Annotated in this window: 102 protein-coding genes, 1 other RNA gene, 3 pseudogenes and 1 riboswitch (2 of these 107 cut by a window edge); of the genes and pseudogenes, 69 read left to right on the top strand and 37 right to left on the bottom strand. The window is 39.5% G+C overall.

Features of this window, described 5'->3' with window-relative positions:
• Together fdxH and fdnG are read right to left on the bottom strand one after the other, a co-directional pair.
• Positions 1-839: the 5' portion of a formate dehydrogenase subunit beta gene (gene fdxH / locus PNEUHYL_RS08740; protein WP_059367276.1), read on the bottom strand. The gene continues 85 nt to the left of window position 1, outside the view; only the first 839 of its 924 coding nucleotides appear in the window; the start codon lies at positions 837-839; its stop codon lies off the left edge, out of view.
• 3 nt (positions 840-842) lie between these two features.
• On the bottom strand, positions 843-3,926 hold the full coding sequence (gene fdnG / locus PNEUHYL_RS08735) for a formate dehydrogenase-N subunit alpha (RefSeq protein WP_135968806.1): 3,084 nt from the start codon (positions 3,924-3,926) through the stop codon (positions 843-845).
• Between the two features lie 270 nt (positions 3,927-4,196).
• On the opposite strand from fdnG, the gene fdhD reads away from it, so the two are divergent.
• The gene (fdhD, locus tag PNEUHYL_RS08725; protein WP_059367269.1) at positions 4,197-5,009 is read left to right on the top strand and encodes a formate dehydrogenase accessory sulfurtransferase FdhD; all 813 of its coding nucleotides are present in this window, start codon (positions 4,197-4,199) and stop codon (positions 5,007-5,009) included.
• Between the two features lie 82 nt (positions 5,010-5,091).
• Here fdhD and PNEUHYL_RS08720 read toward each other — a convergent pair whose 3' ends face one another.
• Complete coding sequence (locus PNEUHYL_RS08720) at positions 5,092-6,132, bottom strand: ABC transporter substrate-binding protein (RefSeq protein WP_059367266.1); 1,041 nt, start codon at positions 6,130-6,132, stop codon at positions 5,092-5,094.
• A 58-nt stretch (positions 6,133-6,190) separates the two neighbouring features.
• A riboswitch (TPP riboswitch) is annotated at positions 6,191-6,278 on the bottom strand.
• A 326-nt stretch (positions 6,279-6,604) separates the two neighbouring features.
• Between PNEUHYL_RS08720 and PNEUHYL_RS08715 the strand changes: the two genes are divergently transcribed.
• The 13 genes and pseudogenes from PNEUHYL_RS08715 (at position 6,605) to PNEUHYL_RS08660 (ending at position 19,394) form a co-directional block, all read left to right on the top strand.
• Positions 6,605-8,875 (top strand): CRISPR-associated helicase/endonuclease Cas3, encoded by a 2,271-nt coding sequence (locus PNEUHYL_RS08715; RefSeq protein ID WP_059367264.1) that lies wholly within the window; start codon positions 6,605-6,607, stop codon positions 8,873-8,875.
• Between the two features lie 73 nt (positions 8,876-8,948).
• Positions 8,949-10,784, top strand: coding sequence for an ATP-dependent nuclease (locus PNEUHYL_RS08710; protein WP_059367262.1), 1,836 nt, complete (start codon positions 8,949-8,951; stop codon positions 10,782-10,784).
• An 80-nt stretch (positions 10,785-10,864) separates the two neighbouring features.
• Positions 10,865-11,124: pseudogene (cas5c, locus tag PNEUHYL_RS13550) on the top strand (type I-C CRISPR-associated protein Cas5c); the annotation flags it as partial.
• Positions 11,100-11,631 (top strand): annotated as a pseudogene (cas1, locus tag PNEUHYL_RS08705) (CRISPR-associated endonuclease Cas1); the annotation flags it as partial. The pseudogenes cas5c and cas1, both read left to right, overlap by 25 nt.
• A 53-nt stretch (positions 11,632-11,684) precedes the next feature.
• Positions 11,685-11,978 (top strand): CRISPR-associated endonuclease Cas2, encoded by a 294-nt coding sequence (gene cas2, locus PNEUHYL_RS08700; protein ID WP_059367260.1) that lies wholly within the window; start codon positions 11,685-11,687, stop codon positions 11,976-11,978.
• Positions 11,979-12,193: 215 nt separating this feature from the next.
• Positions 12,194-12,382: a hypothetical protein gene (locus tag PNEUHYL_RS08695; protein WP_059367258.1), complete on the top strand. Its 189-nt coding sequence runs from the start codon at positions 12,194-12,196 to the stop codon at positions 12,380-12,382.
• Positions 12,383-12,386: 4 nt separating this feature from the next.
• Entirely contained in the window at positions 12,387-12,602 is a 216-nt protein-coding gene (locus tag PNEUHYL_RS13985; RefSeq protein WP_059367254.1) for an EexN family lipoprotein, read from the top strand.
• A gap of 14 nt (positions 12,603-12,616) precedes the next feature.
• Positions 12,617-12,865 carry a type IV secretion system protein gene (locus PNEUHYL_RS08685; RefSeq protein ID WP_059367251.1) on the top strand — a complete coding sequence of 83 codons (249 nt, stop codon included), beginning with the start codon at positions 12,617-12,619 and terminating at the stop codon, positions 12,863-12,865.
• A gap of 284 nt (positions 12,866-13,149) precedes the next feature.
• Positions 13,150-15,330 carry a DNA helicase II gene (uvrD, locus tag PNEUHYL_RS08680; protein WP_059367247.1) on the top strand — a complete coding sequence of 727 codons (2,181 nt, stop codon included), beginning with the start codon at positions 13,150-13,152 and terminating at the stop codon, positions 15,328-15,330.
• Between the two features lie 169 nt (positions 15,331-15,499).
• Entirely contained in the window at positions 15,500-16,501 is a 1,002-nt protein-coding gene (locus PNEUHYL_RS08675) for an ABC transporter permease subunit (protein ID WP_059367245.1), read from the top strand.
• Positions 16,502-16,514: 13 nt separating this feature from the next.
• Positions 16,515-17,402, top strand: coding sequence for an ABC transporter permease subunit (locus PNEUHYL_RS08670; protein ID WP_059367243.1), 888 nt, complete (start codon positions 16,515-16,517; stop codon positions 17,400-17,402).
• 9 nt (positions 17,403-17,411) lie between these two features.
• Positions 17,412-18,407: a dipeptide ABC transporter ATP-binding protein gene (gene dppD / locus PNEUHYL_RS08665; RefSeq protein WP_059367241.1), complete on the top strand. Its 996-nt coding sequence runs from the start codon at positions 17,412-17,414 to the stop codon at positions 18,405-18,407.
• Between the two features lie 3 nt (positions 18,408-18,410).
• Complete coding sequence (locus PNEUHYL_RS08660) at positions 18,411-19,394, top strand: peptide ABC transporter ATP-binding protein (RefSeq protein WP_059367239.1); 984 nt, start codon at positions 18,411-18,413, stop codon at positions 19,392-19,394.
• 146 nt (positions 19,395-19,540) lie between these two features.
• On the opposite strand, the gene PNEUHYL_RS08655 is transcribed toward PNEUHYL_RS08660, so the two are convergent.
• From PNEUHYL_RS08655 to PNEUHYL_RS08645, 3 genes are all read right to left on the bottom strand, one after another.
• Positions 19,541-20,797, bottom strand: a complete 1,257-nt coding sequence (locus PNEUHYL_RS08655) for an NTP/NDP exchange transporter (RefSeq protein WP_059367237.1) — start codon at positions 20,795-20,797, stop codon at positions 19,541-19,543.
• Between the two features lie 259 nt (positions 20,798-21,056).
• A complete protein-coding gene (locus PNEUHYL_RS08650; protein WP_059367235.1) occupies positions 21,057-21,689 on the bottom strand; it encodes an FMN-dependent NADH-azoreductase in 633 nt (210 codons plus the stop codon).
• Between the two features lie 17 nt (positions 21,690-21,706).
• Positions 21,707-22,480, bottom strand: coding sequence for an NAD-dependent epimerase/dehydratase family protein (locus PNEUHYL_RS08645; RefSeq protein WP_059367233.1), 774 nt, complete (start codon positions 22,478-22,480; stop codon positions 21,707-21,709).
• A 195-nt stretch (positions 22,481-22,675) separates the two neighbouring features.
• Between PNEUHYL_RS08645 and PNEUHYL_RS08640 the strand changes: the two genes are divergently transcribed.
• Positions 22,676-23,608, top strand: coding sequence for a LysR family transcriptional regulator (locus PNEUHYL_RS08640; protein WP_069029788.1), 933 nt, complete (start codon positions 22,676-22,678; stop codon positions 23,606-23,608).
• Positions 23,609-23,624: 16 nt separating this feature from the next.
• On the opposite strand, the gene PNEUHYL_RS08635 is transcribed toward PNEUHYL_RS08640, so the two are convergent.
• From PNEUHYL_RS08635 to udk, 4 genes are read right to left on the bottom strand one after another with little or no spacing between them, the layout of a single operon-like run.
• The gene (locus PNEUHYL_RS08635; protein ID WP_059367232.1) at positions 23,625-24,803 is read right to left on the bottom strand and encodes a sugar transporter; all 1,179 of its coding nucleotides are present in this window, start codon (positions 24,801-24,803) and stop codon (positions 23,625-23,627) included.
• Complete coding sequence (locus tag PNEUHYL_RS08630; RefSeq protein ID WP_059367230.1) at positions 24,803-25,993, bottom strand: AsmA-like C-terminal region-containing protein; 1,191 nt, start codon at positions 25,991-25,993, stop codon at positions 24,803-24,805. The genes PNEUHYL_RS08635 and PNEUHYL_RS08630 overlap by 1 nt, the downstream gene beginning before the upstream one ends.
• Entirely contained in the window at positions 25,994-26,578 is a 585-nt protein-coding gene (gene dcd / locus PNEUHYL_RS08625; RefSeq protein ID WP_059367227.1) for a dCTP deaminase, read from the bottom strand.
• An 8-nt stretch (positions 26,579-26,586) separates the two neighbouring features.
• Positions 26,587-27,228 (bottom strand): uridine kinase, encoded by a 642-nt coding sequence (gene udk, locus PNEUHYL_RS08620; RefSeq protein WP_059367226.1) that lies wholly within the window; start codon positions 27,226-27,228, stop codon positions 26,587-26,589.
• Positions 27,229-27,392: 164 nt separating this feature from the next.
• Between udk and PNEUHYL_RS08615 the strand changes: the two genes are divergently transcribed.
• The 4 genes from PNEUHYL_RS08615 (at position 27,393) to fbpC (ending at position 31,917) form a co-directional block, all read left to right on the top strand.
• Positions 27,393-28,433, top strand: a complete 1,041-nt coding sequence (locus PNEUHYL_RS08615; protein WP_059367224.1) for an ABC transporter substrate-binding protein — start codon at positions 27,393-27,395, stop codon at positions 28,431-28,433.
• An 89-nt stretch (positions 28,434-28,522) separates the two neighbouring features.
• On the top strand, positions 28,523-28,651 hold the full coding sequence (locus PNEUHYL_RS13780) for a hypothetical protein (protein WP_255204590.1): 129 nt from the start codon (positions 28,523-28,525) through the stop codon (positions 28,649-28,651).
• Between the two features lie 104 nt (positions 28,652-28,755).
• The gene (locus tag PNEUHYL_RS08610) at positions 28,756-30,807 is read left to right on the top strand and encodes an ABC transporter permease (protein ID WP_059367221.1); all 2,052 of its coding nucleotides are present in this window, start codon (positions 28,756-28,758) and stop codon (positions 30,805-30,807) included.
• 60 nt (positions 30,808-30,867) lie between these two features.
• Positions 30,868-31,917 carry a ferric ABC transporter ATP-binding protein gene (fbpC, locus tag PNEUHYL_RS08605; protein ID WP_059367219.1) on the top strand — a complete coding sequence of 350 codons (1,050 nt, stop codon included), beginning with the start codon at positions 30,868-30,870 and terminating at the stop codon, positions 31,915-31,917.
• Positions 31,918-31,982: 65 nt separating this feature from the next.
• On the opposite strand, the gene nrdD is transcribed toward fbpC, so the two are convergent.
• Together nrdD and grpE are read right to left on the bottom strand one after the other, a co-directional pair.
• Positions 31,983-34,106 (bottom strand): anaerobic ribonucleoside-triphosphate reductase, encoded by a 2,124-nt coding sequence (gene nrdD, locus PNEUHYL_RS08600; RefSeq protein ID WP_059367216.1) that lies wholly within the window; start codon positions 34,104-34,106, stop codon positions 31,983-31,985.
• Positions 34,107-34,369: 263 nt separating this feature from the next.
• Positions 34,370-34,954, bottom strand: coding sequence for a nucleotide exchange factor GrpE (gene grpE, locus PNEUHYL_RS08595; RefSeq protein ID WP_059367214.1), 585 nt, complete (start codon positions 34,952-34,954; stop codon positions 34,370-34,372).
• Between the two features lie 117 nt (positions 34,955-35,071).
• Between grpE and PNEUHYL_RS08590 the strand changes: the two genes are divergently transcribed.
• The 9 genes and pseudogenes from PNEUHYL_RS08590 (at position 35,072) to miaB (ending at position 46,956) form a co-directional block, all read left to right on the top strand.
• Positions 35,072-35,962: an NAD(+) kinase gene (locus tag PNEUHYL_RS08590; RefSeq protein ID WP_059368850.1), complete on the top strand. Its 891-nt coding sequence runs from the start codon at positions 35,072-35,074 to the stop codon at positions 35,960-35,962.
• Between the two features lie 67 nt (positions 35,963-36,029).
• Positions 36,030-37,709, top strand: coding sequence for a DNA repair protein RecN (recN, locus tag PNEUHYL_RS08585; protein WP_059367212.1), 1,680 nt, complete (start codon positions 36,030-36,032; stop codon positions 37,707-37,709).
• A gap of 155 nt (positions 37,710-37,864) precedes the next feature.
• Positions 37,865-38,317 (top strand): DUF441 domain-containing protein, encoded by a 453-nt coding sequence (locus PNEUHYL_RS08580; RefSeq protein WP_059367210.1) that lies wholly within the window; start codon positions 37,865-37,867, stop codon positions 38,315-38,317.
• A pseudogene (locus tag PNEUHYL_RS08575) lies at positions 38,318-38,673 on the top strand (DUF423 domain-containing protein).
• Complete coding sequence (gene hrpA / locus PNEUHYL_RS08570; RefSeq protein WP_059367206.1) at positions 38,670-42,581, top strand: ATP-dependent RNA helicase HrpA; 3,912 nt, start codon at positions 38,670-38,672, stop codon at positions 42,579-42,581. Before PNEUHYL_RS08575 ends, hrpA begins: the two are co-directional and overlap by 4 nt.
• Positions 42,582-42,620: 39 nt before the next feature.
• A complete protein-coding gene (locus PNEUHYL_RS08565) occupies positions 42,621-43,532 on the top strand; it encodes a glycosyltransferase family 2 protein (protein WP_255204589.1) in 912 nt (303 codons plus the stop codon).
• A gap of 165 nt (positions 43,533-43,697) precedes the next feature.
• Positions 43,698-44,324: an ADP-ribose diphosphatase gene (gene nudF, locus PNEUHYL_RS08560; protein ID WP_059367202.1), complete on the top strand. Its 627-nt coding sequence runs from the start codon at positions 43,698-43,700 to the stop codon at positions 44,322-44,324.
• 15 nt (positions 44,325-44,339) lie between these two features.
• A complete protein-coding gene (gene cpdA, locus PNEUHYL_RS08555; protein WP_059367196.1) occupies positions 44,340-45,164 on the top strand; it encodes a 3',5'-cyclic-AMP phosphodiesterase in 825 nt (274 codons plus the stop codon).
• A 367-nt stretch (positions 45,165-45,531) separates the two neighbouring features.
• Entirely contained in the window at positions 45,532-46,956 is a 1,425-nt protein-coding gene (miaB, locus tag PNEUHYL_RS08550; RefSeq protein WP_059367194.1) for a tRNA (N6-isopentenyl adenosine(37)-C2)-methylthiotransferase MiaB, read from the top strand.
• Positions 46,957-46,984: 28 nt separating this feature from the next.
• Here miaB and PNEUHYL_RS08545 read toward each other — a convergent pair whose 3' ends face one another.
• Entirely contained in the window at positions 46,985-47,809 is an 825-nt protein-coding gene (locus PNEUHYL_RS08545) for a DNA ligase (RefSeq protein WP_059367192.1), read from the bottom strand.
• A 205-nt stretch (positions 47,810-48,014) separates the two neighbouring features.
• On the opposite strand from PNEUHYL_RS08545, the gene lpcA reads away from it, so the two are divergent.
• From lpcA to artM, 5 genes are all read left to right on the top strand, one after another.
• A complete protein-coding gene (gene lpcA / locus PNEUHYL_RS08540; RefSeq protein WP_059367190.1) occupies positions 48,015-48,599 on the top strand; it encodes a D-sedoheptulose 7-phosphate isomerase in 585 nt (194 codons plus the stop codon).
• Between the two features lie 127 nt (positions 48,600-48,726).
• Positions 48,727-49,458, top strand: coding sequence for an arginine ABC transporter ATP-binding protein ArtP (gene artP / locus PNEUHYL_RS08535; protein WP_059367187.1), 732 nt, complete (start codon positions 48,727-48,729; stop codon positions 49,456-49,458).
• A 17-nt stretch (positions 49,459-49,475) separates the two neighbouring features.
• On the top strand, positions 49,476-50,195 hold the full coding sequence (locus PNEUHYL_RS08530; RefSeq protein WP_059367184.1) for a lysine/arginine/ornithine ABC transporter substrate-binding protein: 720 nt from the start codon (positions 49,476-49,478) through the stop codon (positions 50,193-50,195).
• Positions 50,196-50,198: 3 nt separating this feature from the next.
• Entirely contained in the window at positions 50,199-50,864 is a 666-nt protein-coding gene (gene artQ / locus PNEUHYL_RS08525) for an arginine ABC transporter permease ArtQ (RefSeq protein WP_059367179.1), read from the top strand.
• Positions 50,864-51,547, top strand: a complete 684-nt coding sequence (gene artM, locus PNEUHYL_RS08520; RefSeq protein ID WP_059367176.1) for an arginine ABC transporter permease ArtM — start codon at positions 50,864-50,866, stop codon at positions 51,545-51,547. The genes artQ and artM overlap by 1 nt, the downstream gene beginning before the upstream one ends.
• Positions 51,548-51,598: 51 nt before the next feature.
• Here artM and PNEUHYL_RS08515 read toward each other — a convergent pair whose 3' ends face one another.
• Positions 51,599-51,829, bottom strand: a complete 231-nt coding sequence (locus PNEUHYL_RS08515; RefSeq protein WP_059367172.1) for a zinc ribbon domain-containing protein — start codon at positions 51,827-51,829, stop codon at positions 51,599-51,601.
• Positions 51,830-52,259: 430 nt separating this feature from the next.
• On the opposite strand from PNEUHYL_RS08515, the gene PNEUHYL_RS08510 reads away from it, so the two are divergent.
• The 19 genes from PNEUHYL_RS08510 (at position 52,260) to PNEUHYL_RS08420 (ending at position 75,276) form a co-directional block, all read left to right on the top strand.
• On the top strand, positions 52,260-53,855 hold the full coding sequence (locus tag PNEUHYL_RS08510; RefSeq protein ID WP_059367168.1) for a carbon starvation CstA family protein: 1,596 nt from the start codon (positions 52,260-52,262) through the stop codon (positions 53,853-53,855).
• Between the two features lie 193 nt (positions 53,856-54,048).
• Positions 54,049-54,507 (top strand): division/cell wall cluster transcriptional repressor MraZ, encoded by a 459-nt coding sequence (gene mraZ, locus PNEUHYL_RS08505; RefSeq protein WP_059367164.1) that lies wholly within the window; start codon positions 54,049-54,051, stop codon positions 54,505-54,507.
• Positions 54,508-54,599: 92 nt separating this feature from the next.
• A complete protein-coding gene (gene rsmH, locus PNEUHYL_RS08500; RefSeq protein ID WP_059367161.1) occupies positions 54,600-55,562 on the top strand; it encodes a 16S rRNA (cytosine(1402)-N(4))-methyltransferase RsmH in 963 nt (320 codons plus the stop codon).
• A gap of 8 nt (positions 55,563-55,570) precedes the next feature.
• Complete coding sequence (ftsL, locus tag PNEUHYL_RS08495) at positions 55,571-55,891, top strand: cell division protein FtsL (protein WP_059367158.1); 321 nt, start codon at positions 55,571-55,573, stop codon at positions 55,889-55,891.
• Between the two features lie 22 nt (positions 55,892-55,913).
• Entirely contained in the window at positions 55,914-57,755 is a 1,842-nt protein-coding gene (ftsI, locus tag PNEUHYL_RS08490; RefSeq protein ID WP_059367153.1) for a peptidoglycan glycosyltransferase FtsI, read from the top strand.
• A gap of 9 nt (positions 57,756-57,764) precedes the next feature.
• The gene (gene murE / locus PNEUHYL_RS08485; RefSeq protein WP_059367148.1) at positions 57,765-59,234 is read left to right on the top strand and encodes a UDP-N-acetylmuramoyl-L-alanyl-D-glutamate--2,6-diaminopimelate ligase; all 1,470 of its coding nucleotides are present in this window, start codon (positions 57,765-57,767) and stop codon (positions 59,232-59,234) included.
• Positions 59,235-59,251: 17 nt separating this feature from the next.
• Positions 59,252-60,625 carry a UDP-N-acetylmuramoyl-tripeptide--D-alanyl-D-alanine ligase gene (gene murF, locus PNEUHYL_RS08480; RefSeq protein ID WP_059367146.1) on the top strand — a complete coding sequence of 458 codons (1,374 nt, stop codon included), beginning with the start codon at positions 59,252-59,254 and terminating at the stop codon, positions 60,623-60,625.
• Positions 60,619-61,701 (top strand): phospho-N-acetylmuramoyl-pentapeptide-transferase, encoded by a 1,083-nt coding sequence (gene mraY, locus PNEUHYL_RS08475; RefSeq protein WP_059367144.1) that lies wholly within the window; start codon positions 60,619-60,621, stop codon positions 61,699-61,701. Before murF ends, mraY begins: the two co-directional genes overlap by 7 nt.
• Before the next feature lie 199 nt (positions 61,702-61,900).
• On the top strand, positions 61,901-63,211 hold the full coding sequence (murD, locus tag PNEUHYL_RS08470; protein ID WP_059367142.1) for a UDP-N-acetylmuramoyl-L-alanine--D-glutamate ligase: 1,311 nt from the start codon (positions 61,901-61,903) through the stop codon (positions 63,209-63,211).
• An 11-nt stretch (positions 63,212-63,222) separates the two neighbouring features.
• Positions 63,223-64,407 carry a putative lipid II flippase FtsW gene (gene ftsW / locus PNEUHYL_RS08465; RefSeq protein WP_059367140.1) on the top strand — a complete coding sequence of 395 codons (1,185 nt, stop codon included), beginning with the start codon at positions 63,223-63,225 and terminating at the stop codon, positions 64,405-64,407.
• An 8-nt stretch (positions 64,408-64,415) separates the two neighbouring features.
• Positions 64,416-65,474, top strand: coding sequence for an undecaprenyldiphospho-muramoylpentapeptide beta-N-acetylglucosaminyltransferase (gene murG / locus PNEUHYL_RS08460; protein WP_059367138.1), 1,059 nt, complete (start codon positions 64,416-64,418; stop codon positions 65,472-65,474).
• A 76-nt stretch (positions 65,475-65,550) separates the two neighbouring features.
• Positions 65,551-66,978: a UDP-N-acetylmuramate--L-alanine ligase gene (murC, locus tag PNEUHYL_RS08455; protein WP_059367137.1), complete on the top strand. Its 1,428-nt coding sequence runs from the start codon at positions 65,551-65,553 to the stop codon at positions 66,976-66,978.
• Positions 66,979-67,042: 64 nt separating this feature from the next.
• Complete coding sequence (locus tag PNEUHYL_RS08450; RefSeq protein WP_059367135.1) at positions 67,043-67,966, top strand: D-alanine--D-alanine ligase; 924 nt, start codon at positions 67,043-67,045, stop codon at positions 67,964-67,966.
• On the top strand, positions 67,963-68,727 hold the full coding sequence (locus tag PNEUHYL_RS08445) for a cell division protein FtsQ/DivIB (protein ID WP_059367133.1): 765 nt from the start codon (positions 67,963-67,965) through the stop codon (positions 68,725-68,727). The genes PNEUHYL_RS08450 and PNEUHYL_RS08445 overlap by 4 nt, the downstream gene beginning before the upstream one ends.
• A gap of 22 nt (positions 68,728-68,749) precedes the next feature.
• Positions 68,750-70,024: a cell division protein FtsA gene (gene ftsA / locus PNEUHYL_RS08440; protein ID WP_059367132.1), complete on the top strand. Its 1,275-nt coding sequence runs from the start codon at positions 68,750-68,752 to the stop codon at positions 70,022-70,024.
• 83 nt (positions 70,025-70,107) lie between these two features.
• Entirely contained in the window at positions 70,108-71,406 is a 1,299-nt protein-coding gene (gene ftsZ, locus PNEUHYL_RS08435) for a cell division protein FtsZ (RefSeq protein WP_059367130.1), read from the top strand.
• A 41-nt stretch (positions 71,407-71,447) separates the two neighbouring features.
• Positions 71,448-72,365, top strand: a complete 918-nt coding sequence (gene lpxC, locus PNEUHYL_RS08430; RefSeq protein ID WP_059367128.1) for a UDP-3-O-acyl-N-acetylglucosamine deacetylase — start codon at positions 71,448-71,450, stop codon at positions 72,363-72,365.
• A gap of 95 nt (positions 72,366-72,460) precedes the next feature.
• The gene (gene ushA, locus PNEUHYL_RS08425; protein ID WP_059367126.1) at positions 72,461-74,110 is read left to right on the top strand and encodes a bifunctional UDP-sugar hydrolase/5'-nucleotidase UshA; all 1,650 of its coding nucleotides are present in this window, start codon (positions 72,461-72,463) and stop codon (positions 74,108-74,110) included.
• Between the two features lie 8 nt (positions 74,111-74,118).
• Positions 74,119-75,276: a chorismate mutase gene (locus tag PNEUHYL_RS08420; RefSeq protein ID WP_059367125.1), complete on the top strand. Its 1,158-nt coding sequence runs from the start codon at positions 74,119-74,121 to the stop codon at positions 75,274-75,276.
• A 30-nt stretch (positions 75,277-75,306) separates the two neighbouring features.
• On the opposite strand, the gene PNEUHYL_RS08415 is transcribed toward PNEUHYL_RS08420, so the two are convergent.
• The 6 genes from PNEUHYL_RS08415 to PNEUHYL_RS08390 form a co-directional block, all read right to left on the bottom strand.
• Entirely contained in the window at positions 75,307-76,170 is an 864-nt protein-coding gene (locus PNEUHYL_RS08415; protein ID WP_059367123.1) for a DMT family transporter, read from the bottom strand.
• Between the two features lie 182 nt (positions 76,171-76,352).
• Positions 76,353-77,537: a mannonate dehydratase gene (uxuA, locus tag PNEUHYL_RS08410; RefSeq protein WP_059367118.1), complete on the bottom strand. Its 1,185-nt coding sequence runs from the start codon at positions 77,535-77,537 to the stop codon at positions 76,353-76,355.
• Between the two features lie 21 nt (positions 77,538-77,558).
• Positions 77,559-78,314 (bottom strand): FCD domain-containing protein, encoded by a 756-nt coding sequence (locus tag PNEUHYL_RS08405; RefSeq protein ID WP_059367114.1) that lies wholly within the window; start codon positions 78,312-78,314, stop codon positions 77,559-77,561.
• Between the two features lie 15 nt (positions 78,315-78,329).
• The gene (locus PNEUHYL_RS08400; protein WP_059367111.1) at positions 78,330-80,702 is read right to left on the bottom strand and encodes a glycoside hydrolase family 31 protein; all 2,373 of its coding nucleotides are present in this window, start codon (positions 80,700-80,702) and stop codon (positions 78,330-78,332) included.
• 21 nt (positions 80,703-80,723) lie between these two features.
• Positions 80,724-82,025: a TRAP transporter large permease gene (locus PNEUHYL_RS08395; protein ID WP_059367105.1), complete on the bottom strand. Its 1,302-nt coding sequence runs from the start codon at positions 82,023-82,025 to the stop codon at positions 80,724-80,726.
• 2 nt (positions 82,026-82,027) lie between these two features.
• Entirely contained in the window at positions 82,028-82,546 is a 519-nt protein-coding gene (locus tag PNEUHYL_RS08390; RefSeq protein WP_059367101.1) for a TRAP transporter small permease, read from the bottom strand.
• Between the two features lie 210 nt (positions 82,547-82,756).
• On the opposite strand from PNEUHYL_RS08390, the gene PNEUHYL_RS08385 reads away from it, so the two are divergent.
• From PNEUHYL_RS08385 to PNEUHYL_RS08365, 5 genes are read left to right on the top strand one after another with little or no spacing between them, the layout of a single operon-like run.
• Positions 82,757-83,749: a TRAP transporter substrate-binding protein gene (locus PNEUHYL_RS08385; RefSeq protein WP_059367097.1), complete on the top strand. Its 993-nt coding sequence runs from the start codon at positions 82,757-82,759 to the stop codon at positions 83,747-83,749.
• 48 nt (positions 83,750-83,797) lie between these two features.
• Entirely contained in the window at positions 83,798-84,742 is a 945-nt protein-coding gene (locus PNEUHYL_RS08380) for a sugar kinase (protein ID WP_059367094.1), read from the top strand.
• Positions 84,743-84,754: 12 nt separating this feature from the next.
• The gene (locus PNEUHYL_RS08375; RefSeq protein ID WP_059367091.1) at positions 84,755-85,600 is read left to right on the top strand and encodes an SDR family oxidoreductase; all 846 of its coding nucleotides are present in this window, start codon (positions 84,755-84,757) and stop codon (positions 85,598-85,600) included.
• Between the two features lie 9 nt (positions 85,601-85,609).
• Positions 85,610-87,013, top strand: coding sequence for a glucuronate isomerase (gene uxaC / locus PNEUHYL_RS08370; protein ID WP_059367087.1), 1,404 nt, complete (start codon positions 85,610-85,612; stop codon positions 87,011-87,013).
• A gap of 9 nt (positions 87,014-87,022) precedes the next feature.
• Positions 87,023-87,661: a bifunctional 4-hydroxy-2-oxoglutarate aldolase/2-dehydro-3-deoxy-phosphogluconate aldolase gene (locus tag PNEUHYL_RS08365; protein ID WP_059367084.1), complete on the top strand. Its 639-nt coding sequence runs from the start codon at positions 87,023-87,025 to the stop codon at positions 87,659-87,661.
• A gap of 422 nt (positions 87,662-88,083) precedes the next feature.
• On the opposite strand, the gene uxuA (PNEUHYL_RS08360) is transcribed toward PNEUHYL_RS08365, so the two are convergent.
• The gene (uxuA, locus tag PNEUHYL_RS08360) at positions 88,084-89,268 is read right to left on the bottom strand and encodes a mannonate dehydratase (protein ID WP_059367083.1); all 1,185 of its coding nucleotides are present in this window, start codon (positions 89,266-89,268) and stop codon (positions 88,084-88,086) included.
• A 28-nt stretch (positions 89,269-89,296) separates the two neighbouring features.
• A complete protein-coding gene (locus PNEUHYL_RS08355) occupies positions 89,297-90,049 on the bottom strand; it encodes a GntR family transcriptional regulator (RefSeq protein ID WP_059368848.1) in 753 nt (250 codons plus the stop codon).
• A 160-nt stretch (positions 90,050-90,209) separates the two neighbouring features.
• Between PNEUHYL_RS08355 and PNEUHYL_RS08350 the strand changes: the two genes are divergently transcribed.
• From PNEUHYL_RS08350 to PNEUHYL_RS13775, 5 genes are all read left to right on the top strand, one after another.
• A complete protein-coding gene (locus PNEUHYL_RS08350; RefSeq protein WP_059367080.1) occupies positions 90,210-91,253 on the top strand; it encodes a zinc-binding dehydrogenase in 1,044 nt (347 codons plus the stop codon).
• 13 nt (positions 91,254-91,266) lie between these two features.
• Positions 91,267-92,250, top strand: a complete 984-nt coding sequence (locus PNEUHYL_RS08345) for a TRAP transporter substrate-binding protein (RefSeq protein WP_059367077.1) — start codon at positions 91,267-91,269, stop codon at positions 92,248-92,250.
• A gap of 62 nt (positions 92,251-92,312) precedes the next feature.
• A complete protein-coding gene (locus tag PNEUHYL_RS08340) occupies positions 92,313-92,783 on the top strand; it encodes a TRAP transporter small permease (RefSeq protein ID WP_059367075.1) in 471 nt (156 codons plus the stop codon).
• Positions 92,784-92,792: 9 nt separating this feature from the next.
• Positions 92,793-94,064, top strand: coding sequence for a TRAP transporter large permease (locus PNEUHYL_RS08335; RefSeq protein WP_059367074.1), 1,272 nt, complete (start codon positions 92,793-92,795; stop codon positions 94,062-94,064).
• 179 nt (positions 94,065-94,243) lie between these two features.
• Entirely contained in the window at positions 94,244-94,366 is a 123-nt protein-coding gene (locus tag PNEUHYL_RS13775; RefSeq protein ID WP_255204588.1) for a hypothetical protein, read from the top strand.
• 74 nt (positions 94,367-94,440) lie between these two features.
• Here the strand turns inward: PNEUHYL_RS13775 and PNEUHYL_RS08325 are convergent, their stop codons facing one another.
• From PNEUHYL_RS08325 to cysS, 6 genes are all read right to left on the bottom strand, one after another.
• Positions 94,441-94,758 carry a zinc ribbon domain-containing protein YjdM gene (locus PNEUHYL_RS08325; protein ID WP_418066643.1) on the bottom strand — a complete coding sequence of 106 codons (318 nt, stop codon included), beginning with the start codon at positions 94,756-94,758 and terminating at the stop codon, positions 94,441-94,443.
• 261 nt (positions 94,759-95,019) lie between these two features.
• Positions 95,020-95,721 carry a LutC/YkgG family protein gene (locus tag PNEUHYL_RS08320; protein WP_059367070.1) on the bottom strand — a complete coding sequence of 234 codons (702 nt, stop codon included), beginning with the start codon at positions 95,719-95,721 and terminating at the stop codon, positions 95,020-95,022.
• A 20-nt stretch (positions 95,722-95,741) separates the two neighbouring features.
• Positions 95,742-97,151, bottom strand: a complete 1,410-nt coding sequence (locus PNEUHYL_RS08315; protein WP_059367067.1) for a LutB/LldF family L-lactate oxidation iron-sulfur protein — start codon at positions 97,149-97,151, stop codon at positions 95,742-95,744.
• Position 97,152: 1 nt separating this feature from the next.
• A complete protein-coding gene (locus PNEUHYL_RS08310) occupies positions 97,153-97,887 on the bottom strand; it encodes a (Fe-S)-binding protein (RefSeq protein ID WP_059367065.1) in 735 nt (244 codons plus the stop codon).
• A 128-nt stretch (positions 97,888-98,015) separates the two neighbouring features.
• Positions 98,016-99,611: a lactate permease LctP family transporter gene (locus tag PNEUHYL_RS08305; RefSeq protein ID WP_059367063.1), complete on the bottom strand. Its 1,596-nt coding sequence runs from the start codon at positions 99,609-99,611 to the stop codon at positions 98,016-98,018.
• Between the two features lie 370 nt (positions 99,612-99,981).
• The gene (cysS, locus tag PNEUHYL_RS08300) at positions 99,982-101,361 is read right to left on the bottom strand and encodes a cysteine--tRNA ligase (RefSeq protein WP_059367061.1); all 1,380 of its coding nucleotides are present in this window, start codon (positions 101,359-101,361) and stop codon (positions 99,982-99,984) included.
• A gap of 101 nt (positions 101,362-101,462) precedes the next feature.
• Between cysS and PNEUHYL_RS08295 the strand changes: the two genes are divergently transcribed.
• From PNEUHYL_RS08295 to PNEUHYL_RS08275, 5 genes are all read left to right on the top strand, one after another.
• A complete protein-coding gene (locus tag PNEUHYL_RS08295; protein WP_059367058.1) occupies positions 101,463-101,972 on the top strand; it encodes a peptidylprolyl isomerase in 510 nt (169 codons plus the stop codon).
• 62 nt (positions 101,973-102,034) lie between these two features.
• Positions 102,035-102,589 (top strand): hypothetical protein, encoded by a 555-nt coding sequence (locus PNEUHYL_RS08290; RefSeq protein WP_059367056.1) that lies wholly within the window; start codon positions 102,035-102,037, stop codon positions 102,587-102,589.
• A 29-nt stretch (positions 102,590-102,618) separates the two neighbouring features.
• A complete protein-coding gene (locus tag PNEUHYL_RS08285) occupies positions 102,619-103,410 on the top strand; it encodes a TatD family hydrolase (protein ID WP_059367055.1) in 792 nt (263 codons plus the stop codon).
• Between the two features lie 4 nt (positions 103,411-103,414).
• Positions 103,415-103,768, top strand: a complete 354-nt coding sequence (locus tag PNEUHYL_RS08280; RefSeq protein WP_059367053.1) for a hypothetical protein — start codon at positions 103,415-103,417, stop codon at positions 103,766-103,768.
• Positions 103,769-103,814: 46 nt separating this feature from the next.
• Entirely contained in the window at positions 103,815-105,071 is a 1,257-nt protein-coding gene (locus PNEUHYL_RS08275; protein ID WP_078061249.1) for a glycosyltransferase, read from the top strand.
• Here the strand turns inward: PNEUHYL_RS08275 and nrdG are convergent.
• Positions 105,066-105,536, bottom strand: a complete 471-nt coding sequence (nrdG, locus tag PNEUHYL_RS08270) for an anaerobic ribonucleoside-triphosphate reductase-activating protein (RefSeq protein ID WP_059367049.1) — start codon at positions 105,534-105,536, stop codon at positions 105,066-105,068. The two genes, PNEUHYL_RS08275 and nrdG, sit on opposite strands and share 6 nt — an antisense overlap.
• 128 nt (positions 105,537-105,664) lie before the next feature.
• Between nrdG and ffs the strand changes: the two genes are divergently transcribed.
• Positions 105,665-105,763, top strand: an RNA gene (gene ffs, locus PNEUHYL_RS08265) — signal recognition particle sRNA small type.
• A 23-nt stretch (positions 105,764-105,786) separates the two neighbouring features.
• On the opposite strand, the gene cydC is transcribed toward ffs, so the two are convergent.
• From cydC to idnD, 7 genes are all read right to left on the bottom strand, one after another.
• Positions 105,787-107,514 carry a heme ABC transporter ATP-binding protein/permease CydC gene (gene cydC, locus PNEUHYL_RS08260; RefSeq protein WP_059367047.1) on the bottom strand — a complete coding sequence of 576 codons (1,728 nt, stop codon included), beginning with the start codon at positions 107,512-107,514 and terminating at the stop codon, positions 105,787-105,789.
• Positions 107,514-109,274: a heme ABC transporter permease/ATP-binding protein CydD gene (gene cydD, locus PNEUHYL_RS08255; RefSeq protein WP_059367045.1), complete on the bottom strand. Its 1,761-nt coding sequence runs from the start codon at positions 109,272-109,274 to the stop codon at positions 107,514-107,516. Before cydD ends, cydC begins: the two co-directional genes overlap by 1 nt.
• Before the next feature lie 111 nt (positions 109,275-109,385).
• Positions 109,386-110,339, bottom strand: coding sequence for a thioredoxin-disulfide reductase (gene trxB / locus PNEUHYL_RS08250; RefSeq protein ID WP_059367043.1), 954 nt, complete (start codon positions 110,337-110,339; stop codon positions 109,386-109,388).
• 72 nt (positions 110,340-110,411) lie between these two features.
• Entirely contained in the window at positions 110,412-111,269 is an 858-nt protein-coding gene (locus tag PNEUHYL_RS08245; protein ID WP_059367041.1) for a co-chaperone YbbN, read from the bottom strand.
• A gap of 90 nt (positions 111,270-111,359) precedes the next feature.
• On the bottom strand, positions 111,360-112,706 hold the full coding sequence (locus PNEUHYL_RS08240; RefSeq protein WP_059367039.1) for a GntP family permease: 1,347 nt from the start codon (positions 112,704-112,706) through the stop codon (positions 111,360-111,362).
• Positions 112,707-112,735: 29 nt separating this feature from the next.
• Positions 112,736-113,500, bottom strand: a complete 765-nt coding sequence (gene idnO / locus PNEUHYL_RS08235) for a gluconate 5-dehydrogenase (RefSeq protein WP_059367035.1) — start codon at positions 113,498-113,500, stop codon at positions 112,736-112,738.
• 13 nt (positions 113,501-113,513) lie between these two features.
• Positions 113,514-114,554, bottom strand: coding sequence for an L-idonate 5-dehydrogenase (gene idnD, locus PNEUHYL_RS08230; protein WP_059367030.1), 1,041 nt, complete (start codon positions 114,552-114,554; stop codon positions 113,514-113,516).
• A gap of 230 nt (positions 114,555-114,784) precedes the next feature.
• On the opposite strand from idnD, the gene PNEUHYL_RS08225 reads away from it, so the two are divergent.
• Positions 114,785-115,300: a gluconokinase gene (locus PNEUHYL_RS08225; RefSeq protein ID WP_059367028.1), complete on the top strand. Its 516-nt coding sequence runs from the start codon at positions 114,785-114,787 to the stop codon at positions 115,298-115,300.
• Positions 115,301-115,332: 32 nt separating this feature from the next.
• Here PNEUHYL_RS08225 and gntR read toward each other — a convergent pair whose 3' ends face one another.
• A protein-coding gene (gene gntR, locus PNEUHYL_RS08220; RefSeq protein WP_059367026.1) for a gluconate operon transcriptional repressor GntR crosses the window boundary here: on the bottom strand, positions 115,333-115,343 show its 3' portion. The gene runs 985 nt beyond the window's last position; only the last 11 of its 996 coding nucleotides appear in the window; its start codon lies beyond the right edge, outside the window — the gene reads right to left on this strand; it ends in the stop codon at positions 115,333-115,335.

The following is a 115,343-nucleotide window of genomic DNA, read 5'->3' as shown; positions in this document are numbered from 1 at the left end:
ACAGTTAAGTAATGGCCAAGCTCAGCTAAGGCTAACCCACCCATTGCGACAGCCGCAACCGGTTTTAACACATCTTTCCATAAGGTGATACTGAGGTCGATTTTCGGATCTTTCGGCAGACCGTTGTAAAGTTCAGGCTTGTCAGCATGGTGCAGCACATACATCACGTGTGTACCACCAACGCCCGGCGGATCATAAAGTCCGGCATTTTTGTAGCCGCGTGACCTAAGATCGGCAACGCGTTGTTCCGCATAGATCTTCATTTCTTCTTTTGAACCGAAACGAATTGCACCTGTCGGACAGGTTTTAACACAAGCCGGTTCTTGACCGACAGAAACGCGATCGACGCAAAGGGTACATTTATATACGCGATTGTCGTCCGGATTCATTCGAGGAATATTGAAAGGACAGCCTGCGATACAGTAACCGCAACCGATACATTTATCCGATTGGAAATCAACGATACCGTTTTTGTATTGGATAATTGCACCCGGTGCAGGGCAGGCTTTTAAACAACCCGGTTCCGAGCAGTGCATACAACCGTCTTTACGAATTAACCACTCTAAACGATCGTTTTCTTCCACTTCGTTAAAGCGCATAACTGTCCATGCTTTTGCATTAAGATCAACCGGGTTGTCATAAACGCCTACGCATTGTGCATTGACATCGGAGCGGATGTCATTCCACTCCGAGCAACCCACCTGACAGGCTTTACAGCCGATACAGGTGGAAACATCAATTAGTTTTGCCACTTCAACTTTATGATCTCGTGCATGTGGAGCCGGTGTGAGATCTGATGTTGCGGAGATCTTAATAATATCTTGAGATTGTACACTCATCGTTTATGCCTCCGCTTTCTCAATGTTTACCAAGAATGTTTTGTATTCCGGTGTTTGTGTATTGGCTTCACCCCAAGATGGAGTGAGAACATTAGTGGAGAATCCACGATTACCTTTACCATTTAAGGCTTTCATATTCCAGTGAATCGGAATACCTACATGGTGAACCGTTTTGCCGTCAATTTCCAGTTCTTTCAAACGTTTGGTAACAACGGCAACCGCTTTGATATAACCACGTTTTGATGTGATTTTCACCATATCGCCTTTTTGAATACCTTTTTCTGCGGCTAATTTTTCCCCGATTTCCACAAATTGTTGTGGCTGGGCAATAATGTTAAGCGCAGATTGTGCAGTCCAGCTGTGGAAGTGTTCGGTTAAACGATAAGTGGTCGCCACAAATGGGAACTCTTTGTTTGATCCGATAAATTCACGGTCTTCCTTGTAAATACGCACGGTTGGATCGGTCACCACATTTGGATGGAGCGGGTTGGTATCAATCGGGCTTTCAACCGGCTCATAATGCTCAGGCATTGGGCCGTTATTGATTTTATCTACGGCAAATAAGCGACCCACACCTTCGGCAGACATAATAAACGGACCTGCCTCAGAACCCGGTGGTTGAGTACCATAGTCGGCAACATCAAACCAGTTCCAGTTTTTACCGTTCCATTTGATTAGCTGACGATGTTTATCCCATGGTTTACCGTTAATATCCAAGGAAGCACGGCTATAAAGCACACGACGGTTTGCCGGCCAAGCAAATCCCCAACCTACCGTACAACCTAAGCCGGATGGATCCGAATTATCTCGATTCGCGGTTTGGTTACCTTTTTCCGTCCATTGACCTACGTATAGCCAGTTACCCGATGTAGTAGTACCGTCATCACGTAAGTGAGCGAATCCATTGAGTAATTGCCCTTTTTTGTACATTAGGTTGCCGTTTGGATCATAAAGATCTTCAAGGGCATAACCATTTAATTCTTTTGCTAATTCTTCCGCACTTGGCGAGTGTGGTTGCGCGTAATTCCAGGTCATTGCTTCAAAAGATTCAATACCGCGACCGCCTTCTTCTTTGTAGAGTGCGTGCATTTCTTCACGAATCATTGAAAGAATATCCACATCCGGTAATGCTTCACCCGGTTGATCACAGCCTTTCCAGTGCCATTGCGCCCAACGGCCGGAGTTGGCGATTGAACCGTCTTCTTCCGCAAAACAAGTGGTTGGTAGACGGAATACTTCGGTCTGAATATCCGCAGGATTCACATTGTTTGATTCACCAAAGTTTTTCCAGAATTCAGAACTTTCGGTTTGAAGCGGATCAAGCACGATTAAGTATTTTAATTTGCTCATACCTGCAAGGGTTTTATTCTTATTCGGTAATGAATTCAATACGTTAAAACCTTGCAAGATCCAACCGTGCAACTCGCCATCATTCATTAATTTCACATGAGTGATAGGGTCGTATAAGCGATCTGTTTTCGGTAAGAAATCAAAGCCCCAACCGTTTTCTTTGGTCGCATTTTCACCATAGAAAGTTTTCATCATACTTACAAAGAATTTTGAAGTATTACGATAATAGTTGATTTGACCCGGAACGATGTCTTTTGGCGTGATCGCATTGATATATTGCTCATAAGATGAGTCTTTATCGTTTGGTAAACGCATATAACCGGGTAGGGAAGTCGGTAACAATCCCATGTCTGTCGTACCTTGTACGTTTGAGTGTCCGCGTAATGCGTTAATACCACCACCCGGCATCCCCATATTACCTAATAGTAATTGGATCATTGCCATCGAACGGATATTTTGTGTACCGATAGTATGTTCTGTAAAACCGAGTGCATATAAATGCGTCATGGTTTTATTTGGTTTTGAGGTTTCACCGATTTCTTCACAGATTTGTAAGAATAGTTTTTGTTTTACGCCGGTTACGCGTTCGACCATTTCCGGTGTGTAACGAGAAACGTGTTCTTTCAATACATTAATCACACAACGTGGGTTTTGTAATGTCATATCACGTTTAACCTGACCATTCTCATCAAATTGATAATTCCAAGTTGATTTATCGTAGCTACGTTTTTCCGCATCGTAACCTGAGAATAGCCCGTCTTCAAATTTAAAGCCTTCGTTGACTAAGAAAGAAGCGTTAGTATAGTGTTGAACATATTCGTATTGAATCTTATCATTTTCCAATAAGTAACGAATCACACCCATTAAGAACGCAATATCGGAACCGGAACGAATCGGCGCATGAAGATCAGCGACAGAGGCTGTACGGTTAAAGCGTGGATCGATAACGATGATTTTTGCACCGTTTTTCTTCGCTTCAATCGCCCAACGGAACCCAACAGGGTGGGCTTCGGCAGGGTTACCGCCTTGAACAATGATTAAATCGGCATTTTTGATGTCAACCCAGTTGTTTGTCATGGCACCGCGACCAAATGATGGAGCAAGACTTGCTACCGTTGGTCCGTGTCAAGTATTAGCTTGGTTACATACCGGCACCATCCCGAGCATTCGAATCCATTTTTGCGTTAGTAACGCGGCTTCATTGCTCATTGCGGAGGCTGTCATAATCCCAGTGGTTGACCAACGGTTAACGGTTTTCCCGCTTGCATCGGTTTCTATAAAATTGGCATCGCGATCATCTTTCATTAAGCGGGCAATACGTTTAATTGCCTCCTGCCAAGAAAGGCGTTCCCATCTGTCTGAACCTGGTGCACGATATTGAGGATATAAAGAACGGCTTTCACTGTTTACATAATCTAGTGCGCCGGCACCTTTCGGACAGAGTGCGCCACGACTAATCGGATGGTCTGGATCACCTTCAAGGTGAAATAATTTTGAACGGGTATTTGTACTTGTGTAGCTGCTTAAGCCCGTATTTGGTTTGCCTGTACTATAAAGCAACATACCGCAACTGACGGCACAATATGTACAGGTGTTACGAGATTCATAGGCGCGTAATAATTTATATTCACGCGGCGCTGCTAACGCGTTTGCCGGAGCAAAACCTAACATAGCAGCGGAGGTTCCCGCCATACCACCTGCACAGATCTTAAAGAATTTTCTTCTTGAGACCTGCATAATCACTCCTTTCAACAATAGGTTGTTGAGATATTATTAGATAGTAAAGAAATTCATCTAGAAAATTTAGTTGATTTCGTTAGAATAACGCCGATCAACAGACTAAATTGAGTATAAAAAAACATCAATTTAAGCTTGTCGTAGAATACCTATTTTTTAGTGATAAATCCATAATCAAAATGCATTATATCCACAAAATACGTGACTAAGATCACGAAATTAGCAAAAAAACTTAACATTTTCGTTACATGATTAATAGGCAGGTTATCAATGAATGGGTTAATTGAACAATCCATCAATTTTTTTTTAAAAAAGCCAAAAACATCAGAAAAATCAACCGCACTTTTACAAACAAAAAACGATTTGCTCGCTGTTGAAACCCCGGTTTCACTTGTTTATAACGGTATTTCTCATGCTGTGATGATGTGTTCTCCGCAGGATTTAGAAGATTTTGCTTTAGGTTTTTCTTTAACGGAAGGCATTATTAATCAACCTGCTGATATTTATGGTATTGATGTACAAGAAGTGTGTAATGGCATTGAAGTGCAAATTGAGCTTTCCAGTCGTCAATTTATGGCACTTAAAGAACATCGACGAAATCTTACCGGACGTACGGGGTGTGGAATTTGTGGCACGGAACAGTTAAACCAAGTATATAAAAACTTTCCTAAGTTAGACCGCACTTTTCAGTTTGATGTTAGTTTGCTCGATAATTGCCTTTCTACGTTGCAGGAAAATCAACAATTAGGTAACCAAACCGGTGCAACCCATGCCTGTGCATTTTTTGATTTACAAGGCAATATACTTGCTATTCGAGAAGATGTTGGACGTCATGTAGCATTGGATAAACTGCTTGGTTGGTATGCTAAAACCGATAAACAGGGTTTCATTTTGACATCAAGTAGAGCAAGCTATGAAATGGTGCAAAAAGCAATTTCATGTCGAGTAGAAATGTTAGTCGCAATTTCTGCGGCAACGGATTTGGCGGTAAAAATGGCTGAAACTCATCATTTGACATTGGTAGGGTTTGCAAGAGAAGGTAAGGGGAATGTTTATACAGGAAAAGAGCGGTTAATTTTTTAGGTGTTTTTCGCGATAAAGTGTTTCATTAATTCTTATCATAAAAAAGACGAGGCTGATTGAATCGCCTCGTCTTTTTTGAAGTTTATTCCCCTTTTACTTCTTTCATCCAGCGATCAATTAAACGTTTCGCTTCTTGGTCGGCGCCAAACCGAATGAAATCAATATCAATTAATTTTAATTTCATCGGATCGGGGAGATTTGGGTGCGATTTTGCGTGGATATTGGTCGGTAACTGATAAGAATCAGCTTCACGCCACGGAATTTCTTGTGCTTCGGCGGACAGGACAAAATCAATAAAACGTTTGGCATTTTCTAAATTTCGTCCGTTTTTGATAATACTTACCGCCCCTAGGGTGTAACCGACCCCTTCGCAAGGCAGAATGCCGACAACAGGCGCGCCTTTATCTTTTTCACGTACATAGGCGTGCATAAAACTAATATTCACTGCCGTTGCACCGGTAGAAAGATTGCTGGTTGCCATGCCGCTTTTGGTGTATTGGTTGATATTTTTGTTTAAGGCTTTTAAATAATCGAACGCTTTATCTTCACCCATAATTTCGATTAAGGTCGAAAGAATACTATATCCCGTACCGGATACGCGAGGATCGGGATATTGCACTAAATCCTTAAATTCCGGTTTTAATAAATCCGCATAACATTGTGGCTTGGCGATGTTTTTTTCAGTAAGGGATTTTTCATTTATCCCAATGCCAAGTTCCATTAAATAAATAATCGAAGTGGTATCACCGCGTTGTTCTACCAATTTTTTAAACTGAGGCATAATATCTTTTTGTTCGGGAGAACGATACGTCGCAAGCAAACCGGCATCTCGTGCTTGAAGGTGCGGTTCAAAGGTTCCGCCATACCAAACATCAGCTTGAGGATTATCTTTTTCTGCTTTGAGCTTGCCTAACACAGTACTGGTGCTATGACGTACGAATTGTGTTTCAACATGATATTTTTTGCTAAATGCTTGTGAAACTTTCTCGCAGGTAGTGTTTTGAACGCTGCAATAAACAACGAGTTTTCCTTGTGCCTCGGCATGATTTGGTAAACTGAAACCTAAAAGAGTACAAAGTGCGGTAAATTTTAAGGTATTTTTTAAATGCGCATAGTGGGTCATCATGCATCCCTACTTATTATTAATTGATGAATTAAAGAAAAAAGTAAGTCAGCCCTTGAGGAAGAGAAGATTAGTTTCCTACGTCAGTGCTAACTGCTTCAGGTTCACGGGTATTTCTCAGCGATTTTGCACCCCGACTAACCGAATCCACTATAAGCTGTCCCCCTATTTTTGTAAAGTCGGATCTGTTTCTTGTTTCTGTCGTTGTGATGTTTTAAATGTACAAATATATGGAGTTTTTGTCATGAAAAATAGTGGTTGAAATACAAGGGATTTGGTGTTTTTAATGCATTGGTTATACAGGTTTACAATGTACTGAAATTGATATATTTGAAAAGATAGTCCCGTTAAAACTGAGTGATGAATCTATTGTAAATAAAAAAATTGATCTACCTCTCATAAATAACTTTTGCCAATACACATTTAATTTTTCTTTTTGTAAGATTTAGATGTTTAGTAAAGGTTATTTTTTATGAAAAAAGAGAAAGTTTATTACGCTCATTCCACCGAAAGTTTTTCAGAATCTCAGTGGCAAATTTTACAGAATCATTTGTATCAAGTCGCTGAAATGGCGGCTAATTTTGCTTGTTTTTTTGGCTCACAAGAAATAGCAAGGAATACGGCTAAATTGCACGACTTGGGTAAATATACGGAAGCATTTGATAGAAGACTGCGGGGGGGACCTTCCGTTGACCATGCCACCGCAGGTGCGAAGATTGCGGTCGAGCGCTGGGGAGGAGCAGGTAAGATGATGGCTTTCTGTATTGCAGGTCATCATGCAGGTTTGGCAAACGGGAATGGAGAGGGGGATAACCGTCGCACCCTGGCACAACGCCTTGCATTGGCTTTTGGCAAAGATATTCCCGAGCTTGATCCTGTTTGGCAGCAGGAAATTATGTTGCCTGAAAAAATGCCCGCCCCGCCCTTGAAAGCCGACGCCCATCATAAATGGTTTTCCTATGCTTTCTTTACTCGCATGCTATATTCTTGCCTGGTAGATGCCGATTTTCTCGATACCGAAGCCTTTTATGCCTCCGTTGAACACAAAGCCATGCAGCGTGGTGGCTATCCCGATTTACACGCACTGCAACAGCGCTTCAACGCCTTTATTGAGTCTTTCAGAGTGTCTGCCAAACAGGCTGCTATGACCGAAAGCGAACAACGTCGCGCCGAGCTTAATCGTCTGCGCAGTAACATTCTCGACCATGCCGTTGCACAAGCCGGTGAACAGCCTGGGCTGTTTACCCTTACCGTGCCTACCGGCGGCGGTAAAACCTTTACCTCAATGGCGTTTGCCTTGGAACATGCCAAGCGGTACGGCATGCGCCGCGTGATTTATGTTATCCCTTTTACCAGTATCATTGAGCAAAACGCCGCCGAATTTCGTAAGGCTTTCGGCGATTTGGGCGAAGCCTCCGTGTTAGAACACCACAGCACTTTTGACAACACCAAGCTCAAAAATCAACACAGCAAAGACAAACTGCGCCAAGCCTCCGAAAACTGGGATATGCCTGTGATTGTGACTACCGCTGTGCAGTTTTTCGAATCGTTGTTTGCCGACCGCTCCTCACGCTGTCGCAAACTGCACAACATTACCGGAAGCGTGATTATTCTCGACGAAGCGCAAATGTTGCCGCTTAATCTGCTGTTACCTGTGATGCAAGCAATCAAAGAGCTAGCTCAAAACTATCGTTGCAGCGTAGTGATGTGCACCGCCACTCAACCCGCCGTGCAGACAGAACACGGCTTTTACCGCGGCTTTGAAAATGTGCGCGAAATTGCCCCTAATCCGACCGCACTTTTCGCACAACTGCGTCGAACTACCGTACAACATATTGGTTTGCAAACTGATGCCGACTTGTTGGAGAAACTAGGTCAGCACTCACAAATGCTCATCATCGTCAATAATCGCCGCCACGCCCGAGAATTGTATGACAATGCCAAGCTGCTTGATGGAGTGTTCCATCTCACCACCCTAATGTGTGCCAAACACCGTACCCAAATGCTGGAAACCATCCGAGATCGTCTGAAAAACGGCGAATCCTGCCGAGTGATTGCTACATCTTTGATTGAAGCGGGCGTTGATGTCGATTTTCCGCTGGTGATGCGCGCCGAAGCAGGGCTAGATTCCGTCGCCCAAGCTGCCGGACGCTGCAACCGCGAAGGTAAAAGGCTGGCTGAAGAGAGCTTTGTCTGGATCTTCCAGCCCGAGGCGCAATGGAAAGCCCCGGCAGAACTTGGTCTGCTTTCCGGTGTGATGCGCTCTGTGGTGCGGCAGTATGCTGACGATTTACTGTCTGTGGAGGCTATCACCAGTTACTTTAGCGAGGTTTACCAACTCAAAGGCGCCGAGCTGGACCAGCGCCGAATCCTCGCCATGCACCACAACGCAGGCAGCAGCTTCAACTTCCCCTTCCAAACCATCGCGGCAAAGTTCCGCATGATCGAAACCCATATGCAGCCACTCATCATCCCGTTCGACGATGAGGCTGAACACCTGCTCGACAGCCTGCGCCACGCCGACCAAATCGGTGGACTGTTGCGCAAACTCCAGCCCTACACCGTGCAAATTCCCGAAAGCGCACTAGATGCTTTGCTGAAAGCTGGACGCATTGAAGCTATCAACGAACACACCTTCGGCAAACAGTTCTACAGCCTGATCGGGTTGGATTTGTATGATGAAGTGGCGGGTTTGAGTTGGGTGGATACTAATTTTTTAAGAGAGGAGAATTTGATTTTTTAGTTTAAGAAAGTTTTCAATCCATTATTAAAAATATTTTTTAAAAAACTTATAAATTTATTAAGAAGGTAAAACTATGGAACGTTCACATCTTGTACGTATGCGTGTTAGAAATATTGGCTGTATCGGTAATGAGGGCTTGACAGTTGAACTAGATGATATTGTGTGCTTAGTCGGAGCAAATAATGCTGGTAAAACAACAGTATTAAGAGCATATGAATTAGCAGTTCAGCAAGAAAAGTTAGATATAAAAGATTTTAATTGTAATGCAAATGGAAATCCTGCTACGGTCGAATTATGGGTTCATATTCCTAAAAGTGCAGGCAACATTGATGAAAAATGGAAAGAGGCAACAGAAGATGGATTATTGCTAGTCCGCTCTAAGTGGGAATGGCCTTTAGAAGGAGGAAAACCTACTAGACGCACTTGGGATCCAGAGAAGAGAGAATATGCGGATGACGGTAAAGCTGCTGGATTAGATACTGTGTTTAATAGCCGTTTGCCCAAACCATTTAGAATAGGTTCTTTAGATAATCCTGAAGAAGAGCATAAAAAATTATTAAATCTTGTACTTGAACCAATAATTAATAAATATAAAGAAATTATAGAAAATGAAGAATCTGAATTAAGCAATAAAATTAAGGAACTGAAGAGCTTGGCAAATGATCCAATATCAGAACTTCGTAGCGACATTGAAAAAATCCAGCAACAGATTAATTCATCCTATTGCAAAGTATTTAGTGCATCAGGAATTCATCTTAACATTGGGATTGGAGATATTGGTTTTGATCCTGCAAAATCTTTGCTATCAGGTTCAAGAATTGATATTTCTGAAACAGGCAACGTTGCTCGCTGGGATCAGCAAGGAACAGGCTCACAGCGAGCACTATTTTGGTCTATTCTTCAGGTAAGATCTGAGTTAAGTAGAGTTTCTGATATACAAAAGGAATTACAAAAATTAGAAAGCAAAAAATCACAAACTTCGAAAGATAAAGAAAAAATTCAAAATCTTAAGAGCCAATTATCTCAATCTCAAAATGGTTCAAGCGATTTCTTTTTGCCTGGGTACATGTTGTTGATTGATGAGCCTGAGACGGCATTACATCCCTCAGCAGTTCGTGCAGCTAAAGAACATTTATATAACTTAGCGTCTGAAGCAGGTTGGCAAGTCATGTTGAGTACTCATCATCCTGCTTTTGTTGATCCTATAAAAGATCATACAACCATTGTTCGCTTACATCGATTAGATAAGCATTTAGAACCCAATATATATAAATCAGAAACAATAAATTTTAGTGATGATGAATTAGATAATCTGAAAGCATTAATGGTTTTTGATTCTAATGTTTCTGAAATTTTTTTTGGAGATAAAGTTGTTATTGTCGAAGGGGATACTGAGTTTGCTGCTTTTCATGAAGTTATGAATAGTAATCCAGCGGATTATCCTGTTAGCCAACGTCCTCTTATTATTAGAGCTAGAGGAAAAGCGACAATTACTATTTTAGTAAAAATCTTATCTCATTTTAAAATTAATTTTTCTGTATTGCACGATATAGACTCTCCTAAAATTTCGTCTGGTGATAGGGCTAATTCGGCATACTCTATAAATAGAGCAATTTCAGAGGCCGTAACTGAGGCACGTAAAGCTGGATTAACAGTTACTTATCGTTGTTCATGTCCTAATTTTGAAATTCATCATCACATGGACTTGCCATCTAAAGATAAGCCATTTAGAAGTTGGAAAGCTGTTCAAGAGAAGGAAAAAGTGCGTTCAAGTGTAGAATCTATACTGAAAGAATTAATCAGCGTATGCAATGATATTCCAAGTAATGATGGTACTAACTATGAAGAAACTTTAAAAAATTGGATTGAGTTTCATCATAAACAGGACGAGCCTTGTTACAAATTTTAAAAGTATAAGTATGGATGATATATGATCTGCCCCTTCTCCCCGAAAGGGGATGTGTTAACAAAATCATAGGAGAACAAAAAATGAATCGGGTACGCCTACACATCTGGGGGGGGATTACGCCTGTTTTACCCGTCCGGAAATGAAGGTGGAGCGGGTGTCTTACGATATCATCATGCCATCGGCAGCGAGAGGAATTTTGGCAGCAGTTCACTGGAAACCTGCGATACTCTGGGTGATTGATCGCATTTATGTATTGAAACCGATCCGTTTTGAATCGGTGCGGCGTAATGAATTGGGCAGCAAGATTTCTGAAAGCAAGGTGAGCGGGGCGATGCGGCGGCACGTTATTTCGGGGTGTTCAGCCATTTGCTGTGCGAAAACAGTGGTTTTGTTTTCGATGGACGCAACCGCAGACCAGGTGAACGCACTACTGTCATTTGTGTACAGTATTTTGGGCAAGGATATCAGCGGTGCATTGCAAGGCGTGGGTTTAGATCCGCAGGTGGGTTTTCTGCATGCCGATCGTCCGGGGAGAGACAGTTTGGCACAAGATATTTTGGAGGAGTTTCGAGCGTGGTGGGCGGACAGGTTGGTGCTGTCGCTAATTAACCGAGGGCAAATTAAGTCTAAGGATTTTGTGACCGAGGCGGGTGGAGCGGTGAATATCAAGCCGGAGGCACGCAAGCTATTGTTCCAAACTTTGCAGGCGAAAAAGCAGGAAAAGATTGTGCATCCATTTTTACAGGAAGAGGTGGTCGTCGGTCTGTTACCGCATATTCAAGCTATGTTGCTAGCGAGGCATTTACGCGGCGATTTGGCTGAGTATCCCCCGTTTTTGATGCGATAATTCATTAATAATATGAAGGAGAACATTTTAATGTTTTTGGGAGTGAATCATTTATGATGATGTTAATTACCTATGATATCTCTTTTGAGACAGATGATGGTGAAGGAAGGTTACGTAGAATAGCTAAACATTGCTTGGATTATGGCATTCGCGCGCAATATTCAGTGTTTGAATGTGATGTAACGCCTGATCAATGGGTGGTTCTAAAAGAGAAACTTCTCAATACTTATGATCCTAAATGCGATAGTTTACGGTTTTACCATTTGGGTAGTAAATGGCGTAATAAAGTAGAACATCACGGAGCAAAACAATCAATAGACATATTTAAGGATACGCTGATTTTATAATTCGCTAGCCTATAGTTATCAAGAAAAAGCTGAGTGGTTAGCGATAATAAAAGTTCTTTAAAAATTAGTATCTTATAAAATTGAAGTATGGCAAGAAGAGCTGTGTTATACTTCACGTCACTTCCAAGGTAAAAGCTTAGCGAATTAGGGGCAGTAAAGCCTTATAGTGAAAGGCTTTAAAACCTAGGGAGCAGCCGCCTTCAGGCGGCTGTGTATTGAAACATAGTAAAGAAGCACAAGATTTATCAAATGCAATGCAAACGCAAATTGCGTTATTGCAGGCGGATAAGTTAGCGTTGGATATTGCAAGAAGCAATGAAGAATTGGCAAAGTCTAAGGCTGAAAAGTTAAAACGAAATGAGATCAAAAAGCAGGCTCAACAACATAAAATAGATTGGAATTAAAAGTATGAAGAATTTATTTTTTATATTCTCAATGTTTCTTATGTCAGCGTGTAATGAAAAGACTTATACGGTAGATAATTTCATTAAAGACGATAAGTTGTTTAATGAATTTTATATTAAATGTGAAAATGGAGTTCTTCACGAACAACACATTAACTGTATAAATGTCAAAAAAGCACATATAAAGAAACATAAAGATAATCATAAAGTAAATTGGTAGAAAAAGGGGATTGTATGTCAGGTGTTTTTACTAAAGTTGATAGTTTTATTACATCTACTTTATCAGATGTAACTAAAATTATTGAAACTCAAATTAGTTCAAGTGTATCAACAATTCTGCTTGCTAGTGTTTCTTTATATATCTGTGTATATGGTTATATGGTTCTAGCAGCGAAAGTACAATCCCCTGTGTATGATTTGTTATGGAAGCTAGTAAGTTTAGCAATAATTGCAGCTTTCATAAAAAACTCTGGGGGGTATTAGATCTAGCCCATAGTGTTGTAGAAGGCAGCCGCCTTCAGGCGGCTGTGTATTGAAACCAGTAGGAAACCCTCACCGCAAAGACACTATACCCGCAGCCGCCTTCAGGCGGTTGTGTATTGAAACATCTTTGTAGTATTCATCTACTCTCAAATCTAAAGCCTCCGTCTTGGAATAGTTGAGTATTAAGTGATTACAGACCTTTTGTTTAAAACTATAGTTAACGCTAGATTCGCTTACAAATAATGTCTATAATGACTGTAAATTTAAACAGATGAAATAATGCTATGACGGATATTTCTGAATTACTTGATGGGTTGAATGATAAACAGCGTGAGGCGGTTGCGGCTCCCCTTGATAACTGTTTAGTGCTGGCTGGGGCGGGGAGCGGTAAGACCCGAGTATTAACTCACCGTATTGCTTGGTTGATGGCAGTAGAGAATATTTCTGAAGGGAGCATTATGGCGGTGACTTTTACCAATAAAGCCGCAGCGGAAATGCGCCATCGTATTCAAGAAACATTAGCCAAACATTCCCAACACAGTTTATTCGGAATGTGGATTGGCACTTTTCACAGCATTGCTCATCGTTTATTGCGTGCGCACCATTTAGATGTCGGTTTGCCGCAGGATTTCCAAATTTTGGATTCGGAAGATCAATTGCGTTTAGTTAAACGCTTACTAAAATTGCACAATTTTGATGAAAAAGCCTTTCCTCCCAAACAAGCTTGTTGGTACATCAATAATAAAAAAGATGAAGGTTTGCGCCCGCATGAGATCGAGGATTTTAACGATCGCCAAGAGCGTGAATGGATTAAAATTTATCAAATTTATCAAGATACCAGTGACCGTGCGGGATTAGTGGATTTTGCGGAGTTATTGATTCGTGCTTATGAATTATTTGAAAAAAAGCCACTGATTTTACAGCGTTACCAACAACGTTTTCAACATATTTTGGTAGATGAGTTTCAGGATACCAATAAAATTCAATATCAATGGATCAAAATCCTTGCCGGACAGAGCGGAAAAGTGATGGTAGTGGGGGATGATGATCAATCTATTTATGGTTGGCGTGGCGCACAAGTTGAAAATATTCAAAAATTCCTGAAAGATTTCAATGCCAAAACCATTCGTCTTGAACAAAATTACCGTTCTACCGCGAATATTTTAAATAGTGCAAATGAATTAATTGCCAATAATACGGATAGGCTTGGGAAAAATTTGTGGACGGAAGGGGAAAAAGGAGAGCCTGTTGGAATTTATGCCGCTTTTAATGAGCTGGACGAAGCCAAATTTGTGGCGTCGCAAATTCAGGATTGGGTGGATAACGGGGGAAAACTGGATGATTGTGCCGTGCTTTACCGTAGTAACAGTCAATCCCGCGTGATTGAGGAAGCTTTAATTCGTAGTCAAATTCCTTATCGGATTTATGGTGGGGTGAGATTCTTTGAACGCCAAGAAATTAAAGATGCCTTAGCCTATTTGCGTTTGATTAATAACCGACAAGATGATGCGGCATTTGAACGCGTGATTAATACGCCGGCACGAGGGATTGGCGACCGCACTTTGGATGTTTTACGAAATCTAACACGCGCACGTCAAATTACATTATGGCAGGCGATACAAGTTGCCATTCAAGAAAATATGCTTGCAGGACGAGCCGCCACCGCATTATTACGCTTTCAAGAATTAATTAATTCTTTGCAACAGGATACCTTTGAAATGCCGCTTTTTGCTCAAACGGATTTTGTGATTAAACATTCCGGTTTGTATGAAATGTATAAGCAGGAAAAGGGGGAAAAGGGCGAAGTGCGGATCGAAAACTTAGAAGAATTAGTCACTGCGACACGTGAATTTATAAAACCCGATGAGGCGGATGACATGACGGATCTTACTGCTTTTCTAACTCATGCCTCGCTTGAAGCGGGAGAGGAACAAGCTTCACCACATCAATCTTGTGTCGAAATGATGACATTGCATTCCGCAAAAGGATTGGAATTTCCCCGTGTATTTATCGTCGGCGTGGAAGAAGGTCTGTTTCCGAGTTTCCGCTCTTTTGAAGAGCCGGGGCGTTTGGAAGAAGAACGCCGTTTGGCGTATGTCGGTATTACCCGTGCAAAGAAAAAATTGACCATTTCCTATGCGGAGAGTCGTCGTTTATATGCAAAAGAAGAACGCCATCTCCCATCCCGTTTTATCGCAGAGTTACCGCGGGAATGTATCCAAGAAATTCGTTTGCGCGGAACGGTTACACGGGCAATGAATCTAGCGAAAGTGGGAACGCTGTCTCATTCGATAGAGAATGAAAACGGATGGAAAATGGGGCAAAAAGTGAAACATGAAAAGTTTGGTGTCGGTACGGTGATTAATGTTGAAGGGAGCGACAATAACACAAGATTACAAATTGCTTTCCAAGCCCAGGGCATTAAATGGCTGATTGCGCATTTGGCAAAGTTAGAAAAGATGTAATTCCCTTCTCATATTCCAACAAGACATAGCCAATAACCTTTAGTGATTTGGCAAAGTAAGCTAAAGTGCGGTAGAATCCGATAGATTTTTTATTTTACCTATTGGTTTTTTTGAAAAGTGCGGTGAATTTTGACCGCACTTTTTGTTAAGTGATTATCAACAAATTCCCATGTTTAAATTTATCTTCAAACGTATTTTGATGGTGATTCCAACTTTCATTGCCATTACTTTTGTCGCCTTTGCTCTCATCCATTTTATCCCGGGTGATCCGGTAGAAATTATGATGGGGGAACGGGGCTTAACGCCTGAGGTTCACCAGCAAATGATGCATCAATTAGGTTTAGATCTTCCTCTATATCAGCAATACTTCAACTATATTGGTAATGTGATTCAAGGGGATTTTGGCGCTTCATTTCGTACACAACAACCTGTTATTACCGAGTTTTTTACCCTTTTCCCGGCTACGGCTGAGTTGGCTTTTTTTGCGTTGCTTTGGTCGCTACTCGGTGGCGTGATACTCGGCACAATAGCTGCGGTGAAAAAAGACAGTTGGATTTCTCATGGAGTAACGACTATTTCACTGACCGGTTACTCGATGCCTATTTTTTGGTGGGGCTTGATTTTGATTTTATATGTGTCTCCTTCCCTTGGTTTACCGCAAGGGGGACGTTTAGAAAACGATTTTTGGATCGATACGCCAACAGGTTTTATGCTGATTGATAGTTGGCTTTCCGGTATACCGGGTGCGTTTGAAAATGCGCTGAAATCCTTGATTTTGCCTGCCATTGTATTAGGCACAATACCGCTTGCGATTATTACGAGGATGACCCGCTCCGCTATGTTGGAAGTATTAGGCGAAGATTATATTCGTACGGCTAAAGCAAAAGGGCTCAGTTATACACGTATTGTGATTGTACATGCGTTGCGTAACGCGTTGATTCCGGTCGTGACCGTGGTGGGATTAATTATCGGTCAATTACTTTCTGGTGCGGTATTGACGGAAACAATTTTCTCGTGGCCGGGTATTGGAAAATGGATTATTGATGCCATTCATGCACGGGATTATCCTGTGCTGCAAGGCGCCGTTTTAATTATTGCCACGATTATTATTGTGGTGAATTTAACTATTGATTTACTTTACGGCGTGGTAAATCCGCGTATTCGTCATTGATGTAGGAGAAAGAATGACAGACACAACTTCAATGTTAGTGCCTAGAACGCCTTTACAAGAATTTTGGTTTTATTTTAAGCAAAATCGAGGTGCGCTCATCGGGTTAATTTTTATTCTGGTTGTGGCATTTATCGGTATATTTGCTCCCTATATTGCCCCTTTTGACCCGGCTGAGCAAAATCGTACCGCACTATTATTGCCTCCCGCTTGGTATGAGGGCGGCAACGTGGCTTATTTACTTGGTACTGATGATATTGGTCGGGATATTCTTTCACGTATTATTTATGGTACCCGAATTTCAGTTTTTGCCGGCTTTGTCATCGTGATCCTTTCTTGTTTGTTGGGAACGAGCTTAGGATTGCTTGCCGGTTATTATGGTGGCGTATTGGATACGGTTATTGTGCGTTTAATTGATATTATGTTGGCAATTCCGAACTTATTGCTGACTATTGTCGTTGTTTCGATCTTAGAGCCTTCTTTACTGAATGCAACCTTGGCTATTGCGGTGGTATCTATTCCAAGCTATATTCGTTTAACCCGGGCAGCAGTGATGAATGAAAAAAATCGGGATTATGTAACCTCATCTAAAGTAGCGGGCGCGGGGGTATTACGCTTAATGTTTATTGTGATTTTACCTAACTGCTTAGCCCCGCTTATTGTACAAATGACAATGGGGATTTCTAACGCTATTTTAGAACTTGCCACGCTGGGTTTCCTTGGTATTGGAGCTAAACCACCGACACCGGAATTAGGCACCATGCTTTCCGAAGCACGGAGTTTTATGCAGGCAGCTAACTGGTTGGTAACGATTCCGGGCTTGGTGATTTTATCTTTGGTACTCGCCTTTAATTTAATGGGCGATGGTCTGCGTGATGCACTCGATCCAAAACTTAAACAATAAGGGGGCGGAATGGCATTATTGGAAGTAAAAGCGCTTTCTGTTCAGTTTGGTGATAAAACTACACCTTTTAACGCGGTGGATCGTGTAAGTTATCAAGTAGAGCAAGGCGAAGTCTTGGGCATTGTCGGGGAATCAGGTTCCGGTAAATCGGTGAGTTCTTTAGCGATTATGGGATTAATTGATTATCCGGGACGGGTTTTTGCAGATTCTTTAGCATTTGAAGATAAAGATTTATTAACCCTGAGTGACAAAGACAAACGCGCCCTGATTGGTGCGGATATGGCAATGATTTTCCAAGATCCGATGACCAGCCTGAATCCTGCCTATACAGTAGGGTTCCAAATTATGGAGGCACTAAAAGTTCATGAGGGCGGTTTAAAAAAATCACGTCGTCAGCGTACCTTGGAATTATTGCGTTTAGTAGGGATTCCGGATGCGGAATCACGTATAGATGTTTATCCCCACCAACTTTCCGGCGGAATGAGTCAGCGCGTGATGATTGCGATGGCAATTGCTTGTAAGCCGAAACTATTGATTGCCGATGAGCCGACCACTGCATTAGATGTGACGATTCAAGCGCAAATTATGGATCTATTACTCGATTTACAGAAAAAAGAATGTATGTCGTTAATTTTAATTACCCATGATCTTGCACTTGTTGCCGAAGCGGCGCATCGCATTATTGTGATGTATGCCGGTCAAGTCGTCGAAGAAGGGCGGGCAGAGGATATTTTTCGTGAACCCAAACATCCTTATACCCAAGAATTATTGCGATCTTTACCTGAATTTGCGGAAGGTAAATCTCGTTTGCAATCTTTACCGGGTGTCGTGCCGGGAAAATATGATCGTCCGAACGGTTGTTTGTTAAATCCTCGTTGCCCTTATGCCACAGAACATTGTCGCCAAGTTGAGCCGGAATTACATCACATGGCTGATCGTAAAGTGAAATGCCATACCCCACTAAATATAGCGGGTGAGCCGGTTGAATGGAGTAAAGGAGAATAATCAATGACGAATTATATCAAAGAGCATGCTCCTTTACTGAATGCGATAGGGTTAAAAAAATATTATCCGGTTAAAAAAGGCCTATTTACAAAAACTCAGCAAGTGAAAGCCTTGGATGGTGTCTCTTTTCAATTAGAAAGAGGTAAAACTCTTGCGGTAGTAGGAGAATCCGGTTGTGGCAAATCCACATTAGGGCGTTTGCTTGCCATGATTGAAGCGCCTACTGAGGGGGAGCTGTATTACAAGGGACAGAATTTTTTAGAAAATAATTCGGCAACGAAAGCCTTACGGCGTAAGAAAATTCAAATTGTTTTCCAAAATCCTTATGCCTCATTAAATCCACGTAAAAAAATTGGCGCTATTTTGGAAGAACCTTTAATTATCAACACGAAACTTTCTGCTAAAGAACGGAAAGAAAAAGTGCTTTCTATGATGGCAAAAGTGGGATTACGTGCAGAATTTTATGATCGCTATCCTCATATGTTTTCCGGCGGACAGCGTCAGCGTATTGCTATTGCGCGCGGTTTAATGTTAGAGCCGGATATTGTCGTAGCGGATGAACCGGTGTCTGCCCTTGATGTCTCGGTGCGTGCACAAGTATTAAATCTTATGATGGATTTACAAGATGAATTGGGATTGTCTTATGTATTTATTTCTCACGATCTTTCCGTGGTGGAACACATTGCCGATGAAGTCATGGTGATGTATTTGGGGCGTTGTGTGGAAAAAGGTACAACGGCACAAATTTTTTCCAATCCTCAACATCCCTATACGCAGGCTTTACTTTCTGCCACACCACGCCTCTCGCCCGATTTACGCCGTGAACGTATAAAATTAGTCGGGGAATTACCAAGCCCGATTAATCCGCCGCAAGGCTGTGCTTTTAACCCGCGTTGTTGGAAAGCAACAGAAAAATGCCGTGAAGAAAGACCGATATTATCGCAGTATCCTGATGGTAAATTGATTGCTTGTTTTCATATTGATTAGTAAAACAAGCCGAGAAATAACCGCACTTTAAGTAAAAGTGCGGTTGTTTTTTATTTAAGGGGCTTTGGGGGACTACGTAGCAATAAAATTGAGAAAATTAATTTTAGAAGTTTAAAGATTTTGCGATTCGCAATTCCCTTGGTTTCCTAATCTGAATCGGCTTTTTGTTTTGCCAGCCAAATACTTAATGCCAGCCACAGCAAGCAAAGCGGTACACTAATCCAAGCGATAGTGGATAAACTTAAGCTTAGTGTGTTTAAGCCCGCATAGCTCCAACTTCCGATTTGATCTCCGGTTCGGTAAATGACGGTATCAATGACATTCTTGGCTTTGTAACGATCTTCACGGTTTAAACGTGTGAATAATACTTCCCGAGCGGGGCGGGTGAAAGCAAAATTACTCACTCGTCTTGTTACCTGGATAATCACAAATATCGCGACCGTTGGATAAATGGCTAACATTGCAAAACTGACACTGCTTAACAACGGTAGCATTGCCAGTACGGGAAGGATGCCTAAATATTTCATCATTCTGCCGGTTAAACCCAGTTGGAAAATTAGGGTTAAACCATTTACCCATAAATCAATATTGGCGAAAAAGGCGGTACGTTCTGCCCGGTTTAAAAAGTGATTGTTTACAATTTCAGCTTGTTGAAAGTAAAGTACAGTGGAAGTCATGGAGTAGCACAGAATAAAGGCAGAAATTCCAAGTAAGTAAGGCGATTGGAAAGTACGTGTTAAACCTGATAGCACACTACCGCCAATTTCCACTCTTTCAGTATAACCTCGATGAATCTCTGGTGAGCTTAAACGGGAAACCTGTTTTGCCGATTGCACAGCAATTTCGAGTAAGAGAAGGGCTATCGTTAAGAATACATATTGACTTAAATTATCTGCCAATCCAGAGATAAACGCCGAACCAGTCATACCACCAAGGGTTGCACCTGTTGTTAACAAACCGAATAGGCGTTTGCTTTGCTCTGTGCTGAATACATCGCTCATCAGTGACCAAAATACGGATACTACAAACAAGTTAAATACCGATACCCAGATAAAGAAGATTCTGCCCGTCCAAATAAGAATTTCACCATTAGCAGCGTACATTAAATAGGCAAAAATCAATAAGTTCAGCATAAAAAAGCGGTAAGCTATAGCGATAAATTTTTCTCGTTTCCAACATTTTACCAAATAGGCATAGCAAGGGGTCAGCACCAACATTGCAATTAATGTTCCTGTAAATAGCCACGGCAAATTTCTGACACCGCCGGTTGCCCCTAATTCATCTCGAATAGGACGTAAGCTGTAATAGGCTAAAAAGAGGGTGAATACATAAAGCCAAGACCAAGCCAATGTTTTGATTTCATTGGGTTTGATATCTACAAATTTTTGTAAAAGATTGTTCATTTACTTTCCGTTTATCAATAAAAGAGCGGTCGGTTTTTCGGTTAAATTTGCGATATTATGTAACAGTTGCAAAAACCTAAATTTTATCTCATAGGTAGGGACATCACGCTGGCGTCCGTCATACAACCTTTTAAAAGCATTTAATTTTTACGGACGCCGGCGTGACGTCCCTACATTTTCTTTAAATTGTGCATTTGCGACATAATGCCGTTAAATTTTTGAAATTACATCGAAAAATGACCGCTATACAGAGAGAGGATTATTGGCAAAAATCAGCCAATAGCCGATCAATTTCCGCAAAAGCTTCCGTTAAAACACCATTTTCAGAGCGTATCGCCGTACCTTGAGCCCGTGCGATGTAAAAAGCATCAAAGCCCATCATATTGATAAACATTTCTTTTAAGTACATTCGACTAAACTCAAGGGGCGTGTAGCGGTCATTATTGGTATAAATTGAACCGCTTGATTGCAAAAGGAAAACTTTGCGTCCATCAGTCATCAAATCTTCAGAACCGGAGGCTGTATAACGGAATGTTTCACGAGCAATGAAAATGTTATCCATGTCATCTTTTAATTTAGATGGAATATTGAAGTTATATAACGGCATCGCAATAACAATACGCTTATGGGATTTAAATTGCATCAAAATCTCTTGCATTTTGACCGCTCTTTCTTGTTGCGCTAAGGTTAATTCTGCACCTGCCATTTTTTGTGAAAATAATGTCAATGTTTCATTGTCTAAACGAGGAACATCCGTTTCGGCTAAACTAATGATCGTGATTTGCTCATTCGGATTAAGTTTAGCCCACTGTTCTACAAAGTAATTTTGTAGTTTCCGTGTATAGTTTGGTAGGTGAAATTGTGGATGAGCATTAATCAACAATGTTTTCATATTATTGTCCTGTCTCATTATTTATGGGATTTCCATTCTGGCACTACTTTTTGGAATTTACTGAGGTCAATCATCGGGCTTTCTTCTGCAATATTATATAAGCCGTTTAAATCGGCTTTAACTGCCTTGACAATAGCATCTACTGCTATGTCCACATTAACAGACGGATAGCCTTCAATTGGCGCATCAAACCCTGATTTACCGCCATATAACCAACCAAAACGTAAAACGACAGGGGTAAATTTACCTGCCAGAGTACGCATTTCAACTTCCTTTAATGCTTTAACCGATTCACCGTAAATAGGATCATCTTCTCCCACTAATACATCCGTTTCAGTAATTTTCTTGTCTGTTGGGAAGTAGTATAAGAAACTTTGGTTAATGAATTTTTTTACACCTGCTTTTTCTGCTGCGGCAACGAGATTTTTTGTACCCTCTACACGTACTTTGGCATCACGTTTTAATCCTTCGGGCATTTCTGATTCTTTTAAACCTTTAGGCAATGAAGAAACTTGGTTAATGACGACATCAGGTTTTACATTCGCAATGGCTTTTTCCACAGCTTTTGCATCAAAGACATCAAGCACCACAGGTTTTACTCCGTTGACTTCTAATGCTTTTGCACGATCTGCACTACGACTTGTTCCATAAACTGTATGCCCTGCTTCAACCAGTGCTTTACCCAAAGGTTCACCGACTACCCCTGTTGCGCCTGCTAAGAAAATAGTTTCGGCAAGTGCCGAAGTGGATATTGTTAAGCTAAACGTGAGGGCAATTAGACTTTTTTTCATTTTGTTTTCCTTTTGTTAAAATTTTAGCGATAGATGTTATTACAATATATCCCCTTAATTCGCATACTTTATTTATAAAAGTCGGATAATGAACAAAAATTATCTCTATTTTCTGTATAAGTTCATTTTGTTCTAAATTAAAAGTCGCCTAAAATGGCTTCGTTTGTATGATAAATTACATGATTAGAGAAATTTATGGCACTAGATAAACTAGAGGTGATGCAGGCATTTTGTCGAATTGTGGAGACCGGCAATTTCAAAAATGCCTCGGAAGATTTAAATATCGCCACAACAACGCTATCAGGGCAAATTCAAAGTCTTGAAAATCATTTAGGTATTAAATTGTTGCATCGTACTACACGTCGGGTTTCACCTACTGCAGACGGCTTACAATATTATCAACGAATCCTACCGCTTTTAGATGAAATTGAAGAAATTAATCGGGAAATTCAACAGCAAAATCATATATCCGGTTTACTGAAAGTTGAAATGCCTTCGCCTATTGCGGATCATCTTATCGTACCGAATTTGCCCTCATTTTTGCAGAAATACCCTAATTTACGCTTTGAAATTGGCAGTAGTGAACGAGTAGTTGATCTTATCAATGAAGGTGTCGATTGTGCCATTCGCGGTGGTGTGATTACGGATGATAGCCTTGTGGTAAAGATGATTGGGCAAATGCCGTTCTGTTTATGCGCCACACCTGATTATTTACGCCAACATATGCCGATTACTAACGCAGAAGATTTAGAGCAACATAGTTATTTAGCATTTAAATTTGCTGCAACGGGCAAAGTAGCGAAAGTTTATGTTGCAGCGGAAGTGATAAATCAAGTTAAAGATGACATGCTTTTCCATAAAACGCCCGATCAAACTTATAATAATGCCCAAACCTATTATCGTGCTTTATTGGCGGGACTAGGCATAGGCTACGCCCCAAAAGCGTTTGCCGCACCTTATTTGGCCTCGGGCGAGTTAGTTGAAATTTTAAAAGATTATCCACTTCAAGCGATGCCGCTGAGTTTTGTTTACCCTTATTCTCGCTACACGCCAAAGCGAGTAAAAATATTTTTGGAATGGGTTGAGGAACTGATTGAACGACATTCTGTATGGCAGAAGGAAAAGTAAAAGTGCGGTTGTTTTTTTAAGGGTTTTTCAGTGGATAACGAGATTGGAAAATAGTGAAAATGGTTAATCCAATAACCCCCAGCAGCGCGCCGCTAAATCCGATATATTCCAATCCGACATAATTCATGATTTGGCTGCCTAATAACGCACCGGCACCGATCCCTGCATTAAATATGCCCGAATAGATTGCCGTAGCCACATCGGTGGCGTCCGGTGCAAGTTTTAGTACGTGCATTTGCAAAGCAAGTCCAATACAGGAAATTCCGATTCCCCAGAGGAAAGCGAGGGTGAATATTGTGGCAGTATAGAGGGTTGAGCCGAGTAAAAGTGTGAGTGAGACAATGAATAATCCCATTGCACTTAGAACAAATTTTTTTGGGTTAAAGCGGTATAACCGATTGAACAGTAAACTTGCACTAATGCCTGACAAGCCAAATACGAGGAGAATCATTGTGGTGAGATTTGGTGCGAATTGCCCGATTTGAATCATAAAAGGCTCAATATAGGTGTAGGCGGTAAAATGCGCGGAAATGATGAGCGCCGTTGTGATATAAAGCCAGATTAATAAGGGACGTTTAGCAAGGACAGGTAAACTGGCAAGTGAACCGGCATTTTTACTTGGAAGCCGAGGCAAAAGACGAATAATTAAGAACATTGCCACTAATGCTAAGGCAGCAATAATGGCGAAAGTGACCCGCCATCCGACAAGCTGACCGATTAAGCGCCCGAGAGGTAAGCCTAAGATCGTGGCAAGGGATGAACCAATCGCAAGCATACCGAGTGCTTGCGTTTTTTTATTTTTAGGGGAGATTCGCATCACAAGGGAGGCGGTGATAGACCAAAAAACAGCATGGGATAATGCAATACACATACGGGCAATCAGCAATACCCAAAAATTCCACGCAATCACAGAGAGGATATGTCCAATAATAAAAATTACAAAAAGTTTAATGAGTAAACTTTTTCGTTCCATTTTTCCTGTCGCAAGCATTGCCGGTAAAGACATCACCAGCACAGTCCAAGCATAGACCGTCATCATGAGGCCGGTTTCTGCGGTTTGCATCTCAAAACTTTGAGCGATATCTGTCAGTAATGCAACCGGCACAAATTCTGTCGTATTAAAAATAAACGCAGCGCAAGCCATGATAATGACCCGCCAATATTGGATTTTTTCAGCTTGTTGGTAAAAGGACATTATTTCAATTTTTCTTTAATGAGATTTTTTAACTGTTTCCGAAAATCTTTATTCAATTCCAGTTTGTACTGGGGAGAATAGCAACTATCAAAAAAGCGAATAGGCAATTTCAGCTTTTTATATTTCTCGTTTGTCGCGGAGAGCGTGAGATTAATATCGCATTGCATTGTGTGTAAATCAATCGCACCATTGCCTTCACCTAAAAGTGCGGGTGTTTTTAGGCTGATTTTATTGACGGTTAATAAATTATTTTCCAGACTCAGTGATGAAATAGCGGTTTGATAGGGGGTGTTCATACTTTTCCCTTGTAATAATTCATCATTGTAATTAATTGGGAAATATTGTGACAGCAGATCCAGTAAATTTATTCCTAAAAGTTCCCCGTCTCGAGCATTAAAATCAAATTGCCCTTGCATTAATTCTGAATTGGAAAAAGTCAGCTGAATATTAAAATCCGTTGTGCCGGTCATTGTATTAGGAAAGCTTAATAGGGTGAGTAAGCGCTCCATAGGAAAATTTTTACCGGAAAATTTGACCGCACTTTCTTGTGCAAGACTATTGAATTTTAGCACGGCTAAACAATCAGTGGTGCAGGCCGGCTTGATGTAGGCTGCCAGTATTTTATACGGTTTAGAAAAATCAGCGTGCACTTCAATATACCCTAATGTTTGCTCATTGAGTTTTGCTCTTTCAATTTGGATTAATGATTCTTTATCTTGTCGAAGGGCAATATTTGCTTTATTAAAGGAGAAATCGAATGTTGTATTTTTTCCATAAATCGGTTTTTCAAGTTCAATAGAGATTCGATTTTCTCCGTTAAAGGAAATACTTTTTGCCAATAATTTTTTCAGTGAAAAATCTGAAAGTTGTAGAGTTATTTTCGCTGAATTGAGGGAGTTTTCACCGAATTTAGCTTGATTTATTATGAGTTGTTCAAATTTTGGCTCGCCGAGAATTAACGGTAAAAATGCCAATTTTCCCTCAATCCGTTTGAGGGACATCTCATGAAACCTCAGTTGCTCAATAGAAAAATAAGGTTGAGGAATGAGATTGAACTCAAGGGATTTTACTTGAATATTGTGTTGGGCTAATTGGTCGGTGAGCTGTGTTTTGGCTTGTTGAAGTTGGATGTAGAAAAAAGCAAAGATCGCAACAAGCACGATCAACAGGCTTATTGCGATCTTTTTCATTTATTTATCCTCATCAATGCGACTTGCCACAGCCGTTTGTTGGTTTCTATATTTCGCATCTTTACGGCGGTTGTAAGGGCGGGCAGCCTCTCCGCTTAATACTTCAAAACTTAGCGCACCGATAATCATATTGGGGCGCAATGCTAAAGGCAATTTGCCGGAATTATAAAATTCTAGGACGATTTTTCCTTCCCAACCCGGATCAATACGGTGTGCTGTTACATGAACCATTAAGCCTAGACGGGCGAGGGAAGAGCGACCATCCAACCAACCAATAATATTTGCCGGTAATTTGACGGATTCTAACGTAGTCGCCAGTGCCAATACACCGGGATGTAGAAAAAAGGCTTCGTTGTCAGGGATGATAATTTCATCGCTCATGACCGATTCTAATTGTGCAGATACTTCTTCTTTAGGGCCGCTTAAATCAATATAAGGTGCAGAATGTTCGCGAAATACCCGGAAGGAATTGCCTAAACGGACATCAATGGTTGCACCGTTAATTTTGTCGTTAGCAGGTCGGGGGGTTAAAGAAATAATGCCATCATCAAGATAGCGTTCGATATCGGTATCACAAAGACGCATAATTTCTCCTATTTTTGATTTAATAAATGAAGAATTTGAGCTTTTAGCATATTGATCGCAATGCGATTTTTACCGCCGCGAGGAATGACAATATCGGCGTATTGTTTAGACGGTTCAATAAATTGTAAGAACATTGGACGTACCGTTGAACGGTATTGATCAATAACGGATTGAAGCGAGCGACCGCGTTCTTCCATATCACGTTGCAAGCGGCGAATAAAACAAATATCAAGCGGTGTATCAACAAATACGGAAATATCCGCGAGTTGGCGTACACGCTCATCCGTGAGTAATAAAATACCTTCTAAAATAACGATACGTTTAGGTGTGAAGTGAGTTGTTTCAGCCGTTCGGGTATGTTCTACATAACTATAAACGGGAATATTCACCGCTTTATTGGCTTTTAAATCTTTTAAATGTTGAATGAGTAAATCACGATCCATGGAGTTGGGGTGATCATAATTGGTTTTTACTCGTTCGCTCATTTCTAAATGGCTTTGATCTTTGTAGTAGCTATCTTCTGTGATGATGCCGATTTGTTGGCAACCCAATTCATTACATAATTCTTTATGAACGGTGGAAGCAATGGAACTTTTTCCTGAGGCGGAGGCGCCGGTGATAGCAATAATGATACAAGATGAATCTGGCATAAATATAACCTGAAAACTGACAAATTCCCTGAATTATAAAGAAAAGTGCGGTCAATTTCACCTTTATTTTCAGTATCAATTTGCAAAATTGTGAGGATTATCACGGTATTATTTTTCGTTTTCGCGTAGTATTTTAGCGTTTTCACCCAATAGGAGTATTTGCTATGAAACTCAATAAAATTTCGTTTTCCATTTCAACCGCACTTTTAGCCGGCGGTTTAATGATTTCCTCTGGCGTGAACGCCAAAGGTCGCTTGGTCGTGTACTGTAGTGCTACTAATATTTTATGTGAAACCACTACGAAAGCCTTTGGCGAAAAATATGATGTAAAAACGTCTTTTATCCGCAATGGTTCGGGAAGTACGTTTGCAAAAGTCGAGGCGGAAAAAAATAATCCGCAAGCCGACGTGTGGTTTGGCGGTACCTTTGATCCGCAAGCGCAAGCGGCGGAATTAGGTTTGATTGAGCCCTATAAGTCCAAACATATTGATGAAATTGTTGAATCGTTCCGTGATCCGGCAAAAACAAAAGGTAATTATGTTTCCGCCATTTATATGGGGATTTTAGGTTTTGGTGTTAATACCGAGCGTCTTGCTAAACTAGGTATTAAAGAAATCCCGAAATGTTGGAAAGATTTAACGGATCCAAATTTAAAAGGTGAAATCCAAATTGCCGATCCGCAAAGTTCAGGCACGGCTTATACTGCCATCGCGACCTTTGTACAACTTTGGGGTGAAGATAAAGCCTTTGATTTCTTTAAACAATTACATCCAAACGTATCACAATACACCAAATCCGGTATTGCGCCATCACGTAATGCGGCACGGGGCGAAACCGCTGTGGGTGTCGGTTTCTTACACGATTATGCATTAGAAAAACAGCAAGGCGCACCATTAGAATTAATCGTACCTTGTGAAGGAACCGGTTATGAATTGGGCGGTGTAAGCATCATTAAAGGGGCTCGAAATCTTGATAATGCCAAATTATTCATAGATTGGGCGCTTTCTCAAGAAGGGCAGGAGCTGGCGTGGAAGAAAGGGGAATCTTTGCAGATTTTAACCAATACGAAAGCGGAACAATCTCCTGTCGCCTTTGATCCTACGAAACTGAATTTAATCAATTACGATTTTGAGAAATACGGCGCAACCGAAGAACGTAAACGTCTAATTGAGAAATGGGTTCGGGATATTAAATTAGCAAACTAGCATTTCTGAAGTGCGGTTAAACGTTATCAATTTTTCGGCACTATGTAGCAAACGCATAAGTGAAAAATGTAAGGGCGAACGGCTACATAATGTCGCAATTTTTGACCGCACTTTTTGCCTTATTTATCTTTTCTTTTCACTACAATCATAAAACCATGGTTGGGAAACGGGCTGTCGCAGGTTCTCCTTTTGCACAGAAATCACAGGAATTGACCTGATGAACTCTGATTTGCTACTTAACGGTTCTAATGAGAGGCGCAGAAGATGAATTGATTAAATGTAGGCGTAAGTTAAAGTAGCCAAATAGTCTTTCGGAGGTTTAATGAGAAAGCAGGCATTTTTAAATAGCAATTGGTTTTGGATTGCCATTGCGTTAGTAGGGTTTATTTGTTTGCCCTATACAGCGCTTTATTACGGACTTTGGGAATCTACATCGGATGAGTTGTTGGAATCTATGGGGTGGGCTGCGCCCAATTTAAGTTGGCTATGGTTTGGTAGTCTGTTACTCATTCCCGCCGTGTCGCATTGCTTTAAACAAACAACGTCTCGACAAGGTTTGTTTGAGTTTTTGCTGATCTGTGCTCTTTTCGCCTTTATTTTTGTCTCTGCAACGATCGCTAAAATTAGCCTTGGTTATTCCATTTTTGTGTTAGTAGTGGTGCTGATTGCAATGGCAACGAATGCTTTGGCTAAAATGAAGATAATGCAAGGGGACAAATTTATTATTGCCTCGCTTATCAGTATTGTGCTGATGATTTTCTTTTTTATCGTTTATCCTACCTTAGCAATTTTTATTTCTATGTTTTATGACGGTTCGGAATTTGTTCCAACCCAATTTTTAACGATAATTAAGCAACCTTATATTATCCGTATTATCCTCAATTCATTGAGTGTGGCGGCAACTATCGGCGTCTTGGCAACTTTATTCGGTTTAATTTTTGCGCTTTATACGACCCGTATCGCCAAACGTACCGCTTTTATCGGTAAAATTTTCTCAATTTTACCGATTGTTACCCCGCCGTTTGTGGTGGGATTGGGGGTAACGTTAATGCTTGGACGTTCAGGTTATGTAACGCAATTTTTAGTGGAGTATCTCGGCTTTAATAACAACTGGTTATACGGTTTCACCGGTATTGTCATCGCTCATACACTGGCATTGACCCCGATGTCCTTTATGATTTTGGAGGGTGCGCTTAAATCCGTCCATCCTTCTATTGAAGAGGCTTCCTACACTTTGCGTGCAAACCGCTATCAAACCTTTTTCAATATCATTTTCCCACTATTGAAACCGGCACTGGGTAACTCATTCCTTGTGGTTGCCATTCAATCTTTAGCGGATTTTAGTACGCCATTGGTGCTGGGCGGTAGTTTTGATGTAATTTCCTCACAAATCTACTTTTTTATTGCAGGCTCACAACTTGATTATGCTTCAGCCAGTACATTGGGGAGTTTATTGCTTATTTTCTCGCTATCGATTTTCGTGATCCAGTATTTATGGATAGGTAATCGCTCCTATGTGACGGTTTCCGGCAAATCCTATCGTGGTGATGTGCAAGATCTGCCGAATCTTATGAAATACGCCATTATGCTGATTTTAGGTTTTTGGGTGTTATTCAATGTGGTTCTTTACGGCAGTATTTTCTACGGAAGCTTTACCGCTAACTGGGGAGTAGATTACACATTAACCTTTAAACATTATCTTGCGCTATTTGGTCAAGGCTTTAGCGATGGGGCTTGGCCGTCTCTTATCCAAACTGTATTGTTTTCCGCCGCAGCAGCGCCGATTACGGCTCTCTTTGGGCTATTGATTGCCTACATTACTGTGCGCCGTGATTTTAAAGGGAAGAAGACGTTAGAATTTCTCACCTTACTTTGTTTTGCCGTACCGGGTACGGTTGCGGGGGTGTCCTATATCCTTGCTTTTAATAGCGCGCCGATTTATATCACAGGAACGGGATTAATCATTATTCTTTCTATGGTGATGCGTAATATGCCGGTCGGGATGCGCGCTGCGATTGCAGGATTGGGACAATTGGATAAATCTCTCGATGAAGCCTCTCTCTCACTTAAGGGCAGTTCATTTAAAACCATTGTATTTATTGTGCTGCCATTGCTTAAACCGGCTCTGTTATCTGCATTGGTAACCAGTTTTGTCCGCTCTATGACAACAGTGAGTGCCATCGTCTTTCTTGTTACTGCCGATACCCGTGTTGCGACATCTTATATTTTAAATAGAGTCGAGGACGGTGAATATGGTGTGGCGATTGCCTATGGTTCGATTCTCATCGTCGTCATGATGGCGATTATTCTATTTTTTGATTGGCTCGTGGGGGATACCCGCATTAGTCGATCCAAAGCGAAAAAAATGAATTAAGCACCGTCTGAACATCTATAAAAGTGCGGTATAAAAATAAATAGTTTTTAAAAGGTAGTAATGATGAACAACGATTTTTTAGTATTGAAAAATATCACCAAAGCATTTGGTAACGCTGTCGTAATCGATAATTTAGATTTAACCATTAAACGTGGCACAATGGTGACCTTGCTTGGGCCGTCAGGTTGTGGCAAAACGACAGTATTAAGGTTGGTGGCGGGGTTGGAAAATCCCACAAGCGGTCAAATTTTTATTGACGGTGAAGATGTAACGAAATCTTCTATACAAAACCGCGACATTTGTATTGTGTTCCAGTCTTATGCGTTGTTCCCGCATATGTCTATTGGTGATAACGTGGGTTACGGCTTAAAAATGCAAGGTGTGGGCAAACAAGAACGCGCTCAGCGGGTTAAGGAAGCCCTCGAATTGGTGGATTTAGCAGGTTTTGAAGAACGATTTGTCGATCAAATTTCCGGTGGGCAACAACAGCGTGTGGCGTTAGCCCGTGCTTTAGTCTTGAAACCAAAAGTATTGCTATTTGACGAGCCGTTAAGCAACTTGGATGCGAATCTTCGCCGCGCTATGCGTGAAAAAATTCGTGAATTACAACAACGATTGGGTATCACGTCCTTATATGTTACTCATGATCAAACCGAAGCCTTCGCCGTATCCGATGAGGTTATTGTGATGCATAAAGGCAAGATTATGCAAAAAGCACCGGCAAAAGAACTTTATCTTCGCCCTAATTCCTTGTTTTTGGCGAATTTTATGGGGGAGTCCAGTATTTTTGAGGGGAAATTACAAAATGATACGGTGGATATTAACGGTTATCAAGTCCCCCTTTCTAATACGGCACAATTTGGTTTGGCTGATGGCGAATGCCTAGTGGGGATTCGTCCCGAAGCGGTTTATCTGAGCAATGAAGGCTCAGATAATCAACGTTGTGAGATTAAAAGTGCGGTCTATATGGGCAACTATTGGGAAGTGGTCGCGATTTGGGCAGGAAAAGAATTACTGGTGAATTGTAAACCGGAAGATTTTAATGCCGAACTCAAACAAGCCTATGTGAATTTGTCGAAATACGGGGTTTTTCTATTGAAGAAAGAATAGGTTATTTTGGCTTATCGCAACTCTTAAAGAAAAGTGCGGTTAATTTTAACCGCACTTTTTCTGTTCTAAAGGTGTTTTACACGACGTTTTACTTCTTCCTGTTTGCCCGCATTAAACGGACGCGCATCCGGACTGCCCAAATAGCCGCATACACGGCGGGTAACCGACACTTTGCTGCTGTCGTGATTACCGCATTTCGGGCAAACAAAACCTTTGCTGGTACATTCAAATTCTCCGGTGAAGCCACATTCGTAACATTCATCAATAGGCGTATTGGTGCCATAGTAAGGGACACGGTCATAACTATAATCCCAAACATCTTCCAGAGCTTTCAAATTATGTTGAATATTGGGATATTCGCCGTAGCAAATAAAGCCGCCGCTTGCTAAAGACGGATAGGGCATTTCAAAATCCAACTTATCATAAGGATTCACTTTCTTTTCCACATCCAAATGATAGCTGTTGGTGTAATAACCTTTATCCGTTACGCCTTCAATCACACCGAATTGTTTCGTATCCAAACGACAGAAACGATCACATAAATTTTCACTTGGCGTTGAATAGAGGCTGAAAGCATAACCAGTTTCTTTTTGCCACTGTTTCACCGCATTGCTTAAATGCGTAACGATTGCGAGACCTTTTTGGCGGAGTTGTTCATTATCAAAAATATGTCCTTGGTTATAAAGTGCATTAATAGTTTCATGAATGCCAATATAGCCAAGTGAAATTGAGGCTCGCCCGTTTTTAAACAGCTGTGCAACATTATCATCAGCCGCTAAACGTGCACCACAAGCCCCTTCCATATAAAGAATCGGCGCAACTCTAGCTTTCGTATTTTCAAGACGGGCAATACGTGTCATTAATGCCTTTTTAGCAATCGCAAGACGTTGGTCTAAAGTGCGGTAAAATTCCTCTTCATTTTGGGATTCTAAGGCGATACGCGGTAAATTCAGGCTAACCACCCCTAAATTGTTACGTCCATCGTGAATTTCCGTGCCTTGTTCCTGATAAGCGCCTAAAAAACTGCGACAGCCCATTGGCGCTTTGAAAGAACCGGTAACTTTGACGACTTGATCATAATTGAGAATATCCGGATACATTCGTTTGGAAGCACATTCCAGTGCAAGCTGTTTAATATCGTAATTCGGATCGCCCTTTGCTTGATTGATCCCCTTTTTAATGGTGAATACAAGCTTTGGAAAAACCGGTGTTTTATGATTTTTGCCTAAACCGAGAATGCGGTTTTTCAAGATTGATTGTTGGATTAAACGGGCTTGCCAACTCTCACCTAAACCAAAGCCAAAAGTAACAAATGGTGTTTGGCCGTTGGAGGTATGCAAGGTATTCACTTCATATTCTAGGGATTGAAACGCATCAAAACATTCTTTTTCAATTAATGATTTTGCGTAGCCTTCTGCATCCGGAATTTGCCAAGTGAGCGCATTTTTTAAATGTTTTTCATAGCTGATTTGAACATAAGGAGCAAGCACTTCATCAATACGATTAATGGTCGTACCGCCATAAATATGGCTTGCCACTTGCGCAATAATTTGTGCGGTTACCGCAGTGGCGGTACCAATGGATTTTGGCGGCTCAATTTCTGCATTTCCCATTTTGAAACCCTGAGAAAGCATCCCTTTTAAATCAACCAGCATACAGTTAAACATGGGGAAAAACGGTGCGTAGTCTAAATCGTGATAATGAATTTCGCCTTTTTCATGTGCTTCGACTACATCACGCGGCAAAATGTAATGTTTGGCATAATGTTTTGCTACGATACCGGCGAGTAAATCCCGTTGGGTCGGAATAACTTTGGCGTCTTTATTGGCATTCTCATTTAAGAGTTCTACATTACTTTGTTCAATTAAGCCTTCAATTTCCTTGGTCAGTTTGCTGCGTTTTTCTCGGGCTAAATCACGATCGTGACGATATTCAATATAAACACGCGCCACTTGCGGGTAATGGCTTTTCATCAGTTTGTCTTCAACGATTTTTTGAATTTGATGAATGTCGATTTCTTGTTGATGATGGGTAAAAATCTCATGGCTTACATCTTGCCCGATTTGGTGAAAATAAAATTCATCGTAAATATTAACCGCACTTGCGGCTTTTTTTATCGCATTGATAATCCGTTGAATCTCAAAATCAACACGAGAACCATCACGTTTGATGACGCTAAAATTGTTCATAATATGCTCCAAGTTATTATGCGTTACAAAAAACAGAAGCACTATATATAGATCTAAAATTATAATCAACACACAATATGTAGTGTTTTGTTGATGGTTTATAGGTGGAAATAAAGATGAGCTATTGATTTTATTAGCTTGATGGTAGGGTTATTTATAAGAATTAATTTTAAATAAAATATTAATTTTTGATCTAGATCAAATTTCTTTAATAGAAATAAAAAACGGTCGAAAAATCGACCGCTCTTTTCATTGGATTAAATTTAGGCGGCAACCATTACCATAGCAGGGCGAATGACGCGTCCGTTTAGCGTGTAGCCTTTTTGTAAAACTGCTGTAATTTGATTAGATTCAAATCCTTCCGCAGGTTGCATAGAAATGGCTTGGTGTAACTCCGGATTGAAGTTTTCTCCCACGACACCTACCGCTTCGACCCCAAAGCGACCTACGGTTGCAACAAGCTCTTTTAAAGTAAGCTCCACACCATCAAATAAGGCTTTTACGCCTTCATCTTCAGTATTTGCCGGTGTGCTAAGGGCACGTTCTAAGTTATCGATGGTGTTTAAAATGTCTTTTGAGAATTTTTCTAGGGCAAATTTATGTGCTTTTTCTACATCCTGCTCGGCACGGCGGCGAATATTGTCAATTTCTGCACGGGTACGAAGTAAAAGATCTTGTTCTTTTTTTGAGGTTTCTTCTACTTGTGTTTTAAGTTGCTCTTCAAGTTCTTGAACTCGGGCAATAGCCTCTTCTAAAGGATCCTCAGCCTGTACCTGTTCAATCTCTTCCTTTTGAATCTCTTCAATAGGTTCTTCAGTGGTATTAATTTTTTGTTCTTGTTCGGACATTTTGTTCTCCATTAATTCAAAAATTGGCGACATTTTAGCAAAATTAAAGTGCTATGTAATATAATGGCGAAAATTTTGAATTCAAGTGCGGTTGATATTCCGCTTAAATTAATGAAAATGAATGAACTACATAACTCCTTTAACATTATTGGCTTAGCAGGGAAACCGCGTAATGACGTGAATCTGCAAATGCACAAAAATGTTTACCATTGGCTGATCGAGCGTGGTTATCAGGTATTAGTTGAAAAAGAGGTAGCAGAAAAACTTGAATTACCTGAACACACCGCGGCGAAATTAGAGCAAATCGGGCAATTGGCACAGCTTGTAATTGTGATTGGGGGAGACGGCAATATGCTTGGACGTGCGCGTATCCTTGCAAAATATAATATTCCTCTTATCGGGATTAACCGTGGTAACCTCGGTTTTTTAACGGATATCGACCCGAAAAATGCGTATGCCCAATTAGAAGCCTGTTTAGAACGAGGCGAATTTTTTGTGGAAGAACGTTTTCTCTTAGAAGCCCAAATTGAGCAAAATGGAGAAATTATTGCTAAGGGAAATGCAATTAATGAGGCTGTTATTCACCCTGCGAAAATTGCCCATATGATTGATTTCCATGTGTATATTAATGATAAATTTGCTTTTTCTCAGCGTTCTGACGGGTTAATTGTTTCGACCCCAACGGGATCGACGGCTTATTCCCTTTCTGCCGGAGGGCCGATTTTGACACCAAATTTAAATGCGATCGCGTTAGTGCCAATGTTTCCTCACACACTGTCATCACGCCCTCTCGTTATTGACGGCGACAGTAAAATTTCTATCCGCTTTGCTGAACATAATACTTCTCAGTTGGAGGTGGGGTGTGATAGTCAAATTGCATTGGGCTTTTCACCGGATGATGTGGTTCATATTGAAAAAAGCAAACATAAATTACGTTTGCTTCATCTAAAAAATTATAATTATTACAATGTATTAAGTACAAAGTTGGGCTGGTTAAAAAATTTCTAAATAAAATCTTTACTGTATATTGAAACAGTATTAATATAATAAATATACAGTGAACAAGGATTTTATTATGCTTACCCAACTTACTATTAATAATTTTGCGATTGTTCGTCAGCTAGATGTCGAATTTGCCAAAGGAATGTCTGTGATTACCGGTGAAACCGGAGCCGGTAAATCCATTGCTATTGATGCTTTGGGTTTATGTTTAGGACAACGTGTAGAAAGTTCAATGGTAAGGGATGGGCAAGAACGTGCCGAAATTTGTGCAAGTTTTCACCTTGATTCCCATAATCCGGCTTATTATTGGTTGCGGGAGCAGGAATTACAGGATTCTGATAATCCCGCCGAATGTATTTTACGCCGAGTGATCAGTGCTGATGGTCGTTCCAAAGCATTTATTAATGGTACGCCGGTTTCTGCTACTCTACTTAAAGACATCGGGCAATATCTTATCCATATTAACGGTCAACATGCTTCGCAGCTTCTGCTAAAAAGCGATTATCAGCTTCAATTAGTGGATAGTTTTGCGCAACATACCGACTTATTAAACCAAATGCGTGATGACTATCACACATGGAAAAATTTGCAAACCCAAGTTAAGACATTTCAACAAAAAGTCGCAGAAAATGAATCTAAAAAACAGTTGTTACAATACCAAGTTGAAGAATTGGATGAATTTAATCTTCGACCGAATGAATACTTTGAATTAGAGGAAGAGCAACGCCGTTTATCAAGTAGTGAACAGCTTACCCAGCTTTCGCAATCGGCTTTACAGATTTTAAGTGAAAATGAAACGGTAAATATTGATTCAATGTTATATCGTGCAACTCGGTATATTGACGAGCTGGTAGAATTGGAGCCGCGTTATGCAGAGGCGCAAAATTTGCTGAATGAGGCGCTGATTCAAGTACAAGAGGCAACCGGTGAGATTCAACATTTATCATCAAATATTGAGCAAGATCCTATGTTGTTACAAGAAATTGAACAGCGTATGGGGCAAGCATTACAGTTGGCAAGAAAGCATAATGTGAAGCCTGAGGAATTAGTCAGATTGCATAAAAAATTAAAAGAGGAATTGACCGCACTTTTAGATTTTTCAGAAAGTGAAGACTTGTTGATTGCGCAAGAAAAAGCGGCTTTTACACAAATGCAAGCGACGGTACAGGCATTAACAAGCAGTCGTCAGAAAGCTGCAAACGAGTTGGCGCAGCAAGTTACGGCATCAATTAAACAGCTTGCAATGGAAAATGCGGAATTCTATGTGGAAGTGAAAACCGATCATGACAAAATCACGAGCAATGGGGCAGATCAGATTGTGTTTACTTTGCGTAGCAATTTAGGACAGCAGCCCCAACCATTGGTAAAAATTGCCTCTGGGGGGGAACTTTCCCGTATTTCACTCGCTATTCAGGTATTAGCCTCCGATCAATCTGCGGTTCCTACTTTAATTTTTGATGAAGTTGATGTTGGTATTAGCGGTTCGACAGCGAGTGTAGTAGGCAAGTTATTGCGTCAGTTAGGCGATAAATGCCAAGTACTTTGTGTTACTCATTTACCTCAAGTAGCCTGTTGCGGACATCATCAATTTAATGTAGAAAAATGGATCGTTGATGAAAAAACAGAAACAAAAATGACCGCACTTTCACAGTCGGAACGTATTCCTGCGTTAGCCCGTTTATTAGGCGGAAGCCAGATTACCGATTTGGCGTTAGCAAATGCGAAAGAAATGCTTGAATCTATTTCGTCATAACTTAATTCAAATTCCATTAGATTTGGGATAGGTAAATTTACTTTTACTCCGATTTTTTACTAAATAAAAATACAGGAAATTAATAACTTGCTATAATTTCACTTGATTCATATTTTGTAAAACATATTTTTATAACCATTTTGTTAGGAGCTATGATGTCGTTACAGTTCAATATGATCGCTTTGTTGCTGGTGATTTTTATTATTCTGGGAGTCATTAGCCATAACAGCGCGATTACCATTTCATCTGCAGTATTGTTGATTATGCAGCAGACTTTTTTATCTGGATATATCCCATTACTTGAAAAATATGGTTTAAAAATCGGGATTATTATTTTAACCATTGGGGTATTAAGTCCGTTGGTTTCGGGTAAAATTCAATTACCTAATGTTGCCAATTTGTTAAGCTGGAAAATGGTATTTTCGGTTATCGTTGGTATGTTTGTGGCATGGCTTGCCGGCAAAGGCGTTTCGCTAATGGGGGAGCAACCGATATTAGTCACAGGTTTACTGGTAGGGACAGTTATCGGTGTCGCTTTTCTTGGAGGGATTCCTGTCGGACCCCTTATTGCAGCAGGAATTTTAGCGCTATTAATCGGAAAATTTTAGATGAAGAATAAATGGTTATTTATTGCTGCGTTGAGTGGGTTTTTCAGCGTAGCTTTGGGCGCATTTGCCGCACATGGTTTAACTCATATTTTGGATAATAAAGCTCTTGCATGGATTGATACCGGTCTACGCTAGCAATGTTAGCGGTGGGGCTATCGACATGGTGCAATAATAAATTTGCAAATTTTGCTGCGATGGCATGGGCATTCGGTATATTGCTTTTTAGTGGCAGCTTATATGCCCTTGCATTTGGTTTGGGAAAGCCAGTCGTTTGGCTCACTCCGATTGGCGGCAGTTTATTTTTAATTGGCTGGTTTAGTCTGGCCTACGGCAGTTTCAAAAGTAAATCAGAATGAAAAAAAGAACGATAAAATCTGAATTTAATTCTTTACAACAATCTCTCTTTTCTCAACTTGATAACCTGATGTTGGTGGAAAAACGTCGGTTATTTTCGCGTATTCAGGGTATTGGTAAAATTAAAAATCAAGATGCGCAACAAGCAGTGGCATCGGAAATTGAACGACAAATTCAACAGGCAAAATTGCGTGTGGTACAGCGTAAAAGTGCGGTTAAAAATCCCATTATTTTCCCTGAAGACCTGCCGGTTAGCCAACGTAAAAAGGAAATCAAAAAGCTATTATCAGAGCACCAAGTTATTGTAGTGGCAGGGGAGACTGGATCTGGCAAAACCACTCAGTTGCCGAAAATGTGCTTGGAGTTGGGATTAGGTCGTTTAGGTATGATTGGGCATACCCAACCTCGCCGTATTGCCGCCCGTTCCGTTGCTGCCCGTATTGCCGAAGAATTACAAAGCGACTTGGGTGATTTGGTGGGATATAAAGTCCGTTTTAATGACCAAATTAGCGATAATACCCAAATAAAACTGATGACCGATGGGATTTTACTGGCTGAAATTCAAACGGATCGTTTCCTCAATCAATATTCCTGTCTGATTATTGATGAAGCACATGAACGTAGCCTAAATAACGATTTTATACTCGGTTATCTGAAACAGCTTTTACCACGCCGACCGGATTTAAAAGTCATCATTACTTCCGCAACGATTGATGTAGAACGTTTTTCCAAACATTTTAATCACGCCCCTATTATCGAAGTATCAGGTAGAACTTATCCCGTTGAAGTGCGTTATCGTCCAATTATTGATGAAGCAGATCAAGACCAACTGCAAGGCATTTTGAGTGCGGTAGATGAACTTCAAGCGGAAGACCGAGGCGATATTTTGATTTTTATGAATGGAGAGCGGGAAATTCGTGATACGGCAGAAGCATTGCAAAAGCAAAATCTAAAACACACGGAAATTCTACCGCTCTTTGCCCGCCTGTCTGCACAGGAACAAAATAAAATCTTTCATCCTAGCGGATTAAATCGCATCGTACTTGCTACCAATGTAGCGGAAACCTCTCTCACCGTACCGGGAATTAAATACGTGATTGACCCGGGCACGGCACGTATTTCCCGTTATAGTTATCGGACAAAAGTTCAACGTTTGCCGATTGAACCGATTTCACAGGCTTCTGCGAATCAGCGTAAAGGACGTTGTGGGCGTGTGAGTGAAGGTATTTGTATCCGTCTTTATTCAGAAGAGGATTTTAATTCCCGACCTGAATTTACCGATCCGGAAATTTTGCGTACTAATTTGGCTTCCGTTATTTTACAAATGACGGCATTAGGCTTGGATGATATTGAGGCGTTTCCATTTGTCGATGCGCCGGATAGGCGGAATATTCAAGACGGCGTGAAATTGTTGGAAGAATTGGGCGCGTTTGAAACGATTAAAACAAAATCAGGCGAAAAACGCCGATTGACACAAACCGGTCGTCAACTTGCCCAACTTCCGGTTGATCCCCGATTAGCCAAAATGTTATTAAGTGCGGTCAATTTTTCGAGTGTTTATGAAGTAATGGTGATTGTTTCTGCACTATCCATTCAAGATCCGCGTGAACGCCCAACCGAGAAACAGCAATCAGCAGATGAAAAGCATCGTCGCTTTGCAGATAAGAAATCCGATTTTTTGGCATTTTTAAACCTTTGGAATTATCTCCAAGAACAACAAAAAGCATTGACCAAAAATCAATTTCGCCGCCAGTGTCAAAAAGATTTCTTAAATTACTTGCGTATCCGAGAATGGCAGGATATTTATCATCAAATTCGTCTTGCGGTGCGTGAGATGGGGTTGCCGATTAATTCAGAAAAAGCAGAATATCAGCAAATTCATACCGCACTTTTAAGCGGTTTATTGTCTCATATCGGGCTGAAAGATATGGAAAAACAACAATATCTAGGGGCGCGTAATACCCATTTTTCAATTTTCCCCAATTCTGTACTTTTCAAAAAACAGCCAAAATGGGTGATGACAGCAGAATTAGTGGAAACCTCGAAACTTTGGGGGCGTATGGTGGCGGAAATTGAATCCGAATGGATTGAGCCGCTCGCCGATCATTTAGTCAAAAAATCTTATGCCGAGCCACGATGGTCGAAGTCACGCGGCGCGGTAATCGCTGATGAAAAGGTGAGTTTATACGGTGTGCCGATTGTTGTGGCAAGACCGGTAAATTATGGCTCGATCGATCCTATTGTGAGCCGAGAGATTTTTATTCAATCTGCTTTGGTTGAAGGAAATTGGCACACAAAACACAATTTTTTCAAACAAAATCAGTGCTTGATTCGTGAAGTCGAAGAGTTGGAACACAAAAGTCGTCGTCGAGATATTTTAGTAGATGAGCGTACCTTATTTGAATTTTACGATCAACGTATTGGTACAGAGGTAGTATCGCAGAAATATTTTGATACTTGGTGGAAAAAAGCTTCAAAACAGGATTCGGAATTACTTAATTTTGAACGTGCTTTCCTCATTAATGAGGGGGCGGAGAAAGTGAGTAAACTGGATTTTCCCAATTTTTGGCATCAAGGTAATCTTAAGCTCAAACTCACCTATCAATTTGAACCGGGAACTGAAGCGGACGGTGTAACGGTGCATATTCCGTTACCATTGCTTAATCAAGTAGAAATGGGCGGTTTTGACTGGCAAATTCCGGGATTGCGCGAGGAACTGGTGATTGCATTGATTAAATCTTTGCCGAAATCATACCGACGTAATTTTGTTCCGGCACCCAATTATGCTCGCGCTTTTTTAGAACGTGCTATTCCCTTAGAAAAACCGCTATTGGATACGCTCATCTATGAATTGCGTCGTATGACTGGGGTAACAGTGGCGGAGGAATATTGGAATTGGGCGCAAATTCCAAGCCATTTAAAAATGACTTTCCGTGTTGTGGATGAAAAAGGAAAGAAAATTGCCGAATCCATGGATTTGGATTCACTCAAATTTGAGTTAAAGGAGCGTGTGCAAGAAAGTATTTCTGCCGTAGCGGATGATGCGATTGAGCAGAGTGGGGTACATATTTGGAACTTTGCCGAATTACCACAGTTTTATGAACAGAAAAAGCATGGTTTTAGTGTGAAAGCCTTTCCGGCGATTGTAGATGAAAAAGAGTCTGTCGGTATTAAACTTTTTGAAACGGAATTTGAACAAAAGGTAGCAATGCAGCAAGGATTACGCCGCTTACTGTTACTCAATGTGCCTTCACCGATTAAATATTTACACGAAAAATTACCCAATAAATCCAAACTTGGTCTTTATTTCACCCCGTTTGGGCGGGTATTGGATTTAATTGATGACTGTATCGCTTGTGCGGTGGATAAACTTATTGCAGATTTTGGCGGTTTGGTTTGGAATGAGGAAAGTTTTGAAAAACTGCGTGATTTTATACGTGAAAACTTGAACGACATTACGGTAGAGATTGCACAAAAAGTTGAAGAAATTCTGACATTTACTCACACCTTAAACCAACGTTTAAAAGGTAAAATGGATTTTACTATGGCATTTGCACTCTCGGATATTAAATCTCAGTTGAGCGGTTTGGTGTATCAAGGTTTTGTACAAAAAAGTGGTTATCATCGTTTGCCGGATTTATTACGTTATTTACAGGCTATTGATAAACGAATCGATAAACTAGCCCAAGATGTAAATCGTGATCGTGCGGCAATGCTGCGTGTAGAACAAGTACAACAAACCTATCAACAATTATTGGTTAAACTGCTAAAATCCAAGCCGATTCCTGACGAGGTTGCGGAAATTCGATATATGATCGAAGAATTGCGTGTGAGCTTATTTGCCCAGCAGTTGGGCACGAAGTATCAAGTGTCGGATAAGCGGATTTTGAATTTGATTCAACAGTTTTGATTAAAAAATATTTATTTATGCGATGGAGGATATAACATCGTGACAAACAAACAAACAAACAAACAAACAAACAAACAAACAAACAAACAAACAAACAAACAAACAAACAAACAAACAAACAAACAAACAAACAAACAAACAAACAAGACAGTAGCGGTTGTTACTTCTACCATTGGGCGTGATGAATTGGTTCGTGCGATTGAAAGTGTAAAAGCGCAGACTTATCCGTGTCGTCATTATATTTTTGTTGATGGTGAGCAATTTTCGGACAAAGTAAAAGGACTTGTTGAGCCTTATCAAGATCTTGTTATTACTTATCTTCCTATGAACACAGGAAAAAATGGTATGGTGAACAGTGGTGTTAATGCTATAGCCTCATTTTTGGTTGAAGAAGATATTATTTGTTATTTAGATGATGATAATTGGTATAAACCAAATCATGTTGAAGAACTTGTTAAAGTATTAGATAGAGGGGCTGATTTTGCATATTCATTAAGGGATTTTTATTCTTTAAATGGGCAATTTATTTGTTCAGATGACTGGGAATCACTTGGTTATTGGAAGCTTAATAAACCTGTTAAGCTAAATATTATTTATGCTGACAAAACATACCCTCTAGTTTTTAATTTTAGTAACCAAGAGTGTCATATTGATACGAATACTTATGCATTTCCCCGAACTTTAGCGATAGAACTTTCACGAAGTTGGTATTCGGGTATATACAATGACCGACACGTTTATAAAAAATTACAAGAGTTGGGTAAAGTTGGAGTAGGATCTGCAAAATATACAGTGAACTACAGTGCTGATTTAGAGAAAATGATAAAGATACAAGGTGATGAGGAATTAGCGTCTTTATTGGCTCAGCCTGGAGTGAGGGAAGCGTTGATTAAAAAATTATGTGAAGTAAATATTGAGTATCACGGGAATCAGAAGCCTTGGTCTGGATAGCATTAGTATTATTAATTTGAGAAAAATGCCATGATTGGTGAAGAAACGATCATGGCATTTTATTTTTTGTGAGCCATGTCAAAGTTTCAACAAAAAGTATAAACCTTCTATTTGTTTTATAGTTTTTTAAGCGTATGATTTTTGCCGCAGTATTTGGAGAAAAAAATGTCTGAGATTCAACAATTTGAACAGCGTGATATTAAAATACTTAATGAGGAAGTGATATATAACGGATTCTTCACGCTCAAAAAAATTCAATTTAAACATAAACTTTTTGCCGGTGGTGAAAGCAATATTGTCACACGGGAGTTACTTATCAAAGGTGCGGCTTCGGCAGTGATTGCCTATGATCCGAAAGAAGATGCCGTAGTGTTGGTGGAGCAGGTTCGTATTGGAGCCGCTTATTATCCCGAACCGAATTCCTCTCCTTGGTTACTGGAATTAATTGCCGGTATGGTGGAAGAAGGAGAATTACCGGAAGAGGTTGCGTTACGGGAGAGTGAAGAAGAAGCCGGCGTAACGGTGAAAAACTTAACTCATTGTTTAAGTGTGTGGGATAGTCCCGGTGGTGTAGTGGAAAGAATTCATCTATTCGCGGGAGAAGTGGATAGTTCGAAAGCAAAAGGAATTCATGGCTTAGCTTGCGAAAATGAAGATATTCGAGTACATGTTGTGAAACGCGAACAAGCGTATCAGTGGATGTGCGAAGGGAAAATAGATAATTGCATTGCAGTGATGGGCTTGCAATGGCTTCAATTAAATTATGCTCAGTTGCAACAACGTTGGCAATGACGTTAGGAGTCATCTATGAGAAATACGTTTGTTTATCGGACTGAAAAGTCGATTGTAAAATTATTACAAATTACCGATCCACACTTATTTAAAGATGAAAAAAATGAATTATTGGGTGTGAATACACAGGCTAGCTTTGCACAGGTTTTGAAAGAAATTCAACAAGACAATACTGAGTTTGATGTCATATTGGCTACCGGTGATTTAGTGCAAGATAGCAGTGATGAGGGGTATCAGCGTTTTGTTAAAATGGTAAAACCTTTCGGATTACCGGTCTTTTGGATTCCCGGAAATCATGATTTTCAACCTAAAATGGTAGAAAATTTAAATCAGCCGCCAATGGAAAAGGCAAAACATATTTTATTGGGAGAGCATTGGCAGGTTTTATTGTTGGACAGCCAAGTTTACGGTGTGCCTCATGGTGAATTGAGTCAGCATCAACTAGGGTTATTAAAAGCAACATTGGAACAATATCCCGAACGTTATACTTTAATCGTATTCCACCATCATTTAGTACCGACAAATTCTGCTTGGCTTGATCAGCATAATTTACGTAACTCCCATGATTTATTTGATGTGCTTGCACCGTTTAAAAATGTGAAGGCGATTTTATATGGGCATATTCATCAACAAGTGGATAGTCGGTGGCAAGATTATCAAGTGATGGCAACACCTTCAACTTGCATTCAATTTAAAGCGGATAGTCAGTATTTTGCCTTAGACAAGATACAACCTGGATGGCGAGAAATTGCGTTATATCCTGATGGTTCTATTACTACGCAAGTGAAACGAATCCAACAGACAATGTTCCTACCGAATATGCAGGAAGAAGGGTATTAAATAAAATGAGAATATTTATATCTTCATTTGTATCTGTGTTGATTGGCGTTTTAATTTATATACCGTTATTATACTTTTTTGGTGCATTAGGAGTAGCTGGTTGTCATGGCTTTGGACTTTGGAGTCGGCGGTTTAGGTTGTTTGATCTACCCGTTTCTCAATGCGCTTGTTACAGATATAATAGTCGTCATTGTGGTAGGAACATATTTTTATAAACTTGAATAAAAGATAAAAAGTGCGGTCAATATCGACCGCACTTTTTATTTCCAAACTAGTAAAAATAAATTTGGGCTGGTAAGAATGAGGACAAATTTGTACAATAGCCAACCGTTTTTTTGGATTGACTAATGATTATAGAAATAGAAAGATGACGCAAAAATTACATATTAAAACTTGGGGCTGCCAAATGAATGAGTATGACTCATCAAAAATGGCGGATTTATTGTTGAGCACCCATGGACTTGAATTGACAGATATTCCTGAAGAAGCGGACGTGTTGCTACTAAATACCTGCTCCATTCGTGAAAAAGCACAAGAAAAAGTATTTCATCAATTAGGGCGTTGGAAAGAATTAAAGAAAACGAAACCAAATTTAGTGATTGGTGTGGGTGGTTGTGTCGCCTCACAGGAAGGTGAGCATATTCGCCATCGTGCGCCTTATGTAGATATTATTTTTGGCCCGCAAACCTTACATCGTTTGCCGGAGATGATTAACCAAATCCGTGGCGGCAAAAGTTCGGTAGTAGATGTTAGTTTCCCTGAGATTGAAAAATTTGACCGTTTACCTGAACCGCGTGCGGAAGGGCCTACCGCATTTGTTTCTATTATGGAAGGCTGTAATAAATACTGTACTTTCTGCGTCGTACCTTATACGAGAGGAGAAGAGGTTAGCCGTCCGGTAGATGATGTATTATTTGAAATTGCTCAGTTAGCCGAACAAGGTGTACGTGAAGTAAACTTACTTGGTCAAAACGTTAATGCCTATCGTGGCCCGACCCATGATGGAGACATTTGTAGTTTTGCCGAGTTACTTCGTTTAGTCGCTTCCATTGATGGAATCGACCGTTTACGTTTTACCACAAGCCATCCGATTGAATTCACCGATGATATTATTGATGTGTATCGTGATACACCTGAACTTGTGAGTTTCTTACATCTACCTGTTCAATCCGGTTCTGATCGCGTTCTTACCATGATGAAACGTAGTCATACCGCATTAGAATATAAATCCATTATTCGTAAGTTGCGTGCAGTCCGACCTGATATTCAAATTAGTTCTGACTTTATTGTGGGTTTCCCCGGGGAAACCGCAGAAGATTTTGAGCAAACCATGAATCTGATTGCACAGGTCAATTTTGATATGAGTTTTAGTTTTGTCTATTCTGCCCGTCCGGGAACTCCGGCCGCGGATATGCCGGATGATGTAACGGAAGACGAGAAAAAACAACGCTTATATGTATTGCAAGAACGGATTAATCAGCAGGCGGCACAATTTAGTCGTCGTATGTTAGGAACAGAACAGCGAGTATTGGTTGAGGGGCCGTCGAAAAAAGACATTATGGAACTCACCGGTAGAACGGAAACAAACCGCATTGTGAATTTCCAAGGCTCGCCTGACATGATAGGGAAATTTGTAGATGTGAAAATCACTGATGTCTATACCAATTCTTTGCGTGGCGAAGTGGTTCGTACTGAAGAGGAAATGGGATTGCGTATTGCACAATCACCACAAGAAGTGATGAACCGAACACGAAAAGAAGATGAATTAGGTGTGGTGCGCTATCAAGGATAACTCAATAGGCTGGATTTTATTCCGGCCTTTATTTTATTTCACGCGCTTCCCTTACTCTCCAGTAAGTAGCAAATTTAGGTTTACCGGAGTTTGTTAATCCCCGATATTTATAGGTGATGAAAGATCCTATTGGTGGTGGATTTTCACGTTCATTAAGATTAAATCCGGAACCGATCTTAAATTCTCCCCGATGATTTTTACAGGTTAATGAGCCCATCACATTTTCAAACTGTCCCTTACCTTTGTGGTGAGCGATTACCGTACATTCTTCATCATGAGCGGTTTTTAATTTGAGTATTTGCGTACTACGTTTCCTTTCGTAGAGGGAATTAGGATTTCTTACAACCACGCCCTCTCCTCGTTGGCTTTCGACTTCTTTTAGAAATTCGTACAAATGGTTTTTGTCTCGAACGGGAATTTGTTCAATGATTTGAATATAGGAAGTTGGATGAGTTGAAAGGTAGGTTTTTAACAGATTAAGCCGTTCAAATAAATTTCCTTCAGCATCCGGCACATCAAATACATACAGCTTGAGTTTTTTCCAACGCTCACTTTTGAAGGATTTAGTTATGGAGGATATTTCTTCAAACTGATTGCGTTCACTAAACAATTCGCCGTCAATAGCAAAAGGAGGAAAATCTTTTATGAAGTAAGCCGGTGGAAACAGTCTTTGTCCTTGACGTGTCAAAAGTTGTGTTCCATCCCAATAGCCACGTACGCCATCAAGTTTTTCAGACATGACCCAGCCTTCAATATTTTGGTTGTCATAGTTTTTCAGAAGCATTATATCAATATCGGCATAAGATTTTATGCTAACAAATAATATAAAAATAGCGCGAAGTAAGTTGCTCATCAGGTTTCTTTTTATAGTTCAAAACTGGCTGAAGATTAAAAAAGTGCGGTAGTTTTTCAAAGTGTTTTGAGTACACTCTGCGATCCTGTTCGAAAAAATAATGCTTGATGAGCCAAAAATGTTGAATTTGTATTTCAGTCTAGATAAAAGGCATTATCTACTATACAATGTTGCGAAAATTTCTCATTTCCTAAAAGGAGCAAAAATGTATTTGGATCAAATCAAATCAGAGCTTGTGGAAGCACAAGATGTATTAAATAAATTTATCTCTGATGAAAATAACATTAAATTAATTCAGCAAGCGGCATTATTAATTTCAGATAGTTTCAAACAGGGGGGGAAGGTTCTTTCTTGTGGCAATGGCGGCTCTCATTGTGATGCAATGCATTTTGCGGAAGAACTCACGGGGCGTTATCGTGAAAATCGCCCCGGCTATCCTGCAATTGCAATTTCGGATGTGAGTCATTTAAGTTGTGTAAGTAACGATTTTGGTTATGACTATGTGTTTTCACGCTATGTAGAGGCGGTGGGGCAAAAAGGCGATGTATTATTTGGTTTATCCACATCCGGTAATTCTAAAAATGTATTGAATGCCATTGAGGCAGCAAAAGCCAAAGGGATGAAAGTGATTGCGATGACAGGTAAAGACGGTGGAAAAATGGCTGGGCTTGCCGATGTGGAAATTCGAGTGCCACATTTCCGTTATGCGGATCGTATTCAAGAAATTCACATTAAAGTCATCCATATTTTGATGATGCTCATTGAGTTTGAGATGGCAAAAAACACTTAAAGTGCGGTTGTTTTCATAACTATTTTTAAAATCCCAAATTATTTTTGGGATTTTTTATTCTAAATGCTTGCATAAATATGCATAAAAACGTAATATTTGTGCATTCTATAAAGTAAAGAGAATTGAAATGGCTATTCGTGTTAAAAATTTAAATTTTTTCTATGGTGCTTCCCAAGCATTATTTGATATTAATTTGGAAGCGGAAGAAGGGGATACGGTCGTGTTACTGGGTCCAAGCGGAGCGGGAAAAAGTACATTAATCCGCACATTAAATTTATTGGAAGTGCCAACAACCGGTCAATTAAGTATTGCCAATAATAAATTTGATTTATCAAAGGCAACGGCCAATCCGAATGCGATTCGCCAGTTACGCCAAGATGTGGGAATGGTTTTTCAACAGTATAATCTTTGGCCGCATTTGACAGTGATTGAAAATTTAATTGAAGCGCCAATGAAAGTGTTAGGCATAGATGAATCAACGGCAAAAACAGAAGCAATGGAGTTACTAAAACGTTTACGTTTGGAAGAATATGTTGATCGTTTCCCTCTACATTTATCGGGCGGGCAACAACAGCGGGTGGCAATTGCACGGGCGTTAATGATGAAACCGCAAGTGTTGCTATTTGACGAACCGACAGCAGCCTTAGATCCGGAAATTACCGCACAAGTAGTGGATATTATTAAGGAATTGCAGGAAACGGGCATTACTCAAGTGATTGTGACCCATGAAGTTAATGTGGCGCAAAAAGTCGCAACAAAAGTTGTGTATATGGAGCAAGGAAAAATTGTAGAAATGGGATCGGCTGATTGTTTTGAACATCCGAAAACCGAGCAATTTAGACAATATCTTTCTCACTAAAACAATAAGGAGACATTATGAAAAAATTACTTTTAAGCGCAGTATTATTAGGTTCGGCAGCAATAGTAAATGCACAAGAAATTACTTTTGCGATGGAGCCGAGTTATCCCCCGTTTGAGTTTACCAATGAAAAAGGGGAGATCATTGGTTTTGATGTGGATGTAGCGAATGCTATTTGTAAAGAAATTCAAGCAACCTGCAAGTTTAAAGGTGAATCTTTTGATGCATTAATTCCAAATTTAAAGGCAAAACGTTTTGATGCTGCAATTTCCGCCATGGATATCACCGAAGCGCGCTCAAAACAGGTGTTATTTTCAGAGGCCTATTATGATAGCACGGCAAGCTATGTCGCATTGAAAGGTAAAGCAACTCTGGAAACGGCTAAAAACATTGGTGTGCAAAATGGCACAACTTTCCAACAATATACTGTCACTGAAACGAAGCAATATTCACCAAAAGCTTATACGAGTTTACAAGACGCTATTTTAGACTTAAAAAATGGTCGTATTGACATTATTTTCGGTGATACCGCTGTACTTGCGGATATGATCGGCAAAGAACCTGAAATTCAATTCGTTGCTGAAAAAGTGACGAATAAAAAATACTTTGGTAACGGTTTAGGTATTGCAATGAATAAGTCAAACAAAGAATTAGCCGAAAATTTAAATAAAGGTTTGGCGACAATCAGAGCAAATGGTGAATACCAAAAGATCTATGATAAATGGATGATTAAATAATTTATGTTTGCTGATTTTCTTTCTTTAATGTTTACGGCAGCCCTAATGACATTAGGGCTTGCTGTATGCTCCTTAGTTATCGGTTTGCTGTTTAGCGTGATATTTGCTTTATTGGAAGCAAATCGCTTTGTTGGTAAACCTATGGCTATTTTTGTGGCATTGCTACGGGGATTACCGGAAATTCTGGTTGTTTTGCTGGTGTATTTTGGTTCAACAGAGCTTGTAGAAATACTGACCGGCGAATACATTGAATTCAGTACATTCGGATGTGGTGTTTTTGCCTTATCACTTATTTTTGCGGCTTATGCATCGCAAACCTTACGCGGCGCAATTCAAGCTATCCCAAAAGGACAATGGGAATCAGGCGCGGCGTTGGGATTAAGTAAAGGTTATACGTTTATACACATTGTTGTGCCGCAAATTTGGCGTCACGCTTTGCCGGGGTTGAGTAATCAGTGGTTAGTGTTGTTAAAAGATACGGCATTAATTTCACTTATTGGCGGAGATGATTTAATGCGCCAAGCGCAATTAATTAATACCAACACACATCAACCGTTCACTTGGTATGGCATTGCGGCATTAATTTATCTTGCTATAACATTAATCAGTCAAGTCGGTATTCGCCGTTTAGAACTCCGTTTTACGCGTTTTGAAAGAGAGGTGAAATAATGTTCCAAGAATATTTATCCGTGATCGCACAGGGGATTCCGACGAGCTTATTATTGACCTTGGTTTCGTTGTTGGTTGCTTTTTTATTAGCCTTAATTCTGACAGTGTTGCTTGCTATGGGAAATAGCTGGGTAAAAAGAGCGGTCAATTTTTACCTTGTTTTATTTACCGGTACACCACTACTTGTGCAGTTTTTCTTAATTTATGCCGGCCCAGGTCAATTTGAATGGATTGTGAATAGCCCGCTTTGGCATCTTTTATCAAATGCATGGTTCTGTGCGGCATTGGCATTGGCATTAAACAGTGCGGCCTATTCAACCCAATTATTTTATGGTGCGGTGAAAGCGATTCCAAAAGGACAGTGGGAAGGTTGTGCCGCACTGGGGCTAAGCCGCTTACAAACATTAAAAATTTTGATTCCTTACGCATTAAAACGGGCGTTGCCGTCTTATAGTAATGAAATTATTTTGGTATTTAAAGGAACGGCATTGGCATCAACGATTACGATTATGGATATTATGGGCTATGCCCGTCAACTTTACGGTACCGAATATGACGCGTTGACAATTTATGGCATTGCCGGCGGTATCTATTTAGTTATTACAGGGATTGCAACGCTATTATTACGTAAGTTAGAAAATAAAGTACTTGTTTTTGAGCGTTTAGATGTGAAAAAAGCGTAAAGTGCGGTCAATATTTTAAGAGAATGAGTGGGTTGCGTTGCAACCCATTTTTTATGATTGGCTAATGAGACTTGCAATGATAATAAACAAGGCAAAGATGCAAAACCAAACTAAGTGCAATTTTGTGCTTTTTCGGTTAATTTCCGCATTTTTCAAGCGTCTTTCTTCCAACTTTTGTTTATAGATGATGAGATCTTGTTTGAAAGAAAAGCCACAGTGTGGGCAGTTTGTAGCGTGTTCGCTGATTTTTTGGCGACATTCCAGACAGCGGATAAGAGCCATTTCTATTCCTTATTAACTTAAACGGTAGATTTTGATTTCGTACTTTGTCAGTTAGATTGCTGAATTAATAAAACAACAAGTCACTCTGTAGTCTATCAGTGAACGGTAAAATTACCAAACAGGATAAGCTATTGCTTGTGCAATAATAGAATAGTCTTGTTGCTAACCTTATAACTGAAATATGACCAGGTATGGGGAATATAAAATGAAACGTCAGATAAAGTAACAAGATACTCTATGGTGCTTATTGATGAATTACACCGTATTTTTTTACTGTGTTTAAAATTTGAATGTTAAATGTGATATTCATCACAAAATTATGAGGTTTTTGTAAATTAAATTTTTTGTTTATTTAAATTTATCATAAAATACGATGCGCTTATTTAGAGCATGATTTCAGTAACATAGTGATTATTTTTGAGGTGCTTTTATGTTGTGGTTTTTCTTCTGTATAGCCATTTTGACTCTTGGCTATTTTATTTACGGAAAAATTATTGAAAAAATTTTTGTCATTAATCCTAAACGTCAAACTCCCGCTTATCAAATCAATGATGGTGTGGATTATATGCCAATGTCTAAAACCAAAATTTGGTTGATTCAATTATTAAATATTGCGGGTACCGGGCCAATTTTTGGACCTATTCTCGGGGCGCTATACGGACCGGTTGCCATGCTTTGGATTGTTATCGGATGTATTTTTGCCGGGGCGGTACATGACTATTTTTGCGGTATGTTAAGTATCCGTCATGGTGGTGCGACAATGCCTTATTTGGCGGGTAAGTTTTTAGGTCGTCCTGTAAAAGTATTTATCAATCTTCTCGCATTAGTGTTGTTGTTATTGGTTGGTGTGGTATTTGTTGCAAGCCCGGCACAATTAATGGGTACGATTACCATGGATATCTTCGGTGCTTCTCAAGGTGCATTACAATTGGGTGATGCCGAAGCGGTTCATCAGGTGGTGGAAGCCGGTGGTCTTAAAGTATGGGGCATGGATAAAGCCACCATTGTTGCACTATGGACAGTGATTATTTTCGCTTATTATATTCTTGCTACTTTATTACCTATCGATAAAATTATTGGTCGAATTTATCCGCTCTTTGGGGCCTTATTGCTCTTTATGTCTGTGGGAATGGTATATGGTTTGGTGTCGGCGCACTTCAGTGTGGTAGATCCAATTGAATTTTTTCGCACCGTGAATGCAGATGGACAAGGATTAACATGGGAGAAATTCACACAAAACTTCCAAGTAAAAGGTGATGTTCCAATTTGGCCATTGTTATTCTTAACTATTTCTTGTGGAGCATTGTCAGGTTTTCATGCGACACAAACGCCACTAATGGCACGTTGTGCAGAAAATGAGAGTGAAGGTCGTTTCATTTTCTATGGTGCAATGATTACCGAAGGAATTATTGCATTAGTATGGTGTATGGTAGGGCTTGCGTTCTATGAAAATCCACAAGCATTGCAAGATGCAATTTCGGCCGGTTCTCCGTCTAAAGTGGTGTATGACAGTTCATTACACTTCTTAGGATTCATTGGTGGTATTTTTGCCGTGCTAGGTGTTGTAGTGCTTCCGATTACATCAGGTGATACGGCATTCCGTGCCGCACGTTTGCAATTAGCGGAAATCTTCAATATTGATCAACGTTCTCTTTCCAAACGTTTAGTGATTGCGATTCCATTGTTTGTATTAGGGTATTATGTTTCAACGATCGATTTTAGTATTTTATGGCGTTACTTCACTTGGGCAAACCAAATGACGGCAATGGTGATGTTATGGACTGCCGCAGCGTATTTATATCGATATCATAAATTCCACTGGGTTGCTTCTATCCCTGCTTGGTTTATTACTACCGTATGTTCTACTTACTTGTATTACAATAAAATCGGTTTCAGCTTAGATTATCAATTATCGGTATACTTAGGCTTTGCAACAACAATTTTATGTATTGTTTTATTCTTCGTCCTATTAAAACCATTAGGTGATCGTGATGAAGAAGCCTATGTAAATACGACAAACGTATAATTTTCAACGCGTTATAAAATCAAACCGTTCAAGTGAATGCTTGAGCGGTTTTTTTATCTGAAATTTATCGCATTTATATATTGGAATCGCTTGCAAGTTTGCTTTATAACCGATAGACTTGGCAGTTAAGTGGTGAAAAGTGGTTTTTTGTGGTGATTTTTACCAGAATTTTAATCTTAAAGGATCAGAATCAATGTTTCGTGGTGCTGTAGCGGTAAATTTAGATTCAAAGGGAAGAATTGCGATCCCGACTCGCTATCGCGCAGAAATTATTGAAAAAAATCAAGGGCAAATGGTTTGTACGGTAGATATTCGTCAGCCTTGCCTATTGCTTTATCCCTTAGATGAATGGGAAAAAATTGAGCAGAAACTACTTTCATTATCTAATTTTGATCCTAACCAACGCCGTTTACAGCGAGTAATGCTTGGTTATGCTACCGAATGTGAAATGGATGCTCAGGGGCGTATTTTACTGAGCGGGCCATTACGTCAACATGCAAAATTAGAAAAAGGTTTAATGTTGGTAGGGCAATTAAACAAATTTGAAATTTGGAGTGATACGGAGTGGATCGCACAAATTGATGAAGATATTGCTGTGGCAGGAACTGCCGAATTTGCAACGGATACGAATTTAAATATGCTGTCATTCTAATAAACTTAGAAAAGAACAGCAGCACTAGCAAGATAAGCGGTGCTTGCACCGCATTATCTTTTTTCAAACTTATTTTATTAACGCTTACGAATATGCAAAATTCCTTTTCTTCGACTGAACATATTACGGTTTTACTCCATGAAGCTGTGGACGGCTTGGCATTGAAAGAAAATGGAATTTATATTGATGGCACTTTTGGACGGGGAGGTCATTCTCGTTTAATTCTTTCCAAACTCTCTCAAAACGGTCGTTTGATTGGTATTGACCGAGATCCTTATGCCATCGCGGAAGCGAAAAAAATTCAAGACCAACGTTTTCAAATTGAACATAATAGCTTTTCCCAAATCCCTGAAATTTGTGAAAAATTAGATTTGGTTGGCAAGATTGATGGTATTTTGCTTGATCTCGGCGTGTCATCTCCGCAGTTGGATGAGGCGGAACGCGGTTTTAGTTTTATGAAAGACGGCCCGCTCGACATGCGTATGAATACAAAACAAGGTTTATCTGCGGCAGAATGGTTAAAACAGGTTTCTGTAGAGGATTTAACTTGGGTATTGAAAACCTTCGGTGAAGAACGGTTTGCAAAACGTATTGCGACAGCCATTGTTGAATACAACAAAAGTGCGGTCAAAAATGGCGAAAAAGGTTTATCACGAACACTCCAACTGGCTGAACTCATTTCCCAGGCAGTGCCTTTTAAGGATAAGAACAAACATCCGGCAACCCGTAGTTTTCAAGCAATTCGAATTTTCATTAATTCTGAACTGGATGAATTGGAAAGTGTATTACATTCGGCATTAGAGATGTTAGCAACTGGAGGGCGTTTGTCGATCATTAGTTTCCATTCTTTAGAAGATAGAATGGTTAAACACTTTATCAAAAAACAAAGTAAAGGAGAGCCGATTCCAAAAGGGTTGCCATTACGTGAAGATCAAATTCAACGTCACCAAAAATTAAAAGCTATTGGCAAAGCAGTTCAGCCGTCAGAAGCAGAAATTCAGGCAAATCCACGTTCAAGAAGCGCAATATTACGCATTGCGGAAAAAATCGGTTAGGGTAAAAAATGTTAGAGAATAATGAACGTTATCCTTTGCAGAATCTTTTGGTAGAAGATTTATTTTCAGCAAATAAATTGGTTTCATTATTATTGTTATTAATTTTGATTTCTGCTATGGCAACAATTTGGTTAACGCACCAAACGCGCGGGCTAATCTCTGAAAATGGTCAGTTGGTTTTGCAACATCAAGCATTGCAAGATGAATATCGCAATTTGCAGTTGCAAGAAGCGACTGAGGGCGATAGCACAAGAGTGGAATTTATTGCGATTGGTACGTTAAAAATGAAAAGAATAGATAGCGACCAAGAAGTGGTTATTTTGGAATAAAAAGTAAGTCAGGGTTGAGTAAATGGTTAGATTTAATTCATCAAAAAAATCAAATAAATCTAAGAAAACAATTAGAAAACTCGCCGTGTCTACAACAACGGCGATTAAACCCAATAAGCCTAAAATGGTGTTTGAAAGATGCTTTATACGCTGGCGTTATTTAATTGCCACAGGGCTTATTTTCTTCGGATTAGGCGCTTTAGTTGCTCGGGCTGCCTATGTTCAAGCGATCAATTCGGATATTCTTTCCGGTGAAGCGGATAAACGTTCTTTACGTAAAGATGAAATTCTTTCGGTTCGCGGTTCAATTTTAGATCGTAACGGTCAGTTATTATCTGTAAGTGTGCCAATGAGTGCGGTAATCGCAGAACCTAAACGTATTCTTAAAGAAGGTTCGCTTGATGACAAAGAGAGAATCAAAGCTCTCGCGGATGTCTTAGGTTTGAGCTATAACGAACTTGTCAAAAAAATTGAGAAAAATCCAAAATCAGGTTTTTTATATTTAGCACGCCAGGTTGAAGCTGGAAAAGCACAATATGTCAAAGAATTGAAAATTAAAGGAATCAGCCTAGAAAGCGAGCCGCGTCGTTTCTATCCGCGAGTAGAAGAAACCGCACATTTAATCGGTTATACCGATATTGACGGTAATGGTATTGAAGGGATTGAGAAAAGTTTTAATACAATGCTGGTGGGGAAAGACGGTTCCCGTTTAGTACGAAAAGATAAACGAGGAAACGTGGTTGAACATATTGCCGACCAGAAAAAATACGATGCACAAGATGTGACACTCAGCATTGATGAAAAATTACAATCGATGGTATATCGTGAAATCAAAAAAGCGGTAACGGAAAACAAGGCGGAATCAGGTACGGCAGTACTTGTTGATGTGCGTACCGGTGAGGTGCTTGCAATGGCTAATGCGCCTTCTTATAACCCGAATAATCGTGTCGGTGTGAAAGCGGAGCTTATGCGAAACCGTGCGATTACTGATGTTTTCGAGCCCGGTTCAACGGTAAAACCTTTTGTTGTTTTGACCGCACTTCAGCGTGGTGCGGCACAACGTAATGAAGTGATCAATACAGGCTCTTTTACCGTGAGTGGGAAAGAAATTGTGGATGTCGCACCTCGTCCTCAACAAACTTTAGATGAAATTCTGATTAATTCGAGTAACCGTGGAGTCAGTCGTCTTGCATTACGTATGCCGCCAAGTGCATTAATGGATACCTATCAGGCGGCAGGGCTAGGTAAAGCTACCGATTTAGGCTTGGTTGGCGAACAAGCTGGTGTGTTAAATGCAAATCGCAAACGTTGGGCGGATATTGATCGGGCAACGGTAGCTTATGGCTATGGTATCACCGCAACACCGCTACAAATGGCGCGTGCTTATGCGACTTTAGGAAGTTTTGGTATTTATCGTCCGCTTTCTATTACTAAAGTTGATCCTCCTGTGATTGGTCAACGTGTTTTTTCTGAGAAAACCACAAAAGAAATTGTGAATATGTTAGAAAAAGTAGCGATTAAAAATAAGCGTGCGATGGTCGAAGGCTATCGGGTCGGAGTGAAAACCGGTACTGCGCGTAAAATTGAAAATGGACGCTATGTGAATAAATATGTGGCATTTACGGCTGGGATTGCGCCAATTAGTGATCCGCGTTATGCACTTATTATTTTGATTAATGATCCGAAAGCCGGTCAATATTACGGTGGTGCGGTATCTGCGCCTGTGTTCTCCAGCATTATGGGATATGCTTTGCGTACCAATGGTATTGCACCTGATGCCGAACCACTAGATAAAACGGCAAAACGCACGGTTCGTCTTACTTCACGTAAAACAGAACAAGATAATGTGAAACAGGCAAATTAAGGAAAAACAATGAAAAAACTAACCGCACTTTTTAATTTGCCTTCACTTCCCCAAGATATTGAAATTAATGAACTGGTTTTAGATAGTAGAAAAGTGAAAACCGGTGATCTGTTTGTTGCAATAAAAGGACATCAAGTTGATGCAACCTGTTTTATTGAACAGGCGATTTTAGCCGGTGCAAGTGCGATTGTCGCTGAAACCGGCTCGGTCGATATGCATTTAAGCGTAGTATATCAGCAGCAAAAACCAGTGATTTATTACTATAATTTGTCGTCAAATTTATCCGAGATTGCAGATAAATTTTATGATTCGCCGTCTAAAAAACTCACCCTTGTCGGTGTTACCGGCACAAATGGGAAAACAACCGTCTCTCAACTATTAGCGCAGTGGGTTAGGCACTTAGGGCATAAGTCGGCTGTAATGGGGACGATTGGAAACGGCTTATTAGGACAGGTTGTTGAAGCAAAAAATACTACGGGTTCACCGATCGAAATTCAATCTTCACTTGCTTCTTTTATTAATGCCAGTGCGGATTTTGTAGCGATTGAGGTTTCTTCTCACGGTTTAGTTCAACATCGGGTAGAGGCGTTAGATTTTAACGTTGCAATTTTTACAAATTTAAGCCGTGATCATTTAGACTATCACGGCACGATGGAAGATTACACACAAGCGAAAAAACGTTTTTTCTTTGACTTATCTCCCGATTTGCAAATTCTAAATGCAGATGATCCGGTAGGTGCGGAATGGCTAAAATCATTACCAAATGGCATTGCGGTCAGTTGTGAAGCAAATTTCCAACCAAATTCCAAACAATGGCTAAAAGCCGTCTCAGCCCGTTTTACTCACGAGGGGACGATTATTGATTTTACATCCAGTTGGGGAAATGGCACTCTGAACAGCCCGTTAATTGGTGCATTTAATGTGAGTAATTTACTATTAGCCATGGCGACATTGCTTGCATTAGGATACTCATTGGAGAGTTTAATCAATAGCGTTTCAACGTTACAAGGTGTTCGCGGCAGAATGGAAATGATCAAAGTTGAGGAAAAATCGGCAGTTATTGTCGATTATGCCCATACGCCGGACGCTTTGGAAAAAGCGCTTGTTGCCGCTCGTGAACATTGCAATGGCAAACTATGGTGCATTTTTGGCTGTGGTGGCGATCGTGATAGAGGTAAACGTCCGTTAATGGCAAAAGTTGCCGAGCAATTTGCTGATATGGTGATTGTAACCACAGATAATCCGCGTACCGAAGAGCCTGATCAAATTGAAGCGGATATTGTTTCCGGTTTTAGTAATATGGATAACGTCGGGTTAATTTCTGATCGTGCACAAGCAATTGAATTCGCTATTCAAGGGGCGCAGAAAAATGACCTCATTTTGATTGCGGGAAAAGGCCACGAGGATTATCAAATTGTAGGGAATGAAATCTTGCATTTTTCCGATCAAGAAACGGCTGAGTTTTATTTAACCCAATAAATTTATCTAATTAATTCATGATTAATTTAACGACACAGCAACTTGCTCAAATTCTCAATGGAAAATTAATAGGGAGTGAGCAGGTTATCATTGAAAACATCAATACGGATACACGTCATCCTATTCCTAATCATTTGTTTTTTGCGCTAAAAGGGGAAACATTTGATGCTCATCAATATCTTCATCAAGCAATCGAACAAGGGGCGGTTGCTTTAGTTGTTCAACACGCCGATCCTCATATTTCTATCCCACAACTTGTCGTAGAAAATACGCGTTTAGCTGTAGGTCAATTAGCCAAATGGTTGAGAGAAAAAATTAATCCTAAAGTTGTGGCGATGACGGGCTCTTCCGGAAAAACCACAGTAAAAGAAATGACGGCGAGTATTTTGCAACAAACGGCAGGAAATCCGGATGCCGTACTTTTTACCCAAGGGAATTTCAATAATGACATTGGTGTTCCGCTCACATTATTACGTTTGGAAGAAAAACATCGTTTTGCTGTGATTGAGCTGGGAGCAAACCATCAAGGTGAAATTGATTACACGACCGCTCTTGCCCAACCGGATGTGGCGTTAGTCAATAATGTTGCCGCAGCACATTTAGAGGGGTTTGGATCTTTAAAGGGTGTGGCACAAGCTAAGGGCGAGATTTATCGTGGTTTAACGGCAAATGGTGTTGCAATTATTAATGGTGAACATAATTATCTTGAACTTTGGCAAAAAGAAATCGGTGATCATCCCATTCAATATTTCAATGGCAAAGATTATTTTGCTAAAAATATTCAACATAATGAGCAAGGTTCAATTTTTACATTAGTTTCTCCACAAGGTGAAATTGAAATCCATCTTCCGTATTTAGGCGAACATAATGTCAAGAATGCGTTGGCGGCAGCCGCACTTTCAATGAATATCGGGGCTACGTTACCGGATGTTAAAAACGGGTTAGAGCAGCGCTCTCAAGTGAAAGGGCGTTTATTCCCGATTCGGGTTAATGAGAATTTATTATTATTAGACGATACCTACAATGCCAATCAAGATTCCCTTTGTGCGGCAATTGATGTTTTGAAATCCTATAAAGCCTTTCGCATTTTATGCGTGGGGGACATGAAAGAGTTAGGGGAAAATTCCCTCGAAATTCATCGTCAAGTAGGGCAATATGCAAAAACGGCTCAGCTTGATTTAATCTGCTCTTTTGGTTGTGAAAGTGCGGTCATTTCTGAGGCGGTTTTAGGCAAACATTTTACCGATAAAGTGGAAATGGTGGATTTTTTAGTTGATCTTATTGAGAAACAATTAAAACAAAATCGACATATCGTTGTGCTTGGCAAAGGCTCTCGCTCAATGAAAATGGAAGATGTGATTTATTCATTAAAGGATAAAATTAAATGTTAGTTTGGCTTGCTGAATTCCTTGTTCGTTATGAAACCGCATTTAATGCAATTTCATATATTACTGTGCGTGCAATTCTTGCATTATTGACCGCACTTTTTATTTCCCTTTGGATTGGGCCGAAGGTCATTAAGCGTTTGCAAATATTGAAATTTGGCCAAGAAGTGCGTAATGATGGACCGGAAAGCCATTTTGCGAAAAAAGGCACGCCAACTATGGGCGGTGTGATGATTCTTTTTGCAATTGGCATTAGTACAGTGTTATGGGCAAATTTAGCCAATCCTTATATCTGGATTTGTTTATTTGTGCTATTTGGTTACGGTGCAATCGGTTTTATTGATGATTACCGCAAGATCACACGTAAAAACACAGACGGTTTAATTGCACGTTGGAAATATTTCTGGATGTCCGTTGTTGCACTGGCAGCGATTATTTGGCTGTATTGGTTGGGACATGATACGGATGCAACCCGATTAGTGGTGCCGTTTTTCAAAGATATTATGCCGCAGTTAGGCTTATTTTATATTGTGTTGTCTTATTTTGTGATAGTGGGAACAGGTAATGCGGTTAATTTAACCGATGGATTAGACGGACTCGCTATTATGCCTACTGCATTGGTTGCCGGTGCTTTTGCCTTGATTGCATGGGCCACGGGTAACGTTAATTTTGCTGAATATTTACATATTCCTTATATCAAACACAGTTCTGAAGTGGTCGTATTTTGTACGGCGATTGTAGGCGCCGGATTGGGTTTCTTATGGTTCAATACTTATCCTGCACAAGTATTTATGGGGGATGTCGGTTCACTTGCATTAGGCGGTGCATTGGGCGTGGTTGCTATTTTAGTCAGGCAAGAATTTTTACTTGTGATTATGGGAGGGGTGTTTGTCGTCGAAGCACTTTCAGTCATTTTACAGGTTGGGTCTTACAAATTACGCAAACAACGAATTTTCAGGATGGCGCCGATTCATCATCATTTTGAATTAAAAGGCTGGCCTGAGCCGAGAGTGATTATTCGGTTTTGGATTATTTCGTTAATGTTAGTGTTGATGGGATTAGTCACGCTTAAATTGAGATAATCGATTCGCTCTTTCTTTTTGAAAGAGCGCATTCATTTTCTTTGCTTGTTGAAGAATACGATCCCGAAAAACACGTTTGGTTAAACGTTATTTAAAAAGTGCGGTTAAATTTGAGCGTAATTTTATCCAATAAGAAAGTCGATTTCTCATCAAATGAAAGCCGATATAAAAAACAGAATGAAATAGTAAGAAGTAAAAAATGAACAGTTACCAAAATAAAACCGTTACTATTATTGGATTGGGTAAAACAGGTTTGTCCTGTGTTGATTATCTTAACGCTCAACAGGCAAATATCCGTGTAATTGATACGCGAGAAAACCCCGTCGGTGCGGATAAACTTCCTAAAAATATTCCGCTTCATACCGGAAGCTTAAATCAACACTGGTTGAATGAAAGCGATATGATCGTCATCAGTCCGGGGCTTGCGGTAAAAACGCCGGAAATTCAGACCGCACTTTCATTAGGTGTAGAACTGGTGGGCGATATTGAATTATTTTGTCGTGCAGCTACAAAACCCATTGTGGCGATAACGGGCTCAAATGGAAAAAGTACAGTGACTACGCTAGTTTACGAGATGGCGAAAGCAGCGGGGCTGAAAGTAGGAATGGGGGGGAATATTGGTATTCCGGCACTTTCTTTACTGAATCAGGATTATGATCTTTACGTATTGGAATTATCCAGTTTTCAATTGGAAACAACATACAGTTTAAAAGCTACCGCAGCGACTGTTTTGAATGTGACGGAAGATCATATGGATCGTTATGTGGATTTAGAGGATTATCGTCAGGCTAAGTTGCGTATTTATCATCAGGCTGAAAGCGCAGTGGTGAATAACGAAGACAAATTGACTTTAGGTGGGGGTAACAATCAAGGGAAAAAGGTTGTTTCTTTTGCCGAACATAATGCGGATTATGATATTAAAACCGAGAATGGCAAACCGTGTTTAATGGTGAAAGATGAGGTGATTTTACCTTGTGATGAAATTATGCTGGTTGGTCGTCATAATTATATGAATGCCCTTGCAGCAGCGGCATTAGCGCAAGCCGTTGGGGTAAATTTAGAGGCAGTTCGTACCGCACTTCGACAATTTAGAGGACTGGATCACCGTTTTCAATTAGCCTATCAGGCAAATGGTGTGCGTTGGATTAATGATTCTAAGGCAACCAATGTGGGAAGTACCGTGGCCGCACTGACAGGTTTATTTGTCGAAGGTAAATTACACTTATTATTAGGTGGTGATGGAAAAGGCGCTGATTTTTCCGAATTAGCCGAGCTGATTAATCAACCTCATATTATTTGTTATTGTTTTGGGCGTGACGGGGCGGAACTGGCAAAACTTTCTCCGCAAAGCTATTTATTTGAAACGATGGCGCAAGCGATTGAGTTCTTGCGACCGACATTGCAAGTAGGCGATATGGTTCTATTATCACCGGCTTGCGCAAGTCTTGATCAATTCGCTTCTTTTGAAAAGCGTGGTGAAGAATTTACTCGTTTAGCACAATTAAATTAATTAATAGAGCAATGGAATTTATTCAAAAAATTAAACAGAACCTTGATAGTTGGACTAGAATTACGCCACAGGGATTATTATATGATCGGGCGTTGTTTTGGCTTTTTGTGATTTTATTGCTCATAGGTTTGATTGCGGTAACGTCAGCCTCTATTCCGTATAGCTCAAGATTATTTAATGATGCATTTTATTTTGCCAAACGTGATGCATTTTATGTGTTTCTCTCGCTTTTAACCTGTTATTTCAGCATGCAAATTTCGACCCAACAATGGGAAAAATGGCATGTTAAAATTTTTTTCTTAGCCATTGCATTACTATTTGCTGTACTTGTTATTGGTTCTTCCGTCAATGGTGCAAAACGTTGGATTTCTCTTGGTGTACTTAATTTTCAACCGGCAGAATTTGCTAAATTGGCGCTTGCCTGTTTCTTAGCGAGCTATTTTACCCGCCGTTACGATGAAGTGCGGTCAAATAAATTGAGTGCTTTTAAACCCTTCATTGTTATGGGAATAATGGGCGGATTTTTATTGGCTCAGCCGGATTTGGGGAGTACGGTCGTATTATTCGTTATTACCTTTGGTATGCTTTTTATTGTTGGAGCAAACTTCTGGCAATTTGTCGGTTTAGTTGTGACCGGCATATTATTGTTTGTCTGGCTAGTGCTTTCCGCCTCTTATCGTTTAAAACGTTTTACCGGTTTCCTAGAACCGTTTAAAGATCCTTATGGTACGGGATTTCAGCTGACTAACTCACTGATGGCATTCGGACGGGGGGAAATAACGGGGGAAGGTTTAGGTAATTCTATTCAAAAATTAGATTATTTACCGGAAGCACATACCGACTTCATTATGGCGATTATTGGTGAAGAATTCGGATTTATCGGTATTTTTGTGGTCGTTATTTTGTTAGGATTGTTGGTTTTCCGCGCATTAAAAATTGGGCGTGAATCACTCCAATTAGAACAACGTTTCCGTGGCTTCTTTGCTTTCGGTATCAGCTTTTGGATTTTCTTTCAAGGCTTTGTTAATTTAGGGATGGCGCTGGGTATGCTGCCAACAAAAGGTCTAACTTTCCCGTTAGTGAGCTACGGCGGTTCAAGTATTATTATTATGTCGGCAACGATTGGTATTTTATTGCGTATTGACCATGAAAACCGTTTACAGCGGGGCGGGCAAGCGCGTTTGCGTGATGATTAGGAATAAAAATGAATAAATCCAAAAAATTATTAGTCATGGCGGGAGGAACGGGCGGTCATGTTTTTCCGGCTATCGCGGTTGCTCAAACCTTACAGCAACAAGGATGGGAAATTTGCTGGCTTGGTACAAAAGATCGTATGGAGGCCAAACTAGTACCGGAACATGGTATTCCGATTCGTTTTATTCAAATTTCCGGTTTGCGGGGAAAAGGCATTAAAGCCTTATTAAGTGCACCTTTTGCTATTTTACGTGCAATATTTCAAGCGAAAAAAATTATCCAAGAAGAAAAGCCAAATGCCGTATTAGGGATGGGAGGTTATGTTTCCGGGCCCGGCGGTGTAGCGGCAAAATTGTGTGGTGTACCGATTATTCTACACGAGCAAAATGCCGTTGCCGGATTAACCAATAAATGGCTGGCAAAAATGGCAACCCGTGTATTACAAGCTTTTCCAAATGCGTTTCCGAATGCGGAAGTTGTCGGGAACCCTGTACGCCAACGTTTATTCCAAATGCCGTCACCGGAGGAACGTTTTTCCCATCATGGTGAAAAGTTACGCGTATTTGTGGTTGGCGGGAGCCAGGGGGCTCGGGTGTTGAATCAAACGCTGCCAAAAGTTGTCTCACAACTTGTGGATAGATTAGAGGTTCATCATCAAGTAGGAAAAGGCGCAGTTGAAGATGTAGCCGGATTTTATGGCGAAAATGCCTCGAAAATCAAAATTACAGAGTTTATTGATGATATGGCTGAAGCCTATGCGTGGGCGGATGTGGTGATTTGTCGTTCCGGGGCATTGACGGTATGCGAACTTGCCGCTGTCGGTACGCCGGCAATTTTTGTTCCGTTCCAACATAAAGATCGACAACAATATCTTAATGCAAAATATTTAGCCGATGTTGGGGCGGCCAAAATTGTAGAACAAAGTGATCTAACGCCGGATATTTTGGTTAATTATTTGCAGAATTTTACGCGTGATGAACTTTTACAGATGGCGATAAAAGCAAAATCTATGTCTGCACCATTGGCGGCTCAGCATGTCGCTAATGTAATTATTGAGAACGCAAAATAATAATATAAAAATCTTTGGGATTTTGACCGCACTTTTTCATCGGTCAAATATTTTCCGAAAGAGAGAAGGAAATAAGATGAAACATTCTCACGAAGAAATTAGAAAAATTATCCCTGAAATGCGCCGGGTTCAGCAAATTCATTTTATTGGTATCGGTGGTGCCGGTATGAGTGGGATTGCTGAAATTCTTCTGAATGAAGGCTATCGGATTTCAGGTTCGGATATCGCAGACGGTGCGGTTACCCAACGTCTTGCACAGGCTGGGGCAAACGTTTTTATTGGTCATAAAGCTGAAAATATTGATGGTGCGAGTGTTGTTGTTGTATCAAGTGCGATTCACGAAGATAATCCGGAGTTGGTTGCCGCAAAACAAAATCGTATTCCGGTGATCCAACGTGCGCAAATGTTAGCGGAAATTATGCGTTTTCGTCATGGTATTGCTGTGGCGGGAACGCACGGTAAAACCACTACAACGGCAATGCTGTCGATGATTTATACACAAGCAAAATTAGATCCTACCTTTGTGAATGGCGGATTAGTAAAATCTGCCGGAAAAAATGCCCACCTTGGTGTGAGCCGTTATTTAATCGCGGAAGCGGATGAAAGCGATGCTTCTTTCTTACATTTACAGCCGATGGTTTCTGTGGTAACGAATATTGAACCGGATCATATGGATACTTATGAAGGCGATTTTGAGAAAATGAAAGCCACTTATGTGAAATTTCTTCACAATCTCCCTTTCTACGGCTTAGCAATGATGTGTGCGGACGACCCTGTTTTAATGGAGCTGGCTCCGAAAGTGGGACGTCAGGTTATTACTTACGGTTTTAGTGAAAAGGCGGATTATCGTATTGAAGACTACGAGCAAATCGGTTTTCAGGGGCATTATAGAGTGGTTTGTCCGAATGGGGAATGTCTTAATATGCTGCTAAATGTACCGGGCAAACATAATGCGCTAAATGCTACAGCGGCGTTGGCGGTTGCTAAAGAAGAAGGAATTAATAATGAAGCGATTTTAGCGGCGCTTGCGGATTTCCAAGGTGCAGGGCGTCGTTTTGATCAGCTTGGTGAATTTATTCGTCCAAATGGAAAAGTACGTTTAGTGGATGATTATGGTCATCATCCAACCGAAGTTGGGGTAACGATTAAAGCGGCACGCGAAGGTTGGGGAAATAAGCGCATTGTGATGATTTTCCAACCGCATCGTTATTCACGAACCCGTGATTTATTTGATGATTTTGTTCAAGTGCTTTCACAAGTGGATGCGCTGGTTATGCTGGATGTTTATGCTGCCGGTGAAACACCAATTGTGGGGGCTGACAGTAAAGCACTTTGCCGTTCAATCCGTAATTTGGGTAAAGTAGATCCTATTTTGGTATCGGATACAGTGCAATTAGGCGAAGTGCTTGATCAAATTATTCAAGACGGTGATTTAATTTTAGCGCAAGGGGCCGGTAGCGTGAGTAAAATTTCTCGTGGTTTGGCAGATTCTTGGAAAAATTAGTGTAGGATACAAAAGTCTAAGCCTACAAAAATATGAAAATCAATCATAATGAATAGGATATAAAATGAATTTAAGACAAGAAAAAATTGCCGTGTTACTAGGTGGTACATCCGCTGAACGTGAAGTTTCTTTAAATTCCGGTAAAGCGGTTTTGGACGCTTTTGTCAGTCAAGGTTATAACGCCCATCCCATAGATCCAAAAGAATATGATGTTGTAAATCTTAAAAAAGACGGTTTTGATCGGGTATTTAATATTTTACATGGTCGTGGCGGTGAAGACGGAACTATGCAAGGCTTATTAGAGCAAATCGGTTTACCTTATACCGGCTGTGGCGTAATGGCATCCGCTTTGACGATGGATAAGATGCGTACCAAAATGCTGTGGAAAGCCTTTGGTTTACCTGTTGCCGAGATGGAAGTAGTTACACGTGATAATTTAGCTCAATTAGATCCGCAAGCAGTTGTGGAAAGATTGGGCTTACCATTAATGGTTAAACCTTCTTTAGAAGGTTCTAGCGTAGGTTTAACAAAGGTTAAAAGCGTAGAAAACTTAAAAAGTGCGGTTGAATTTGCACTTAAATTTGATAACACAATTTTGATTGAAGAATGGCTTGCCGGTGATGAATTAACGGTGCCGGTGTTAGACGGTCGGGTATTACCCGCAGTTCGTATCGTACCGGAAGGTGAATTTTATGATTATGAGGCAAAATATATTTCCGATAACACGAAATATTTTTGTCCGGCAGGATTAACCGCAGAACGTGAACAAGCATTGGCAATACTAGTCAAGCAGGCTTATGATGCCGTAGGCTGCCGTGGTTGGAGCCGTATTGATGTGATGTGTGATGCGAAGGGCGATTTCCGTTTGGTGGAGGTTAATACTAATCCGGGAATGACCAGTCATAGTTTATTCCCAAAATCGGCTGCCACAGCGGGCATTTCTTTTGAGCAACTTGTTGTGAATATTCTGGAGTTGAGCGCGCAATGAATGTGCTGAAACGTAAAAGCACGCCAAATACTCGATATGGTGAACCAAGGTTCAAATATTTTTTACAACTTCGTCTCTTGATTGCCATATTATGTATCGGATTTGGGTATTTTGTTTATTCAAATTGGCAAAATTGGTTGGAGAGTCTTGATTCTAAACCAATTAGTGCTTATGCGCTCGTCGGTAAAACAGAATTTACCGATTATGCGGATATTCAGGATGTTTTGCTTAAAATGGGGACATTAAAAGGCTTTTGGGGACAAGATGTTAAGGTTATTCAAGAACAGATTGAAACCTTACCTTGGATAAAAGGTGCGGTTGTTCGTAAAGTTTGGCCAAATCGTTTAAGTATTTGGCTGACGGAATATATTCCGGTCGCGATTTGGAATAAGACAGAGTTTGTCACAAAAGAGGGAACCGTCTTCCAATTGCCGCTGGAGCGTTTAAAAAATAAAGTGTTGCCTTATTTAGGTGGCCCGGATTATCAGAGCCCAAAAGTGCTTGAGGTATGGAATCAGATTTATGCCGATTTTAAGGCGAAAAATTTAAACGTAAAAGGTGTCACTATTGATGCGCGTGGTGCGTGGCAAGTTACACTTGATAATGATATAGTACTGAAATTAGGGCGTGGAGAATGGAAATCAAAACTCGAACGTTTTGTGACAATTTATCCACAAATTGAAGTTGAAGAAGGCAAGCGAATTGATTATGTCGATTTACGATATACATCGGGTGCAGCAGTCGGAATGACGGATAAATAAGATTTAGTGGGTGTAATAAAATATGGCAAAAGTGGTTGAAACAAAGGCAATTGTTGGACTTGAAGTCGGTACATCAAAAGTCGTTGCTGTCGTTGGTGAAGTATTACCTGATGGCGTAGTGAACGTATTGGGCGTTGGTAGCTGTCCTTCAAAGGGAATTGATAGCGGAAGTATTACGGATTTAGATGCGGTTGTGAGTTCTATTCAACGTGCTATTGAATCTGCCGAGTCAATGGCGGATTGCCAGATTATGAGTGTAACTTTGGCAATTACCGGAGAACATATTCAAAGTTTAAATGAAAATGGATTTGTTCCGATTGGTGAGAGTGAAGTGACGCAAGATGAAATCGATTCTGCTTTGCATAATGCAAGCACAATTAAATTGCCGGAAGGTGTTTCTTTATTACACGTCATCCCACAAGAATATGCGGTGGATCGTCAATTAAATATTAAAAACCCCCTTGGTTTACAAGGCGTTCGTTTGAATGCGCACGTACACTTAATCGCTTGTCATCAAGATTGGCAAAATAATTTAAAAAAAGCCGTGGAGCGCTGCGGATTACAAGTGGATAAAGTTGTATTCTCAGGTTTTGCTGCAACCCATTCGGTTTTAACTGAAGATGAAAAGGACCTTGGCGTTTGTTTGATTGATTTCGGTGCGGGTACAATGAATGTGATGGTTTTCACGAATGGCGCTTTACGTTTTAGTAAAGTTATTCCCTACGCCGGTAATATAGTGACTAATGATATTGCCCATGCTTGTACTATTTCGCGTGCAGAAGCAGAACGGGTTAAGGTGAACTATGCAAGTGCGGTATATCCGGCACGGTTACATGGCGATAAAAAGATTGAGGTTGCCAGTATCGGCGGTCGAGCCCCCCGCTCTTTAACCACAAGTGATTTATCTTTAATCACTTCAGCACGTTATACGGAACTTCTTGGTGTTGTGAAGGACGAATTAGATAAGCTAAAAGCGGATTTAGAAAGCAACCATATTAAATTTGAATTGATTGCTGGAGTTGTCATTACCGGTGGTGGTGCCCAAATTAAAGATTTAAAAGAGTGTGCGATGGATGTATTTGGTTGCCAAGTGCGAATCGGTAGTCCGTTAAATATTACTGGTTTAACTGATTATGTAAACCGTCCGCAATATTCAACTGTAATAGGGTTGTTACAGTATAGCCACAGCAATAGTGATGATCTTATCGGTAGCGATGACGATTCGGAAGGGAATATTTTCGGCACAATTTGGTCAGGCATTAAAAAAATCGCAAATAAAGTGCGGTCAGAATTTTGATTATTTTGAATTTTCATCTACAATACCAAACAGTTTAACTTTATTAGAATGCTAGCAGAGTATTAGCAGAACGGAGAACGCAAATGTTATACCCAGATTATGGTGATTTTGAAGAACAATCAGGCGCACTGATTAAGGTTGTCGGTGTTGGCGGCGGCGGCGGTAATGCCGTAAACCATATGGTTGCCAATATGATTAAACAAGACATTGGCGGTACTTTTCTTGGCGAAAATACTCTTGATAGCGAAGAGCATGGAAAAATTATTTTCTATGCAGTGAATACCGATGCACAAGCATTACGGAAAAGTCAAGTTCAGCAAACTGTGCAAATTGGTGGTGCGACAACGAAAGGTCTTGGCGCTGGGGCAAATCCTAATGTGGGGCGTAAAGCAGCGGAAGATGATCAAGAAGAAATCCGTAAAATGCTTGAAGGTGCCGATATGGTCTTTATTGCCGCCGGTATGGGCGGTGGTACCGGTACCGGTGCTGCACCTATTGTTGCTAAAGTAGCAAAAGAATTGGGTATTTTAACTGTTGCGGTTGTCACCAAACCATTCGCTTTTGAAGGTAAAAAGCGTATGCAATTCGCCGAATTAGGGATTAAGGATCTTGCTCAATATGTTGACTCAATGATCATTATTCCTAATCAGCAAATTCAAAAAGTTCTCCCTAAAAATGCAACGTTGATTGATGCATTTGCTGCTGCGAATGATGTACTGCGTAACTCTGTGATGGGTATTTCTGATATGATTACTTCACCGGGCATGATTAATGTTGACTTTGCCGATGTGAGAACTGTTATGTCGGAGATGGGACAGGCGATGATTGGCTTTGGTTCCGCTCATGGTGCACCAGGTGAAGGTCGTGCAGAGGAAGCGGCAAGAATTGCTGTACGCAATGATTTATTGGAAAAAGTTGATTTAACCAATGCTAAGGGGATTTTGATTAATATCACTGGCGGTTTTGATATTGCATTTGATGAGTTTAATGTAGTAGGTGATACTATTCATAGTTTTGCTTCGGAAGATGCAACAATTGTTGTAGGGACAACCTTAATACCGGAAATGAGTGATGAAATCCGCGTCACTATCGTTGCAACAGGTTTAGGTGAAATTACGCCAAATGAGACCATTCAGGTACAAAAAACGGCTCAATCGTTATCACCGCTTCACCAACCGGTAGAGGGGAGTTCACACTCGATTCCGTTAAGAACGCAGGAGCAACAACCTATTACAACATTTAGACAGCCTGAGCCGATACGTTCTCCGGAGAGAAACCCACAGCCGACAGATTATCGTAGTGGCTTGGAAAGACCAATCACTGAACGTTTGTCTTCTTTTAAAAAATTTGATCCAAACGCAATAGATCAAAATGATAAGTAATAAATAAAATCTTGTTGTGAAACAATAAGGTAAAGAGAATCATGATTAAACAAAGAACATTAAAACAAAGTGTTAAAGTAACCGGTATCGGTTTGCATAGCGGCAAAAAGGTGACCTTAACATTACGTCCGGCAATGCCAAATACCGGTGTGATTTACTGTCGTACCGATTTAAATCCGCCGGTAACATTCCCGGCGAATGCGGATTCTGTGAGAGATACGATGCTTTGTACCGCACTTGTCAATGAACAAGGCGTTCGTGTTTCAACTGTTGAACATTTAAACGCGGCATTAGCGGGTCTCGGTATTGATAATATTATTATTGAAGTAGATGCACCTGAAATTCCGATTATGGATGGTAGTTCAAGTCCGTTTATTTACTTGTTGTTAGATGCCGGTATTGAAGAGCAAAACGCAGCGAAGAAATTTATTCGTATCAAACAAAAAGTGCGGGTAGAAGATGGAGATAAATGGGCGGAGTTTACTCCTTGCAATGGTTTCCGTTTAGATTTCACTATTGATTTTGAACATCCTGCCATTGGTAAAAATGTGCGTAACTATGTGATGGATTTTTCAGCCCAAGCATTTGTTCACCAGATCAGTCGCGCAAGAACCTTTGGTTTTATGAAAGATATAGAATATCTTCAATCCCGAGGTCTAGCGCTTGGCGGTAGTTTAGACAATGCGATTGTATTGGATGATTACCGTATTTTGAATGAAGAAGGATTGCGTTTTAAAGATGAGTTGGTTCGTCATAAAATGTTGGATGCCATTGGGGATCTTTATATGGCGGGTTACAACATTATCGGCGATTTCAAAGCCTATAAATCGGGTCATGGTCTAAATAACAAGTTGCTTCGGGCGGTTATTGCAAATCAGGAAGCGTGGGAATTTGTTACCTTTGAAGATAAGGAACAGGCGCCACACGGGTATGTTACACCAGCCCAAGTGCTGATTTAATTATTGTTGGTTAAAAAGCTATATTTCCCTAAAAGAAGTATAGCTTTTTTATTTTATTCGCTCTAGAAAGAGCGGTTAATTTAGGATGAGTTTTCATGAAAAAGTTATTCACAGTTTTGCCTTTAGCTCTTGCAACGTCTGCTGTAATGGCATACGAGCAGGATAAAACCTACCACTTCACACTTCTTCACACTAATGATACCCATGGGCATTTTTGGCCGAATAATAAAGGCGAATATGGTTTTCCTGCACAAAAAACAATTATTAATCGAGTGAAAGCTGAGGTAGAGAAAAAAGGTGGTTCGGTTATTTTATTAAATGCGGGTGATTTTAATACCGGTGTGCCTGAATCGGATATGCAAAATGCCGAACCGGATATCCAAGCAATGAATGCAATGGGCTATGAAGCAACGGTATTGGGCAATCACGAGTTTGACAATCCATTGCAAATGCTTGCAATGCAAGAATCTTGGGCAACTTTCCCTTTCTTATCTGCAAATGTGTTCAACAAGAAAACGAATCAACCGCTTGTTAAACCTTATATCGTTTTAGACAAACTGGGATTAAAAGTTGCCGTTGTTGGTTTAACCACAGAAGATACGGCAAAACTCGGTAATCCTGAATATACCGGCAATGTTATCTTTAAAGATCCGACAGAAACGGCAAAAGAAACCTTAAAAACACTGACTGAAAATGAAAAACCGGATGTAAAAATTGCACTCACCCACATGGGCTATTATTACGATGCACAACACGGATCGAATGCACCGGGTGATGTATCGCTTGCACGTAATTTAGATAAAGGTGCATTTGATATGATAGTTGGCGGACATAGCCACGATCCTGTTTGTGTGGATGAAAAAGGCGTATGGATTAAGGATTATAAACCAACACAATCTTGCAAACCGGATTATCAAAACGGTACTTGGATTATGCAAGCTTATGAATGGGGTAAATATGTCGGACGTGCGGATTTTGAGTTTAAAAATGGTGAATTAAAACTTGCCAATTATGAATTAATTCCGGTGAATTTGAAGAAGAAAGTAACAAAAGAAGATGGCAAAACCGAATACATTAATTATGGTGAAGTCATTCCTCAAGATCCTGAAATAGAAAAATTGTTAAAAAGCTATCAAAATAAAGGGGATGAATTACTAGGACGCGAGCTTGGGGAGTTAAAAGGCAAATTAGAAGGGGATCGTAATGTTATTCGTTTTAAACAAACTAACCTTGGTCATTTAATTGCAGAAGCACAGAGAGAACGTGCTGGTGCAGATATTGGCATTATGAATTCAGGCGGTATCCGAGATTCTATCCAAGCGGGTAAAGTCACTTATCGTGATATTTTAAAAGTGCATCCGTTTGGTAATATTGTAAGTTATGTGGATTTAACTGGTAAGGAATTACTTGATTATTTAAATGTAGTTGCATTAAAAGAGGTTGATTCCGGCGCTTATGCACAATATTCCGGTATTTCTATGGTGGTAAATAAAGCTGCTCAAAAAGTGGAAAACGTGAAAATTCAAGGTAAATCACTGGATTTATCGAAAATTTATCGGGTTTCTTTACCTAGTTATAATGCAGCAGGCGGCGATGGTTATCCTGTTGTTACTAAAAATCCTACTTTCTTAAATACGGGGTTTATTGATGCTGAAGTGCTCGCTAAATATATTTGGAAAAATTCACAAAAAATTCCACTTGATGCATCAAAATATGATCCAAAAGACGCAGTGATTTTTAAATAGGGATAATTATGGCTTTAGAATTGTCTGAAATAAGACAGCAAATTACACAAATAGATCGAAATCTTTTGAAGTTGCTTTCCGAACGTCATCGTTTGGCTTTTGATGTGGCAAGAAGTAAGGAAATAAGCCAAAAAGCTTTGCGTGATGAGGAACGGGAGCAACAGCTTTTACAAGAGCTTATACAATTTGCAGAGAATGGAAATTATCAGCTTGAACCACAATATATCACCTCAATTTTCCAAAAGATTATTGAGGATTCCGTATTAACTCAGCAAGTCTATTTACAAAATAGATTGAATGAGCAACGTAGCCAAAATTTGCATATCGCTTTTTTGGGGAAACGGGGATCTTATTCTAATTTAGCCGCACGTAATTATGCTGCACGTTATCAAAAGCAGTTTATCGAACTCGGTTGCCAATCCTTTGAGCAAGTATTTGAAAAAGTGAAAAATGGCGAAGCGGATGTTGGTATTCTTCCCTTAGAAAATACGACCTCAGGAGCTATCAATGAGGTCTATGATTTGCTTCAACATACGGATTTATTCCTCGTTGGCGAGCTTGCTTACCCGATTAAACACTGTGTTTTAGTTAGTGAGACGACGAATTTGAGCCAAATTGATACTTTATATAGCCATCCGCAAGTGATTCAGCAATGCAGCCAATTTATTCATAGCTTAGATCGAGTTCATATTGAATATTGTGAAAGCAGTTCACATGCTATGCAGTTGGTATCAAGTTTGAATAAGCCAAATATTGCTGCATTAGGTAATGAAGATGGTGGAAAACTATATGGCTTAAGCGTATTAAAAACGAATGTTGCGAATCAAGAAAACAACATTACCCGTTTTATTGTAGTATCAAGAGAGGCGCATAAAGTTTCCCCGCAAATTCACACTAAAACTTTATTGTTGATGACCACACCACAACAAGCCGGTTCTTTGGCTGATGCACTTTTGATATTTAAAAAATATCAAATTAATATGACGAAGCTTGAGTCTCGCCCTATTTACGGTAAACCTTGGGAAGAAATGTTTTATTTGGAAATTGAAGCGAATATTCATCATCCGGATACTCAAGAAGCTTTGGAAGAGTTGAAAAAACATAGTAATTACTTAAAAATTTTAGGTTGCTATCCAAGTGAGATTGTAAAACCTGCCAATATCTAACAAAAAGAGCGGTCGTAAAAATCAGTGTTTTTATGACCGCTCTTTTTTAGCATTAAATCTGTAAATAAATATCGCAGAAAAAATTAATAAACATCCGATTATTTTTGTGGGGAAAATATTTTCTTTTAATACTAGCCAACCTAATATCAATGTCCATACTGGTTCTAATAACATAATAATTGCAGCAGTATTGACATGACATCTTCTTTGAGCAACTGTTTGTAATAGTACGCGAATATTTGTAGCGACTAGAACGCTAGCTAAGAACCAAAACCATGTTTCAGTTGGAGGGGGAAGCCATTGTTCAAATAATAAAGAATAAATACTGGCAGATATGCCTACAATACCTAGTTGTATTGTTGTGAGAGGCAGCGAATCAACTTCTTTCGCATATTGATTATTTAATACAAAATAAAGTGCCGCACTTATCGAACTAAATAAAAACAAGATATTGCTCAGGGAGAAATGTATAAATCCTTGTTTAATTGATAAGAAATATAATCCTAATGTAGCTATAGGTAAAGCAAACCAAAATGTTATTTTAGGCTGATGTTTAAATAAAAGCCAAGAGGTTAGCGGTGCTATAAGCATTGACAAGCTATAAATAAATGCACTTTCACCTAAGTCTTCGCTATAAATTAATCCACTAATCCATAAAATCATCGTGACGATATAAGCAAGTCCAACAGAACTCGCTTTTAATTGTTGTGATCTTCCAAGAGATTTTATTGCGTGAAAGGAAAAAGGAAGAAAGATGAGAGCCGCTAAGCTAAATCTTAAACCAATAAATCCCATTGTTGGCATATCTTCTAAAGAATATTTAGAAAAGAACCAACCTGATGCAGCAATAAATGTCACAATCAAGAGAAGCATTTCGCCAGTGTATTTTTTCATCTCACTAGATAAATCAGCACTTGATTGAAGTGCTGATTTCCTTTTTATTTAGACCCATAAATTAGAATTGTTCAAACATTAGAAGCATAGTTATCTTTTATTATGTCTTTTTGAAAAAAGTGAAAGGTAATAATGTTAGAATGATCAACGCTTTTCATTGGTTATTCCTTAATAGAAAAGTGCTATTTATTAAAATACACTTTCTTTAACGCCATTTCTAACCCACGAAATTCGGCTAAACCTTTTAATCGTCCAATGGCGGAATACCCCGGGTTGGTTTTTTTATGTAAATCATCTAACATCTGATGGCCGTGATCCGGACGCATTGGGATTAAACGGGTTTCACCATGATTTAAGCGGCGATATTCTTCAGTGAGTAATGCTTTTACCACATTAAACATATCCACATCGCCTTCTAAGTGCGCCGCTTCATGGAAACTAAAAGGATTGTCTTCACGTTGGGTTGAACGTAAATGGGCGAAGTAAATTCTATCGGCAAATTGCTCGGTCATTTTTACTAAATCATTGTCAGATCGCACGCCATAAGAGCCGGTACACATGGTAAACCCGTTTGCCGGTAACGGTTGGGTTTCCACAAACCACTGCATATCTTCAATGGTCGAGACAATACGCGGTAACCCTAAAATCGGGCGTGGCGGATCGTCAGGATGAATGGCCATTTTAATGCCGACCTCTTGTGCAACCGGCATAATTTCATTTAAGAAATAAGCCAAATGGGTGCGGAACGTTTCAGGTGAAATCGCGTTATAACGATCTAATTGAGCTTGAAATTCATCAAGCGTATAGCCTTCTTCCGCACCCGGTAAGCCGGCGATAATATTACGTGTTAATTGCTCGATATCTTGCGCAGACATCTTGTCATAATAGCGTTTCGCAGCCGCTTGTTCTTCTTGATTATAAATTTGTTCTGCGCCCGGGCGTTTTAAAATATGAAGTTCAAATGCGGCGAAAGCAATATGATCAAAACGTAATGCTTTAGAACCGTCTGGCAATTCATAGGCTAAATCGGTGCGTGTCCAGTCTAAAACGGGCATAAAATTGTAGCAAACAGTGTCAATACCGCATTGTGCTAAGTTGCGCAGCGTTTGTTTGTAGTTATCAATCCATTTTTGATAATTGCCGGTTTGTGTTTTAATTTCTTCATGAACCGGCACACTCTCCACGACAGACCAAGTGAGGCCGGCATTTTCCACTTCGGCTTTCCGCTTTTCAATTTCTTCAATACACCACACCTCTCCGTTGGGAATATGGTGAAGAGCGGTCACAATACCGGTCGCCCCGGCCTGACGAATATCGGATAAAGAAACCGGATCTTTGGGGCCATACCAACGCCATGTTTGTTCCATTTTTAAACTCCTCTTATATTTTTAACGATCGACAACAATCGGACTCATATTAAATAAATAACCGTCAAAATTCGGGTCATCGACATCCGATAACTCAAAAAGTTTTTGTTTAACGTTTTCTAAATGTTGCCACATTGCTTTTTTTGCCATTGCAGGATCTTTTCTCTGCAAAGCGGTAATAATATTTTCGTGATCTTGCAACCAAAGATGACGATAGCTTTGATTTGGAATGTGAAGATGAAGTCCTTTCCACATTTGGCTATTGGTACGAAGGTCCCATAATGCTTTTTGCATTTGTAAGATGACTTCATTTTGCGTAATTTCTGCGATGGTGCGATGAAAATCTTCGTCTGCGACATAATCTTCATCCCCCTTTTCAAGGGTGCTTCGTTCTCTCGCTAGAATATCTTTTAGTTTAGTAATATCGGCTCGTGTCACTTGTAATGCGGCAAATTCGGCAATACTACTTTCTAATAACTGGCGGGCTTGTAAAAGTTCAAAAGGCCCGACATCAACCTTATCTAAAAAGTCATCATTGCTTGCTGTTCGTTGTGGCAAGGCAATCACATAGACACCGGAACCTTTACGAACTTCAACAAGATTCTCTAACTCAAGCATAATGATGGCTTCTCGAATAACTGTGCGGCTTACATCAAAATAATCGGCTAAATCACGTTCGGCAGGTAATTTATCGCCGATTTGATACTGGTGATTATTTAGCTGTTCTTTCAGTTCATTGCCTATTTTTTTATAGGAGCGTAAGTCATTGATGTTCATGATTTTTTCCTAATATTAATTTAATAAACTCAATTTGTAGTTTGGATTGATTACCTTACCATTAATGATGAGTTTTCGATTTTCTTTTTCAGGAAGACGAAAATTAATCTCATGATATTGTGGTAAATAATCGCCGCATTTCTCTACAGTGAGTTCTATTGTTTGGCTAGTACATTTTAGATGAATATCCAGTTTCAAGAATTTACCTTGTAAATAATCGAAACTTTCACCATCATCATCAAAAAGGGTGATATTTCTCTCTCCTTGATTAATAAAAGGCATAATTAATAATTCTCGATAATCATCGGATAATGTATTTTTGTGCCCTTTTCTTGCCATTGGAATAATACTTCCCGCTCTTAAAAATAATGGGATTTTTTCTAATGGCGCATCAACTGTGATCTTTTCGCCGCCATTAAACCATTTGTATGTGTAAAAGTCATACCAGCCGGTAAAATTTTGTGGAAGATAAACATCGCGTTTTCTTTGATTCGGTTCAACGACAGACGCAACTAATAAATCTTCATCAAACAGATAATCATCATTTTCTTCAAAGGTATTTATATCATGCTCATGGTCAAGAAATGTTGGACGTAACATTGGTTCATAATCATGATGTGCTTTCCACAACGCATTGTACAAATAAGGCATTAAAGAATAACGTAATTGGATAGCATCACGAATGATATTTGTCATTTCAGGATACATCCATGGTTCATTCACCGTTTTATCATCATTCCAAGAGTGAATCGTAAATCTTGGATGCATTACACCATTTTGAACCCAACGAACAAATAATTCAGGATCCGGCTTATTACCGGAGAAACCGCCCACGTCATGTCCTATGTTATAAAGACCGGAAAGACTCATTCCCAGTCCCATTTTTATGTTATAACGCAGCGTATTCCAATTTGTGCGGTTATCACCTGACCATGTTTGAACGTAACGGTTCATTCCCGGTGAGCCGGAACGGGATATTAAATAAGGGCGTTTATTTGGCGCATGTTCTAATTGAGCTTCGTAAGATGATTTCATCATCAAGAGTGGTTGTAACGGGCGTAACAATTTTATTGGCATACCTGTACCAAAATAATGACACTTAGCGTAGTTATCCCACACTTCAAATTCATTATTGTCATTCCACGTAGAATTAATGCCGTAATCCAATAATTGTTGCTTTACATTCGCTTTCCACCAATTTACGGTATCCATATTTGTAAAATCGAGATGAGATCCTTCGTCATCCCAAAACATCGATCTTTCAGGGGTATCTGATTCAGAATCTTTAATGAATAAGCCAAGTTTTTCGACTTCTTGATAACGCGGATGATCTTGTAGTAAACAAGGTTTAATATTGGCTGCTAATTTCATACCCGCATCATGGAAATGTTTTGTCATTTCTTTTGGGGTTGGAACTTTGTCATAATTCCAGTTGAAAACATAACGTTTTCCATTAATGGATGTGTAGCCAGAAGATAGCTGGAATGAGTCGCAAGGAATATCATGATCATCACATAAATCCACAAACTTTTTGAGTTGCTCTTGTGCATTCGGTGCATCGGTATAGTGCATCGTTGAACCACTGTAGCCTAAGCTCCATTTCGGGCCAAAGATAGTACCGCCTGTCAGCTTGCAATATTTTTTAGTCACATCAAGTACTTTGGGGCCAAGAATGACGTAGTAATCTAGATCTCCATCTTCAGCTTTATAGTGACGATAGTAACTATGGTAATTGTCAATTTCACTGCCTAAGATAAACCAGCAAGGTGCAAGGCTATCGTAATACAGGCCATAACTGACTTCCGGTGCATGTGTGATATAGAATGGAATATGCTTATAAAGCGGATCCGTATATTCTGCGTTATAGCCCATTGCATCAATATTACGCATTTCAAAGCGACGGCCATGACGATTTAAATTACCGGTTTTTTCACCAAGTCCATAATAATGCTCTCGCATATCGCGTTGTAAATAATGAGAAACTTCAGTATTTGAAATCCCCATTAAATAAGCGCCGGTTTTTCTATCGCTAAATAGTGGTTTCCATTCCCCATCTTGTTTATATTGCCATTCCAAATAAAGAGGGTAGTGCACCGTTACTTTTAAAAGTGCGGTTGAAATTTCGAGTGTTTTTTCTGTTTGCTTAATCTCATAATCAGGGCAAGAAAAACCATCTAATGACCACTTGTCTCTGCCTTGCCAAGCAACATCGGCTTGATTAGGGGTAATTGCCCAAGTGTGAGGTACCGTAAAAGTATTATTTTTAGTGAATGCAACACGTAGCAGATCATTTTCTAATACAAAAATATGCATCTGATAACCATGATCGCAGGCAATATCAATCCGATGATGATTTTCCACAAACTGCCAATTTTTAACCGCTTTCATCTTATTTTCCTCATCTATGAATTAATAACCTAATAACATTTTTGGTAATGCTAAACTCAATGATGGAACGTAAGTGACCAACAAGAGTGTAAAAATTAAAGCAATATAGAATGGAAGTAATGGTTTAATGACTTGATTAATTTTCACACCACCGACAGAACATCCGATAAATAAAGCACTACCAACCGGTGGTGTACAAATACCAATGGAAAGATTGAATGCCATCAAGATACCAAAATGAACCGGATCCATGCCTAATTCAGTCACAATGGGTAAAAAAATTGGTGTAAAGATAAGTAGTGCTGGCGTCATATCCATAAATACACCCACAATCAAAAGAATAATATTGATGATTAACAGAATGATAATTGGGTTATCGGAGATATTTAATAAGGCATCGCTAATGGTGTAAGGAATATCTGCGTTCGCCATTGCCCAAGACATCCCCATTGATGTACCAATCAAGAGTAATACAATTGCAGTGGTGACAACCGAATCTAAAATAATTTTTGGTAATTCTTTAATAGTGACTTCACGATAGAACACTACCGCAAGAATTAAGGTATAGACCACGGCAAAAGCAGAAGCTTCGGTTGCAGTAAAAATACCGCCGATAATACCACCCATAATTACGATGATTAAGCCAAGACTTGGTAAGGCATCAAGCGTTTTCTTTACTGCTTCGGAACGAGTTGGCTTTGGGGAAACAGGATATTTTCTTCTTTTTGCAATAACAGCAACAATCAGCATAATGGATAAGCCCATTAAAATTCCCGGAATATAACCTGCAAGGAATAATGCGCCAATTGATGTACCGCCTGAAATTAAGGAATAAACGATAAACGTATTGCTTGGTGGGATAAGTAATCCGGTAGGACAAGAGGCAATATTGACCGCAGCGGAAAAGGTAGGATCATAACCTTCTTTCTTTTGTAACGGAGACATAATTCCGCCCATTGCCGCACCGGAGGCAACTGCGGAACCGGAAATAGAACCGAACATCATATTCGCTAACACGTTTACATGCGCTAAAGAACCCGGTAAACGCCCGCCAATAACTTTAGCAAATTCAATCAAGCGCATGGCGATACCGCCACGGTTCATAATGTTACCGGCTAAAATAAAGAAGGGAATGGCAAGTAATGAGAAGCTATCCAATCCTGAAGCCATTTTTTGTGAAATTACCGCAATGGCGGCATCAAATGGGATTGAAAGCATGATTGTGAGAAGTGATGCGATCCCAATTGAAAATGAAATAGGTACGCCAATGAAGAGTAGCACAAAGAAACTTGAACAGAGTACGATAATATTAGACCATTCCATTTTTATTCTCCTTGATGAGCTGAAGCAAGTCGCGATTTTCCATTCATAGTATGAATGTTATCGACAATATCTCTTAAAAGATAAATCAACATAAAGCTGCCGCTTAAAGGAATTGCGAGATAAACCAGCCCCATTTGAATACCTAGTACAGGCGAAATTTGTCCATTATTTACTGTCTCCATCACTAGGTTAAATCCGCCGTAGCACATAATTACTGAGGCAAAAGTTGCACTGATTAAATTAATGATAAGTTGTAAGCGATGTTGATGAATCGGAGAGTGTTCAAATTTACTCATCAGTAAATCAATGGCTAAATGTTTTTTCTGACCAAGCGCATAAGCGGCACCCATTAAACCTACCCAAATAAAGAGAAATCGTGCGATTTCGTCTGTATAGGTACTTGGTGCGTTTAATAGATAGCGAGATAGAACCTGCCAAACTACACAACACACAAGGAATGAACTTAATACAACGCAAAGTGTTGATAAAACCCAATTTATGATGGAAATAAACTTACTCATCAATGACTCCTTCTGTCGTTAATTTTAAATTGGTGGACCAATTATGGGTTAAAACCGTTTTTCTGAAAAGTTTTTTTATTTAAATTTGTGATCTGGATCACCAATTTAAAATAATTGGATTGACCACTTTATTTTTTTTGGTCTATCATCTTTTCAACATCCGAGTTGTTAGCGGGTGCTCTTCAATTTATCTACTATGGGAGAAGCATTATGCGAATCAAAAAAAATATTCTTTCTTATGCGTTAGTTTTGGCACTGTCTGCCGGAATGTCGTTTTCAGCCTCAGCAAAAACAGTATTGAAATTAAGCCATAACAATGACAAAACTCATCCTGTACATATCTCAATGCAATATATGGCGGATGAGGTAAAGAAATTGACTAATGGTGAGGTCGTCGTCCGTATTTATCCGAATAGTCAGCTTGGAACACAGCGTGAATCAATGGAGCTATTACAATCCGGTTCGCTTGATATGGCAAAATCGAATGCGAGTGAATTGGAAGCCTTTGAAGGCTCTTACGGTGCCTATAACATTCCCTATCTTTTCCATAATGTAGATCACTACTATCGAGCTCTCCTTGATCCTGAAGTCGGACAAAAAATTCTTGATTCATCAAAAGGCAAAGGATTTATTGGTTTAACCTATTATGATGGTGGTGCTCGCAGTTTTTATGCGGATAAGCCCATCAAATCTCCTGCCGATCTTAAGGGGATGAAAGTTCGTGTTCAACCGAGCCCGACCGCAGTTGAAATGATGAAATTGATGGGCGCTTCACCAACGCCTTTAGCCTATGGTGAACTCTATACCGCTTTGCAACAAAAAGTGGTAGATGGGGCTGAGAATAATCAAACCGCTTTAACATTAGCCCGTCATGGTGAAGTGGCAAAATTCTTTAGTGAAGATGAACATACCATGATTCCGGATGTTCTTGTTATCGGTCAAAAATCTTGGGATAAATTAACGCTGGAACAGCAAAAGGCACTCAAAAAAGCGGCGGATGATTCCATGATGTATCACAAAGACTTATGGCAAAAAATGATTGCTGAAACAACTCAAGAAGCGAAAGATAAATTGGGTGTGGAATTTGTAAAAGTAGATAAACAACCATTTATTGATGCAACGAAGAGTATGCACGACACTGCCAAAGCAAATCCTTTACTTAAAGATTATGTAGAACGTATTGATAGCTTAATCAACAAATAATAAAGATAAAGGATACCTCCTATCGTATCCTTTCCTTTTGGGATAAATATGAAAAAAATTGCATTTATCGGCGAATGTATGATTGAACTGAATGGTAAGCCATTTAGCGAAATGTGGCAAAGTTATGGTGGCGATACATTAAATTCGGCTACTTATCTGAGTCGAATTAGTTCTCCAAATGATATTCAGGTTCATTATGTTTCTGCATTAGGTACGGATAATTTAAGTTCACAAATGCGTACTCATTGGCAAGCAGACCTCATTCACACGGATTGGGTATTAAAAGATGAAACCCATCAACCGGGTCTATATCTTATCCAACTTGATGAGCAAGGCGAGCGTACCTTTCTTTATTGGCGTAACCAATCCGCCGCGCACTATATGGTACGGCATCCTGATTTTCATTTGGTTTTAACCGGACTTCAACAAGTGGATATGATTTATTTAAGCGGTATTTCACTTGCAATCTTATCTAAAAATGACCGCTCTTTTTTAATTGAACAGTTAATATCATTAACTAAATTAGGTGTAGAAATTGCATTTGATAGCAATTTTCGCCCTAAATTATGGGATTCATTGAAAGAGGCTCAAGATTGTTATTTACAGCTATTACCTCATGTTCGCTTGGCATTAGTCACCTTTGATGATGAACAATTATTATGGGGAGATGAAAACGAGCAAGCCACGCGAACACGATTACATCGAATAGGCATACCAACAGTGATTGTAAAGTGCGGTCAAAATGGTGCTTGTTTTTCAGATTCTCAATCACACCAATATGGGCAGGTCATACCTGAACCGATACAGAATGTTGTTGATACAACATCGGCGGGAGATTCCTTCAACGCCGGATTTTTAAACGGTTACTTACGCGATAAACCGCTCAATATTTGTTGCTATCAAGGCAATCGTGTTGCCGGTATCGTGATTCAACACAAAGGCGCGATTATAGACAAGCACGCCACATCCCATCTTCTATCTGAATTTAATTAACGGAGTATTAATATGAATATTGCAGCTAACCATCATCTGGAAAATAAAGTTATTGTCATCACCGGTGCCGGAGGCATATTGTGTGCCTTTCTAGCAAAGCAACTGGCTCATACTAAAGCAAGTATTGCCCTACTTGATATTAATTTTGAAGCTGCTGATAAAGTTGCACAAGAAATTAACCAAAGGGGAGGTAATGCTAAAGCCTATAAAACAAATGTATTGGAGCTTGAAAGTATTAAAGAAGTACGAGAGCAAATTGCGGCTGATTTCGGTACTTGTGACATTTTAATTAACGGTGCGGGTGGCAATAATCCAAAAGCGACAACAGATAATGAATTTCATCAGTTTGATTTAAATGAAAGCACTAAAACTTTCTTTGATTTAGATAAATCCGGTATTGAGTTTGTCTTTAATCTCAATTATTTGGGAACCTTATTGCCAACTCAAGTTTTTGCCAAAGATATGCTTGGTAAAAAAGGCGCAAATATTATCAATATTTCCAGTATGAATGCCTTTACACCGCTTACAAAAATCCCTGCATATTCAGGCGCCAAAGCGGCAATTAGTAATTTTACCCAATGGCTTGCGGTATATTTTTCAAAAGTGGGTATTCGCTGTAATGCTATCGCACCGGGTTTTTTGATCAGCAATCAAAATCGAGGCTTATTATTTGATGCGGAAGGAAACCCCACTGCACGTGCAAACAAAATTTTGACTAATACCCCAATGGAACGTTTTGGTGAACCGGAAGAATTGCTCGGCGCCTTATTATTCTTAATTGATGATAATTATTCCAGCTTTGTGAATGGTGTTGTAGTCCCTGTTGACGGTGGTTTCTCGGCTTATAGCGGTGTATAGGGGAATCAAATGAAACAATTTATGGACGAAGATTTTTTGCTTTCAACAAATACGGCAAAAACACTCTATCATGACTATGCCAAACATCAGCCTATTTTTGATTATCACTGTCATCTAAACCCAAAAGAGGTCGCTGAGAATCGCCAATTTAAAGACTTAGCTGAAATTTGGTTAGAAGGGGATCACTATAAATGGCGTACATTGCGAACTGCTGGCATTTCAGAAGAATTGATTACAGGCAAAGCGGACAATTACCAAAAATATTTAGCTTGGGCAAAAACTGTTCCGTTTTGTATTGGTAATCCGATTTACCACTGGACACATTTAGAGTTACGTCGTCCTTTCAGTATCACAAATATACTGTTTAATCCGCAAAATGCAGATAAAATTTGGCATCAATGTAATGAAATGTTGCAACAACCGGAATTTTCAGCCCGTGGCATTATGCAGCAAATGAATGTGAAATTGGCAGGTACAACAGATGATCCCATTGATTCATTAGAATATCATCAAGCCATAAAAGATGATGACAGTTTTGATATTGATGTTGTACCAAGCTGGCGACCGGATAAAATTTTTAAAATTGAATTGCCACAATTTAATGAGTATTTGGTTCAATTAAGCGAAGTTGCCGATGTGGATATTCAAACCTTTGCGGATCTACAAAAAGCACTGCTAAAACGATTAGATCATTTTGATGCACATGGTTGCAAATCAGCTGATCATGGTATGGAAATTGTACGTTTTGCGCCCATTCCTGATGAATTGGTACTTAACGAGATTCTTCAAAAACGCTTGCAAAATCAACCGCTCTTTGAAGAAGAAATTGCCCAATTTAGTACTGCTATTTTGGTATGGTTAGCCGCTGAATATTGTAAACGTCAGTGGGTGATGCAAATGCATATTGGCGCAATCCGTAATAATAACAGCAGAATGTTTGCTTTACTTGGTGCAGATAGTGGATTTGATTCTATTGGTGATCGTATGTATGCAGAATCACTTTCCCATTTATTGGATGCAATGGATCGCCAGAATCAACTGCCTAAAACTATTTTATATTGCTTAAATCCGCGTGATAACGAAATGATTGCCAGCATGATTGGTAATTTTCAAACCGGCGGAATTGCAGGCAAAATCCAATTTGGTTCGGGGTGGTGGTTCAATGATCAAAAAGATGGGATGGAACGTCAGTTACAGCAACTCTCACAATTAGGTTTATTAAGCCAATTTGTCGGTATGCTAACTGACTCTCGGAGTTTCTTATCTTATACCCGTCACGAGTATTTCCGACGTATTCTATGTGAAATGGTTGGGAAATGGGTCGAGAACGGTGAAGCGCCAAATGATATGCCTCTGTTAAGCAAAATGATTGAAAATATCTGCTTTAACAATGCTAAACATTATTTTAAATAGGGAAAAACTATGTCATATACAACCAATCAAATCATCGAAAAACTCCGTCGGTTTAAAGTTGTTCCGGTGATTGCATTAGACAATGCGGAAGATATTTTACCGTTAGCAGATAGCTTGGCTAAAAATGGTTTACCGGTGGCGGAAATTACATTTCGTTCGGAGGCTGCGGCGGAGGCGATTCGTCTGTTGCGTTCGGCACGTCCGGATTTCTTGATTGCGGCAGGAACGGTTTTAACGGCGGAGCAAGTGGTTTTAGCCAAAAATAGTGGGGCGGATTTTGTTGTTACACCGGGTTTTAACCCGAAAATTGTGACATTATGTCAAGACCTCGATTTCCCGATTACACCGGGGGTGAATAATCCGATGTCAATTGAGGCGGCGCTAGAATTGGGAATTTCTGCAGTGAAATTTTTTCCGGCAGAAGCGTCGGGCGGCATTAAAATGATCAAAGCCTTACTTGGGCCTTATGGGCAATTACAAATTATGCCGACCGGCGGTATCGGGTTGCATAATATTAAAGATTATCTTGCTATTCCTAATGTGGTGGTTTGTGGTGGTTCTTGGTTTGTGGAGAAACAATTAATTCGTTCACAAAACTGGGATGAGATAGGGCGTTTAGTCAAAGAAGTAGTTGATTTCACGAGATAAAATGAGAGGCTACAGGAAAAGTGCGGTCATAAAAATCGATATTATTGAGCAGTTTCATTAAATTATTTAGAGACAAGTCATTAGTGGACAAAGGCTCAATAGATGGGATGATGGCGCTAAAGTCTTTAGCATAGAGATAAAATAGCGGTAGAGATACCGCTTATTTTCGTTATCAATGTACTTCAAGCTGATTTGTTTTCGTGTAATCCTGCCTCTTTGGCGGAGTTAGTTTAACTGTTTTTGGATGGTGTATCAGAATGTTGCTCAATATCAAAAACAAAAATTCGTTGCGTAATTTCGGCGATAGTGAAGCCTTTAGTCTGTTCATTTTTCTAACAGCTGTCTAAAAAATTGTTCGGCATTTTTAGCATAGCAGATATTAATAAGGGAAATGGAAAAACCATCTCCCTTTGATGAGTTAGTTATTGACTAAAATACACTTTCTTTAACGCCATTTCTAACCCGCGAAATTCGGCTAAACCTTTTAATCGTCCAATGGCGGAATACCCCGGGTTGGTTTTTTTATGTAAATCATCCAACATCTGATGGCCGTGATCTGGGCGCATTGGAATTAAACGGGTTTCACCATGATTTAAGCGGCGATATTCTTCAGTGAGTAATGCTTTTACCACATTAAACATATCTACATCGCCTTCTAAGTGCGCCGCTTCATGGAAACTAAAAGGGTTGTTCTCACGTTGGGTAGAGCGTAAGTGCGTGAAGTAAATTCTATTGGCAAATTGCTCGGTCATTTTTACTAAATCATTGTCAGAGCGCACGCCATAAGAGCCGGTACACATGGTAAACCCGTTTGCCGGTAACGGTTGGGTTTCCACAAACCACTGCATATCTTCAATGGTCGAGACAATACGCGGTAACCCTAAAATCGGGCGTGGCGGATCGTCAGGATGAATGGCCATTTTAATGCCGACTTCTTGTGCAACCGGCACAATTTCATTTAAGAAATAAGCCAAATGGGTACGGAATTTTTCCGGTGAAATCGCGTTATAACGATCTAATTGAGCTTGAAATTCATCAAGTGTATAGCCTTCTTCCGCACCCGGTAAGCCGGCGATAATATTACGTGTTAATTGCTCGATATCTTGTGCAGACATCTTGTCATAATAGCGTTTCGCAGCTGCTTGTTCTTCTTGATTATAAATTTGTTCTGCGCCCGGGCGTTTTAAAATATGAAGTTCAAAGGCGGCAAAAGCGATATGATCAAAACGCAATGCTTTAGAACCGTCGGGCAATTCATAGGCTAAATCGGTGCGGGTCCAGTCTAAAACGGGCATAAAATTGTAGCAAACGGTGTCAATACCGCATTGTGCCAAGTTGCGCAGCGTTTGTTTGTAGTTATCAATCCATTTTTGATAATTGCCGGTTTGTGTTTTAATTTCTTCATGAACCGGCACACTCTCCACGACAGACCACGTGAGGCCGGCATTTTCCACTTCGGCTTTCCGCTTTTCAATTTCTTCAATACACCACACCTCTCCGTTGGGAATATGGTGAAGAGCGGTAACAATACCGGTCGCCCCGGACTGACGAATATCGGATAAAGAAACCGGATCTTTGGGGCCATACCAACGCCATGTTTGTTCCATTTTTAAACTCCTATGTTATTGTAAGTCGTTAGATACCTACAACAACCGGATTTGTATTGAATAGGTATCCGTCAAAATGTGGATCTTCTACATCAGATAACTCAAACAATTTCACTTTTACATTTTCTAAGTGCTGCCACATTGCTTTTCTGGCTGCATTCGCGTTTTTCTTCTGAATTGCCAGTAAAATTGTGTGATGATCTTCTATCCATAAATGGTGATAATCTTTTTGTAAAATTCTACTATGTAACTGAGCCCACATTGCACTGTTAAAACGATATTGCCATAACTGTTCTTGTAATTTTACCAGTACATCATTTTGCGTGATCTCTGCTAATGCAATATGGAAATCTTTGTCTGCGCTGTAGTCATCTTGATTTAGAGCGAGTAATTCTTTTTCTCGATGTAAAATTTGCTTTAAATTTAAAATATCTTTCTTTGTTGCTTGCACTGCCGCAAATTCGGCAATACTACTTTCTAATAACTGGCGAGCTTGTAATAATTCAAAAGGGCCAACATCAGGCAAACTAGTATTTTCTATATCGGAATGAGCTGTGGGTATCCTAACAACGTAAACCCCTGAACCCTTCTTAACTTCTACTAATTTTTCAACTTCCAGCATGACCATTGCTTCACGAACAATCGTTCGACTGACTCCAAATTTTTCAGAAATTTCTCGTTCAGTCGGTAGCTTATCTCCAACAGCATAAATGCCTTGAGATATGTCTCGTTTAAGATATTCCCCAATTCGGGTATATGTTCTATTAGTGATATTTTCCATATTTTCTCCAAAATTGGTACTCCAATTTTTAAATTTTGTGATTTTGGTCACAAAAATAATATTTTGGTATTCCAAAATGATTTTTAATGTCTCATAATCATATCATAGTTAATTACAGCAAGTAATTTTATTCCATTAAGAAAACACGGGGAGTTTGAATATGACAAAGTTAATTAGAGCTATATGCTTGGAAGAGCCTAATAAGGTATCGGTAAAAGAAGTGGTGTACCCTCAAAAAGGCAACAATGACGTACTTATCCAAGTTGAATCAATGGGAATCTGTGGGTCGGATATTGGGGCATATAGAGGTACAAATCCATTAGTAACCTATCCAAGAATACTAGGTCATGAGATTGTAGGCAGAATTATAGAAAGTGGAATTGGTATGCCTGAAAATGTAAAAGTTGGCGATCGAGTTATAGTAGATCCCTATGTGTACTGTGGTAAGTGCTATCCTTGCTCAATTGGTAGAACAAATTGTTGTGAATCCTTAAAGGTTATTGGTGTACATATTGATGGGGGGATGCAAGAGGTCATTAGGCATCCTGCTCATCTTATAACGAAAGTACCCGATAATTTACCAATCAACCAACTACCTCTGGCAGAGCCTTTAACGATTGCTTTACATGCTTTGCATAGAGCAAATTTAAAAGAGAACGAACACATTATTATTATCGGTGCGGGCGCTATCGGATTAATGGCTGCATTAGTCGCTATTCAATACGGCGCAGTCCCTATTTTAGTCGATATTTTGGATAAACGACTTGAGTATGCCCAATCTTTAGGAATAGAACATATCATCAATCCTCAAAAAGAAGATGATATTAACAGAATCAAAGAAATCACAAATAGCCGTATGGCTGAAGTCGTAATGGAAGCTTCAGGCGCAAACAGTTCAATAAAAAACACGCTGCATTATGCATCTTTTGCAGGACGTATTGCGCTAACTGGATGGCCAAAGGCAGAAACACCGTTACCAACTAATTTAATAACATTCAAAGAACTAAATATCTATGGTTCTAGAACAAGTAAAGGTGAATTTGAAGAAGCATTAAACATGCTTTCTACACATAAAATTGATGCATCTAATATTATTACCAAAAGCATAAATTTTGAGGAAATCCCTAATTTTATTTCTGAATTATCAAATAACCCAGAGAATTATTTAAAAATTAATGCTGTTTTCCAGATGAATAATCAATAATGAGGATAAAATCATGAGAAAAAATACATTGAGTAAATTATTACTTGTTTCTAGCATACTATTTAGTGGCAGTGTTTTTGCAAAAACAATTATTAAGTTAGGCCATTATAATTCTGATATGCATCCGTCTCATATAGCATTACAAGAATATTTTAAGAAAACAGTTGAAAATGAAACGGATCATCGCTACGAAATTAGAATTTATCCTAATAACCAATTAGGTGGGGAAGATCAAATTTTAAATGGTTTACGTAACGGCACTATTGAAGCCGGTATTACAGGTTTATTATTACAAAATGTTGATCCTATTTTTGGTGTATGGGAGTGGCCTTATCTCTTTAAAGACAATCAAGAAGCGAAAAAAGTGTTGGAGTCTCCCGTTGCCAATGAAATTGGTCAAAAAATGGAAACATATGGTATTAAATTACTTGCTTATGGTATGAATGGATTTCGTGTTATTTCATCAAATAAAAAATTAGAAAAATTTGATGACTTCAAGGGGTTGCGTTTAAGAGTTCCATTAAACTCATTATTTGTTGATTGGGCAAAAGCAATGAGTATTAACTCGCAAAGTATGCCACTTAGCGAGGTGTTTACCGCATTAGAACAAAAAGTTATTGATGGTCAAGAAAACCCTTATATGCTAATTAAAGATTCCGGTTTATACGAAGTGCAAAAATATATTATTCAGACTAATCATATTTTCTCTCCCGGTTTATTACAAATTAGTTTAAAAACATGGAATAAAATTCCTAAAGAAGATCAAGCTATTTTCCAAAAAGCAGCTAAATTATACCAAGAGAAAGAATGGGAATTAGCAATAGAGAAAGAGTCTGAAGTTAAAGACTATCTTGCTAAGCATGGAAATGAAATTATTGTTCCTAATGAATCATTCAAGACTGACATGATAAGTGCTTCAAAATCTTTATATGATGATTTTTATAAGAAGTATGATTGGGCTAAAGAGATTGTACAGAAAATTAATGATGCTAAATAATAAAATATGAGTATAGCCTCCACTTTAATTCTATTAAAGTGGGGGAATAAGGAAATAATCTTATGAAAATAGTAAAGTATTTGGATAAAATATTAGAATATATTTCTATGTTAGCCTTAATTATTATGATTTCACTTGTCTTTTTCAATTCATTATTAAGGTACTTTTTTGATTCCGGTATTGCTTTTTCGGAGGAGTTTTCTAGGATTTGCTTTGTATATATGATTTTCTTAGGAATAATTTTAGTTGCTAAAGATAAAGCTCATTTGACAGTTGATATTGTTATTTCATCCTTACCTGAAAAATATAAAAAAATAGTATCACTTATTTCTAATTTATGTGTTTTGGTTTCAATGATATTCATTGCTTTTGGCGCATTGCAATTAATGGCTTTAACATATACACAAAAAATGCCTGCAACAGGAATATCTTCATCTTTTTTATATCTTGCAGCGGTTATCTCATCAGTCTCATATTTCTTTATTATCATATTTAGTGTAATCAAAGATAATAAAAATTCTTTGGATAAATAGGAGATTAAAATGTTACTATTATTTTTAGGTAGTTTATTTTTCTTATTATTCCTTGGCGTTCCCGTTGCTTTATCAATGTTATTAAGTGCAAGCATTATGCTATATCATCTTGATATGTTTGACACTCAATTAATTACAGAAAATTTTGTAATGGGAACTAATAACTTTCCTCTAATGGCTATTCCATTTTTTATGCTTACAGGGGAAATTATGAAACACGGTGGAATATCAGAGAGAATTATTAACTTCGCCACAAGTATGGTAGGGCATATTAAAGGTGGATTAGGTTATGTTGCAATCATTTCGGGATTAATCTTTGCTGGATTATCCGGATCTGCCGTTGCAGATACTGCTGCATTGGGTGCAATACTTATTCCAATGATGGTATCAAAAAAATATGATGCAGCTCGTTCCACCGGACTTATTTGTGCAGCAGGTATTATCTCTGTCGTTATCCCTCCTAGTATTCCTATGATTATTTATGGCATTACTGCAGGTGCTTCTATAACTAAACTATTTATGGGAGGAACAGTTCCCGGCTTGTTAATGGTTATAGGATTATGGTTTGTCTGGAAAATGCTTTATCGGAATAATGATTCAAGTTTAGAGAGAAAACAAAGTGGAAAAGAAATATGGAGTGCATTCAAAAAAGCATTCTGGCCGTTACTCCTACCTGTAATCATTATTGTTGGCTTAAGAGGAGGAATTTTTACACCAACGGAAGCGGGAGTTGTGGCAGCCATTTATGCCGGATTAGTTAGTGCAGCTTATAAAGAATTAACATTAGCTAAATTAAGAGAAGTTTTTATCGGAACAATTAAAACAACCTCAATGGTAATGTTTGTTGCAGCGGCGGCAATGATCTCAGCTTTTGCAATAACAGTTGCTCAAATTCCAACCGAATTAGTTCAAACAATTAAAGGATTAACTGATAGTCCAACAATTCTCATGCTAATTATTATGCTATTTTTATTATTAGTAGGATGTGTTATGGATTTAATTCCGGCTGTATTAATCTTTGTACCGGTATTATTACCTCTATTAAGAGCATATAATATTGATATTGCTTATTTCGGCATCATGATGGTAATTAATTTATCTATTGGACTAATCACTCCACCGGTTGGAACGGTATTATATGTTGGTTCCGGAATATCTAAATTAGGCATTGGAAAGTTATCTAAAGGTATTTCTCCATTCTTACTAATATACGCAATTATTATGCTATTAATGGTATTTTTTCCTGATATCGTCATTGTTCCAATGAATTGGTTATCTTAATGAAGTAGCAATATTATTGTTAATTTAATAGTGAACAATATTACATTTATCGGTAAATATATGATTGAACGGAATGGTAAGTCATTTGGTGAAATATGGCAAAGTTATGCTGGCGATAGATTAAATTCAGCCACTTATCTGAGCCTAAATAGCTTTCCAAATGATATTCAGGGTTCATTATGTTTTCTGCCGGTACGGATAACTTAAGTTCACAAATTCCTAATGTAGTGGTTTGTGGTGAAACAACAGCTCCGGTCAAAAAACTGGGATTCAATGGGGCGTTTAGTCAAAGACGTGGTTGATTTAGCGGGATAAAATAAAAGACTAAAAAAAGTGCGGTCATAAAAATTATTGTTTTTTGACCGCACTTTTGTCACTATGCTTTTTTTAAAAATTCAGATTTCAACATGATTTTGCCACAATCAACATTATGATCGCCCTTGGCTAAACGAATATTTTTAAATTTTATGCCTTTTTTTAAGACTTCAGATGAACCTTTCAATTTTAGATCCTTAATTAAAAGTACATCATCCCCATCTGCAAGTAGGTTGCCATTACTGTCTTTCACAATAAGTTGATCGTCATCTGACTCAACCGGCTCAGTGCCGTTCCATTCATAAGCACAGTCCGGACAAACGAAGTTTACCGAATCGTGATAGACATATTCACTCTGGCATTTTGGGCAAGCAGGCATTTGTTCCATAGGTTATTCCTTTTTTATTCAATTATGATGAACGCATGAGTATAGCAAAAAATAAGGTATTCACCAAAAGTGCGGTTACTTTAGGGAAAATGGGGAACAACTTTCTTTGCTTATAAGAATATTGAATAATTCTATACGTATGATCTGAAAGACTATATTTCTAGGCCGGTTTAAGCTGTGACAACGTGAGGGGAAGTCTATACTGATAAATATAAAACCAGCTATTAAGCTGGTTTTATTGGTTTAGAAGGGTTAGTTCAAATCGTCAATGAGAACATAAATTTGAGAAACGGGGCCGTGGACACCGACAACTTTAATTAGCTCAATATCTGCGGTAGCACTTGGGCCGGAAATAATATTAATGCAGGATGGCATACGTTCTCCAACGAGGGCTTTTTCATGAAGAATTTGAGCTAATTGAGCAACACGCGGAAGTACCGCACTTTTACGAATGACGACAATTGATTTTTCAGGTAATAAACTTGTTGAGCGACCATTTTCCTTAGCGGAAAATAAAACAACGCCTCCTGATTCCGCAAGCCCGTATTCACCGTGTACGATGCCAATATTCGCTTTGGCTGATTTTATGATGTTTTCGTCACCATTATCGTAATCCCACACGTAACTGTCGAATGTATTTTTTACCGCATCAATAATACCAAGCTCTTCAAGGCGGGAATCATGGTTAAGTACGATGCTACCGCCACCATATTTTTCGCAGACATCTATAATCGCTTTTGTGACATTCTCTTCTTTCGTTTCAACAATATCTACTAATAGAATTTTCGCGAAATTTATAAATTCATCACAAAGTTCGCTTTGAGATAAATGTGTTAAACGAGTCAAAGGATAGTTATTTAATGGCTCTTCCATGGGCGTTGGCACTAATTGGCGTGTTCTACCCATTTTATTTGCAAGTTTATTTAAGAAATTTTCTCTGTTTTCTAAATTCATTGTTATTAATTCCTTCTGAATTATTTCCGTTTCGTAAACCATTCACGGAAGCTTTCGCCATCGCTGCTCGGTAAATCACGGGCTTTTGTCCATTCACCTAATGCCCCCATTTTAATTGCAGGTTTTCCATTTTTGATAAATTTACTTATCGCTTTTGCCCCGACTTTAACTCCCATATTCCAAAGAGTAGGGTGGGAATTGGCAAATGTGAAGCCCTTAATTTCCAGTTGTTCGATTTTTGGTGTAATGCCTTGTTCTACCATTTTTTCACGATGTTTAAGAATGAGTTGGGCAAGTGGAATCTTAACAGGGCAAACACTGTTACATGCGTTACAAAGTGAACAAGCATAAGGTAATTCCTTAAATTCTTTGTAACCGCCTAGAAGAGGAGATATGACAGCACCGATTGGCCCTGGATAGATGGAACCATAGCCGTGTCCGCCGATTTGGCGATAAGCAGGGCAGGTGTTTAGACATGCGCCACAGCGAATACAACGTAGAACTTCCTTGAATTCACTTTCTAAAATCGCTGAACGTCCATTATCAACAATTACTAAATGGAAATCCTCCGGGCCGTCAGCTTCATTTTCTAGACGTGGGCCTGTAAGCCAAGTATTGTAGGCGGTTAATTTTGCGCCTACAGCACTGCGACAAAGCATTGTAATTAGTACATCGACTTCTTTAAAGGTTGGTGCGATACGTTCCATCCCCATTACAGCGATATGTGTTTTCGGAACAGTTGTGGCTAACCGTAAGTTGCCTTCATTTGTTACTAAACAAACCGAACCTGTTTCAGGTACGGCAAAGTTACAGCCCGAAATTCCAATATCCGCCTTTAAGAAATCTTTTCGTAAAACTTTACGGATAAACGCATTCATTTCTTCCGGTTGCTCAGTACCTTCATAGCCCAATACTTCGTGTAATTCTTTTCGAATACGATGACGATCTTTATGGATGGCCGGTACAACAATATGAGAGGGCTTATCGCCAACAATTTGGAGTAAATATTCACCTAGATCCGTTTCAACGACTTTTATTCCTTCGGTTTCCAAAACTGAATTTAAACCGATCTCTTCCGTTACCATTGATTTTGATTTAACAATAGTTTTAGCTTTTTTCTCTAGGGCAACTTTACGGATATAATCGCTTGCTTCTTCAGCCGTTTCGGCAAAAAAAACGTGTCCCCCGTTTTGGGTGACTTTTTCACTTAATTGATATAAGTAGGCATCTAAATTAGCTAAAACATGATTACGGAATTGTTTAGAAAGATCACGCCATTCTTCCCAATGCCCTAATTCATCAACCATTTTTTGGCGGTTTGCACCAATGGTTTCTTGAGCCTTGATTACCGCTTTACGCATGATTTCATTGTGAATTTGCTGTTCGACACGTTCTTTAAAAGGAAGGTTGTTGGTTTGTAAATGGGACATATTAAACTTCTCCTTGTTGCATTAGAACTTCTGCAATATGCATAACTTTTACTTTTTTGCCTTCACGTTGTAAACGCCCGCCAATATTAATTAAACAGCTTACATCTGCACCAATTAAATAATCCGGTTCAACCTCGGTAATATTTTTTACTTTCTCTGTAACCATTTCTCCGGAAATTTCTGCCATTTTAACTGAAAATGTTCCGCCAAAACCGCAACAGGTTTGTTGATTGTGAATTGGAAGAAGTTCTAAACCTTTTACGTTGCGAAGCAAAGCGAGAGGCTCATCGATGATACCGAGTTTACGGCTTAAACTACAAGAAGGATGATAAACAGCTTTGCCTGTTAATGTGGCTCCAATATCGGTTTTTCCGAGAACATTGACGATAAAATCGGTAAGATCATAAAAGCGTTTTGATATATTTTCTGCTCGTTTTGCCCATTCGGTTTCACCAAATCGATTAAAATATTCTGGATAATATTTAATTGCAGAAACGCATGAACCGGCCGGAGCGACGATAGGATGATCGTTTACTTCAAAGGTTTCAACTAAATTTTTCATTCCGGCTAAGGCTTGTTTCGTATAACCGCTATTTATCGCAGGTTGCCCACAACAACCTTGTTTTTCTAGGAAAATGACATTGCACCCCAACTTTTCGAGCAAGAGAACGGTGTTTTTTGCAACACCGGCTTTCACGACATCTGCAATGCAGGTCACATAAAAATTTACATTCATTTGATATGCCTATTAAAATTAAGAATAAGAAAAAATCGTATTTATACTACTGTTATAGTACAAAAGGAAGTATAAATACTTCCTTTTAGGTTTAGTAAAATATAAATTTGTAGTGTTATTTCTCTATATTAAACATTGAAAAACATTGGAATAATAGTTAATGCCACTACTGCTGCAATAACACCATACACAAACATTGGTATGACAGTTTTCTTAATAATTGCACCTTCTTGGTTTTGAATATTTAAAACAGAGTTTACCGCAACGATGTTATTAATACAAACCATGTTGCCCATCGCTCCCCCAACAGATTGTAGTGCTAGAATGAGGCTTGCTGATAACCCGGTAATTTCTGCTGTCGATAATTGTACACTACCGAAAGTGAGATTTGAGACGGTATTAGAACCTGAGAAGAACGCGCCTACCGCTCCTAAGTAAGAAGCGAAGATTGTCCAATATTCTCCGGTTGCTTGAGCAAAGCTTTTACCAATAATTTTAACCATTGAAGCATCACCGCCAACAAGCATTAAGTTTACCATGATTAATGCGCCGACAAGTGCATAAAATGGGTTTCTGGATTGTTTCAAACTACCGATAAAAATCGATTTGGTTTTTTGAGCGTTCATTGTAAACAACGGTACGCAAATTAGAACGGTAATAATAAATGGAATTAAAGCCGGAACATAAAGTAATTTGTAGCTGGCATTTACATTAGTGCCGAAAATTTCTTTTAAGCTGAAAATTAAACCTTTACTGATTTCAAATTGTCCGAGAGAACCAAGCTGTACTGCAAACCAAGTTGTTGCATCGTTCATCATGGCTTTGAATGGTAGTTGTTGAATACGGGTTACGATTAAAAACAAAATCAGTAAGCCTGTTGGTAATAATGCTTTAGCTACTTCTTTGCCATTGACTCCCGTATTATCTAATGTATTTTCTACTTTCGCTAAGCCAATACCTTTATTCGCTACAAATACGGAAATAAACATACCGATTGCACCGCCGACTAAAGACGGGAATTCATAATTTATCTGTGCAAGGAAGAAATAAGGGATAACGCACGCAAAAATACTAATATAAATAAATACGATATTTTGGCGGATTTCTTTTCCGGACACGATAAAACGCAACGCAATGAGTGGAATGACTAATGCAGCAAAAGCATGAATGGTTGCTGTTATTGAACCTATTTCAAGTATTTGACTCTCTGCTAAATTTAATGGGCCAAATCCGAACCAAGTTGGTGTACCTACCGCCCCAAAAGAAACGGGAACTGAGTTCATAATTAAGGCTAAAACGGCAACTTTTATTGGGTTAAAGCCTAAGCCGACAAGAATAGGAGCGGCAATTGCTGCAGGTGTACCAAAACCACTAGCGCCTTCAATCATAAAAGCAAAGGCCCAGCCGATAATCATTATTTGTGCGACCGGATTGGGGTTGATTTCACCTAACCATTTACGCAAGGTATCGGTTACGCCGGACGCTTCCGAAAAACGATTAAATAAAATCGCTCCGAAAATAACCGTAATAGGCGTTTGCACCGCAATAATGGCAGAAGCGATATTGGCACTGACTGTTGAAATATCGGTACCAAAATAAATAAGCTGAATAATCAGCACCACCACGGCAATCCAAGGAAGAGCAACATAAGAAGGAAGTGCATTACGTTTTACCATTAGATAAATCAGTAAAACAATTGGAAAGATACTAAAAAAAAGAGCCATAGGATTCCTTATATAACTAGGGGTTCTTTAAGATTGTTAGGTTAATTGGTGATGAATTGTAAATAAGTTATTGGATAAATAAAGTAAAATGTTGAAAAATTGTGACTTTGATCATAAAAATTATTTAAATATATTGAATGATTACCTAAAGTAGGTAGATAAAAGTGCGTCAATTTTGACCGCACTTTTTTAGTTTTTCGGTATTATGTAGCAGTTGCACAAACTTAGATTTTATCTCATCGCTAGGGACACCATGCCGGCGTCCGAAAAAATTCAATGATTTTAAAAGGTTGTATGCGGACGCCAGCGTGGCATCTCTAAATTTTCTTTAAATTGTACATTTGCTACATAATGCCGTAGTTTTTTAATATTATTGTTTACGCCAAATTGTACCGTTTGGCCCGTCTTCCAAAATAATACCCATTGCATTGAGTTCATTGCGGGCCGCATCGGCAGCAGACCAATTCTTGGCTGCTCTGGCATCATTACGTTGCTTGATCAAATTTTCTATCTTAGCGATTTCTTCATTATTGGAACCCGCCTGTAAGAATTGTTCGGGATCTTGTTCAAGTAATCCGAGAATATTTGCCAATTCACGTAAGCGGGCAGCCAAACCGTCCGCCAACGCTTGATTTTCTGATTTTAATTTATTGATTTCTCTTGCCATTTCAAATAAAACGGAAATTGCATTAGGCGTGCTGAAATCATCATCCATCGCATCACGGAACGCTGCCACAAAATTTTCTCCGCCAAAAGCAGCCGCACTTTGATCCGTTCCCCGCAATGCAGTATATAACCGCTCTAGGGCACTATGGGCAAGATTTAAATTTTCTTCACTATAATTTAGTTGGCTACGATAGTGGGCGGATAACAGAAAATAACGTACGCTTTCGGCATCATAATGACTCAGTACATCACGAATAGTGAAGAAATTGCCGAGAGATTTCGACATTTTTTCCTTATCTACCATAATCATGCCGGAGTGAATCCAGTAATTGACATATTCTCCGTCGTGAGCACAGCAGGATTGGGCAATTTCGTTTTCATGGTGGGGAAACATTAAATCGGAACCGCCGCCGTGGATATCAAAATGATTGCCGAGTTGTTTACTGTTCATCGCTGAGCATTCAATATGCCAGCCAGGTCGACCGGCTCCCCAAGGTGAAGCCCAACTCGGTTCATTCTCTTTTGACATTTTCCATAGCACGAAATCCATCGGATTTTTCTTCACGTCAGATACATCAACCCGTGCGCCGGCTTGTAATTGCTCTAAATCTTGACGGGATAATTGACCGTATTCTTTGAAACTTTCTACATCAAACATGACATCCCCGTTTTGTGCGACATAGGCGTGTCCTCGCTGAATTAATTTTTCAACGATTTCAATAATTTCAGGAATATGATGGGTGGCGCGCGGTTCAAAATCCGGATGTAAAATATTCAAGGCATCGAAATCCTTGTACATCTCAGTAACCATGCGATCAACTAATTGTTCGCAGGTTTCTTGGTTTTCTAGTGCTCGTTTAATGATTTTGTCATCTACATCGGTAATATTGCGTACATAGGTTAAATTGTAGCCTAAATAACGTAAATAACGGGCGATCACATCAAAGGAAACAAAAGTTCGTCCGTGACCGATATGGCATAGGTCATAAACTGTGACACCGCACACATACATACCCACGTTATTTTTGTGAATAGGTTTAAAAATTTCTTTTTCTCGGGTTAGGGTATTGAAGATTTTTAGCATGGTTAAGCTCGTAGAATATGGTAAAAACTGACCGCACTTTATAGCACTTTTAGCTTGATTGTGGAATAATGTAGCCCTCAATTTTTCATAAGGAAAACAAAATGGTTACGTTACACACAAACTTTGGCGATATTAAAATTAAATTAGATTTTGATAAAGCCCCTGTTACGGCAGAAAATTTCTTAAATTACTGTAAAGAGGGTTTTTATAATAACACAATTTTCCACCGCGTAATTGATGGATTTATGATTCAAGGTGGCGGTATGGAAAGCGGAATGAAAGAGAAAAATACAAATGCCCCAATTCAAAATGAAGCGGCAAACGGATTAAGCAATAAACGAGGCACTATTGCGATGGCGCGTACCTCTGATCCGCATTCGGCAACGGCACAATTTTTTATTAATGTGGCGGATAACACTTTTTTAGATCATCGTTCTAAAGAAATGTTTGGCAAAACTGTGGTACAAGAATGGGGCTACGCCGTGTTCGGTGAAGTGGTTGAAGGTATGGACGTTGTGGATAAAATTAAGGGCGTGAAAACCGGTAGTAAAGGCTTCCACCAAGACGTACCGAAAGAGGATGTGGTAATTAATTCCGTTAGCGTAGAATAATGAAAGAAACCTGAGCCTTGTCTCAGGTTTTTTACTTAAAATAACCAATGGGGACAATATTAATGGAAGAACTGATTAAAATTGTTGAAGCAGAGTATGAGGATTATCAAAGAGAATATTACCTTAATACAATTCATTCTCTCACGGAACAAGAACGAAATAATCTACTTGCTTTGATAAATAAAATGAGAAAAGCAGGTTCAAAAAAACCGTTTTCTTGGGCAATCAGTGAGATTAAAGAAAATCTCCCTCAATTTGCTCGATTTGCTGTTTTAAGAGAATTGGAAAAAATTAATCGTGAGGTGAGCAAGCATATTTACTATACCCAAGAATATGCGGAGGAAAGCGATGAATTTATGGCATTACATAAAAAGGTAAAACAATACCTTTCTCCTGAAGAGTTAGGAAGGTATTTGCAACTCTATACACAAACGGTTACTGAGCAATTTATTTCTTTATTAGATGAGGGGAACCCTCGTGCAGGAGAACCTAATTGGGCATTATCAGAATTGGATAGTGATTATTGTCATTCCCGTTTCATAAATGGGTTACATGAAGAAGGATATATCAGCGATGAAATTGATTGGCAGTTGATTGAGCAGGAAGATCAAGAATAGAATAATAAGGTTTGACTAAATTAAATATTATGCCTTTTTTCGATACTCATACCCACCTTGATTATTTACAGCGGTTTACCGGCGACTCCCTTTCACAACTAGTGGAAAATGCTAAGCAAGCCGATGTAGAGAAAATTCTGATTGTTGCAGTGCTTGAACGGGATTTCAAAACAATTCAAAAAATGACCGCACTTTATCCGGAAAGTTTATATTACGGGCTAGGTTTGCACCCGCTTTATATTAAAGAACATTCGGAAAAGGATTTATCCGTGTTGGAACAAGCGTTAGGGCAGCGTGATAAAAATGGTACGGCGCTGGCGGAAATTGGTTTAGAACGAGCGATTCCCGATTTATTGACGGACAAACTTTGGCAAAAACAATGTCATTTTTTTGAAAGTCAGCTTTATTTAGCGAAACAATTTGACTTACCCGTAAATATTCATAGTCGAAAATCTCATGATCAAGTGTTTACTTTTTTAAAACGTATTTCATTGCCTAAATATGGCGTGATACATGGTTTTGCCGGTAGTTATGATCAAGCCAAACGGTTTGTGGATCTTGGTTATAAAATCGGTGTCGGTGGCACCATTACTTATCAACGGGCGAACAAAACCCGCCAAGCCATTGCAAAATTGCCTTTGGATGCCTTGGTGTTAGAAACGGATTCCCCCGATATGCCGGTGTTTGGTTTCCAGGGGCAGCCAAATCGTCCTGAGCGGATTATTCAGGTATTTCATTCCTTATGTGAGCTAAGGAATGAGGAATCCGATCAAATAAAAGAGGTTATTTGGTGTAATAGTAATAAATTATTTGGGAGATAATAAGATGGGCGTTTTAGGACCGCATGAAGGGAGAGAATTAGAATTAATGCTCAATCATCAAAAAGAGATTGCATTGTTTTACACGGACAGTGAAGTGCCCGAGGATTTTTTTCCTTATTTAGAGAATAAAACTTTTGAACTGAAAGAAATTAAGCTAAAAGACAAATTATTGGGTGATTTTAGCTATTATTTAATTTATAGATTGGAAAATGTAGCAAACGCAGAGAGGTTAGCCTCAATACTACGGCAAAATTTTTGTAAATTTAATCCTGATTTAGAAAGAAAAATCGGGAAATTACTTGGTTATAGTGATGATGATATTGAGTTCTATATAAACCATTGGTTAAAATCGACATAGGAAAATGTATTATATGTAATAAAATAGTTTCATTGCAGTGTACACTATGGAGAAATATCATTTTGTCAGTCAGTCAGTCAGTCAGTCAGTCAGTCAGTCAGTCAGTCAGTCAGTCAGTCAGTCAGTCAGTCAGTCAGTCAGTCAGTCAGTCAGTCAGTCAGTCAGTCAGTCAGTCAGTCAGTCAGTCAGTCAGTCAGTCAGTCAGTCAGTCAGTCAGTCAGTCAGTCAGTCAGTCAGTCAGTCAGTCAGTCAGTCAGTCAGTCAGTCAGTCAGTCAGTCAGTCAGTCAGTCAGTCAGTCAGTCAGTCAGTCAGTCAGTCAGTCAGTCAGTCAGTCAGTCAGTCAGTCAGTCAGAGATTAGTCTAAGTTTTGTTGTTCCTGTTTACAATGTCGAAAAATATCTTGCTCAGTGTTTGGATAGTCTTGTTTCACAGTCCGTGAGTAAAGAAATCATCATTGTCAATGATGGTTCAACGGATGGTAGTCTAGCCGTTGCCGAGCAGTATTTCTCTCGTTATCCCTTCATTACCCTCATCAATCAACATAATCAAGGGGTTGCTTCTGCCCGTAATGCCGGCTTGAGGCAAGCGAAAGGACGTTATGTCTATTTTGTCGATCCAGATGATTGGATTGTTGAAACTCATTTAGGCAGCATGGTTGAGATTGCTGACAGACATCAAGCCGATGTGCTAAAAGGCACCATAGAAAATAGTTATGAATGCGATTCAAGAGGACCTTGTTCACGTAGGTTTGAGTCCTCCCGAATAAAATCAAATCAATATGAGGTTATGAGTAGTTATCAACATTTGAATGATATGCTCAAATGGGATTGGCTTCCAAGTTGCTGTTTTGGTTTTTTTAGAACAAACTTTTTGCGCCAAAATAATCTTTGGCTTAATGAAGCCTTAAATATTGGGGAAGATTTGCTGTTTATTGCAGAAATTCTTTCTCTCTCAGATGTTACAGTGATTGAGGTAGGGCGTGTATTTTATCACTATCGTTTAAGACCAAATAGTCTCACCACAACAAAAAACGATATATCAAAACTTGTTCATCTATTTGAACTTGATAAATATTTAATAAAACTTTATGAACAACGCCAAAATGACATTAAAAATGTTAATGACGAAGCAAAACGAATGTTTGTCAATTTAGAAAGAATTAGAGCGGTTAACTTTAGTATAGCTTATCGTTATCAATATTCACAGTATTCACCGGAATTGAAAGCTGAAGCCTATCATTATTTCACAGAAGAAGTATTACAATTGATGAAAAAATGGCTTCCTTTTGAGGTGAAATTATAAATCCTTAAAGTGATAAATAATCTGATTCGCCGATCCCCGCCAGAGCAGGCTGGGGTCGGCTTTTTCTTGTTCAAATTTTCCATCAATGAGGACATCAATATAGGACAACATAGCACGCTGATTTTCGTCCAATTCGTCTAATTTGTAACCTGTCCATACCCAAATATCTTTGTCGGGGCATTCATGTTTTACCCGTTGTACGAAAGGCAAAAGCGTTTCTATGTTACGAGGATGTAATGGGTCGCCTCCGGACAGTGTCAAACCTTGGCGTTTGATACGGCTATCCTTTAAATCATTGATAATCTGTTGTTCCATCGCCTCGTCAAATACTACGCCGGCATTGAACGACCAACTTTTTTGGTTGTAGCAACCCTTGCAGCCATGGGTACAGCCACTCACAAAAAGAGTACAGCGTGTCCCTTCGCCATTCACTACATCAACAGGGTAATATTGTAAATAGTTCATTTTGCCAATTCCTGAAAAGTGCGGTTTAAATTCTCGTCAAATTCACCATTGTGTGCAATTAATCTTTGCAATGGCCATTTAATTCTTGCATAATAGTGCGCAATCGCATTGCGATATCAATGGAAACCTTCTCGGTCTCTCGCAACGGTGTCCGGTTTACCCGGTCAGGTTCGGAAGAAAGCAGCCAAAGTCGGAATTTCTGTGTGCCGAGAAGAAGCTGGGAAGGTTTCCGCCCAACTTCTCCTTTTTCTTATATCCGTTCCACTAATCGTTTGAAAAATCCGTTTTCTTTTTTGATTAGACTGTCGTAATTGCCTTTTTCAATAAGTTTCCCTTCATCTATTACACAAATTGTGTCGAATTGTTCAATTGCGGTTAAACGGTGGGTCACCATGATCAGGGTTTTGTTTTCCGCATGTTGTAAAATTAAACGTAAAATTTGGCGTTCTGTATCACGATCAAGCCCCTCTGTGGGTTCATCTAATAATAAAATCGGTGCATTATTTAATAATATGCGTGCAATTCCCAGACGACGCTGCTCGCCGCCGGAGAGAGGGCGGCCGCCGTCACCAAGCCATATATTTAATCCTTGTGCTTGCTCTAATAATTTGCCCAATCCCACTTGATTGAGTACCTCGATCATTCTCTCTTCGGCGATTTTTTGGTGGGCGGCAAACTGTAAATTTTGACGTAGGCTATCGCTAAACACGTGTACCCGCTGAGTTAAAAAGCAAAATTGTTCGCGCAACGTTTGTTCGGAATAGAGTGAAACCGCTTTACCGGCGAGTAAAAGTTCCCCCTGATCGGCATCATAGTTACGTACCAATAATTGCAATAATGTTGATTTACCGCTACCCGTTTTACCAAGAATCGCAATTTTTTGCCCTTGTTCCAAATCAAGCGTGAGGTTATCCAGTGCAAGATTTTCTCTTTCAGGATAGGTAAAACTCAAATTCTTCGCAGAAATTAACCGCTCTTGCAGTTTAAATTCGGCGTTGCCCTGAAACTCAACTAAGGGTTGTTGTTCAATAATATCGGTCACCCGTTCTGCCGCGGCAATGACTTGACCGATATGCAAAAATGCCGTACCCAATGGCATAATAATTTCAAAAGCAGCCAACGCCGCAAAGGTGAAAAGGGCAATAAAGGCGGCACGATATTTGTCTGTACCAAAATCCGCTTGGCTGCTAAACCACAACATGACACAAATGAGCAAACCATTTAGGAAGAGGACAAGTGCGGTGGAAAATCCGCTTAATTTTGCTTCTTTTGCTTGCTCCGCTTGCCAATTTCTCTCGGTTGCCGCCATTTTTTCTTTGACTTGTTTTTCCGCATTAAATAATAAAAGTTCGGCTTGTGCCTGAATAAATTCCAAAAATTGTGTGCGGTAATTGGCTCGTGTACGGATTAAAGGTTCGCCAAACTGTTTTCCTAAACGATAGAAAATGATCGGAATCAACACTAATAAGCACAATAAAAATGCCCCTAAACCCAATGAAAGCGGCATATTAATGAAGCTTAACCCAATTGTCATAGCAATCGTGACGAAGATTGACGTGAAAAAAGGGGCAAGTAAACGTAAATAAAGACTATCGAGAGTATCAACATCAGAAACCAAGCGATTTAACAAATCACTGTTACGATAGCGATTGAGCACGGCTGGGCTTAAGGGAATAATTCGCTCAAATACTTGGACGCGCAGTTTCGCTAAAATACGAAAAGTAGCATCGTGGGTAACGATTTTTTCAAAATAACGTGCGACCGTACGCCCAATCGCTAACCCTCGCACGCTGGCGGAAGGGTAAAAAAAGTTAAACAGTGTACCAAGTCCGGCAATAGCGGTGGCTGCCAAGAACCATCCCGATAGGGTAAGCAATCCCATACTGGAAGCTAATCCGCTAATCATTAACAGCAACCCTAAAATTAATGGTAATTTGGCAAACTTAAATAAACGTATAAAAGGCAGTAATGCTCGCATTATTGAATATCCTGTTGTCGTTGAGCGAGTAATTCGGCAAAAAAACCGTTATTTCTGAGTTGTGAAAAATCACCTTTCTGAACAATTGCACCTTGTTGCATCACTAAAATCTGATCGCATTGTTTTAATTCTTCAATACGATGGGTAATCATCAACGTGGTTTGATAACAGCTTATTTCACTTAAAGTTTGTAGCACTAAATTTTCAGATTGGGCATCGAGGCTTGCTGTCGGTTCATCAAGTAAGATCAATTTCCCTTTTCTTAAAAGTGCGCGAGCAATGGCAAGGCGTTGCGCCTGTCCTACCGAAACGCCCAAACCGCCGTCTTTTATCTCGTGGTCTAAGCCAAGTTTATCGGTAAACTCTTTAGCCTGTGCGAGAGATAAGGCCCGATCAATTTCTTCATCACTTGCCTGAATATCGCCAAGCAGCAGATTTTCTTTGATTGTGCCTTGCAATAACAAGGGATTTTGCCCTACCCAAGCGATATGTTTGCGCCAGTTTGCGAGATCGCTTTCACGCAGTTCTTGCCCGTTGATTTTTAATGAACCTTGATAAGGCAAAAAACCTAAAATAGCATTCATTAGAGAGGTTTTTCCGGCTCCGCTTTGCCCGACTAACGCCACATTGTGATTGCTCGGAATATGAAAACTAAGCGGTTGGGTGAGCGGCACTCCTTGGGAGGAAAGCACGATTAAATTTTCTGCCCGAATTTCAACCGCACTTTCAAAGGTAATCGTACGCTTATTTTGTTGAGTGGTGAGGTAATCGGTTTCTAAAAAATCGACAATGGCATCCGCCGCCCCGATACCGGCGGCACGATCATGATAATAAGTGCCGAGATCGCGTAGCGGTTGATAAAATTCCGGGGCGAGAATTAAACAAAAGAAACCGATAAAAAGGGTAAGCGGTGTGCTATAAGTACCAAATTCGACTTGCCCTAAATAACTGAAACCAAAATAGACTGCCATTAACGCAATAGAAATAGAGGTAAAAAATTCCAAAACGGCAGAGGATAAAAAGGCGAGTTTTAGCACGTCCATTGTGGTTTCACGGAAATGCTCCGTTGTTTTTTCTATGTGTTGGATTTGTTCGGAAGAGCGGTTAAAAAGCCGTAAAGTTTCAAGTCCGCGTAAGCGATCCAAAAATTGTGCACTTAAACGGGCGAGTGTCTCCATATTTTTCTGGCTACTGTCTGCCGCAGCAATGCCTACAAGAATCATAAAGAGCGGTATTAAAGGCGCGGTAACCATTAGGATTAATGCTGCCGCCCAATTTAGCGGAAAGACCGCAATCAAAATCACTATCGGGACAATCACGGAAAGGCTTTGTTGCGGTAGGAAACGGGCATAAAAATTATGTAAATTTTCTACCTGTTCCAACATAATACTTGCCCAGCTTCCGGCCGGTTTTTGATTGATTGTCGCCGGCCCGACAAGGTGAATTTTATCCAGAATTTGCCGGCGAATATGATTGCGTAATTGGCGGCCGGCTTCAAAACCGATTTTTTCGCGCCCCCACAAAATTAAGGCGCGTAAGGCAAAACTGAAAATTAAGCCGATAAAATAAGGAATGAGTTCATCACGCGATGTATTCTGCATGATTAGTTTATCAAGCAAGGTTGCAAGGAGATAAGTCTGTATCACCAAAATGATGGAAGAGAATGTGGCAAGGGCAATATTGGCGCGCATTAATTTTTTTATTGGTTGCTGTTGCGCATGTAGCCATTTTTGCAGGTATTTTTGACGAAGTTTGTCCATAGGTTCTCGTTCATCCTAATTCGGATAGAATGGATGGGCGTGAATTTGGAAAATTCACGCACAATGATGAGTAACGGGATGTGTTAAGTTTTACCTTACACATTCTGCAATTTATTTCTGTGCATCCAGATAGCGTTCGGCATCCAGTGCAGCCATACAGCCTGTACCGGCAGAGGTAATGGCTTGACGATAATTGTGATCCATGACATCGCCGGCAGCAAATACCCCTTCCACGGAAGTGGCGGTAGCATTGCCTTCAAGACCGGATTTTACCACGATGTAACCGTTATTAAGTTCGAGTTGTCCTTGGAAAATCTCTGTATTTGGTGAATGACCGATTGCCACAAATAAGCCGTCAAGATTCAATTCTTCTTTCTCTCCGGTTTTGGTATTTTGCAGGCGTAAACCTGTCACCCCCATATTATCGCCTAATACTTCGTCTAAAGTGCGGTCGGTATGAAGCACAATTTTTCCTTCCTCCACTTTTTTGTAGAGACGGTCGATGAGGATTTTTTCTGCGCGGAAACTATCACGACGGTGGATTAAATGAACACAGCTTGAAATATTGGCTAAATAAAGTGCTTCTTCCACCGCGGTATTGCCGCCCCCAATGACTGCAACGGGTTTGTTACGGTAAAAGAAACCGTCACAGGTTGCACAGGCAGAGACACCACGACCTTTATAATTCTCTTCCGAAGGCAATCCCAAATAGCGTGCGGATGCGCCGGTTGCAATAATTAAGGCATCGCAAGTGAATTGTTGTACATCACCATAAAGTTTGAACGGGCGAGAAGATAAATCCACACGATTAATGTGATCAAAGACAATTTCCGTATCAAATTTTTCTGCGTGTTGTAACATACGTTGCATTAAGCCTGAGCCGGTCGTCATTTCAAAATCACCCGGCCAGTTTTCAATTTCATCAGTTGTTGTGAGCTGCCCGCCTTGTTGTAAACCTGTTACGAGTACCGGCTTTAAATTTGCCCGTGCGGCATAAATTGCCGCCGTGTAGCCGGCAGGGCCGGAACCTAAAATTAAAAGTTTTGCATGTTTAATCTTTGACATAAAGTATCCCTAATTTTTATGAGTTGATAGATAAATTAATTCAATTTGCCCAACGGATTATCCGTTTCTTTTTTAGTAGAGTAGGGAATAAAGCAAGCGCCGAAACTTGTTCGTTAATGGATCGGCATTGCCCATTGCACTCAAAATAGAGAGAAATTGCTGTTTTACTTCGCCATTTTGTGCATCTAATTCTTTCTTTAATATATCAAAGAGGAGAGAAAGTGCTTCTTCATTGCGGTTTGCCTGATGAAGTTGTATGGCAAGTTTAATAGCAATTTCCGTTGTCGGGTTTTGGGCATAATCTGATGTTAATTGCTGAATTTCCGGTGTATCGGCGGCTTGAATCAGTAATTCAATCTGTGCTTGTAAGCCTTGCCAGCGGCTGTCACGATCTTGCAATGGAATTTGGTTTAAGATTTCTTGCGCCGGTTCGGTTTTTTTCATTGCAATGTAGGTTTCCGCATAGAGTAGAGCAATATCACTGTTTTTCTTATCGGAAAGTTCCCAAGCCTCTTTTAATAGCGGCAATGCGGTATCATAATTTTCAACTTGCAAGAAATCCAAGGCTTGGTGAAATTTAATCTCTTCTTCTTTTGGTAAAATAACACTTAAGCGTTGTAACAGTGATGCTTGATCCAACGCACCGGGAAAGGCATCCAAGGCTTGTGCTTCTTTGAACAAATAAGTGGTGGGTAAGGCTTGAATACGGAATTGTGCGGCGATCAGCTGTTCTACCTCACAATTTACTTTACCGAGTATAAATTGTCCTTGATATTGCTCCACCAACCGTTCCAATAATGCTAAAAAATCTGCCGATTCTTTATGGCTCGGTGCATAAAAGTTCACTACAAGCGGTTTTTCAAGCGACTGTTGAAGAATTTCAGTGAGATTTTGTTCGTTAATCTCAATAACAAAAGGAAAATCAGCCATTGTTCATCCTTGTTCGGAAAAAATAATGGCTGATTTTAGCAAAGTGCGGTCAATTTTAGAAATGTTTTGAAAATTGACTGTGCTTTTGGTCTAGAGAATGATACTGCCGATTAGTGAGATAATGAAGCCAACCAAGCCAATTAACGTTTCTTGAACCGTCCAAGTTTTAAACATCGTCTTTGTATCTATTTCTAAAAAGCGGCTAACCAACCAAAATCCGCTGTCATTTACATGTGCTAAGACTGTCGCTCCGGAGGCAATTGAAATAACAATGAAACAAAGATCAAATTGGCTGAGTCCCGTTGTTGCTGCGACAGTTGGGGCAATTAAAGCAGATGTTGTTGTGATGGCAACGGTAGCGGAGCCCTGTGCTACACGTAATGCTGTTGATATAACAAATGCCGCAACAATAATAGGCATTCCTGTATCAGATAACATAGAGGCTAATTGATCGCCGATACCACTGGCTCGTAAAACACCACCGAACATCCCGCCGGCTCCGGTGACTAAAACGATCGCACAAATCGGACCAAGTGCATTATCACAGATTTTTTCAATTTGTTCGTAACTTCTTTGTTCTTTGAGTAAAGCAATTGAGACAAGTAATGTAATTAATAATGCGATTGGGGTTTTTCCTAATAAGCGCAAACTTTGTACTAATAATGAAGATCCATCAACCATTTTTGCTACGGTAAGCGTATATAAGACGGTATCTAACATGATTAAACATAATGGGAGTAATAGAATGAAAAGTACTTTTTTAAAACTCGGAGGGGTTAAAGCCGTTTCATTTATTGGTGTGACATTTAAAAATGATTTTGGTAGATCCAGATGAAATTTTTTACCTAAATATGTGCCATATAGATAAGCGGCAAAGTACCATGTCGGAATAGCTACAACTACTGCAATGATTGTTAGTAAACCGATGTTTGCGCCGAGCAGTTCACCGGAGGCAACCGGACCAGGATGTGGTGGAAGGAAAGCATGAGTGACAGCAAAGGCACCAGCAGCAGGAAAAGCATATTTAAATAGAGAACCGCCAAATTGTTTTGCAACACTAAATATTATAGGAAGCATCACAACTAAACCGGCATCAAAGAAGATCGGGAAACCAAATAAGAGAGAAGCTATACCTAAAGCAAAAGGTGCTCTTTTTTCTCCAAATTTATTGATGAGTGTATCGGCTAATACTTTTGCACCACCGGTTATTTCAAGTAGTCGTCCGATCATTGCTCCAAGCCCGACTAATAGCGCCACTGAAGCAAGGGTATTTCCAAAACCGGTGAGAAGAGTTGGCAATATTTTATCTACGGGAATGCCTGTTGCGATTGCGGTAAGTAAACTAACAATTGTTAAGGCAACGAATGCATGGACATTAAATTTAATAATTAATAGCAATAAAACTGCTATTGAGGCGACAAGGATGAAAATTAGCATAATTTATTTACCTTATTTGATGTAATAACCTAAACAGCTGCAAGCATTCCGCCATCAACAAATAGCAAATGCCCATTAACAAAATCAGATGCTTTTGACGAAAGAAATATAGCGGCCCCAATTAATTCTTCCGGCTCTCCCCAACGTGCAGCCGGTGTTCTTTTACATAACCATTCTGTGAATTCTTTATTTTCTACCAACGGTTTTGTCAATTCTGTTTGAAAATATCCCGGAGCGATAGCATTCACTTGAATATTATAACGAGCAAGCTCAACACACATTCCTCTTGTCAGCATTTTTACCGCACCTTTTGAGGCTGCGTATGGTGTAATGGTGTCCCGTCCTAATTCACTTTGCATTGAACCTATATTAATAATTTTTCCTTTTTCACGCTGTACCATATATCGAGCGACGGCTTGTGAAATAATAAAAACAGCTTTTTGATTGACTTGAATAATATCGTCAAAGTCTTGTTCAGGAAATTCACAAAACGGATAGCGACGCTGAATACCTGCATTATTAATTAATACATCTATTGGGCCGATATTTTGTTCAATATAGTCAATGGCTGTATGAACTGCGGCAGTATTTGTCACATCAAAAGAAACGGGATAAGCAATAAACCCGTTGTCATTGAATTCTTTGGCTATTTTTTCAACGTTTTCTTGTTTTGTACCGTGAATGATAATTTTGGCACCTTGTCCGGCGAGCCCCTTTGCTAGTAAATATCCAATGCCTCGAGTGGATCCCGTAATTAAAATATTTTTATTTTTTACTGAAAAGAAGTTTTCCATAATGATTTTTCCTCTACGAGAATATTATTTGTACTTTTGAAATGTCATTTTTGTTTCCTGCCGTTTTTAGTGCATCTTCGAAATGCTTAAATGAAAATTTAGCGGAAAGTAGCGGTAATGGATTAACTTTACCGGTTGCCAGCCAATTGACTGCCGTATTAAATTCTTCAATAAAACGGAATGAACCTTTCCAATTAATTTCCTTAGCAATCAATGTCATTAATGGAAAGTTAGGGAGGTTGCCCCCCATACCAATTTGTACAATTGTGCCTTTTGCTTTAGTCACTTCTAAACAACGCTCAATTGAAGAAGGATGACCTGAGGCTTCAAAAGACACATCAAATTCACCTTTGTGTTGCGCATATTCTGAAAAATCATCATTAGCATGAAGTACTTTCGTTGCCCCCATTTCTAAGGCTAAATTTAAGCAACGCTGACTAATATCTGTACAAATGATTTCTTGTGCACCTAATGCCTTTACTGAAGCGACAACTAAGCAACCGATTGGACCCACACCGGAAATAAATACACGTTTCCCTTTAAGATCTCCTCCTTGTTTGGCGGCATGAATAGCTACAGCAAGAGGTTCTGCAAAAACCATAGTTTCATCATCAACATCCTCCGGATAAGTAATACATTGAGAGTTATCAACAATTTTATATTGTGTAAATCCGCCATCTACGTGAGGGTTATACATAGCGCTCCCGAAGAAACGCATGGTTTCACATTGATTAATTTCTCCCGATAAACAATATTTACAACGGTGGCATGGTTTACTTGGATTTATTGCTACTTTTTGATTTATGTGTAAATTTGAGCCGTTTGTTTTTACGATTCTACCAATCACCTCATGTCCTAAAATCATGGGGTGTTTTACTGCAAAATTTCCAACTTTTCCGTGTTGATAATAATGTAAATCAGAGCCGCATATTCCTCCTCGAGCGATCTGGATAAGTGTTTGATGTTGATCGTTATCATCGTATTGCACATTTTGTTCAATAATTTCTACATTTTCTGCACTTTTAACTACACAGGATAAAGTTTTAATTTTCATATTTTCTCCTTTTACACATAGATATGTTACTGGTAACATATCTACTTATCACACTTTGGTAAAGGTACTTTTTTCAGAAATGTGATCGACTTCAAAGAAATTGTGATAATTGTCTGTAAATAAGTATGAAAATATAGAATTTCTGTGATGTTTGTCACAAAATAAAATGTTACAAGTAACAATTCATCAAAATTCTTATATGATTAAGAAAAATATTTGTGAGGTATGTTATGAGTAAAGGAAAAAGTTTCATCCTTATGGGCGTTTCAAGTACCGGTAAAACTTCCGTTGGAACAGAAATTGCCCACCGTTTAGGGATTAAATTGATTGATGGTGATGATCTTCATCCGCGTGCGAATATTATTAAAATGGGGAACGGGCAGCCGCTCGATGATCATGATCGTGCCCCTTGGCTTGAGCGCATTCGCGATGCCGCATTCAGCCTTGAACACAAAAGTGAGATTGGTATTATTGTTTGTTCGGCATTGAAGAAAACGTATCGGGATTTGATTCGTGAAGGTAACGAGGGAGTCAAATTTTTATTTCTGGAAGGATCATTTGATTTAGTGCTTGAGCGTATGAAGCAACGCAAAGGGCATTATATGAAAACGGAGATGTTAAAAAGCCAATTCGATACCCTTGAAGTTCCGGGAGAAGATGAGCCGGATGTGATTCATATTGATATTGACGGTAGCTTTGAGGAAGTCGTACAACGTTGTATTAACGCACTGAAACCGTTATTTTGACGATGAAAGTGCGGTTAAAATTGACCGCACTTTTACATACTCT

The sequence above is a fragment of the Rodentibacter caecimuris genome (assembly GCF_001019715.1).
Classification (GTDB): Bacteria; Pseudomonadota; Gammaproteobacteria; order Enterobacterales; family Pasteurellaceae; genus Rodentibacter; species Rodentibacter caecimuris.
Note: the sequence above shows the minus strand (reverse complement) of the source record. Positions and strands in the feature narration are given on the sequence as shown.

Coding starts and splice junctions, on each gene's coding strand:
- fdhD (WP_059367269.1), top strand. CDS start 4,197: ATGAATGGGTTAATTGAACAATCCATCAATTTTTTTTTAAAAAAGCCA.
- PNEUHYL_RS08720 (WP_059367266.1), bottom strand. CDS start 6,132: ATGACCCACTATGCGCATTTAAAAAATACCTTAAAATTTACCGCACTT.
- PNEUHYL_RS08715 (WP_059367264.1), top strand. CDS start 6,605: ATGAAAAAAGAGAAAGTTTATTACGCTCATTCCACCGAAAGTTTTTCA.
- PNEUHYL_RS08710 (WP_059367262.1), top strand. CDS start 8,949: ATGGAACGTTCACATCTTGTACGTATGCGTGTTAGAAATATTGGCTGT.
- cas2 (WP_059367260.1), top strand. CDS start 11,685: ATGATGATGTTAATTACCTATGATATCTCTTTTGAGACAGATGATGGT.
- PNEUHYL_RS13985 (WP_059367254.1), top strand. CDS start 12,387: ATGAAGAATTTATTTTTTATATTCTCAATGTTTCTTATGTCAGCGTGT.
- PNEUHYL_RS08685 (WP_059367251.1), top strand. CDS start 12,617: ATGTCAGGTGTTTTTACTAAAGTTGATAGTTTTATTACATCTACTTTA.
- uvrD (WP_059367247.1), top strand. CDS start 13,150: ATGACGGATATTTCTGAATTACTTGATGGGTTGAATGATAAACAGCGT.
- PNEUHYL_RS08675 (WP_059367245.1), top strand. CDS start 15,500: ATGTTTAAATTTATCTTCAAACGTATTTTGATGGTGATTCCAACTTTC.
- PNEUHYL_RS08670 (WP_059367243.1), top strand. CDS start 16,515: ATGACAGACACAACTTCAATGTTAGTGCCTAGAACGCCTTTACAAGAA.
- dppD (WP_059367241.1), top strand. CDS start 17,412: ATGGCATTATTGGAAGTAAAAGCGCTTTCTGTTCAGTTTGGTGATAAA.
- PNEUHYL_RS08660 (WP_059367239.1), top strand. CDS start 18,411: ATGACGAATTATATCAAAGAGCATGCTCCTTTACTGAATGCGATAGGG.
- PNEUHYL_RS08655 (WP_059367237.1), bottom strand. CDS start 20,797: ATGAACAATCTTTTACAAAAATTTGTAGATATCAAACCCAATGAAATC.
- PNEUHYL_RS08650 (WP_059367235.1), bottom strand. CDS start 21,689: ATGAAAACATTGTTGATTAATGCTCATCCACAATTTCACCTACCAAAC.
- PNEUHYL_RS08645 (WP_059367233.1), bottom strand. CDS start 22,480: ATGAAAAAAAGTCTAATTGCCCTCACGTTTAGCTTAACAATATCCACT.
- PNEUHYL_RS08640 (WP_069029788.1), top strand. CDS start 22,676: ATGGCACTAGATAAACTAGAGGTGATGCAGGCATTTTGTCGAATTGTG.
- PNEUHYL_RS08635 (WP_059367232.1), bottom strand. CDS start 24,803: ATGTCCTTTTACCAACAAGCTGAAAAAATCCAATATTGGCGGGTCATT.
- PNEUHYL_RS08630 (WP_059367230.1), bottom strand. CDS start 25,993: ATGAAAAAGATCGCAATAAGCCTGTTGATCGTGCTTGTTGCGATCTTT.
- dcd (WP_059367227.1), bottom strand. CDS start 26,578: ATGCGTCTTTGTGATACCGATATCGAACGCTATCTTGATGATGGCATT.
- udk (WP_059367226.1), bottom strand. CDS start 27,228: ATGCCAGATTCATCTTGTATCATTATTGCTATCACCGGCGCCTCCGCC.
- PNEUHYL_RS08615 (WP_059367224.1), top strand. CDS start 27,393: ATGAAACTCAATAAAATTTCGTTTTCCATTTCAACCGCACTTTTAGCC.
- PNEUHYL_RS13780 (WP_255204590.1), top strand. CDS start 28,523: ATGTCGCAATTTTTGACCGCACTTTTTGCCTTATTTATCTTTTCTTTT.
- PNEUHYL_RS08610 (WP_059367221.1), top strand. CDS start 28,756: ATGAGAAAGCAGGCATTTTTAAATAGCAATTGGTTTTGGATTGCCATT.
- fbpC (WP_059367219.1), top strand. CDS start 30,868: ATGATGAACAACGATTTTTTAGTATTGAAAAATATCACCAAAGCATTT.
- nrdD (WP_059367216.1), bottom strand. CDS start 34,106: ATGAACAATTTTAGCGTCATCAAACGTGATGGTTCTCGTGTTGATTTT.
- grpE (WP_059367214.1), bottom strand. CDS start 34,954: ATGTCCGAACAAGAACAAAAAATTAATACCACTGAAGAACCTATTGAA.
- PNEUHYL_RS08590 (WP_059368850.1), top strand. CDS start 35,072: ATGAATGAACTACATAACTCCTTTAACATTATTGGCTTAGCAGGGAAA.
- recN (WP_059367212.1), top strand. CDS start 36,030: ATGCTTACCCAACTTACTATTAATAATTTTGCGATTGTTCGTCAGCTA.
- PNEUHYL_RS08580 (WP_059367210.1), top strand. CDS start 37,865: ATGTCGTTACAGTTCAATATGATCGCTTTGTTGCTGGTGATTTTTATT.
- hrpA (WP_059367206.1), top strand. CDS start 38,670: ATGAAAAAAAGAACGATAAAATCTGAATTTAATTCTTTACAACAATCT.
- nudF (WP_059367202.1), top strand. CDS start 43,698: ATGTCTGAGATTCAACAATTTGAACAGCGTGATATTAAAATACTTAAT.
- cpdA (WP_059367196.1), top strand. CDS start 44,340: ATGAGAAATACGTTTGTTTATCGGACTGAAAAGTCGATTGTAAAATTA.
- miaB (WP_059367194.1), top strand. CDS start 45,532: ATGACGCAAAAATTACATATTAAAACTTGGGGCTGCCAAATGAATGAG.
- PNEUHYL_RS08545 (WP_059367192.1), bottom strand. CDS start 47,809: ATGAGCAACTTACTTCGCGCTATTTTTATATTATTTGTTAGCATAAAA.
- lpcA (WP_059367190.1), top strand. CDS start 48,015: ATGTATTTGGATCAAATCAAATCAGAGCTTGTGGAAGCACAAGATGTA.
- artP (WP_059367187.1), top strand. CDS start 48,727: ATGGCTATTCGTGTTAAAAATTTAAATTTTTTCTATGGTGCTTCCCAA.
- PNEUHYL_RS08530 (WP_059367184.1), top strand. CDS start 49,476: ATGAAAAAATTACTTTTAAGCGCAGTATTATTAGGTTCGGCAGCAATA.
- artQ (WP_059367179.1), top strand. CDS start 50,199: ATGTTTGCTGATTTTCTTTCTTTAATGTTTACGGCAGCCCTAATGACA.
- artM (WP_059367176.1), top strand. CDS start 50,864: ATGTTCCAAGAATATTTATCCGTGATCGCACAGGGGATTCCGACGAGC.
- PNEUHYL_RS08515 (WP_059367172.1), bottom strand. CDS start 51,829: ATGGCTCTTATCCGCTGTCTGGAATGTCGCCAAAAAATCAGCGAACAC.
- PNEUHYL_RS08510 (WP_059367168.1), top strand. CDS start 52,260: ATGTTGTGGTTTTTCTTCTGTATAGCCATTTTGACTCTTGGCTATTTT.
- mraZ (WP_059367164.1), top strand. CDS start 54,049: ATGTTTCGTGGTGCTGTAGCGGTAAATTTAGATTCAAAGGGAAGAATT.
- rsmH (WP_059367161.1), top strand. CDS start 54,600: ATGCAAAATTCCTTTTCTTCGACTGAACATATTACGGTTTTACTCCAT.
- ftsL (WP_059367158.1), top strand. CDS start 55,571: ATGTTAGAGAATAATGAACGTTATCCTTTGCAGAATCTTTTGGTAGAA.
- ftsI (WP_059367153.1), top strand. CDS start 55,914: ATGGTTAGATTTAATTCATCAAAAAAATCAAATAAATCTAAGAAAACA.
- murE (WP_059367148.1), top strand. CDS start 57,765: ATGAAAAAACTAACCGCACTTTTTAATTTGCCTTCACTTCCCCAAGAT.
- murF (WP_059367146.1), top strand. CDS start 59,252: ATGATTAATTTAACGACACAGCAACTTGCTCAAATTCTCAATGGAAAA.
- mraY (WP_059367144.1), top strand. CDS start 60,619: ATGTTAGTTTGGCTTGCTGAATTCCTTGTTCGTTATGAAACCGCATTT.
- murD (WP_059367142.1), top strand. CDS start 61,901: ATGAACAGTTACCAAAATAAAACCGTTACTATTATTGGATTGGGTAAA.
- ftsW (WP_059367140.1), top strand. CDS start 63,223: ATGGAATTTATTCAAAAAATTAAACAGAACCTTGATAGTTGGACTAGA.
- murG (WP_059367138.1), top strand. CDS start 64,416: ATGAATAAATCCAAAAAATTATTAGTCATGGCGGGAGGAACGGGCGGT.
- murC (WP_059367137.1), top strand. CDS start 65,551: ATGAAACATTCTCACGAAGAAATTAGAAAAATTATCCCTGAAATGCGC.
- PNEUHYL_RS08450 (WP_059367135.1), top strand. CDS start 67,043: ATGAATTTAAGACAAGAAAAAATTGCCGTGTTACTAGGTGGTACATCC.
- PNEUHYL_RS08445 (WP_059367133.1), top strand. CDS start 67,963: ATGAATGTGCTGAAACGTAAAAGCACGCCAAATACTCGATATGGTGAA.
- ftsA (WP_059367132.1), top strand. CDS start 68,750: ATGGCAAAAGTGGTTGAAACAAAGGCAATTGTTGGACTTGAAGTCGGT.
- ftsZ (WP_059367130.1), top strand. CDS start 70,108: ATGTTATACCCAGATTATGGTGATTTTGAAGAACAATCAGGCGCACTG.
- lpxC (WP_059367128.1), top strand. CDS start 71,448: ATGATTAAACAAAGAACATTAAAACAAAGTGTTAAAGTAACCGGTATC.
- ushA (WP_059367126.1), top strand. CDS start 72,461: ATGAAAAAGTTATTCACAGTTTTGCCTTTAGCTCTTGCAACGTCTGCT.
- PNEUHYL_RS08420 (WP_059367125.1), top strand. CDS start 74,119: ATGGCTTTAGAATTGTCTGAAATAAGACAGCAAATTACACAAATAGAT.
- PNEUHYL_RS08415 (WP_059367123.1), bottom strand. CDS start 76,170: ATGAAAAAATACACTGGCGAAATGCTTCTCTTGATTGTGACATTTATT.
- uxuA (WP_059367118.1), bottom strand. CDS start 77,537: ATGGAACAAACATGGCGTTGGTATGGCCCCAAAGATCCGGTTTCTTTA.
- PNEUHYL_RS08405 (WP_059367114.1), bottom strand. CDS start 78,314: ATGAACATCAATGACTTACGCTCCTATAAAAAAATAGGCAATGAACTG.
- PNEUHYL_RS08400 (WP_059367111.1), bottom strand. CDS start 80,702: ATGAAAGCGGTTAAAAATTGGCAGTTTGTGGAAAATCATCATCGGATT.
- PNEUHYL_RS08395 (WP_059367105.1), bottom strand. CDS start 82,025: ATGGAATGGTCTAATATTATCGTACTCTGTTCAAGTTTCTTTGTGCTA.
- PNEUHYL_RS08390 (WP_059367101.1), bottom strand. CDS start 82,546: ATGAGTAAGTTTATTTCCATCATAAATTGGGTTTTATCAACACTTTGC.
- PNEUHYL_RS08385 (WP_059367097.1), top strand. CDS start 82,757: ATGCGAATCAAAAAAAATATTCTTTCTTATGCGTTAGTTTTGGCACTG.
- PNEUHYL_RS08380 (WP_059367094.1), top strand. CDS start 83,798: ATGAAAAAAATTGCATTTATCGGCGAATGTATGATTGAACTGAATGGT.
- PNEUHYL_RS08375 (WP_059367091.1), top strand. CDS start 84,755: ATGAATATTGCAGCTAACCATCATCTGGAAAATAAAGTTATTGTCATC.
- uxaC (WP_059367087.1), top strand. CDS start 85,610: ATGAAACAATTTATGGACGAAGATTTTTTGCTTTCAACAAATACGGCA.
- PNEUHYL_RS08365 (WP_059367084.1), top strand. CDS start 87,023: ATGTCATATACAACCAATCAAATCATCGAAAAACTCCGTCGGTTTAAA.
- uxuA (WP_059367083.1), bottom strand. CDS start 89,268: ATGGAACAAACATGGCGTTGGTATGGCCCCAAAGATCCGGTTTCTTTA.
- PNEUHYL_RS08355 (WP_059368848.1), bottom strand. CDS start 90,049: ATGGAAAATATCACTAATAGAACATATACCCGAATTGGGGAATATCTT.
- PNEUHYL_RS08350 (WP_059367080.1), top strand. CDS start 90,210: ATGACAAAGTTAATTAGAGCTATATGCTTGGAAGAGCCTAATAAGGTA.
- PNEUHYL_RS08345 (WP_059367077.1), top strand. CDS start 91,267: ATGAGAAAAAATACATTGAGTAAATTATTACTTGTTTCTAGCATACTA.
- PNEUHYL_RS08340 (WP_059367075.1), top strand. CDS start 92,313: ATGAAAATAGTAAAGTATTTGGATAAAATATTAGAATATATTTCTATG.
- PNEUHYL_RS08335 (WP_059367074.1), top strand. CDS start 92,793: ATGTTACTATTATTTTTAGGTAGTTTATTTTTCTTATTATTCCTTGGC.
- PNEUHYL_RS13775 (WP_255204588.1), top strand. CDS start 94,244: ATGTTTTCTGCCGGTACGGATAACTTAAGTTCACAAATTCCTAATGTA.
- PNEUHYL_RS08325 (WP_418066643.1), bottom strand. CDS start 94,758: ATGCCTGCTTGCCCAAAATGCCAGAGTGAATATGTCTATCACGATTCG.
- PNEUHYL_RS08320 (WP_059367070.1), bottom strand. CDS start 95,721: ATGAATTTAGAAAACAGAGAAAATTTCTTAAATAAACTTGCAAATAAA.
- PNEUHYL_RS08315 (WP_059367067.1), bottom strand. CDS start 97,151: ATGTCCCATTTACAAACCAACAACCTTCCTTTTAAAGAACGTGTCGAA.
- PNEUHYL_RS08310 (WP_059367065.1), bottom strand. CDS start 97,887: ATGAATGTAAATTTTTATGTGACCTGCATTGCAGATGTCGTGAAAGCC.
- PNEUHYL_RS08305 (WP_059367063.1), bottom strand. CDS start 99,611: ATGGCTCTTTTTTTTAGTATCTTTCCAATTGTTTTACTGATTTATCTA.
- cysS (WP_059367061.1), bottom strand. CDS start 101,361: ATGCTAAAAATCTTCAATACCCTAACCCGAGAAAAAGAAATTTTTAAA.
- PNEUHYL_RS08295 (WP_059367058.1), top strand. CDS start 101,463: ATGGTTACGTTACACACAAACTTTGGCGATATTAAAATTAAATTAGAT.
- PNEUHYL_RS08290 (WP_059367056.1), top strand. CDS start 102,035: ATGGAAGAACTGATTAAAATTGTTGAAGCAGAGTATGAGGATTATCAA.
- PNEUHYL_RS08285 (WP_059367055.1), top strand. CDS start 102,619: ATGCCTTTTTTCGATACTCATACCCACCTTGATTATTTACAGCGGTTT.
- PNEUHYL_RS08280 (WP_059367053.1), top strand. CDS start 103,415: ATGGGCGTTTTAGGACCGCATGAAGGGAGAGAATTAGAATTAATGCTC.
- PNEUHYL_RS08275 (WP_078061249.1), top strand. CDS start 103,815: ATGGAGAAATATCATTTTGTCAGTCAGTCAGTCAGTCAGTCAGTCAGT.
- nrdG (WP_059367049.1), bottom strand. CDS start 105,536: ATGAACTATTTACAATATTACCCTGTTGATGTAGTGAATGGCGAAGGG.
- cydC (WP_059367047.1), bottom strand. CDS start 107,514: ATGCGAGCATTACTGCCTTTTATACGTTTATTTAAGTTTGCCAAATTA.
- cydD (WP_059367045.1), bottom strand. CDS start 109,274: ATGGACAAACTTCGTCAAAAATACCTGCAAAAATGGCTACATGCGCAA.
- trxB (WP_059367043.1), bottom strand. CDS start 110,339: ATGTCAAAGATTAAACATGCAAAACTTTTAATTTTAGGTTCCGGCCCT.
- PNEUHYL_RS08245 (WP_059367041.1), bottom strand. CDS start 111,269: ATGGCTGATTTTCCTTTTGTTATTGAGATTAACGAACAAAATCTCACT.
- PNEUHYL_RS08240 (WP_059367039.1), bottom strand. CDS start 112,706: ATGCTAATTTTCATCCTTGTCGCCTCAATAGCAGTTTTATTGCTATTA.
- idnO (WP_059367035.1), bottom strand. CDS start 113,500: ATGGAAAACTTCTTTTCAGTAAAAAATAAAAATATTTTAATTACGGGA.
- idnD (WP_059367030.1), bottom strand. CDS start 114,554: ATGAAAATTAAAACTTTATCCTGTGTAGTTAAAAGTGCAGAAAATGTA.
- PNEUHYL_RS08225 (WP_059367028.1), top strand. CDS start 114,785: ATGAGTAAAGGAAAAAGTTTCATCCTTATGGGCGTTTCAAGTACCGGT.